General features: G+C 37.8%; 116 protein-coding genes and 1 pseudogene (1 of these 117 running past the window's edge). 40 read left to right on the forward strand and 77 right to left on the reverse strand.

What is annotated here, in order from left to right; all coding sequences use genetic code 11:
* Nucleotides 1-160 precede the first annotated feature (160 nt).
* Nucleotides 161-1,516: an NAD-dependent succinate-semialdehyde dehydrogenase gene (locus EAX61_RS11260; protein WP_121917936.1), complete on the reverse strand. Its 1,356-nt coding sequence runs from the start codon at nt 1,514-1,516 to the stop codon at nt 161-163.
* Nucleotides 1,517-1,682: 166 nt separating this feature from the next.
* On the opposite strand from EAX61_RS11260, the gene EAX61_RS11265 reads away from it, so the two are divergent.
* From EAX61_RS11265 to EAX61_RS11275, 3 genes are read left to right on the forward strand one after another with little or no spacing between them, the layout of a single operon-like run.
* Entirely contained in the window at nt 1,683-2,606 is a 924-nt protein-coding gene (locus tag EAX61_RS11265; RefSeq protein ID WP_121917799.1) for a mechanosensitive ion channel family protein, read from the forward strand.
* A gap of 11 nt (nt 2,607-2,617) precedes the next feature.
* Nucleotides 2,618-2,923 (forward strand): ribosome hibernation-promoting factor, HPF/YfiA family, encoded by a 306-nt coding sequence (gene hpf / locus EAX61_RS11270; protein WP_121917800.1) that lies wholly within the window; start codon nt 2,618-2,620, stop codon nt 2,921-2,923.
* Between the two features lie 10 nt (nt 2,924-2,933).
* Nucleotides 2,934-3,395: an arsenate reductase family protein gene (locus EAX61_RS11275; protein ID WP_121917801.1), complete on the forward strand. Its 462-nt coding sequence runs from the start codon at nt 2,934-2,936 to the stop codon at nt 3,393-3,395.
* Between the two features lie 80 nt (nt 3,396-3,475).
* Here EAX61_RS11275 and EAX61_RS11280 read toward each other — a convergent pair whose 3' ends face one another.
* Entirely contained in the window at nt 3,476-3,850 is a 375-nt protein-coding gene (locus EAX61_RS11280) for a hypothetical protein (protein ID WP_121917802.1), read from the reverse strand.
* A gap of 11 nt (nt 3,851-3,861) precedes the next feature.
* Nucleotides 3,862-4,479 (reverse strand): nitroreductase family protein, encoded by a 618-nt coding sequence (locus EAX61_RS11285; RefSeq protein ID WP_121917803.1) that lies wholly within the window; start codon nt 4,477-4,479, stop codon nt 3,862-3,864.
* A 191-nt stretch (nt 4,480-4,670) separates the two neighbouring features.
* On the opposite strand from EAX61_RS11285, the gene EAX61_RS11290 reads away from it, so the two are divergent.
* Nucleotides 4,671-5,090 carry a glyoxalase gene (locus EAX61_RS11290; RefSeq protein ID WP_121917804.1) on the forward strand — a complete coding sequence of 140 codons (420 nt, stop codon included), beginning with the start codon at nt 4,671-4,673 and terminating at the stop codon, nt 5,088-5,090.
* On the forward strand, nt 5,090-5,254 hold the full coding sequence (locus EAX61_RS11295) for an adenylosuccinate synthetase (RefSeq protein WP_121917805.1): 165 nt from the start codon (nt 5,090-5,092) through the stop codon (nt 5,252-5,254). Before EAX61_RS11290 ends, EAX61_RS11295 begins: the two co-directional genes overlap by 1 nt.
* On the opposite strand, the gene EAX61_RS11300 is transcribed toward EAX61_RS11295, so the two are convergent.
* The 3 genes from EAX61_RS11300 to truA form a co-directional block, all read right to left on the reverse strand.
* A complete protein-coding gene (locus tag EAX61_RS11300; protein WP_347337926.1) occupies nt 5,251-5,958 on the reverse strand; it encodes a DUF2461 domain-containing protein in 708 nt (235 codons plus the stop codon). The two genes, EAX61_RS11295 and EAX61_RS11300, sit on opposite strands and share 4 nt — an antisense overlap.
* Nucleotides 5,959-6,037: 79 nt before the next feature.
* Complete coding sequence (locus EAX61_RS11305; RefSeq protein WP_121917806.1) at nt 6,038-6,586, reverse strand: type 1 glutamine amidotransferase domain-containing protein; 549 nt, start codon at nt 6,584-6,586, stop codon at nt 6,038-6,040.
* 141 nt (nt 6,587-6,727) lie between these two features.
* The gene (gene truA, locus EAX61_RS11310; RefSeq protein ID WP_121917807.1) at nt 6,728-7,507 is read right to left on the reverse strand and encodes a tRNA pseudouridine(38-40) synthase TruA; all 780 of its coding nucleotides are present in this window, start codon (nt 7,505-7,507) and stop codon (nt 6,728-6,730) included.
* 120 nt (nt 7,508-7,627) lie between these two features.
* On the opposite strand from truA, the gene EAX61_RS11315 reads away from it, so the two are divergent.
* The 4 genes from EAX61_RS11315 to EAX61_RS11330 all read left to right on the forward strand — a co-directional run bounded on the left by EAX61_RS11315 (nt 7,628) and on the right by EAX61_RS11330 (nt 11,192).
* Nucleotides 7,628-8,053: a hypothetical protein gene (locus EAX61_RS11315; protein ID WP_121917808.1), complete on the forward strand. Its 426-nt coding sequence runs from the start codon at nt 7,628-7,630 to the stop codon at nt 8,051-8,053.
* 62 nt (nt 8,054-8,115) lie between these two features.
* Nucleotides 8,116-8,970, forward strand: a complete 855-nt coding sequence (locus EAX61_RS11320; RefSeq protein WP_121917809.1) for a DUF1853 family protein — start codon at nt 8,116-8,118, stop codon at nt 8,968-8,970.
* Nucleotides 8,971-9,011: 41 nt separating this feature from the next.
* Nucleotides 9,012-9,803: a LytTR family DNA-binding domain-containing protein gene (locus EAX61_RS11325; protein ID WP_121917810.1), complete on the forward strand. Its 792-nt coding sequence runs from the start codon at nt 9,012-9,014 to the stop codon at nt 9,801-9,803.
* A 102-nt stretch (nt 9,804-9,905) separates the two neighbouring features.
* The gene (locus tag EAX61_RS11330; protein ID WP_121917811.1) at nt 9,906-11,192 is read left to right on the forward strand and encodes a S41 family peptidase; all 1,287 of its coding nucleotides are present in this window, start codon (nt 9,906-9,908) and stop codon (nt 11,190-11,192) included.
* A gap of 81 nt (nt 11,193-11,273) precedes the next feature.
* Here the strand turns inward: EAX61_RS11330 and hisIE are convergent, their stop codons facing one another.
* The 10 genes from hisIE to hisG form a co-directional block, all read right to left on the reverse strand.
* Nucleotides 11,274-11,873 carry a bifunctional phosphoribosyl-AMP cyclohydrolase/phosphoribosyl-ATP diphosphatase HisIE gene (gene hisIE / locus EAX61_RS11335; protein ID WP_121917812.1) on the reverse strand — a complete coding sequence of 200 codons (600 nt, stop codon included), beginning with the start codon at nt 11,871-11,873 and terminating at the stop codon, nt 11,274-11,276.
* A 65-nt stretch (nt 11,874-11,938) separates the two neighbouring features.
* Nucleotides 11,939-12,694 (reverse strand): imidazole glycerol phosphate synthase subunit HisF, encoded by a 756-nt coding sequence (hisF, locus tag EAX61_RS11340; RefSeq protein WP_121917813.1) that lies wholly within the window; start codon nt 12,692-12,694, stop codon nt 11,939-11,941.
* 3 nt (nt 12,695-12,697) lie between these two features.
* Nucleotides 12,698-13,288, reverse strand: coding sequence for a DinB family protein (locus EAX61_RS11345; RefSeq protein ID WP_121917814.1), 591 nt, complete (start codon nt 13,286-13,288; stop codon nt 12,698-12,700).
* Nucleotides 13,288-14,016: a 1-(5-phosphoribosyl)-5-[(5-phosphoribosylamino)methylideneamino]imidazole-4-carboxamide isomerase gene (gene hisA / locus EAX61_RS11350; protein ID WP_121917815.1), complete on the reverse strand. Its 729-nt coding sequence runs from the start codon at nt 14,014-14,016 to the stop codon at nt 13,288-13,290. The genes EAX61_RS11345 and hisA overlap by 1 nt, the downstream gene beginning before the upstream one ends.
* Nucleotides 14,017-14,162: 146 nt before the next feature.
* Complete coding sequence (locus EAX61_RS11355; protein ID WP_121917816.1) at nt 14,163-14,525, reverse strand: four helix bundle protein; 363 nt, start codon at nt 14,523-14,525, stop codon at nt 14,163-14,165.
* A gap of 39 nt (nt 14,526-14,564) precedes the next feature.
* Nucleotides 14,565-15,185, reverse strand: a complete 621-nt coding sequence (hisH, locus tag EAX61_RS11360; RefSeq protein WP_121917817.1) for an imidazole glycerol phosphate synthase subunit HisH — start codon at nt 15,183-15,185, stop codon at nt 14,565-14,567.
* Nucleotides 15,186-15,367: 182 nt separating this feature from the next.
* Nucleotides 15,368-16,504: a bifunctional histidinol-phosphatase/imidazoleglycerol-phosphate dehydratase HisB gene (hisB, locus tag EAX61_RS11365; protein ID WP_121917818.1), complete on the reverse strand. Its 1,137-nt coding sequence runs from the start codon at nt 16,502-16,504 to the stop codon at nt 15,368-15,370.
* A 20-nt stretch (nt 16,505-16,524) separates the two neighbouring features.
* Nucleotides 16,525-17,574 (reverse strand): histidinol-phosphate transaminase, encoded by a 1,050-nt coding sequence (gene hisC, locus EAX61_RS11370; protein ID WP_121917819.1) that lies wholly within the window; start codon nt 17,572-17,574, stop codon nt 16,525-16,527.
* The gene (gene hisD, locus EAX61_RS11375) at nt 17,571-18,854 is read right to left on the reverse strand and encodes a histidinol dehydrogenase (RefSeq protein ID WP_121917820.1); all 1,284 of its coding nucleotides are present in this window, start codon (nt 18,852-18,854) and stop codon (nt 17,571-17,573) included. The genes hisC and hisD overlap by 4 nt, the downstream gene beginning before the upstream one ends.
* A complete protein-coding gene (hisG, locus tag EAX61_RS11380) occupies nt 18,854-19,714 on the reverse strand; it encodes an ATP phosphoribosyltransferase (RefSeq protein ID WP_121917821.1) in 861 nt (286 codons plus the stop codon). Before hisG ends, hisD begins: the two co-directional genes overlap by 1 nt.
* 272 nt (nt 19,715-19,986) lie before the next feature.
* Here hisG and EAX61_RS11385 point away from each other — a divergent pair, with 272 nt between their 5' ends.
* The gene (locus EAX61_RS11385; RefSeq protein ID WP_121917822.1) at nt 19,987-20,745 is read left to right on the forward strand and encodes an OmpA family protein; all 759 of its coding nucleotides are present in this window, start codon (nt 19,987-19,989) and stop codon (nt 20,743-20,745) included.
* Complete coding sequence (locus tag EAX61_RS11390) at nt 20,745-21,389, forward strand: hypothetical protein (protein WP_121917823.1); 645 nt, start codon at nt 20,745-20,747, stop codon at nt 21,387-21,389. The genes EAX61_RS11385 and EAX61_RS11390 overlap by 1 nt, the downstream gene beginning before the upstream one ends.
* 43 nt (nt 21,390-21,432) lie before the next feature.
* Here the strand turns inward: EAX61_RS11390 and EAX61_RS11395 are convergent, their stop codons facing one another.
* The 11 genes from EAX61_RS11395 to EAX61_RS11445 form a co-directional block, all read right to left on the reverse strand.
* Complete coding sequence (locus EAX61_RS11395; RefSeq protein ID WP_121917824.1) at nt 21,433-22,248, reverse strand: prohibitin family protein; 816 nt, start codon at nt 22,246-22,248, stop codon at nt 21,433-21,435.
* Nucleotides 22,249-22,274: 26 nt separating this feature from the next.
* On the reverse strand, nt 22,275-24,308 hold the full coding sequence (locus tag EAX61_RS11400) for a VWA domain-containing protein (RefSeq protein ID WP_121917825.1): 2,034 nt from the start codon (nt 24,306-24,308) through the stop codon (nt 22,275-22,277).
* Between the two features lie 43 nt (nt 24,309-24,351).
* Nucleotides 24,352-25,098, reverse strand: coding sequence for a 3-oxoacyl-[acyl-carrier-protein] reductase (gene fabG / locus EAX61_RS11405; protein WP_121917826.1), 747 nt, complete (start codon nt 25,096-25,098; stop codon nt 24,352-24,354).
* A gap of 211 nt (nt 25,099-25,309) precedes the next feature.
* A complete protein-coding gene (gene sucD / locus EAX61_RS11410) occupies nt 25,310-26,191 on the reverse strand; it encodes a succinate--CoA ligase subunit alpha (protein ID WP_121917827.1) in 882 nt (293 codons plus the stop codon).
* A gap of 74 nt (nt 26,192-26,265) precedes the next feature.
* A complete protein-coding gene (locus tag EAX61_RS11415; RefSeq protein ID WP_121917828.1) occupies nt 26,266-26,667 on the reverse strand; it encodes a nuclear transport factor 2 family protein in 402 nt (133 codons plus the stop codon).
* The gene (gene lpxD, locus EAX61_RS11420) at nt 26,667-27,602 is read right to left on the reverse strand and encodes a UDP-3-O-(3-hydroxymyristoyl)glucosamine N-acyltransferase (RefSeq protein ID WP_121917829.1); all 936 of its coding nucleotides are present in this window, start codon (nt 27,600-27,602) and stop codon (nt 26,667-26,669) included. The genes EAX61_RS11415 and lpxD (EAX61_RS11420) overlap by 1 nt, the downstream gene beginning before the upstream one ends.
* 69 nt (nt 27,603-27,671) lie before the next feature.
* Nucleotides 27,672-28,238 (reverse strand): elongation factor P, encoded by a 567-nt coding sequence (gene efp / locus EAX61_RS11425; protein ID WP_121917830.1) that lies wholly within the window; start codon nt 28,236-28,238, stop codon nt 27,672-27,674.
* Between the two features lie 203 nt (nt 28,239-28,441).
* On the reverse strand, nt 28,442-29,224 hold the full coding sequence (gene lpxA / locus EAX61_RS11430; RefSeq protein WP_121917831.1) for an acyl-ACP--UDP-N-acetylglucosamine O-acyltransferase: 783 nt from the start codon (nt 29,222-29,224) through the stop codon (nt 28,442-28,444).
* Between the two features lie 3 nt (nt 29,225-29,227).
* Nucleotides 29,228-30,625 (reverse strand): bifunctional UDP-3-O-[3-hydroxymyristoyl] N-acetylglucosamine deacetylase/3-hydroxyacyl-ACP dehydratase, encoded by a 1,398-nt coding sequence (locus EAX61_RS11435; protein WP_121917832.1) that lies wholly within the window; start codon nt 30,623-30,625, stop codon nt 29,228-29,230.
* A 10-nt stretch (nt 30,626-30,635) separates the two neighbouring features.
* Nucleotides 30,636-31,652 carry a UDP-3-O-(3-hydroxymyristoyl)glucosamine N-acyltransferase gene (lpxD, locus tag EAX61_RS11440; RefSeq protein ID WP_121917833.1) on the reverse strand — a complete coding sequence of 339 codons (1,017 nt, stop codon included), beginning with the start codon at nt 31,650-31,652 and terminating at the stop codon, nt 30,636-30,638.
* Nucleotides 31,653-31,674: 22 nt separating this feature from the next.
* Nucleotides 31,675-32,901, reverse strand: coding sequence for an HD domain-containing protein (locus EAX61_RS11445; RefSeq protein WP_121917938.1), 1,227 nt, complete (start codon nt 32,899-32,901; stop codon nt 31,675-31,677).
* A 143-nt stretch (nt 32,902-33,044) separates the two neighbouring features.
* Between EAX61_RS11445 and porX the strand changes: the two genes are divergently transcribed.
* The 5 genes from porX to EAX61_RS11470 all read left to right on the forward strand — a co-directional run bounded on the left by porX (nt 33,045) and on the right by EAX61_RS11470 (nt 37,754).
* Nucleotides 33,045-34,592, forward strand: coding sequence for a T9SS response regulator signal transducer PorX (porX, locus tag EAX61_RS11450; RefSeq protein WP_121917834.1), 1,548 nt, complete (start codon nt 33,045-33,047; stop codon nt 34,590-34,592).
* A gap of 178 nt (nt 34,593-34,770) precedes the next feature.
* The gene (gene tsaE, locus EAX61_RS11455; protein ID WP_121917835.1) at nt 34,771-35,187 is read left to right on the forward strand and encodes a tRNA (adenosine(37)-N6)-threonylcarbamoyltransferase complex ATPase subunit type 1 TsaE; all 417 of its coding nucleotides are present in this window, start codon (nt 34,771-34,773) and stop codon (nt 35,185-35,187) included.
* A 350-nt stretch (nt 35,188-35,537) separates the two neighbouring features.
* Nucleotides 35,538-36,110 (forward strand): hypothetical protein, encoded by a 573-nt coding sequence (locus EAX61_RS16350; protein ID WP_147448367.1) that lies wholly within the window; start codon nt 35,538-35,540, stop codon nt 36,108-36,110.
* A 66-nt stretch (nt 36,111-36,176) separates the two neighbouring features.
* Nucleotides 36,177-37,376: an alanine dehydrogenase gene (locus EAX61_RS11465; RefSeq protein ID WP_121917837.1), complete on the forward strand. Its 1,200-nt coding sequence runs from the start codon at nt 36,177-36,179 to the stop codon at nt 37,374-37,376.
* 3 nt (nt 37,377-37,379) lie between these two features.
* Nucleotides 37,380-37,754, forward strand: coding sequence for a hypothetical protein (locus tag EAX61_RS11470; RefSeq protein ID WP_121917838.1), 375 nt, complete (start codon nt 37,380-37,382; stop codon nt 37,752-37,754).
* A gap of 59 nt (nt 37,755-37,813) precedes the next feature.
* On the opposite strand, the gene EAX61_RS11475 is transcribed toward EAX61_RS11470, so the two are convergent.
* Nucleotides 37,814-38,983: a proline dehydrogenase family protein gene (locus EAX61_RS11475; protein ID WP_121917839.1), complete on the reverse strand. Its 1,170-nt coding sequence runs from the start codon at nt 38,981-38,983 to the stop codon at nt 37,814-37,816.
* Nucleotides 38,984-39,059: 76 nt separating this feature from the next.
* Between EAX61_RS11475 and aroB the strand changes: the two genes are divergently transcribed.
* Both aroB and EAX61_RS11485 read left to right on the forward strand, forming a co-directional pair.
* On the forward strand, nt 39,060-40,136 hold the full coding sequence (aroB, locus tag EAX61_RS11480; RefSeq protein ID WP_121917840.1) for a 3-dehydroquinate synthase: 1,077 nt from the start codon (nt 39,060-39,062) through the stop codon (nt 40,134-40,136).
* A gap of 72 nt (nt 40,137-40,208) precedes the next feature.
* Entirely contained in the window at nt 40,209-40,529 is a 321-nt protein-coding gene (locus EAX61_RS11485; RefSeq protein ID WP_121917841.1) for a hypothetical protein, read from the forward strand.
* Nucleotides 40,530-40,536: 7 nt separating this feature from the next.
* Here EAX61_RS11485 and EAX61_RS11490 read toward each other — a convergent pair whose 3' ends face one another.
* The 7 genes from EAX61_RS11490 to EAX61_RS11520 form a co-directional block, all read right to left on the reverse strand.
* A complete protein-coding gene (locus tag EAX61_RS11490) occupies nt 40,537-41,055 on the reverse strand; it encodes a DinB family protein (RefSeq protein WP_121917842.1) in 519 nt (172 codons plus the stop codon).
* 93 nt (nt 41,056-41,148) lie between these two features.
* Complete coding sequence (lpdA, locus tag EAX61_RS11495; RefSeq protein WP_121917843.1) at nt 41,149-42,576, reverse strand: dihydrolipoyl dehydrogenase; 1,428 nt, start codon at nt 42,574-42,576, stop codon at nt 41,149-41,151.
* Between the two features lie 217 nt (nt 42,577-42,793).
* Nucleotides 42,794-44,812, reverse strand: a complete 2,019-nt coding sequence (locus tag EAX61_RS11500) for a DUF349 domain-containing protein (protein WP_121917844.1) — start codon at nt 44,810-44,812, stop codon at nt 42,794-42,796.
* 71 nt (nt 44,813-44,883) lie between these two features.
* The gene (locus EAX61_RS11505) at nt 44,884-45,729 is read right to left on the reverse strand and encodes a shikimate dehydrogenase family protein (RefSeq protein ID WP_201739451.1); all 846 of its coding nucleotides are present in this window, start codon (nt 45,727-45,729) and stop codon (nt 44,884-44,886) included.
* A complete protein-coding gene (locus tag EAX61_RS11510) occupies nt 45,722-46,744 on the reverse strand; it encodes a DUF368 domain-containing protein (RefSeq protein WP_121917846.1) in 1,023 nt (340 codons plus the stop codon). The genes EAX61_RS11505 and EAX61_RS11510 overlap by 8 nt, the downstream gene beginning before the upstream one ends.
* Complete coding sequence (locus EAX61_RS11515; protein WP_121917847.1) at nt 46,734-47,708, reverse strand: DUF368 domain-containing protein; 975 nt, start codon at nt 47,706-47,708, stop codon at nt 46,734-46,736. Before EAX61_RS11515 ends, EAX61_RS11510 begins: the two co-directional genes overlap by 11 nt.
* A gap of 127 nt (nt 47,709-47,835) precedes the next feature.
* Nucleotides 47,836-49,224 carry a tetratricopeptide repeat protein gene (locus EAX61_RS11520; RefSeq protein WP_121917848.1) on the reverse strand — a complete coding sequence of 463 codons (1,389 nt, stop codon included), beginning with the start codon at nt 49,222-49,224 and terminating at the stop codon, nt 47,836-47,838.
* Nucleotides 49,225-49,514: 290 nt separating this feature from the next.
* Between EAX61_RS11520 and EAX61_RS11525 the strand changes: the two genes are divergently transcribed.
* Nucleotides 49,515-49,925 carry a DUF2141 domain-containing protein gene (locus EAX61_RS11525; RefSeq protein WP_121917849.1) on the forward strand — a complete coding sequence of 137 codons (411 nt, stop codon included), beginning with the start codon at nt 49,515-49,517 and terminating at the stop codon, nt 49,923-49,925.
* Nucleotides 49,926-50,069: 144 nt separating this feature from the next.
* A complete protein-coding gene (locus tag EAX61_RS11530) occupies nt 50,070-51,002 on the forward strand; it encodes a LysR family transcriptional regulator (protein ID WP_121917850.1) in 933 nt (310 codons plus the stop codon).
* A 273-nt stretch (nt 51,003-51,275) separates the two neighbouring features.
* Here EAX61_RS11530 and EAX61_RS11535 read toward each other — a convergent pair whose 3' ends face one another.
* The 3 genes from EAX61_RS11535 to EAX61_RS11545 all read right to left on the reverse strand — a co-directional run bounded on the left by EAX61_RS11535 (nt 51,276) and on the right by EAX61_RS11545 (nt 54,085).
* Nucleotides 51,276-51,842 carry a TlpA family protein disulfide reductase gene (locus EAX61_RS11535; RefSeq protein WP_161555222.1) on the reverse strand — a complete coding sequence of 189 codons (567 nt, stop codon included), beginning with the start codon at nt 51,840-51,842 and terminating at the stop codon, nt 51,276-51,278.
* Between the two features lie 65 nt (nt 51,843-51,907).
* Complete coding sequence (locus EAX61_RS11540; RefSeq protein ID WP_121917852.1) at nt 51,908-53,314, reverse strand: hypothetical protein; 1,407 nt, start codon at nt 53,312-53,314, stop codon at nt 51,908-51,910.
* Between the two features lie 105 nt (nt 53,315-53,419).
* Nucleotides 53,420-54,085 carry a Crp/Fnr family transcriptional regulator gene (locus tag EAX61_RS11545; RefSeq protein WP_121917853.1) on the reverse strand — a complete coding sequence of 222 codons (666 nt, stop codon included), beginning with the start codon at nt 54,083-54,085 and terminating at the stop codon, nt 53,420-53,422.
* A 366-nt stretch (nt 54,086-54,451) separates the two neighbouring features.
* On the opposite strand from EAX61_RS11545, the pseudogene EAX61_RS16755 reads away from it, so the two are divergent.
* The 4 genes and pseudogenes from EAX61_RS16755 to EAX61_RS11560 form a co-directional block, all read left to right on the forward strand.
* A pseudogene (locus EAX61_RS16755) lies at nt 54,452-54,529 on the forward strand (type II toxin-antitoxin system HicA family toxin); the annotation flags it as partial.
* Nucleotides 54,498-54,641, forward strand: coding sequence for a type II toxin-antitoxin system HicA family toxin (locus tag EAX61_RS16760; RefSeq protein ID WP_430641071.1), 144 nt, complete (start codon nt 54,498-54,500; stop codon nt 54,639-54,641). The pseudogene EAX61_RS16755 and the gene EAX61_RS16760, both read left to right, overlap by 32 nt.
* 4 nt (nt 54,642-54,645) lie before the next feature.
* Complete coding sequence (locus EAX61_RS11555; protein WP_121917854.1) at nt 54,646-55,041, forward strand: helix-turn-helix domain-containing protein; 396 nt, start codon at nt 54,646-54,648, stop codon at nt 55,039-55,041.
* 609 nt (nt 55,042-55,650) lie between these two features.
* Nucleotides 55,651-56,172, forward strand: a complete 522-nt coding sequence (locus tag EAX61_RS11560) for a hypothetical protein (protein WP_121917855.1) — start codon at nt 55,651-55,653, stop codon at nt 56,170-56,172.
* Nucleotides 56,173-56,278: 106 nt separating this feature from the next.
* Here the strand turns inward: EAX61_RS11560 and EAX61_RS11565 are convergent, their stop codons facing one another.
* The 6 genes from EAX61_RS11565 to EAX61_RS11590 all read right to left on the reverse strand — a co-directional run bounded on the left by EAX61_RS11565 (nt 56,279) and on the right by EAX61_RS11590 (nt 64,641).
* The gene (locus EAX61_RS11565) at nt 56,279-58,552 is read right to left on the reverse strand and encodes an aconitate hydratase (RefSeq protein WP_121917856.1); all 2,274 of its coding nucleotides are present in this window, start codon (nt 58,550-58,552) and stop codon (nt 56,279-56,281) included.
* Nucleotides 58,553-58,824: 272 nt separating this feature from the next.
* The gene (locus EAX61_RS11570; protein WP_121917857.1) at nt 58,825-59,316 is read right to left on the reverse strand and encodes a hypothetical protein; all 492 of its coding nucleotides are present in this window, start codon (nt 59,314-59,316) and stop codon (nt 58,825-58,827) included.
* A gap of 129 nt (nt 59,317-59,445) precedes the next feature.
* On the reverse strand, nt 59,446-60,399 hold the full coding sequence (locus EAX61_RS11575) for an AAA family ATPase (protein ID WP_121917858.1): 954 nt from the start codon (nt 60,397-60,399) through the stop codon (nt 59,446-59,448).
* 3 nt (nt 60,400-60,402) lie between these two features.
* Nucleotides 60,403-61,842 (reverse strand): peptidylprolyl isomerase, encoded by a 1,440-nt coding sequence (locus EAX61_RS11580; RefSeq protein WP_236642035.1) that lies wholly within the window; start codon nt 61,840-61,842, stop codon nt 60,403-60,405.
* Nucleotides 61,826-62,677, reverse strand: a complete 852-nt coding sequence (locus EAX61_RS11585) for a peptidyl-prolyl cis-trans isomerase (RefSeq protein ID WP_121917860.1) — start codon at nt 62,675-62,677, stop codon at nt 61,826-61,828. The genes EAX61_RS11580 and EAX61_RS11585 overlap by 17 nt, the downstream gene beginning before the upstream one ends.
* Nucleotides 62,677-64,641, reverse strand: coding sequence for a peptidylprolyl isomerase (locus EAX61_RS11590; protein WP_121917861.1), 1,965 nt, complete (start codon nt 64,639-64,641; stop codon nt 62,677-62,679). Before EAX61_RS11590 ends, EAX61_RS11585 begins: the two co-directional genes overlap by 1 nt.
* Nucleotides 64,642-64,797: 156 nt before the next feature.
* Between EAX61_RS11590 and EAX61_RS11595 the strand changes: the two genes are divergently transcribed.
* Both EAX61_RS11595 and EAX61_RS11600 read left to right on the forward strand, forming a co-directional pair.
* On the forward strand, nt 64,798-65,037 hold the full coding sequence (locus EAX61_RS11595; RefSeq protein ID WP_121917862.1) for a hypothetical protein: 240 nt from the start codon (nt 64,798-64,800) through the stop codon (nt 65,035-65,037).
* Between the two features lie 73 nt (nt 65,038-65,110).
* A complete protein-coding gene (locus tag EAX61_RS11600) occupies nt 65,111-65,620 on the forward strand; it encodes an OmpH/Skp family outer membrane protein (protein WP_161555223.1) in 510 nt (169 codons plus the stop codon).
* 71 nt (nt 65,621-65,691) lie between these two features.
* Here EAX61_RS11600 and EAX61_RS11605 read toward each other — a convergent pair whose 3' ends face one another.
* Nucleotides 65,692-66,078 carry a pyrophosphohydrolase domain-containing protein gene (locus EAX61_RS11605; protein WP_121917864.1) on the reverse strand — a complete coding sequence of 129 codons (387 nt, stop codon included), beginning with the start codon at nt 66,076-66,078 and terminating at the stop codon, nt 65,692-65,694.
* Between the two features lie 417 nt (nt 66,079-66,495).
* Here EAX61_RS11605 and EAX61_RS11615 point away from each other — a divergent pair, with 417 nt between their 5' ends.
* From EAX61_RS11615 to EAX61_RS11645, 7 genes are all read left to right on the forward strand, one after another.
* The gene (locus tag EAX61_RS11615; protein WP_121917866.1) at nt 66,496-67,650 is read left to right on the forward strand and encodes a papain-like cysteine protease family protein; all 1,155 of its coding nucleotides are present in this window, start codon (nt 66,496-66,498) and stop codon (nt 67,648-67,650) included.
* Between the two features lie 14 nt (nt 67,651-67,664).
* Nucleotides 67,665-68,306, forward strand: a complete 642-nt coding sequence (locus tag EAX61_RS11620; protein ID WP_121917867.1) for a hypothetical protein — start codon at nt 67,665-67,667, stop codon at nt 68,304-68,306.
* Nucleotides 68,306-70,180 carry a sensor histidine kinase gene (locus tag EAX61_RS11625; protein WP_121917868.1) on the forward strand — a complete coding sequence of 625 codons (1,875 nt, stop codon included), beginning with the start codon at nt 68,306-68,308 and terminating at the stop codon, nt 70,178-70,180. Before EAX61_RS11620 ends, EAX61_RS11625 begins: the two co-directional genes overlap by 1 nt.
* Complete coding sequence (locus EAX61_RS11630; protein ID WP_121917869.1) at nt 70,177-70,809, forward strand: response regulator transcription factor; 633 nt, start codon at nt 70,177-70,179, stop codon at nt 70,807-70,809. The genes EAX61_RS11625 and EAX61_RS11630 overlap by 4 nt, the downstream gene beginning before the upstream one ends.
* A 65-nt stretch (nt 70,810-70,874) precedes the next feature.
* The gene (locus tag EAX61_RS11635) at nt 70,875-71,246 is read left to right on the forward strand and encodes a LuxR C-terminal-related transcriptional regulator (protein WP_121917870.1); all 372 of its coding nucleotides are present in this window, start codon (nt 70,875-70,877) and stop codon (nt 71,244-71,246) included.
* A gap of 71 nt (nt 71,247-71,317) precedes the next feature.
* Nucleotides 71,318-72,619, forward strand: a complete 1,302-nt coding sequence (locus EAX61_RS11640) for a DUF5723 family protein (RefSeq protein ID WP_121917871.1) — start codon at nt 71,318-71,320, stop codon at nt 72,617-72,619.
* Nucleotides 72,620-72,848: 229 nt separating this feature from the next.
* On the forward strand, nt 72,849-73,478 hold the full coding sequence (locus EAX61_RS11645) for a porin family protein (protein ID WP_121917872.1): 630 nt from the start codon (nt 72,849-72,851) through the stop codon (nt 73,476-73,478).
* A gap of 76 nt (nt 73,479-73,554) precedes the next feature.
* On the opposite strand, the gene glyA is transcribed toward EAX61_RS11645, so the two are convergent.
* Nucleotides 73,555-74,829: a serine hydroxymethyltransferase gene (gene glyA / locus EAX61_RS11650; protein ID WP_121917939.1), complete on the reverse strand. Its 1,275-nt coding sequence runs from the start codon at nt 74,827-74,829 to the stop codon at nt 73,555-73,557.
* Between the two features lie 109 nt (nt 74,830-74,938).
* Here glyA and fahA point away from each other — a divergent pair, with 109 nt between their 5' ends.
* Nucleotides 74,939-76,231 (forward strand): fumarylacetoacetase, encoded by a 1,293-nt coding sequence (fahA, locus tag EAX61_RS11655; RefSeq protein ID WP_121917873.1) that lies wholly within the window; start codon nt 74,939-74,941, stop codon nt 76,229-76,231.
* Between the two features lie 270 nt (nt 76,232-76,501).
* On the opposite strand, the gene EAX61_RS11660 is transcribed toward fahA, so the two are convergent.
* Complete coding sequence (locus EAX61_RS11660; RefSeq protein ID WP_121917874.1) at nt 76,502-78,697, reverse strand: ATP-dependent DNA helicase RecQ; 2,196 nt, start codon at nt 78,695-78,697, stop codon at nt 76,502-76,504.
* A 202-nt stretch (nt 78,698-78,899) separates the two neighbouring features.
* Here EAX61_RS11660 and tatC point away from each other — a divergent pair, with 202 nt between their 5' ends.
* The 5 genes from tatC to EAX61_RS11685 all read left to right on the forward strand — a co-directional run bounded on the left by tatC (nt 78,900) and on the right by EAX61_RS11685 (nt 81,861).
* Nucleotides 78,900-79,745 (forward strand): twin-arginine translocase subunit TatC, encoded by an 846-nt coding sequence (gene tatC, locus EAX61_RS11665; RefSeq protein ID WP_121917875.1) that lies wholly within the window; start codon nt 78,900-78,902, stop codon nt 79,743-79,745.
* Nucleotides 79,746-79,812: 67 nt separating this feature from the next.
* Complete coding sequence (locus tag EAX61_RS11670) at nt 79,813-80,163, forward strand: carboxymuconolactone decarboxylase family protein (protein ID WP_121917876.1); 351 nt, start codon at nt 79,813-79,815, stop codon at nt 80,161-80,163.
* 3 nt (nt 80,164-80,166) lie between these two features.
* Nucleotides 80,167-80,361, forward strand: a complete 195-nt coding sequence (locus tag EAX61_RS11675) for a hypothetical protein (RefSeq protein WP_121917877.1) — start codon at nt 80,167-80,169, stop codon at nt 80,359-80,361.
* A 54-nt stretch (nt 80,362-80,415) separates the two neighbouring features.
* On the forward strand, nt 80,416-81,156 hold the full coding sequence (gene lptB, locus EAX61_RS11680; protein WP_121917878.1) for an LPS export ABC transporter ATP-binding protein: 741 nt from the start codon (nt 80,416-80,418) through the stop codon (nt 81,154-81,156).
* 129 nt (nt 81,157-81,285) lie between these two features.
* A complete protein-coding gene (locus tag EAX61_RS11685; protein WP_121917879.1) occupies nt 81,286-81,861 on the forward strand; it encodes a PhnA domain-containing protein in 576 nt (191 codons plus the stop codon).
* A gap of 155 nt (nt 81,862-82,016) precedes the next feature.
* Here the strand turns inward: EAX61_RS11685 and EAX61_RS11690 are convergent, their stop codons facing one another.
* From EAX61_RS11690 to EAX61_RS11835, 29 genes are all read right to left on the reverse strand, one after another.
* Nucleotides 82,017-83,411, reverse strand: a complete 1,395-nt coding sequence (locus tag EAX61_RS11690; RefSeq protein ID WP_121917880.1) for a sugar transferase — start codon at nt 83,409-83,411, stop codon at nt 82,017-82,019.
* A 24-nt stretch (nt 83,412-83,435) separates the two neighbouring features.
* The gene (locus EAX61_RS11695; protein WP_121917881.1) at nt 83,436-84,461 is read right to left on the reverse strand and encodes a glycosyltransferase family 4 protein; all 1,026 of its coding nucleotides are present in this window, start codon (nt 84,459-84,461) and stop codon (nt 83,436-83,438) included.
* Nucleotides 84,415-85,608: an O-antigen ligase family protein gene (locus EAX61_RS11700; protein WP_236642036.1), complete on the reverse strand. Its 1,194-nt coding sequence runs from the start codon at nt 85,606-85,608 to the stop codon at nt 84,415-84,417. Before EAX61_RS11700 ends, EAX61_RS11695 begins: the two co-directional genes overlap by 47 nt.
* Before the next feature lie 172 nt (nt 85,609-85,780).
* A complete protein-coding gene (locus tag EAX61_RS11705; RefSeq protein ID WP_121917883.1) occupies nt 85,781-86,854 on the reverse strand; it encodes a glycosyltransferase in 1,074 nt (357 codons plus the stop codon).
* Complete coding sequence (locus EAX61_RS11710; RefSeq protein WP_121917884.1) at nt 86,851-87,963, reverse strand: glycosyltransferase family 4 protein; 1,113 nt, start codon at nt 87,961-87,963, stop codon at nt 86,851-86,853. The genes EAX61_RS11705 and EAX61_RS11710 overlap by 4 nt, the downstream gene beginning before the upstream one ends.
* Nucleotides 87,960-88,508, reverse strand: a complete 549-nt coding sequence (locus EAX61_RS11715) for a serine O-acetyltransferase (protein WP_121917885.1) — start codon at nt 88,506-88,508, stop codon at nt 87,960-87,962. The genes EAX61_RS11710 and EAX61_RS11715 overlap by 4 nt, the downstream gene beginning before the upstream one ends.
* Nucleotides 88,509-89,507, reverse strand: a complete 999-nt coding sequence (locus EAX61_RS11720) for a glycosyltransferase family 2 protein (RefSeq protein ID WP_121917886.1) — start codon at nt 89,505-89,507, stop codon at nt 88,509-88,511. It abuts the gene before it with no gap.
* Nucleotides 89,500-91,038, reverse strand: a complete 1,539-nt coding sequence (locus EAX61_RS11725) for a glycosyltransferase family 2 protein (RefSeq protein ID WP_121917887.1) — start codon at nt 91,036-91,038, stop codon at nt 89,500-89,502. The genes EAX61_RS11720 and EAX61_RS11725 overlap by 8 nt, the downstream gene beginning before the upstream one ends.
* Entirely contained in the window at nt 91,035-92,177 is a 1,143-nt protein-coding gene (locus EAX61_RS11730; RefSeq protein ID WP_121917888.1) for a glycosyltransferase family 4 protein, read from the reverse strand. The genes EAX61_RS11725 and EAX61_RS11730 overlap by 4 nt, the downstream gene beginning before the upstream one ends.
* Nucleotides 92,177-92,992, reverse strand: a complete 816-nt coding sequence (locus EAX61_RS11735) for a hypothetical protein (RefSeq protein ID WP_236642037.1) — start codon at nt 92,990-92,992, stop codon at nt 92,177-92,179. Before EAX61_RS11735 ends, EAX61_RS11730 begins: the two co-directional genes overlap by 1 nt.
* Nucleotides 92,993-93,045: 53 nt before the next feature.
* The gene (locus EAX61_RS11740) at nt 93,046-94,479 is read right to left on the reverse strand and encodes an MBOAT family O-acyltransferase (protein WP_121917890.1); all 1,434 of its coding nucleotides are present in this window, start codon (nt 94,477-94,479) and stop codon (nt 93,046-93,048) included.
* A 3-nt stretch (nt 94,480-94,482) separates the two neighbouring features.
* Nucleotides 94,483-95,115 (reverse strand): class I SAM-dependent methyltransferase, encoded by a 633-nt coding sequence (locus tag EAX61_RS11745; protein ID WP_121917891.1) that lies wholly within the window; start codon nt 95,113-95,115, stop codon nt 94,483-94,485.
* A 407-nt stretch (nt 95,116-95,522) separates the two neighbouring features.
* Complete coding sequence (locus tag EAX61_RS11755) at nt 95,523-96,479, reverse strand: glycosyltransferase family 2 protein (RefSeq protein WP_121917893.1); 957 nt, start codon at nt 96,477-96,479, stop codon at nt 95,523-95,525.
* Nucleotides 96,480-96,481: 2 nt separating this feature from the next.
* A complete protein-coding gene (locus EAX61_RS11760) occupies nt 96,482-97,639 on the reverse strand; it encodes a glycosyltransferase family 39 protein (RefSeq protein ID WP_121917894.1) in 1,158 nt (385 codons plus the stop codon).
* Complete coding sequence (locus EAX61_RS11765; RefSeq protein ID WP_121917895.1) at nt 97,639-99,045, reverse strand: glycosyltransferase family protein; 1,407 nt, start codon at nt 99,043-99,045, stop codon at nt 97,639-97,641. Before EAX61_RS11765 ends, EAX61_RS11760 begins: the two co-directional genes overlap by 1 nt.
* Before the next feature lie 3 nt (nt 99,046-99,048).
* Nucleotides 99,049-99,924 (reverse strand): N-acetylneuraminate synthase family protein, encoded by an 876-nt coding sequence (locus EAX61_RS11770; RefSeq protein ID WP_121917896.1) that lies wholly within the window; start codon nt 99,922-99,924, stop codon nt 99,049-99,051.
* A complete protein-coding gene (locus EAX61_RS11775; protein ID WP_121917897.1) occupies nt 99,917-101,080 on the reverse strand; it encodes an acylneuraminate cytidylyltransferase in 1,164 nt (387 codons plus the stop codon). Before EAX61_RS11775 ends, EAX61_RS11770 begins: the two co-directional genes overlap by 8 nt.
* Nucleotides 101,081-101,365: 285 nt before the next feature.
* On the reverse strand, nt 101,366-102,244 hold the full coding sequence (locus tag EAX61_RS11780; protein WP_121917898.1) for a glycosyltransferase family 2 protein: 879 nt from the start codon (nt 102,242-102,244) through the stop codon (nt 101,366-101,368).
* A complete protein-coding gene (locus tag EAX61_RS11785; RefSeq protein ID WP_121917899.1) occupies nt 102,244-103,395 on the reverse strand; it encodes a glycosyltransferase family 4 protein in 1,152 nt (383 codons plus the stop codon). The genes EAX61_RS11780 and EAX61_RS11785 overlap by 1 nt, the downstream gene beginning before the upstream one ends.
* On the reverse strand, nt 103,392-104,567 hold the full coding sequence (locus tag EAX61_RS11790; protein WP_121917900.1) for a glycosyltransferase family 4 protein: 1,176 nt from the start codon (nt 104,565-104,567) through the stop codon (nt 103,392-103,394). Before EAX61_RS11790 ends, EAX61_RS11785 begins: the two co-directional genes overlap by 4 nt.
* Entirely contained in the window at nt 104,564-105,520 is a 957-nt protein-coding gene (locus EAX61_RS11795; protein ID WP_121917901.1) for a glycosyltransferase family 2 protein, read from the reverse strand. The genes EAX61_RS11790 and EAX61_RS11795 overlap by 4 nt, the downstream gene beginning before the upstream one ends.
* 51 nt (nt 105,521-105,571) lie before the next feature.
* On the reverse strand, nt 105,572-106,591 hold the full coding sequence (locus EAX61_RS11800) for an acyltransferase family protein (protein ID WP_121917902.1): 1,020 nt from the start codon (nt 106,589-106,591) through the stop codon (nt 105,572-105,574).
* A 2-nt stretch (nt 106,592-106,593) separates the two neighbouring features.
* Nucleotides 106,594-107,373 (reverse strand): glycosyltransferase family 2 protein, encoded by a 780-nt coding sequence (locus EAX61_RS11805; RefSeq protein ID WP_121917903.1) that lies wholly within the window; start codon nt 107,371-107,373, stop codon nt 106,594-106,596.
* A gap of 9 nt (nt 107,374-107,382) precedes the next feature.
* On the reverse strand, nt 107,383-108,237 hold the full coding sequence (locus EAX61_RS11810; RefSeq protein ID WP_121917904.1) for a glycosyltransferase family 2 protein: 855 nt from the start codon (nt 108,235-108,237) through the stop codon (nt 107,383-107,385).
* Between the two features lie 159 nt (nt 108,238-108,396).
* Complete coding sequence (wecB, locus tag EAX61_RS11815) at nt 108,397-109,512, reverse strand: non-hydrolyzing UDP-N-acetylglucosamine 2-epimerase (protein WP_121917905.1); 1,116 nt, start codon at nt 109,510-109,512, stop codon at nt 108,397-108,399.
* Between the two features lie 199 nt (nt 109,513-109,711).
* Nucleotides 109,712-110,776 (reverse strand): glycosyltransferase family 2 protein, encoded by a 1,065-nt coding sequence (locus EAX61_RS11820; protein ID WP_121917906.1) that lies wholly within the window; start codon nt 110,774-110,776, stop codon nt 109,712-109,714.
* A 129-nt stretch (nt 110,777-110,905) separates the two neighbouring features.
* Nucleotides 110,906-111,838, reverse strand: a complete 933-nt coding sequence (locus EAX61_RS11825) for a glycosyltransferase family 2 protein (protein ID WP_121917907.1) — start codon at nt 111,836-111,838, stop codon at nt 110,906-110,908.
* A gap of 1 nt (nt 111,839) precedes the next feature.
* A complete protein-coding gene (locus tag EAX61_RS11830; RefSeq protein ID WP_121917908.1) occupies nt 111,840-112,688 on the reverse strand; it encodes a glycosyltransferase family 2 protein in 849 nt (282 codons plus the stop codon).
* A 74-nt stretch (nt 112,689-112,762) separates the two neighbouring features.
* Nucleotides 112,763-113,611: a glycosyltransferase family 2 protein gene (locus EAX61_RS11835; RefSeq protein WP_121917909.1), complete on the reverse strand. Its 849-nt coding sequence runs from the start codon at nt 113,609-113,611 to the stop codon at nt 112,763-112,765.
* A gap of 142 nt (nt 113,612-113,753) precedes the next feature.
* On the opposite strand from EAX61_RS11835, the gene EAX61_RS11840 reads away from it, so the two are divergent.
* The gene (locus tag EAX61_RS11840) at nt 113,754-114,536 is read left to right on the forward strand and encodes an FkbM family methyltransferase (protein ID WP_161555225.1); all 783 of its coding nucleotides are present in this window, start codon (nt 113,754-113,756) and stop codon (nt 114,534-114,536) included.
* 91 nt (nt 114,537-114,627) lie between these two features.
* Here the strand turns inward: EAX61_RS11840 and EAX61_RS11845 are convergent, their stop codons facing one another.
* Nucleotides 114,628-115,343 carry the 3' portion of a glycosyltransferase gene (locus EAX61_RS11845; protein ID WP_121917911.1) on the reverse strand. The gene runs 157 nt beyond the window's last position, so only the last 716 of its 873 coding nucleotides appear in the window; its start codon lies beyond the right edge, outside the window; the stop codon is at nt 114,628-114,630.

Raw genomic sequence — 115,343 nt, forward strand, 5'->3', positions numbered from 1 at the left:
GCAGACTGATAACTACTAACTGATAACAAATAGCACTTGTAAAACATTTACGATTGAATAATAGAAATAGCCCTTAATAAAAAAAGACTGTCCGAATAGTTTTCAGACAGCCTCATTTTTTTTGCTTTCACTTAAGTGTCTACTGTCTCAAATCTCGGGTCTATTTAATATAAACTGTTTTCTTATTTACAAACTCTTGAATCCCATCTGAAGATAACTCACGGCCATAGCCTGAAATCTTTGTTCCGCCAAAGGGTAAATTAGGGTTACTTTTTACCATATCATTTACAAATACAGCTCCATCCTCAAAAAGGGGTATAAGTTTTTCAACACGCGCTTCATCCTTGGTAAAAATAGAAACTCCCAATCCAAAATCAGATTGGTTAACAAGGTCGACCGCTTCTTCATCCGTCTTAAAGGTTGTTATAGAAATTACAGGCCCAAAGGTTTCTTCTTTGAAAATGGTCATTTCTGGTGTCACATCAGTAACTATTGTGGGTTCAAAATATGCGCCGTGTCGGTGTCCACCTAGGAGTACTTTGGCTCCCTCGGAGATAGATTTTTGTAATTGTTCTTCGAGTTCTTTGGCGAGGTCTTCTCTAGCCATTACACCTATATACGTGTCTGGATCCATTGGATCTCCTGACTTTAATTGGGTAACCGCTTTCGCGAAAGCGGACAAAAATTTATCATAAACTTTATCCTCAATAAGCAATCTTTTTCCAGCAATACAACTCTGTCCCGTATTCTGATATCGTGCCTGAACGCAAGTCTGAACTGTAGCATCAAAGTCACAATCGTCAAAAACGACCAAGGCATTGCTCCCGCCCAACTCTAAAACGGACTTTTTAATCTCGCTCGCAGCCGTACTCGCCACAGCCGCGCCGGCCGGTTTACTTCCTGTAAGCGTTATGGCCTTGATTCTAGGGTCGCGCACGATATTCTCAATGCGGTCACTACCTATGGCCATATTCTGGAAGCATCCCTTAGGCAATCCTGCGCGTTCAAAAACTTTTTGGATATTCTCTGCACTCTGCATCACATTACTTGCGTGCTTTAAAAGACCGATGTTTCCAGCCATAAGCGCAGGAGCAATAAAACGGAATACTTGCCAGAATGGGTAATTCCAAGGCATTACAGCAAGTACAACACCTATGGGATCGTAACGTACATAACTTTTTGAGGCTTCGGTCTCTATGTTCTTAATTCCCAGATGCCGCTCTGAATTCTCTGCATAATACTCACATACCCAGGCACATTTTTCAACTTCGGCGATGGCTTGGGATATGGGCTTCCCCATTTCTCGTGTCATTGTCTCCGCATACTCTTGTTTGTTTTTCTTGAGTTCCTTAGCAACATTAATCAAATGCGTGCTGCGTTCCTTATAAGGTGTCTTGCGCCAAGATTTGAATGTACTTTGTGCGCGTGTAAGTTTCTCTTCGATTTCATCAAGATTTAGTGCTTTAATGGTCGCAACTTCCTCTTGATTATATGGATTTATGGATGTTATATTCATTTTGAACTGGTTTTTCATAAAGTTAGTTTGAGACAAACTTAAATTAAGTGGGCTTAAGAGCATTTTAACGTGACGTAAATTAAAAGGTCTTAAGAAAATGTGAATTGATACGGTTTTAAGAAAATTCAGCTCTTAGAGCCGTAAATTTATAGAACCAATCATATTTATGCTATTCCAACAAAACAAAACAGAAAAAGATACCACAATAGTGGAGGCATTTCAGAATGCCGCTGATAATGTAATTGACCAATTGCCACAACTGGCAATGGGATTGCTTATCATTGTTTTAGGCGTTTTGATAGCTGGATGGATAGGAAAATTTGCACGTAGAAAGATTTCAGCAAAAACTGAAGATCCTTTAATGAGTAGATTTTTGGGGACGGCAATACGTTATACGTTTATAATTATAGCAATTATGCTCGCATTGAGGGCAGCTGGCCTTGGAGGTATTGCCGCTGGTATTTTGACAGCTGCTGGCGCTAGTGCCGTCGTTCTCGGTTTTGCCTTTAAAGACATAGGTGAAAATTTTATTGCTGGAGTGATTCTGGCCTTTAACAGGCCTTTTAATGTGGATGACACAGTAATGGTGGGCGATAATTTTGGAAAAGTAAAAGCCCTAGATTTAAGATATACGAAACTCAAGACCTTCGACGGAAAAGATGTTTATATTCCAAATAGTGATGTCCTTACAGAACCTGTAACAAATTATACTGAGGATGGCTTCTTTAGATGGGATTTTATTATTGGAATTGCCTATGAAGATAATATCGAAGGTGCAAAAGAAACGGTTTTAAAAGCACTAGCTCAAGAACCTAATGTCATTAATGACGAACTTCACGAGAATTTTGTTATTGAAGATGAACTCGCTACAAGCACTGTAAACCTAAAGGTTTTCTTTTGGGTGGACACAAAAGATTTTAGAAAACAAGCGCTTATTACAAAAGGTAATGTGGTGCGGAAAGTAAAAGAAGCATTAGAAGATGCTGGATATTATATGCCAGCAGACATACAAGAAATTAAACTTTATGGCGGCGTGAAAGAGTTTCCGCTTAGCTTTAGGCAACAAGCCGATACAAACATTGAAAATTAAAAAATACAACTATGGAAGTAATATTTGAATACCACGATGTAACAGCTAGTGAAGCATTAGAAGCTTTTACAAGAGAACAACTAAATAAGTTAGGAGACAAATATCAATTTGTACACAGAGCAGATGTTTTCTTTAAACTAGAAAATACATCAAGTGACCAAACGGGAAAAATCTCTGGTGTGAGATTAAGTATGCCTGGACCTAGAATGTTTGCAGAGTCAAGTTCTGACGACTTTCACGCTTCTCTCAAAAAAGCGATAAGCGAGGTTGAACAACAACTGCGCAAAAAGAAAGAGAAAATGCAGTCTCACCACTAAAATTAAATTTATGCCAATCGATATGACACTAGCAACAGACAAGAATGAACTCATTGTAATCTATACGCCAGAATCCAGTATTGGAAAACAGGTTTTAGGCTATGCAAAAAGTAGCGAGGCTAAGACCAATCTAGTTAACATCTCTGAGGCTGGACTCACAGGTACACAATGGAGCGAGGTTGCAGATTTGCTAGGGGCGAGTCTAGATGAATTGGTCGCCAAAGATCATCCTGATGTTTCTGGACTTTTAAAAGGAGCTACGATGAGCGATGATGACTGGATTCATTTTATCCAAAACAATCCTATCGCCATACAACAGCCTATTCTAATTCAGGGAACTAAGGGAATGCAGGTTAAAACACCTTCTGACGCAATGCGTTTTATAGGTGTAGATAGCGCTGGTCTTGAAAAACACAATGTGGGAGATGACCCTGATATATCTTCTAATACTGAGGGAGAATCTCAGGTTTAAGTTCAAACAATGTAATAAGTTATAATAAAGCCCGATGAGCGATCGCTCATCGGGCTTTATAACAAGAGTAACTAGTGTAACTAGTCTTCTTTCTCGTCAACCACCGTTAATGGTTGAATTTTCATTTTTACCTCTCTGTATTTTTTAAGTTGCTGGCGCGTAAGGATGTCGCCCATTTCTCGCGTTTCTTCCGTGCTTAAAATGGCCAATTTGTCTAACATTTTCTTGCCTTCATACTGATCCTTTATCTTATTCTTGCTTATGAGGAATTCTGCAACTTTCTTTTCAAAAAGTAAGGGTTGCTCTCCATTCATATAAAGGTGCTTGTTATATTCTGCTGTAATTTCCTTAGCCTGCTTTTCTATAGAAAGTGAGCTGTTTTGGAAATACTGATCCTGAGCATAGGATACTGCAGTTGTGCTTATAAATAGTAATAGAATTATTATCTTTTTCATTTTTCTAAATTCTACTGGTTAAACTTCTCTTCATTAAAATCTCCATTAAAAACAAAAGAGCTCTGTTCTTTACGCTTACGTTCGCCTCTTTCTGCATCTTGTAAATCGTCTGGGAGTGAGCTTATGTCACCACCATAGTATCCTATGGCTGTAGCTGTTGCTACGTGAAAATCATCCGGAAAATTAAATTCCTTCTTTGCTTTTTCATAATCTATACCAGCCATCTGGTGTAATGCTATGCCGTTGTGTTGTGCTTGTATGGCAACATTTGCCATATACTGTCCTAAATCGTGCAATGCGTGAAAATTTTCTTCTCCTTTAGGATTAGTTTTCTTAAACGCACTCAACACTAAGGCTGGAGCATTTTTTGCCCATCCTTGATTAAATTCTACCAAACAGTCAAATATCCTATCGTACATCTCAGTTCCCTTAATCCCATAAATAATAGCCCACGGCTGAAAGTTGTTTGAACTGGGCGCCCACCGTCCTGCTTCAAATAACTTCTTGAGTTCATTATCAGAAATTGGCATATCATCGAAAGCTCGAGGACTCCATCTATTCTTTATTTCTGGTAAGATTTGAAATTTAGTAGGTGTCTCTTTTTTCGTTGCACTTGTATTTTTTTTCATAGATTGATTTTTCTTTTAAAATTACTATAACTACCCATTGCGGGATAGACTTTTAAAAATCTTTAACTGCTATATTGATAAGACTTTAACAACCGTCTTCTTTCTAGATTGTTTACAAATGGTTGATATTTATTTTTTTGCTTTCGCGAAAGCGTACTTATCCTCAGTACATTTAAAAAACTGCTAGAGCTATGAATGATAGACCCAATGATATAAAGCGCATCCGCCCCGAAATCCCAAGCGCGCGCATTACCGAAAATATGAGTCCGGATGAGCATTTTCAGAATGCTACGCTACGACCCGTAGTCAAACTTCAAAATCCGTTACTTATTGAAGTGTTTAGAAACTACATCAGTAAGTGGAAAAACGTCTTTTATGACCTTTCTCTTGAAAAACGATTGGCTTACATTGAGAATGCAATTCATAAGGATATGAAATTTCGCAATAGCGTAAAGGGTATGATTATAGGTCAATTTACTGTGGAAGAATATTTGATTTACACTCAGAATTCTTCGGCGCTCAATAAGCGTATTATGAACCTTGTAAAGGAAAGATTAATAAGTCAGATTCAGCTTTTTGAACGACCTACAACGCTAACTAAAGCGAGCTAATGCAAATTCCCACAGACGTTCCTAAACCACATAATAATAGTCCAATAGACCCATCATCGCCTATTGAACTTATCGTATTTATCGTACTTCCTATCTTACTGATAGTCACTTATATCATTGTGAGAAAAAGGCGTAGAGACAAACGTAATAAGGATAAGGATTAGTCTTCCAGAAGCGATACACCATTGAGGTCTGTTGTAAGTACATCGCTCATATAATCAAAGAAAGGTCTTAAAAGCTGGAAATGTGCTACAACCGTATCTGGAAAATCTGGCGCGGTTACTTGGGCATCTGTAAATTTTCTGGTGACCACAAAATTCTTAAGCCTTATTAGGTCTATATTTGGACCGTCCACGTTAAATCCACGAGGTGCAGTTTTAACCGGGTCCCAAGCATCGAATGCTCCTCCATACGCTTTGACAAAAGCGGGCTCTGCCAGAATTGCACGTATCTCACTCGCATCCATCTCAAACTCTTGCCGTATACGTTTTAAATCTGCTGGTTCTGGCCCAAAAAACCCACCTCCTATCATAGAGTTACCATTGGGTTCAATACGTAAATAATAGCCACCACGACGATGCGCTCCTGCCCTACTAAAACTGGCACTACGATGCACATTGTATGGAGTCTTGTCATTACTGAAGCGTATATCCCGATTTATACGAAATACCTTAAGTTTTTCAATCTCATCCGTCTTACTCAGTCCTTGTTGAATCTGAGCATATACCTCTTTAAGTCTTTTCTCACTCGCCAGATATTCCTTTTTATTTTCAGTCATCCAGTCACGATGATTGTTTTTCTTGAGCTTAGTTAAAAAGTCGAGCGATGATTTTGGGATAGATGCCATTATTTCATATTGTCTTATCACACTAAAATACGATTTAAAAGTAGAAAACCGCCACACGAGCGCGTAGCGGTTTTCATTCACCAATCAATCAAATACAGCATTATGCGTGCTGTAACTCGTGTTTACCCTCGTTAATCTCTTCTATCATTTTATTATTGAAGGCTGGTAAGTCATTAGGATTTCTACTAGTTACTAAGGCCTCGTCCACAACTACTTCCTTATCTACCCATAACGCTCCTGCGTTTGTTAAGTCGGTACGTATGGACTCAAATGATGTCATAGTCCTACCATTTACCACCTCGGCATCAATTAATATTTGAGGTGCGTGGCATATAGCTCCTACGGGCTTACTTTGCTTGAAAAAATCTCTCACAAAAATTAGGGCATCATCATTACGACGTAGTTTATCTGGGTTTATTACTCCGCCTGGTAACATTAGAGCATTGTAATCTTTTGCACTTACATTTTCTAATGTGTTTGTGACTTTATATTCGTTTGACCAATTTCCGTCGGCCCAACCTTTAATCATTCCTGATTTATCACTTATAATATCTACGGTAAATCCAGCATTTTCCATCGCCTCTTTGGGTGATTTTAATTCACTTTCTTCAAATCCGTCTGTTGCTAAAAATGCTACTCTCTTATTCATAATCTTTCTATCTTTTTAGTTAAACAATTAATTCAATATAAAGATACTATCAAGCCCCATCCATTGTAGTTAAAGGGATTGTAAAGGATGAAGGGCAAGGGTTAAACCTTTGCCAATAAGAAGAAAATAGTGTTAAGGATGTTAAATCTGGACGTCCTGCAGGATCAATCCGCTGGCTTGCGCAATACGCGTGAGCTTAATATGGTTTCCCTCTTGAAGCGTGCTTTTAAAATAATCTAAAGTAAGATTGCCCTGTCCAAGATCAAAAAGTGCTCCCATCATCAGTCGTATCTGATGTCTTTTAAATCCTTTTCCGCTTACGCGAAAGAGGAAACTCTCTTCAGGAAAAAAATTTGCGGTATACACATCATTCAGAACGATTTCGGCCACCTCTACTGTACCGATGGTCTGTGTCTCAGGATTAGGTTTATACGTATAATTTCGGAAGTCATGTGTACCCTCAAAAAGTCGCGCGGCCTGTTTCATAAGGTCAATATCCAGCATCCCCGCTATATTAATCATAAATGGTGCTGCAAAGGGATGACTCTTCTCGCCGAATGAGAACACATAAATATATTCTTTCCTCTTAGGAGCGTCAATCACATTGAACTTTTTATCAACTTGAGTAATTTCAAGACAACGAATATCCTGGGGAAGATTTGCGTTGAGCATTTCTAAAAATCCATTCTCAGGCAACGGTTTGTCATTTAGGAAAAGTTCTACGTAAGCAACATTTGCAGATACCTTTGCATCTGTCCTTCCCGCTGCGAGTAACTTAAAGTTCTTTCTTTCTAATATATAGGAGAACGTGCGTTCCATCATACGTTCTACCGTAAGTACATCAGGTTGCTTTTGCCACCCGTGATATCGGAAACCGAGATATTGAATTTTAAGAAGGTAGTAGAAACGTTTTTCAAACATATTTCAAAAGTAAATTTTTAATTATGAATTGAAATGTGTTGAGGCAAAAAGTCAAATGTTGTTAATAGCAATTTCAAAAAAATTGTACATTTAAGAACTAACAACCTAAAACCGACTATTATGAACAAACCAAACGCACTATTTTGGGTGATTGCTGTAATTGCCCTTTTATGGAATATTATGGGCCTAAGCGCCTTTACAGTAGATACTTTCTTTTCTGAAATGCTTCAATCATCTTATACTGCAGCACAAATAACTGCCGTTGAAAATGCTCCTATATGGTCAAAAATAGCTTATGGTACTGCCACCATCACGGGATTTCTGGCAGCGGTTTTTCTGCTTATGAAGAAAAAATTAGCCGTAAATTTATTTCTAATCTCCCTTCTTGCTTCTGTAGTTCACGGCATTTATATATCGATTGTGATGGGAGCTCCAGAATTATTTGGAACTTTTCAGGGTATTATTTTTCCTGTCATCATCATTGTTCTAGACCTTTTCTTTTACCTGTATAGTAAGAAATGTGCGGCTAAAGGCTGGATAAAATAAAATACGGCAACCTTTGCGCAAAGGTCACCTTGTATTAAGGTGGCCTTTATTATTTTTAGACAATGAAACATATTTTGGGCTTTCTTGATACGCAACCGCTTTGGAAAAAAGAACAATTCGGTTTGAAGCAATTTGAGATGCCTGAGATTGACCTTGAAACCTTTACGCCCGCTCCTATCCCTACAAAGCTCAGGCTTGGACATCAGGTAGAATATATATTCAAGCAACTCTTAGAACATTCGAGTCACTACGAAATTCTTGCGCATAACATTCAGATCAAACGAGGGAGTGAAACCATAGGTGAGCTGGATTTTATAGTAAATGACTTACGCTTTCGCGAAAGCGGAACATCTCTTCCCAGCAACAAAAAATTGCTCCACATCGAACTTACCTATAAATTTTACATCATAGACCCGTCTATATCAGAACCCATACACCGACTTATGGGTCCCAATAGAAAAGATATGTTCTTTACTAAAATGGAGAAAACGCGTGATAAGCAACTGCCACTACTATTCTCTAAAGAAAGCCAGCAGGTCTTAGCGCACTTAGAAATTGACGTAAATGAGATAGAACAGCAAACGTATTATATAGGACAGCTTTTTGTACCCTACAATGAGAACATACCATCTATAAGACCTCTAAATATGGATTGCGTAACTGGGTTTTGGGTAAAGATGAAAGAGTTTGAAGATGTATGCCACTTCGGCTCCGCTCAGCACAGGTTTCGCGAAAGCATATTTTATATCCCCCACAAATATGAATGGTTACATCAACCTCATAATGAAGTCGCGTGGCAATCGCACCTGGATATTTTAATGGAAATAAACATCAAACACATAAACAATTACGCACCTATGATATGGATGAAAAATAGGGATGGCACGATTACTAAAGGTTTTGTGGTATGGTGGTAACGGTAGATTTGAAGATTTATATGTAACCCTTATTTTGAGTAATGAAATTCCCCTTTGACCCGTCCATAAAACATCACTTGCTCATTGCTCTAGGACTTGCCGTATGGATATTTGTGTTCTTATATTTTACAAAACCTCTGGATGTAAATGAATTTACGAGTACGGAAAAACTCATATACCTGCCTTTATACGGACTTTTAGGGGCTCTTTGTTATACTTGTATGCTTCCATTCCAGAACTGGTTTTTTAAACGGCAAGAAAAGCAATGGTCGTTAACGAGCGAACTCTTATTCTTCGGTCTTTTTATTCTCTTTGCATTTTTAGTGATGCGTGGATTTTACCTATATGTCATTGTGTATGGACAACCTAATCCCTATTCACTTCAATATTATTTGACGGGGATTTTCTTTCCTGCAATACTGGTCATCATTCCTATTATTTTCATAGGTCGCTTTGCTTTTGGGAAGTATAAAGAAAAGCAATTGGAAGAACAGAAAATCGAAATTAAAGGAGACGGGAATTATGAAGGGCTACGATTGCTATTTTCGGACTTAATAATGCTGGAAGCTTCAGATAATTATGTAGAAATTCACTTTCAGGATAATGGGAATTATAAAAAACAGCTTGTGCGCAACAGACTTTCTGCATTAGAAAGCACCCATAAGAATTTGTTACGTACTCACAGATCGTTTCTCATCAATCCTGAGCACTTTATTTCTTATAAAACGGACAAAAGCAAACTTGGACTAGCACTTTCCCACAATTTATTCGTACCAGTTTCTAAGACTTGTGCCACAGCAGTCAAAACAGCCCTAAATTTCACCACAGACTAGGTTCATTTCGCCCCAAAGCACAGTATATATTGAGTTTAGAGGTTTTTTCGTAATAGATTTGTTTCATCAAATAATCACAACGATAACCTTAAAAAACATCTTATGAAAACGCTATTATCACTTTCGGTTGCCATTTTTATTTCCTTTTCCGCTTTCGAGAAACCTGTGCTGAGTCCTTCGACTTCGCTATGGATAAACGTAGTCGAAGTAGCAGAATCCCAACAAACTTGTGACTGCAAAAAAGACCTCGCATACATCAATGAGCAAGTGCAGGAAATGGTCTCATTTAAGAAACAAATCAAAGGAGAACAACTCAAAAATTATTTGAGGTTATATGACGACTTATACTCATCAGTGACAGAAGAAACTCCAATCGCCGAATGTTATCTAAAGTTGAACACATTAATATCAATGGTACGAGATAAACACGCGAGAATCCTTCACATAAAAAATCCAATCACAAATGAAATGTTAGAAAGTGACTCTGCAATGGAAACCTTTAGAACAAGTGAAGCATTTTTAAATCATCCCAAAACAGATCAAGATATCACCAAGTTGTCAAGTAAACTTGCCGAAAAGGAATATGAATCCATAGAAGGTATTTACGCATATCAAGATATGTTGAAAATCGGCATCGTGAAAAATGGCGAGATATATCAAGGTGTGGTTTTAGAATCAACGTCTAAAAACTGGCTTCCGGGACAAATAAAATATACGCTTAAACCCGTTGCCGAAAATATGTATGATGTTATGACATCAGATTATCCTGGAGGTAAGATGCGTATTCTAAGAGCTTTGTTGCACTATGATGGCCGTATATGGCATCTTAAAAAGGATAATGATGAGGAGTATACGCACGTAGGTGAAGACCAAAACGATTGGGAATTCAAGCAGATAGATGATTACACGCAGTATGTTTACTTTGGGAGTTTCAGTAATGCAGATGAGAATGTACAAGCTTTTGAAAAGTTTTACGAAACATATAAGGAAGCTTTTACAGCTAAAAACATCATCGTAGACCTTAGAGATAACGCTGGCGGAAATTCAAAATACTCTGACCCTTTTTATAAAATCATTAAAAAGAACAAAATGAATGTTTTTGTAGTAACAAACTTCTTCACAGGAAGTAATGGTGAGCAGTTCACACTAAAGCTAAAAGGATTAAAAAATGCCAAGCATTTAGGACAGCGCACCTACGGAGCCTTAGCTTATGGAAGTAATTATGGTAAATTACTAGAAACACCATCAGGAGAGTTTGCTATCTATCCTACGGATATGAATTTTCATAAGTTTATCGATTATGAATACGTAGGAGTTCAACCAGAAATGCAACTAGACTTTGATAAAGACTGGATTGAGCAGACACTAGATATCATTGCACAGCAATAGTAATAGCGTTTTCTGGGAAGTGATTATTCCAGGAAAAAGAAACCCGCAGTCGTAACGATTGCGGGTTTTGTGTTTTTGAACTTATTTGTGTCTCGCGATCAACGTTTTCTCCACATCTCGTAAGTGGAAACCTTTTGCTTGGAGCAAGAGCATCATATGAAACAGCAAGTCTGCGCTTTCATTAAGAAACAGGTGGTCATTATCATCTTTGGCTTCTATAACGACTTCTACGGCCTCCTCGCCCACTTTTTGAGCGACTTTATTGATACCTTTTCTAAAAAGCAATGCCACGTAAGAATCTGCGTTTTCTTTATTGTTCCAGCGGTCTTCTATAATCTCCTCTAGCTCGTTTAAAAAACCGAAGTTTGTACGGTTACGTTCCCCCCAGCAAGTGTCCGTTCCTTTGTGACAGGTAGGCCCTTGGGGATTTACCATTACGAGTAAAGCATCTTTGTCACAGTCGTTCTGGATACTAACCAGATGAAGGTAATTCTTGGTTTCCTCTCCTTTAGTCCATAACCTACCTTTGCTACGACTATAAAAAGTGACTTTTTCCGTTCGCATAGTGGTGTCAAATGCCTCCTGATTCATGAAACCAAGCATCAAGACATTCTTAGTACGTGCATCCTGAATGATTGCTGGCACAAGACCATCATCGTATTTTTTAAAATCTATTTCCATATTTTTTTATATTGAATTAAGAGTTCTGCCATAGGAATTATATTCCGAAACAGAAATGATCACATTTACAATCGAACGGCTATTCCCTGAGAGGCCAATTCCTTTTTCAAATCAGGTATTTCAATTTCTTTAAAGTGGAAAACACTTGCAGCCAAGGCGGCATCAGCTTTCCCTTCTATAAATGCATCTGCAAAATGTTGCATATTTCCCGCGCCACCGCTCGCAATAATAGGGATGTTTAACTCTTCCGAAAGTCTAGCCAAAGCCTCGTTTGCAAAGCCATCTTTTGTCCCATCATTATCCATAGAGGTAAAGAGAATCTCTCCAGCACCACGCTCCTCAACTTCCTTTGCCCAATCAAAAAGATGATGCTCCGTAGGAACTTTACCACCCACTAAATGTACAATCCAGTCGCCATCTATGTATTTTGCATCTATAGCCACTACAATACATTGAGAACCAAACTTGGCAACCAATTCATTAATAAGCTCAGGACGTTTTACAGCACTAGAATTTATAGAGATTTTATCTGCTCCGTTTTGAAGTAAGATATCTACATCTGCTACAGAAGATATACCTCCACCTACGGTAAAGGGGATATTCACTTGGGAGGCAACACGTAGTACTAAGTCTGCTAGCGTTTTACGGCGCTCCTCTGTTGCCGAAATATCTAGAAAAACCAGCTCGTCTGCTCCAGTTTCTGAATAAACTTTTGCCAGCTCAACAGGGTCGCCTGCATCGCGTAGATTTACAAAATTCGTTCCTTTTACAGTCCTGCCATTTTTAATATCTAAACAAGGGATTATACGTTTTGTAATCATCGGCTATTCTTTTCCAGCAATATCATCTGCTTCTTTTTTCTCATTTTTACTGTCCAAATCACTACCCTCTAAATCACCGTCATCCTCTACTTGATTTAAAATGTTTAAATCAAGTCCGGCGTAGAAACCTAAAGGTTCATTAACAACAAGCTTCACAAGGGTTGCAATTTGCCCTGTGTGATATGAAAAATGCTCTACGGCGTGAATTACGAGTCCCATTCCAGAGAGGTCAAAACCTTGCACTTTATATTTTTTAAGTAAATCTTCTTCTGATGCATTTTGTATGGTTGATGTGACCTCCTGACCTAAATGGAGCAATTGCTTTAAGAGCTCATCCTTTGTGGGTCCATCTTCTGCATTAAATTCTTCCTCTCGGTTTCTATTATCAGCTTCTCCACCCAAACCAGAGATCACATACTGTTTTAGGTTCCCAATGATATGCAACAGCTGATTTCCAAGTGTATTTATTGCTAGATTCTGTTTTACCCAAGTCTCATCATCGTCTACTTTAGATAAAGCAATACTCACCATTCTAATATTTTCATCAAGTCTGTATATGACGTTGCTCTTAAAATCCTCAGTCCAGTTTCCCATTACTTTGTATTTAAAATATAATCTTCTAGTTGTTTAAGGCCAATACGATTTTCATAAATCGCCTTACCTATAATTGTACCCTCACAGCCCATCTCAGCTAGTTTAGGAAGCTCATCAAAGGTAGAGATTCCACCAGAGGCTATCAATTTTATTCCTTGAGCTTTTTCTAGAATCTCTTCATAAAGTTCAAAACTGGGCCCTTCTAGCATCCCGTCTTTACTAATATCTGTGCAGATGACGTGCTGGATTCCTTCAGTTTGATAGTCTCTAATAAAATCTACCACATCATCATCGGACTCCTCAAGCCAACCAGAAATTGCAATCTTACGATGATGCGCATCTGCTCCAAGAATAATCTTATCACTTCCGTACTTCTTAATCCATCCTTTAAAAATGTCTGGATTTTTTACAGCGATGCTTCCTCCTGTTATTTGCTTTGCTCCGCTTTCAAAAGCAATACGTAAATCATCGTCGGTTTTCAATCCACCGCCAAAATCTACACTCAAACTTGTTTGACTCGCAATCTGCTCCAAAATTTTGTGATTTACGATATGCTTACTTTTTGCTCCATCTAGATCTACTAAATGCAGAAATTTGATTCCGTGCGCCTCAAAGCTCTTTGCAACCTCCAGTGGATTCTCATTGTAAATTTTCTTCGTGTCGTAATCGCCCTTTGAAAGACGAACGCATTTTCCTTCTATGATATCTATGGCTGGTATTATTCTCATTGTTAAAAGTAGAAATTAGAAAAACGAAAGTAGAGAGGTGCTCTCGTGAATTCGTTAATAATTAGCTTTTTATTGTTCATTTGTGACTTAATCAAAGTAGAAGTTAGAAAAACGAAAGTAGTAGAGATTTGCATATCTAAACATTTCTAGCTTTTTCCTTTCTTGAGTTTTGCTTTTGCTGTATTGATGGATGCTACTGTAATTCTTAAAATTTCGTCGCCTTCTTTCCATAGGCGTTGTGCTTCACCTTTGTCTCCATCCCAAATCTCAAGCAATATTTCTAGCCAAAAACAGGACTCATCTGCCTCTTCTTCTACGATTTTAAGCTTGTTTATAAAGTCGGCGTCGGATTTTGGGCGTTGTGATGCACGCCAATTTGCTCCTACCGAACTTGAACTCTTCAGTAATTGGAAAACCAGATTATTATATTCCCTAGATTTAGGCAACAGAGCACATAAATTCCAGCAATCAATTGTAAACCGTTTTGTTCTGAGCTTTAAATCCTGCATAGCAATTTTTCTACTTTCTACTTTCGTTTTTCTACTTTTTTACAATTCCATTTGTAAGAAATTCTTTAAAATCCTCTCCCCAACAGCACTCGACTTCTCTGGATGAAACTGGGTTCCGTAGAAGTTCGCTTTCGCGAAAGCGCCACTATAATCAACTCCATAATTGCACGTAGCAATAGTATATTTAGTCACGGGAGCATAGAAACTGTGCACCATGTAAATAAATGATTCTTCAGGAATATCTTTAAACAATGAAGACTTTAGATCCGAAATAGTATTCCATTGAATCTGCGGAATTTTGAGAGCTACATCTTGACCATCACGGTCACTAAACGGAGGAGAAGTGAAGCGTACCACATCTACATCAAAAATCCCTAAACCTTCAGTATTCCCCTCCTCAGAGCCATTGCACATCAACTGCATCCCAAGACAAATGCCTAAAACTGGCTGTGTGAGCGTATGGATCACCTTGTCCAATCCTGTTTCTTTGAGCTTTGTCATCGCGCTACTCGCCTCTCCTACTCCTGGGAAAATGACTTTATCTGCACTTCGAATTTCTTCCTCTGAATCACTCAAAATTGCTTCGAACCCTAAGCGTTCAATGGCAAATTTGATACTTTGGATATTTCCTGCTCCGTAATTAATAATAACTATTCTCATACTGTTGTTTATACTTACCCACTAAGTTGCCCTACTTCGGCTCCGCTCAGTAAACGGGCAAAATCTAGCAGGATACTTGCTAGATTTTGAAAGTTTTAATCAAAATTCAGTGTAAAAACTACCGTCTACCGACTATAGACTACCGACTAATTTTCCGATTTCTACTTTCGTTTTTCTACTTTTTACAACATCCCCTTTGTCGAGGGTAAAATCATCTTCTCCGCATCGCGCTTTACGGCAACCTTAATCGCCTTTGCAAATGCTTTAAAGATTGCCTCTATCTTGTGGTGTTCATTTGTGCCTTCGGCTTTGATATTTAAGTTTGCTTTTGCACCGTCTGTAAAGGATTTAAAGAAATGATAAAACATTTCTGTAGGCATCTTACCTATCATCTCACGTTTAAAATCGGCTTCCCAGACGAGCCAGTTTCTTCCTCCAAAATCTATGGCAACCTGTGCTAGGCAGTCGTCCATAGGCAAGCAAAAACCGTAGCGTTCTATACCTAATTTACTCCCTAATGCTTTCGCAAAAACTTCGCCCAACGCAATCGCAGTATCTTCGATGGTATGGTGCTCATCTACTTCCAGATCTCCTTTAACCGTGATGTCCAAGTCCATCTGACCGTGGCGTGCAATTTGGTCCAGCATATGATCGAAGAAGGCGATTCCTGTATCAATTTGTGACTTACCCGTTCCATCGAGATTGAGCTTAATGTTGATATCGGTTTCATTGGTCTTTCGCGAAAGCATAGCTACCCTACTCTCCAGCTTTAAAAACTCATATATTTTTTGCCAATCGTTTGTTTCTAAAGCAATGTCTTTATTGAGCTCTTCTTCAGAAATTGTGATTTCTCCAGTTCCTAAATTGGTATTATCATTAATATAGATTCCTTTGGCTCCAAGATTGGTCGCGAGTTGCATATCCGTTAGCCTGTCGCCGATTACAAATGAGTTTGCGAGGTCGTAATCCTCAGAAAAGTACTTTGTAAGTAACCCAGTTCCTGGCTTTCTGGTGTCCTTATTTTCGTGGGGAAAAGTTCTGTCCAGAAAAACTTCGTCAAAAATAACTCCCTCGTTCTCAAACGACTTCATTATAAAATTATGAACGGGCCAGAATGTATCTTCTGGAAAAACATCTGTTCCTAATCCGTCTTGATTCGTTATCATTACGAGCTCATAGTCCAGCTCCTGCGCAATTTTTCCCAGCCACGTAAAGGCTTTAGGGTAAAAGATCATCTTCTCAAATGCGTCGATTTGCTCATCTACAGTTTCTTTTATAATGGTACCGTCGCGGTCTATAAATAATACTTTCTTTTTCATTTTATTTTTTTTGAGCCTATCTAGCTTAAACTTTTAAGCGCTTTAATGAGCGCTTGATTCTCTTGTAAAGTTCCCACGGTAAATCGTAAGGTATTCTCACATAAGGGTTGAGAGCTCCGATTGCGTACTACTATTCCTTTTTTTATGAGTTCGTCGTAACGAGTGTTTGCATCATCTACCCGTGCCAAAACAAAATTTGCATCCGAAGCGAAAATCTGCGTCACAAAAGTAACTTCCCTTAAAGCATCGAGGAGCGCATTTCTATTATTTAAAATAAGGTTTACTTCCTCATTAACTTCATTTACAGCTACCACTCGCTCATAAGCCTTTACTTGTGTAAGTTTATTTACATTATAGGGTGGTTTAATTTTGTTCAAGACATTTATAATTTCTTCGCTCGCAAAGCATAACCCTAAGCGTATTCCTGCAAGTCCGTAGGCTTTAGATAATGTTTGTGTTACGACCAAGTTGGGATAATTAGACAATTGAGTTATCCAACTTTCGGCGGGAGCGAAATCTATATAGGCTTCGTCTATGACTACTAATCCCGAGAAAAGTTCTAAAATTTCAGTAATCACCTGAGCGCTTATGAGGTTTCCTGTAGGATTATTAGGCGAGCAGATAAATATCATTTTAGTATGAGCATCTACCTCCTTAAAAATAGCACTGATATTCGGTTGGAATTGCTCGTTCAATAATACTTCTCTATTCTCAATGTCATTTGTTGCACATAGTACGCCGTACATTCCATACGTGGGTGGCAGACTAATCACATTGTCTCTTCCAGGATTGCAAAAAGCTCTAAACAGTAAATCTAGTACTTCGTCGCTTCCGTTTCCTGCTAAAATTTGTTGGGTTGTTACACCCTTTTGACTTGCAATTAATGCTTTTAAATCTCCTTGCTTCGGGTCTGGATAACGATTCACACCATTTTCAAATGGATTTTCGTTTGCATCTAGGAACACCATTTCTTGGTCAAAATCTGTAAACTCATCCCGCGCAGAGCTGTAGGGCTTCATCCTCGCCACATTGGGGCGGATAAGGTTTTTTAAATTAAATTGTTTTTTCATCTCAACTTATTTAAACGCAGGGTAACGGCATTCTTATGCGCATCCAGTCCTTCGGCTTCGGCCATTAACTCTATGGCGTTTCCTATGTTTTGGATACCTGTTTCAGTAATTTTCTGAAAGGTCATACTTTTCATAAAACTTTCCAGATTTACACCGCTGTACTGCTTTGCATAGCCATTTGTAGGTAAGGTATGGTTTGTACCAGAAGCATAATCGCCAGCACTTTCGGGCGTATAATTCCCTATAAAAACGGAGCCAGCATTGATAATTCCGTTCACATAAAAATCTTCGTCCTCCACACAAACTATGAAATGCTCTGGTCCATATTTGTTAATCAAATCAAGTGCAATGGCATCATTCTCTACATAAATGAGCTTGCTATTTTCTATTGCTTTTTGAGCTATACGCTTTCGCGAAAGCGTACTCATCTGTACTTCAATTTCCTTTTCTACATCCGAAATCAATTGCTTAGAGGTCGAAACCAAAATTACCTGACTATCTACTCCGTGTTCTGCCTGACTGAGTAAATCTGACGCTACAAAAGAAGCATCTGCCGTATCATCTGCCACGACAAGGAGTTCGCTAGGTCCAGCGGGCATATCTATAGATACACCAAACTTAGTCGATAATTGTTTTGCCACAGTTACAAATTGGTTTCCTGGGCCAAATATCTTGTACACCTGAGGAATAGTCTCTGTGCCAAAAGTCATTCCGGCAATAGCTTGGATTCCGCCCACTTTAAAGATCTTAGTCACACCGCATAAATTTGCCGTGTATAAAATGGCGGGATTTATATTTCCTTGTTTATCTGGTGGTGTACACAACACGATTTCTTCACATCCCGCAATATTAGCAGGAACAGCGAGCATTAATATGGTAGAAAAAAGTGGCGCTGTGCCTCCCGGAATGTACAATCCTACCTTCTGGATAGGTCGTTTTTCTTGCCAGCAGGTAACTCCTTCGGTGGTTTGGACGGTAATTCTTTCGGTTTTTTGAGCGGTGTGAAATTTTTCGATATTGCTTTTGGCGAGTTGTATCGCTTCTTTCAGGTCGTCAGAAATAAAGTTCTTTGCGTCTTCTATTTCTTTCGCGGAAGCGTAATTATTCTCAAGCTCCACATTATCAAAAATGGAGGTGTACTTTGCTACGGCTGTATCTCCGTTTTCACGCACGTCCTTAAAGACACCGTTCACGGTTTCCTCTATGTCGTCTACTGTTTGTGTCGGGCGTTTTAAAATTGCCTCCCACTCGGCTGGATTTGGATTAAAACTTTTGTTCATTACAATACCATTTTTTCGATTGGGCAAACTAGAATTCCCTCTGCTCCTTCTTTCTTGAGTTCGTCTATTATGTCCCAAAATTGATTTTTATCGATGACGGAGTGCACACTACTCCAGCCAGATTGAGCTAGTGGCAATACCGTGGGACTTTTCATTCCTGGGAGAATGCTTATTACTTTTTCTAGCTTTGCATCGGGTACGTTAAGTAATACGTACTTATACTTCTGCCCCTTTAAAACGGATTGAATACGGAACTGCAATTTCTTAAGGATTGCGTTTCGGTTTTCATCTATGGTAGGAGACACGGTTAGTACAGCCTCGGAGGTGAGCATAACCTCTACTTCTTTTAAGTTATTCTTAAATAAGGTAGAGCCACTAGAAACGATATCACATATCGCATCTGCAAGCCCGATGTTAGGCGCAATTTCTACAGAACCATTAATAATGTGTAAGTCTGCAGTCACGCCTTTTTCTGAAAGATACTTTGTAACGGTATTAGGGTACGATGTCGCAATGCGCTTGCCCTCAAAATCTTTTACTGAGGTATAGGTATCTCCTTTAGGAATTGCAAGGGATACTTTGCATTTCGAAAAGCCCAGACGCTCCACAATTTGAAGGTCTTGTCCCTTTTCTATCAGCGTGTTTTCGCCTAGTATGGCAATGTCTACCACGCCATCTCTTAAATACTGAGGGATATCTCCATTACGTAGGTAAAAAACCTCAAGCGGGAAATCTCTCGCACTTGCCTTGAGCTGGTCTGTCCCATTATTTATGGAGATACCACAATCCTTAAGCAATTGTAGGGACTCCTCGTTGAGTCTACCTGATTTTTGAATAGCAATTCTAATTTTTTCTTCCATTTTTTGCAATTTTATGAGCCATCCAAAACAAAAAACCCGTTTGAATGTCTCAAACGGGTTTTTACTATATGACTTATGCACATACCTAACTACCTCGCTGAGCGATTGCTGTAGTATGGTGGTGATGTACTTGTGTTTTTCTCATTGTCTGGTACAAATGTAAATGTCTTAATTGTTAAAAACAAGTGGATAACGCAATTTTAATTTCTTTTTAAGAGGTTCTGTTTTACTTAATTTTGGTAGTATTATTTTTTGGGGAAATAGTACAACTTATGAAAGGATTTCTGTCTGCGCTGTTCGTGTTTATAATATGGGCAGGAGCTAGCATATATTACCTTAGTCTAGGGGAAGAAAGGTCGGTGCATATTGCAACCGCGACAAACCCTTTGCCTATTGAGGAAGAAAATGAAACTCCAAGGGAAACTCCTCTTTCTCAAGAGACACTTACCGCTAATTCAGATAAAAATCTTGAAAGCTTAATTGAGACAAATATAGACGACGCTCAGAAAACCCCGCAAAGAGATATCGACACGAATGAAGCGGAAATACAACGTTCTCCACAAATTGTAGATGCCCAGATACTGGCAGACGAAATCAAAAGAACGATTGCAATAAGTGATACTATTGATATAAATCGTGATGAACCAGAGCAATCTTTAGACAATGCTATAGTTATCACTAAAGGACCGACTGTCTCGACAGAGACTTTTTATCCCAAATACGATAATACAGATCTTATTTTGGATAATAGGCTCGTCTCCTATGCCACCGATTTAAAGGCGCTTCTAGAAAAAAACCCAGAAAAAAAAGTAACCATTATAGGACATACAGATAATGTAGGAAATGGTGTTGATAATTTTCAAATTGCCCTACGCAAGGCAAGGCAAGTAAAATGGTATCTTACGAGTCGTAGAGGGATTCCCAGAAAAAAAATCACAGCAATATCACGTGGTGAGGAAGAGCCTATTGAAAGTAATGACAGTAAATGGGGTCGTAGTAAGAATAACCGTATAGAAGTAATCATCGATTAATGACCAATAGCATTTTCATCAATATTACACAAGAGAGTATATCGATACCCGTCGTATATATCGAGGCTTTTGTGATGATGTTTGTGTCGTTTCTCATAGGTTATGTGGGCGCTAGGCTATATGCAAACCTTCAATACAAAAAACAAACTGCTACTTACGATCAAAAAATAATCGAACTTGAAAAGCAGGTTATAAAACTTAAGGAAGAGAATGATCGTGTTCCTGAAGATCGCTATCAAAAAGATAGAATGGATCAAGATTTTGAGCAGGTGAAGTTTCAAAAACGGGCATTTTCTGAGCACGTTTTGGCAGAAACAGTAGAGGTGATTACACCGCAAGGCATAAATTTTGATAAGATAGGCAGAGCCACAAGAGAAGAAAAAGACGATTTGCAGGAAATCATAGGTATAGGTCCCTATACCGAAACTAAGCTTAATGACTTAGGCATATACACCTATGATCAAATCAGCAAATTCTCTGATGAAGATATTGCCATTATTACAGATTTAATCAAGTTCTTCCCTGACCGTATAAAAAATGACAGGTGGGTGGCTAAGGCAAACGACCTTAAGTTCAAAAAGTCTCAACAAAACGATAACAACCACTCAAAAAAAAAGATGATGTATGAAAAAACCACCCGTTAAGGTGGTTTTTTTAGTTGCGCTTTCGCGAAAGCGGAATTAATCCTTAGTTATTTCCTAATATCAAGGGAAGCCCAGATTCTCCAGATCCTATGACAATTACTTTGGAATTAGGTGATTCTGACAACTTAATAGTTGCATCTATTCCTTTATCCTGTAAGATCTTATCTGTGAGTGATGCACTTAATATTTGGTTTGCATCTGCCTTACCTTGTGCCTCTATACGTACTTTCTCTGCTTCCTTAGATGCCGTTACTAAACGAAATTCATACTCCAAAGATTCTTGCTCTTGTCTAAGTTTACGCTCAATAGCCTCTTTTATTGTGTTAGGCAGAGTTACGTCACGCACTAAAACCTCGTTAAGCTGAACATACTGCTTACTTAAAATAGTCTTCGTTTCTTCAAAAATCTCATCTTGTATAGCATCTCTTTTACTCGAGTATAATTGCTCAGGTGTGTAACGACCCACAACGCTACGGGCAGCAGATCTAATGGCAGGCTGTATTACCCGCTGCAAATAATTTACCCCAAGACTCTGGTGTAGATTACCTAAATCATCATATACAGGCTCATACCAAGCAGAGGCATCTATCTGTATTTCTAGACCATTAGAGGACAACACCTTCATTTTTTCAAACAACTCTTGCTGTCGCACCTCATAAACATACACTTTGTTCCAAGGCAAGACAAGGTGAAATCCTTCTCCCATAGGTGGTTCATTTGTTACAACTCCGTCACCAAAAGTTTTAAATAACACGCCTGCCTCTCCAGAATCTATTGTTACAGCAGATTTTGCTAATACAATGACCAGCAGAATGACTCCGATTATAATAGGTAATCCAATTTTAGGTAATTTTTCCATAGTATTTTAGTTTGTTAATTTAGAGTTTAAGTAAGTCCATTATACTTGCGCATAAACCACTCTAACGCAAGTAAGGCAACTAATGCTGCAAGTAACCAACGCCAATCTATTAAAGGTACAACATTTTCGTTGCTCTTTTGGATAGGCCGGTATCTATCGTCAGTCACCAGATCATTGATGAGCATTTCCGTGTCGTCTATTGCGTATAGAGTCCCTTTAGAATCAGACGATAGCTTTCGTAGAGAAGCTATATTTGCATTGAGAAATTGCTGCTCTACCTCAAAAGGGATAATAGTAAAACTCCCGCTTCTGGATATTCCTTGATCTTGTGCCGTTACTGTAAAAGAATACTCTCCTGCATCCAAATTACTCAAATCTATCTCATAACCGTTGCGTTGCAAAAGGAAAGGTGCAGCATACACTTCTTTTGTTTCTTTATTAACCACACGCATATTAAGCGTAGCCCTAGCGTCAAAAACATAATTCTTATCAAAATACTGACAGTAAATTTTTACATCACCATTGCCGTAATAAAAAGAATTAAAATCTACATCGAGTCTTGATTTTTTCTTGTCAGAAGCTGCATATTGAACAAGTTTATCTACAAAATTATCGAAATCTTCAAAACTCCTTTTATCTAAAAAACTTTGTGCTCTCCATCTCCATAAGCCACTTCCCAGCAGATATACTGACCTCTTTCCGCCTTGGTCTGCTGCAAGGAGTAAAGGATCATCTGTACGGACTCGACCTATACGCTGATTAAGCGCAATATCAACCTCTCCATTTCTGGTGACTTCTCCAAAGCTATTCTCTAACGGCGGAAAATTCTCAAAACCTAAATCATCTATAAGAAAAGAAGAAAAATTCAAGTTAAGGTCTGCAAGTACGTCTTCCTTCTGACCTGTGATTTCCTTTCTTATTATAGATTGTACGCCGTTCAAAAATCGCCAATCTGTCTCTTTTCCAGTAACTATAAAACTATTTTTCCCGAGACGATTGATCTCATCAAAAACGTTACTAAAATTTCGGTTGGGCTGATACATTAAGATTAACTGATAATCGTTTAACTTTCCAAAACCCTCTGAGGGCTTTAGTAATGTGACAGAACGCAATCTGTTGCTTTCTATACTCTTTTTTAAAACACCGATATCCGGATGAACTAAATCTGAGATAATGGCAACGTTTGTCTTTTGGTCTATAACCTCAATAGCAAAATTCTTATAGTTATTGGTTGTATTCTTTTCACTATCTATACTACTAAGAGCAATAGAAAACTGACGTACTCCAACCACCTCCGCAGGGAGAAGTACATTTATAACTTTAGAAACAACATTGGGTGAAAAATTAAGTGTTTCTCGATGTAATGTTTTTCCAGATGAGCTTATCGTAAGTTGCGTACTTATATCATTGGTGCCATTATAAGTGGCAAAAATTTCTACTGGAAACTGATTATTGATATACGCATAGCGATTTACGTTAATCTGACCTAATTTGAGGTCGTCATAAACGATGGTATCTCCAGCCACGAGAGTATAAATAGATTGTTTAGTATTTAGTAATGTGTACGCGTAATTTTTACCAAAGGTTTGATTACCATCACTCAACAGCACAACTGGAGCGACTTCGTTTTTATATAAAGTTTTTAATGAGTTAAGCGCTTGGGCAATATTTGTTTGTTTTTCAGAGAATGAGAGACTGTCTAGAGGTTCCGTAGTGGTTCCAAATTTAAAAAAGGTAATATCAAATGCTTCTTGAAGTTGTTCGCTTTCGCGAAAGCGTACCACCGCCTCTCTTACCCGTTTATCATATCCCAAGTGCTCAATACTTGCCGAATTGTCTACCGCTATAGCAAGTGCAGGCTTTTCTGTAAAGTAGGTAACTTGTTTGTATTTGGGATTTATTAGGAGTAGTAAGAGCCCGAATACAGTAAGAAAACGAAGCAACGCATAGATTCGGTTACGACTCGTTTTATATTTTGATTTATAAAAATATTGAAACACCGCAATTCCCAAAGCGAGTATTGCGGCACCAATAATTAAAAATATCGTTGATGTTTGCATAAAGATTTCAAAATCAATTAAACCTGATTTTGAATGGGCCTATTTAGGTGAGCATTCCTCCGTCTACATTAATCACTTGCCCTGTGATGTAAGCGCTCATATCACTTGCTAGAAAAACACAAGTATTAGCAATATCTTCTGGACTACCGCCGCGTTGTAACGGAATAGCCTTGCGCCATTGCTTTACGGTTTCTTCATCTAACTTTCCGGTCATCTCTGTCTCAATAAATCCAGGAGCGACAACATTTGTTCTGATATTACGTGATCCCAGCTCTAAGGCCATAGATTTTGAAAAACCAATCATCCCGGCCTTTGAAGCAGCATAGTTAGACTGACCTGCATTACCCTTTACTCCCACAACTGAACTCATATTAATGATGCTACCTTTACGTTGTTTAAGCATCGTGCGCTGCACCGCCTTTGTCATATTAAAAATAGACTTCAAGTTTACTTCGATTACTTTATCAAAATCTTCTTCTGCCATACGCATCAAGAGATTATCCTTTGTTATACCCGCATTATTTACGAGTATATCTATACTTCCGAACTCTTCTAAAACGTCTTCGGCTAGTTGTTTGGACTCATCAAAATCTGCAGCATTACTTTTATAACCTTTAGCTTTAATACCTAATGCATTTAATTCTTTCTCCAGTTCATTTGCAGCCTCTACAGAAGAGCTGTATGTAAATGCTACATTAGCTCCGTGTTGTGCAAAAACTTCTGCAATTCCTCTTCCTATTCCTCTACTTGCGCCTGTGATAATGGCTGTTTTACCTTCTAATAGTTTCATTTTATGCTATATTAATTGGTATGTTGTTGCTTTCAAAAATGATGTTCAGTTTATGGGTGGTTACGCTACTTTGACTGCGCTCAGCACAAGTTTCGCGAAAGCGTTATAACCCTTCACAACCTACTTCAAATATAACAATTCCCATACCCAAAGCCATAAAAAAACCTCCCGATATTGGGAGGTTTCCTTTGATCCGATTTTGAATCATATCTTATGCCATCTGAGCTAAAACCTCAGCAACTTTTTTTCCTATTTCAGCAGGGCTATCTACAACGTGAATTCCACATTCTTTCATAATTGCTTTTTTGGCCTGTGCTGTGTCGTCAGAACCTCCAACGATTGCTCCAGCGTGCCCCATTGTGCGTCCCGCAGGCGCTGTCTCTCCAGCAATAAATCCAATTACTGGCTTCTTGCTTCCACTCTGCTTATACCACTTTGCAGCATCTCCTTCTAATTGACCACCAATCTCACCTATCATTACAACAGCTTCTGTCTCAGGATCATTAATTAGTAATTCTACAGCCTCCTTAGTTGTTGTCCCAATAATAGGATCTCCTCCTATACCAATAGCAGTAGTGATACCAAGACCTTGTTTTACAACTTGGTCTGCAGCTTCATAAGTTAGTGTTCCAGATTTTGAAACGATACCCACTTTTCCTTTTTTGAAAACAAAACCTGGCATAATTCCCACTTTTGCTTCTCCTGGTGTAATAACCCCTGGACAGTTAGGACCTATCAAGCGACAGTCTCTATCTTTAATGTAAGCTGATGCGGTAATCATGTCTGCAACTGGAATTCCTTCCGTAATCGTAATAATTACTTTGATTCCTGCATCTGCAGCTTCCATAATAGCATCTGCAGCAAATGCTGGTGGAACAAATATAATCGTAGTATCTGCTCCTGCTTTTTCTACCGCTTCTGCAACAGTATTAAAAACAGGTCTATCTAAGTGTGTCTGTCCACCTTTTCCTGGAGTTACGCCACCTACTACATTTGTACCATATTCGATCATCTGTCCCGCGTGGAAAGTTCCCTCGCTACCAGTAAATCCTTGAACTATAATTTTTGAATCTTTATTGACTAAAACGCTCATTGGTTTGATTTAAATTTTGCGTTACAAAAGTAACGGTTTCATACTTTCTTAAGAAGGAATTTAGTCTTGAATTTTTACATCCAGGATTTCATTGCTTCAGCTTCTTCTTCTACAGGTTGACTCATCTGAAATCCTTTGTATAGCATACCATCTTTCAGCTCCCATATAGCCATAAAGTGAGCAATGGCATCTTCTTTTCCTGGACGCTCAAAAGTATCTACATAATACGTAAAACGTATCGTTACTTGATCTCCCTTTCCGATAAGGTGTGTGATTTGTGCTCGCACGCCATCATAAGATTTTGCAGTTTCTGCCGCCATGGCCATTATAGCATTTCTATCCATCTGAACATAACCCGTCTTTGCATTCCAGAAAAGCTCCATATCAGGATGTAAATATTCTTTTATGATTTCTGGGTTATTAAAGAAATCAGAGTTATAAAATTCTGCAACAATTTTCTTCTTACTCTTTGCCATTATGACTGCTTTAGTTTTTCTAATAATTCCTGTACTTGTCTTAAAGCTGCTAGCTCCTTATATTTTGTTCTAAAATCTCCCGCTGGAGAGCCAAAGTAGCTTTTCCCGCCTTCTAGAGATTTACTTACTCCGCTCTGTGCAGATATTACGGCTTTTGATCCGATGTTAATACCGCTGGTTATGCCGACTTGGCCCCAGAGCGTTACTTCGTCACCTATTACAACACAACCAGCGATTCCTGTTTGTGAAGCAATTAGTACTCTTTTTCCTATAATAGTATCGTGACCTATTTGTACTTGATTATCAATCTTTGTTCCTGCACCTATGGTTGTGTCTCCTGTTACACCCTTATCTATTGTACAAGCGGCACCTATGTCAACATTATCTTCTATTATAACACGCCCTCCAGATATTAATTTATCAAATCCTTCTGGTCTTTTTTTATAATAAAAGGCATCTCCACCTAAAACAGTACCTGCATGTATTGTTACATGATCTCCTATAATCGTATCGTCATAGATACTAACATTAGCGTGTATCAAGCAGTTTTTTCCTATTTGAACGTTATTACCGATAAACACATTGGGTTGAATAACTGTTCCATCCCCTACGCTTGCAGATTCTGAAATAGCTTTAGTAGAGGCCTCAAAAGGTTTAAAAAACTTAGTAAGTACATTAAAATCTCGAAATGGATCGTCAGAAATGAGCAACGCTTTTCCTTTTGGACAATCTACCTGCTTATTTATGAGCACAACTGTTGCTGCACTTTGCAAAGCCTTGTCATAATATTTAGGATGATCTACAAAAACGATATCACCTTTAGTCACTACGTGGATTTCATTCATTCCCAATACTGGGAAATCTTCATCGCCTACAAAATCGGTATTGATTATTGTAGCTATTTGTTTTAGAGTATGGGGTGTAGAGAATTTCACAACAACGAATATAAAAAGAAAATCTCGCCAAAGGACGAGATTTAAATGAATATTATAAGACTAAAAAAGTTACTCTTTTACGCGCTCTTTATAGGTCCCTTTGTCTGTTTCGACCTTTATCTTGTCTCCCTCGTTTATAAAAAGTGGTACGTTTACCTCAGCACCAGTCTCGACTGTCGCAGGCTTAGTAGCATTGGTCGCTGTATTCCCTTTTACTCCTGGCTCTGTATGAGTAACCTCAAGAATTACAGAAGCCGGTAGATCTACAGATAGTGGAGCATTATCTTCTGTATTTATGAGAACCGTTACTACCTCACCCTCTTTTAATAAATCTGGACGATCTAGTGCAGATTCTTGTAATGCAATCTGCGTATAATCCTCTGTGTTCATAAAATGAAAACCATCTCCATCATTATATAAGAACTGAAATTTATGCGTTTCTACGCGTACTTCTTCAATCTTGTGACCTGCTGAAAAAGTATTATCTAGCACCTTTCCAGAAGTAACACTCTTCATTTTTGTGCGCACAAAAGCAGGACCTTTACCTGGTTTTACGTGTAAAAATTCGACAATCTTATAGATGTCATTATTATAATGTATACATAATCCGTTGCGGATGTCTGATGTTGATGCCATAATTAAATATTATTAGTGTGAATAAAGACTCACGGGGTATTATTAAATTTTGTTTCGCTTTTGCGAAAATATGAAAAGATTACTATTACATACGTTTATAGTAATCCGATTGTTCTTTTGAAGGTCTATTTATATTTATAAATTAACTTGCAATGCTCGGATGATTGAACGCTTTTGCGAAAGCGAAATCATTAAGTACGCCTTTACGAATTAAAATACCCTTTCATAATCCCGCGTTGAGAGTTACGGATAAATTGTAAAATTTCATCACGTTCAGAGGTTGCCTCCATCTCTGCCTCTATAATTCCGACAGCTTGGGTGTTGTTATAATTTTTCTGATACAGAATTCTGAATATATCCTGAATCTCTCTAATCTTCTCTGTGCTAAAACCACGACGTCGCAACCCAATTGAGTTAATTCCGACGTAGCTCAATGGCTCACGCCCTGCCTTTACAAATGGTGGCACATCTTTACGAACTAAAGATCCACCTGTAACAAATGCGTGACTCCCAATAGTACAAAATTGTTGTACGGCAGCCATTCCCGCAAGAACAACATAATCACCTACCGTAATATGACCTGCAAGCGTACTATTATTAGAAAAAATACAATGATCTCCTACAATACAATCGTGTGCTATATGACAGTATGCCATAATCCAACAGTCATTACCGATCTGGGTTTTCATTCTATCAGAAGTACCGCGGTTTATGGTAACGCACTCACGAATTGTCGTGTTGTCACCAATAATAGTGACTGTATCCTCATCATTAAATTTCTTATCCTGAGGTATCGCTGAAATTACAGCTCCTGGAAAAATACTAACGTTCTTACCGATACGGGCCCCTTCCATAATTGTCACGTTGGAACCTATCCAACTTCCCTCCCCAATTACGACATTATTGTGAATCGTCGTAAACGGTTCAATCACAACATTTTTTGCAATCTTAGCTCCAGGATGTACATATGCTAATGGCTGATTCATAAGTTAATTGTTCTTTACTTTAACGATTTGTGCCATAATTTCGGCTTCAGAGACAAGTTTACCATTTGCATAAGCCCTAGCTTGCATCTGGCAAATACCACGTCTAATAGGCGCGATAAGGTCCAATTTGAAAATCAAGGTGTCTCCAGGTACAACCTGATGTTTATAACGCACATTATCAATCTTTAGTAGATACGTTAAGTAATTTTCTGGATCAGGAACAGTGCTCAATACAAGGATTCCTCCTGTTTGAGCCATTGCTTCTATCTGCAGCACCCCAGGCATTACAGGAGAACCTGGAAAATGACCTACAAAGAATGGTTCATTCATTGTAACATTTTTTATCCCTATAACATACTCCTCGGTAAGTTCTAAAATTTTATCAACCAGTAAAAAAGGAGGTCTGTGCGGCAGCATCTCCATAATCTGATTAATATCCTTTACAGGAGTCGCGTGTAAGTCTACGTCTGGAACGTAATTACGACGTTCTGTCTTTATAATTTTCTGTAGTTTTTTTGCAAATTGAGTGTTTACATAATGTCCCGGTTTATTTGCAATTATTTTACCCCTTATGCGGGTTCCCACAAGTGCAAGATCTCCTATAACATCCAGTAATTTATGTCTAGCCGCTTCATTTGCGTGGTGCAGAGTAAGATTATCCAGAATTCCATTAGGCTTTACTGCGATCTCATCTTTCTTAAAAGCGACGCGGAGTTTATCCATAGTCGCTGCAGAAAGTTCTTTATCTACATAAACAATTGCATTATTAAGATCGCCTCCTTTTATAAGCCCGTGCTCTAAAAGCATTTCGATCTCGTGCAAAAAACTAAAAGTTCTACTATCTGATATCTCCTCTTTGAATTCAGAAATATGATTTATACTAGCATTTTGGGTTCCAAGAACCTTGGTGCCAAAATCAACCATAGTCGTAACCTTATACTCATCTGCAGGCATTAAAATAATCTCGCTACCGCTCTCTTCGTCTATATAGGTTATAACCTCTTTTACGATATATTCATCCCTACAAGTATCCTGTTCTTTAACTCCAGCTTTTTCAAGAGCTTCTACAAAAAACTTAGAAGAACCATCCATTATGGGTGGCTCAGAAGCATTTAGTTCAATAAGGACATTATCTATTTCCAAACCTACGCAAGCTGCTAAAACGTGTTCTGTGGTTTGTATTGAAACTCCGTTTTTTTCAAGGTTAGTACCACGTTGGGTATTTGTCACTAATGATGCATCTGCAGCAATTACTGGTTCGCCCTTAAGGTCCACACGTTTAAACTTATATCCGTGGTTTTCTGGCGCAGGTTTAAAAGTCATTGTAACTTCTGCTCCAGTATGTAGGCCCACACCTCTTAAAGTTACCTCTTGAGCAATGGTGCGTTGTTGTGCGCTCATCTTTTTATAATTAGTTATTTTTTTCTATTTGATTGAGTAGATCTACCATCTTAGGTAAATTCTTGAAATGAACATAGGACCTATTCCAATCTCCATAATTGAAAGCTGGTGACCCCTGTAACACTTCACCATCTTTTATATTTCTTCCTATTCCTGATTGCGCTTGTACACGAACACGATCACCTATAACAATATGTCCAGCAATTCCTACTTGACCACCTATTAAACAATGCTTACCTATTTTAGTAGAACCTGCAACACCTGTTTGAGCAGCAATAGCAGTATGCTCACCTATCTCTACATTATGAGCAATTTGAATCTGATTATCAAGTTTCACTCCTTTTCTTATAATAGTAGAACCTAAAGTTGCTCTATCTATTGTTGTTCCTGCCCCAATATCTACGTGGTCTTCTATAATCACATTTCCTGTTTGAGGAACTTTAGTATACGCTCCATTCTCATCTGGAGTAAAGCCAAAACCATCTGCTCCAACAATTGCTCCGCTATGAATGTATACTGTATTACCTATGTCTGACTCTGAATAAATTTTTGCTCCAGCAAAAACCACACAATTATCACCTATAGTTACATTATCACCTATATATACGTTAGGATAAATTTTAACATTATTTCCTAGTTTCACATTCTCTCCTAAATAAGAAAAAGCACCCAGATATAAGTTATCGCCATACACGGCAGAGTCAGAAATAAAACTGGGTTGTTCTATACCCGTTTTATTCAACTTTACCTGATTATAGTATTCTAAGAGTTTAGAAAAAGCGTTTCTCGCATCTTCAACCTTAATTAGGGTTGTCGCTATTTCATTTTCTGGTTCAAAACTGTTATCTACAATTGTGATAGACGCAGAAGTCGTATATATAAAGGAGGTGTACTTTGGATTAGATAGAAAGGTGAGGGTACCTGGTAGTCCTTCTTCTATTTTGGCAAGTTTAGAAACTTCTACATCAGGGTCACCCACTACGGTGCCTTCCAAAATTCCTGCAATCTGAGCGGCTGTAAATTTCATAAAGTACAAAAATAGGAAAAAATTACCCTTTCGGTTTTGGGTAACATATATAGTTTTTAACGACAGCTTTGGTAAGTGACTTAAGACTCAACTGGTCACTAGCCTTTACTATATCTACAACTTTATAATTATCTGTAAGGATATTTATTCCACCATGTGTATAATTATAGGCTTGATTAGAAATTGTACCTGTAAAAACAAAATAAGAAGCCTCGTATTCTGAAATACCAAATCGTTCGACTAATGCGGCTTTTTGTTTGTCTAATTTTGCTTTCGCAAAAGCTTTCTTACGAATCTTTACCTTAGGTAAATCTCTATTGATAATACACTTAGACAACTCTCTTAATACAAAGTCATCGTGCTCACACCATTCTTTCATTGCCGAAATAATATCGTAGTCATCTAATTTAGAAAACGTCTCTAGAATTTCTGGAGTAAAATTTCCCTTGGTGATCTTATTTTTAAGAAAATACAGCAATGCAGAACTAGCAGGTAAGCTTATCCCTTTGTGCGACAATTCCTTTGCCCTTTTAAGCACTCTAGTTATAAGCTGTTCTGCAACTAGGCTCGTTTTATGTAAGTATACCGTCCAATACATAAGCCTCCGCGCTACTAAAAATTTTTCGACAGTATAAATACCCTTAGGACTGACTACCAGATTATCATCTTTTACACAAAGCATTGCGATAATGCGCTCTGTATTGATATTGCCCTCTGCCATTCCTGTGTAAAAACTATCACGCTTGAGGTAATCCGTTCTATCCATGTCCAATTGACCGGAAACCAGCTGATTTAAAAATGCTCGCTCGTACGAACCTTTAAAAATTTTAATGGCCAGCGTTAAACTTCCGTTAAACTCAGCATTGAGCGCCTCCATAAAATAGAGTGATATAAGCTCGTGGTGTACGCCATCTACGATACTATGCTCCATTGCATGTGAGAAAGGACCGTGTCCTATATCGTGCAATAAAATTGCTATTAATGTCGCCTCTTCTTCTTCATTTGAGATGGCTACACCTTTGTTACGCAGGGTCTCAAGAGCTTTTTGCATAATATGCAAGCAACCTACTGCGTGATGAAATCTAGTGTGATGCGCTCCTGGATAAACAAGATACGAGAGCCCCATTTGAGAAATGCGTCGCAATCTTTGAAAATAAGGATGCTGGATGAGATTAAAAATGACACCATTAGGGATGGTAATAAAACCATATATAGGGTCGTTTATTATTGTAGTTTTGTGTGGCTGCAAAGGAAAATGTAATCTTTTCGGGTTGTTTTTTCCGCTTTCGCGAAAGCGGACTCTTAACAAATATACGCTTTCACATACCAAATAACACAAACGCTACAATTGTCACAAAGACTTAACCTTTCAATACTAAAATCTTACCATAAATGGGAAATATAAAAATACTTTGGGTAGACGACGAAATAGACTTGCTAAAACCACATATCCTTTTCCTTGAAAAGAAAAATTATGACGTGACCACCTGCAATAGTGGTCAGGAAGCCATTGATATTATAGAAGAGCAAAGTTTTGACATTGTTTTTCTGGACGAGAATATGCCAGGACTTACAGGACTGGAGACTTTAAGTGAGATAAAAAATAAGCGAGAAAGCGTCCCCGTGGTAATGATTACAAAGAGTGAAGAGGAATATATCATGGAAGAGGCGATAGGTTCAAAAATCGCTGACTACCTCATTAAACCCGTAAACCCAAATCAAATACTACTTAGTCTCAAGAAAACCCTGGACAATAGCAGACTTGTTTCTCAAAAGACAACTTCATCATACCAGCAAGAATTTAGAAAGATTGCGATGGATATGTCTATGGTCAACTCTTTTGAGGAATGGGCAGAGCTCTATCAAAAGCTTATTTACTGGGAAATGGAGCTTGAAAATATTGAGGACGCCAGCATGTTTGAAATTTTAGAATCGCAGAAGGCGGAGGCTAACAATCAGTTTTGCAAGTTTGTGGATCGCAATTATGAAGATTGGTTCGAGGGGCATGATTCACCGGTAATGTCTCATAATTTATTTAAGAAAAAAGTCCTTCCTGAGCTTAACAAGGAACAACCTACGCTCTTTGTAGTGATAGATAACTTGCGTTTTGACCAATGGAAAGCTTTTGAACCTCATATGAACGCATATTATAAGAAAACAGCAGAAACCCCTTACTATAGCATTCTTCCTACAGCAACGCAATATGCTCGTAATGCAATTTTTTCTGGACTTATGCCTAGTGAGATGAAAAAGAAACATCCCAACTACTGGTTAGATGATACCGACGAAGGTGGAAAAAATCAATATGAAGCAGAGTTTCTGGAGGCACAGTTAAGAAGACTTAAATTGGATTTAAAATGGGAATACCATAAAATAACTAACCTTAAAAACGGAAAAAAACTAGCCGAAAATTTTAAATCACAAAAAGATAATGACCTCACTGTTGTGGTGTACAACTTTGTAGATATGCTCTCGCACTCTAAAACAGAAATGGAGGTTATAAAAGAACTTGCAAGCAACGATAAAGCGTATCGCTCATTAACTGAGAGCTGGTTTAAAAATTCACCTTTGCTGGATATGATACAGCAAGCACAACAGATGGGCTTCAAGCTAATTGTTACAACAGACCATGGTACTATCAATGTGAAGAATCCATCTAAGGTAATAGGAGATAAAAATACAAGCTTGAACCTACGCTATAAGACTGGACGCAGTTTGACATATGAAGAAAAAGAAGTAATTGCTTATAAGGATCCAAGATCAGTACACTTACCGTCTATTAATATGAGTAGTTCTTTCATTTTTGCTAAGAGTGATTTTTTCTTTGCTTATCCTAATAATTATAACCATTACGTAAGTTATTTTAGGAATACATATCAACACGGTGGAGTAAGTCTCGAGGAGATGATTATACCCTTTGCGGTTTTGGAGCCTAGGTAAACTACTTAATTCATCTTAAAAGAGCGTAAATTTAAAACTATTTACGCTCTTTTGGGTTTGTTATATATTGTAAGAATATGTAGGATTTTACTTACTATATAAATTTACAAATAGAGATAAAATTAGATTATATCCTCTTATTTCATATATTCGTCTCCATTAACCATTCTAACACCTTATGAAGATAACCTACAATCTATCTCAGATAGATGACGTTGCCCAGAATATTATTGCAAGCGCAACGTGTTCCCAGTTATTATTTTTTGGTGATATGGGTGTAGGCAAGACCACATTAATAAAAGCGCTTTCTAGAGCTTTAGGTATATCAGAACCCACCAGCAGCCCTACGTTCTCCTTAGTAAATGAATATAGAACTCCAGATGATGGCATCATTTTTCATTTTGATTTTTATAGAATAGAACAACCTGAGGAAGTTCTAGACATAGGACTAGAACATTATTTAGAAAATGGGGATTGGATTTTTATGGAGTGGCCAGAAAAAGTTTTAAAATATTTACCTGAACAGGTGACGGAAATCCATATTATCCAAGAAAGTGAAGAAAAACGGTCGCTAACCTTACAAAACAAATGTTAATATTATGTTAAAGAAATTCTCACAAAAATTGAAGTATTTGTAAGAATTTTCTTAGATATGTCCTTGATTTACGGGTGAGCGAATATAAGATTATCCATACATCGAGTAAAATGAATTTAATAGATAGATAATAAATACGTGTAGATGATGTAATATTCGTTCATTTTTTCAAAAAAAGCGGCGAATATACAAAAAAAAGTGAATGATTGACATTATGTGAATATTTGAGATGTTTGTGTCAACAAATCATAACTCAAAACACTCACTTACAATGAAAATCAAAGCACTTATTTTAGGGCTCCTGATCGCTGGAGCAACGGCATTATCTTACACTGCAATTTCAGACGACAATGCAGAGCAAGCAATCGACAAAACAACCATCAAAGTACCAAGTAAGGAATAAGCGTAAAGTTCTTACTGCTGGAACAATTATCGCTGTAGCGATTTTAATTGTTCCTTACTTATGGACGTTATATCAAGGTTTTCCAAATGAAAGAAGTTGGGAAACCTTTTTTGGTATTTATGATAGCGGTTATTATGAAAGTGTCTACGTTGCCGCTTGGACTCTTTGGGGAAAATTGATTCCACTCTACCTCTTGTTTATTTGGTTCTTTACTTGTCGCCACTGGTGGTACCACGTTATATTAGTTCCCATTTGTATGTACATTAAACAAATCTTTGACATTTTAAATGATGATTTAAGATTTGCAGACAATAATGATATTTTTTATTTAGCTCCTATAATCTTGCTAATGGCAATATTTGTGTATACTATTCGCACAAAAATATTTGATAAAATTCACGGTATTGATTTAAGCGAGCTCGGAAGAGTATCGCTTAAAGGTAATGTTCAGTTAGAGACCGAAGAAGATGAATTTAGTGATGGTGAAGATGAAGACGAAGAAGACGTATTTATGGGATAAGCTCATAAAAAACCTAAAATTTTACATTCCCATATAATCCGTACTTTTGAGCAATTGATCACTTATATGGATATTACTACTTCTCCATTTACCCGAGCGCAACTCCTTCCTCAAGAAGAAATGCTAGAAATCGCCAAAAAAAAGGGCGAACTCTTTATAGGTATTCCAAAAGAGACACATTTTCAAGAAAAAAGAGTCTGTTTAAATCCAGACGCAGTTGCCGCGCTTACCGCAAATGGACACAGAGTTTTAGTAGAGTCTAAAGCTGGTCAAGGGGCTCGTTATACAGATAAAGATTATAGTGAAGCAGGTGCCGAGGTAACAGGAGATACATCAAAAGTCTTTTCCTGTCCTATGATTCTCAAAGTTGAGCCACCTTCACTAGAAGAGCTCGATATGATGAACCCGCAAACGGTACTCATTTCTGCACTCCAGATAAAAACACAGTCTAAAGATTACTTTGAAAAACTAGCATCTAAAAGAATAACCGCCCTCGCTTTTGAATTTATAAAAGATGAAGACGGTACATATCCTGCTGTGCGCACTTTGTCTGAGATTGCTGGTACGGCTGCTGTACAGCTCGCCGCCGAAATTATGAGTAATAGCCATACTGGTAACGGGATGTTATTAGGAAATATTTCTGGCGTACCGCCAGCAGAGATTGTAGTGATAGGCGCAGGAACGGTGGGAGAATTTGCAACACGATCGGCTATCGGTTTAGGAGCAAATGTTAAGGTTTTTGATAATTCCATAACAAAACTACGATGTTTACAAACTAACGTGGGCAGACCACTCTACACCTCTACCATCCAACCTAAAAATTTACTCAAAGCCCTGAAACGCTGTGACGTGGTAATAGGAGCAGTACGAGGTAAGGATAGAGCACCAATAGTTGTTTCTGAGGCGATGATCGAGGTGATGAAGAATGGAGCGGTTGCTATAGATGTTAGTATCGATATGGGTGGCTGTTTTGAAACAAGTGAGATAACTAGCCACGACAAGCCTACCTTTAAAAAACATGGTGTTATCCATTATTGCGTACCTAATATTCCCGCACGATTTGCTCGAACAGCCTCAGTCTCACTTAGTAATATCTTTACCCCTTATTTATTAGAAATAGGCGAGCAAGGCGGTATAGAAAACAAGCTCCGTTTTGACAAAGGATTAAAAAATGGGTTGTATTTTTACCACGGAATTTTAACTAATAAGTCTGTGGCAGACTGGTTCAACCTTTCCTACCGCGACATCAATCTACTTATCTTTTAAAAGATGCGATTCATCCACCGCCTCGGGTATTACCTCGGGGGATTTGCCATAGGTCTTGTAGTTCTTGCTTTTTTCTTAAGTGGTAAACGCGCCAGTTGTTCCTATTTTCCGCAGGCTAGAACCGTAAAGAATATTTCCATAAAAAAACATACCTACAGTACAGCTGCCGAAGCTACGAGAATGAGTCTCGGTCTTGACACGCTAGCGGTAAATGAACTTATCAAAACGAGCGAAGTAGATTTTGATAAAAGTGACCAGCGCAAGGAGCCTTGCGGCATCTTTCATTTAGAAAGTGAAGGTGCTTCTGGAAATGTGTATATCCTATCGGTTGAAAATTGCTATAAAGAGGCTAAGATTCTTTCGATAGCTAAGAAATAGCGGTCTTTTTACGCTTTCGCGAAAGCGAACTTCCACACAATACATATACTCATCAAAGTTTAAAGCTTACGACGTTTCTTCTCTGCTTTGAGCAATTCTAACTCTCTATTCGTCTGTCCTGCTACCGAGGTATTCTCCTCTGCACGACGAATGAGATAAGGCATTACATCCTTTACGGGGCCAAAAGGCACATACTTTGCAACATTATAACCATCTGCAGCGAGGTTAAAACTTATGTGGTCGCTCATCCCATAAAGTTGGCCAAACCATACTTGATTATCTGTCTTAGGAATATTCATCTCATCCATAATCTGAGTAGCCAGCATACAGCTATCTTCATTATGAGTTCCTAGGAATATGGAAATATCTTCCAAATGCTCAAACATATAGCGCATCACAGTATTAAAATTATCATCTGTCGCTTGTTTACTCGCGCATATCGGAGTAGGATATCCCTTTTCTTTGGCGCGTGAATTTTCTTTTTCCATATAAGCGCCGCGCACAATCTTCATTCCTATTTTAAACTTACGTGCCTTTGCTTCTACGTGTAATTTTTTGAGATAATCAAGACGATCCCAGCGATAGCATTGTAGCGTGTTATAAACCACTACTCGCTCTTTGTTATACTTAGCCATCATTGCCGCTACAAGATCATCTGCAGCACCTTGCATCCAGCTTTCTTCACCATCTATAAGTACCTCTATGTCCGATACAGCACAGGCGTTACAGATTATATCAATACGCTCCACTACACGGTCCCACTCTGAGGATTCACTTATAGAGAGCTCTTTACCTTCGGTCACTTTCTGCCAGAGTGCAAAGCGTCCTACGCCTGTAGGTTTAAAAACTACAATGGGCATTGCCTCTTTATCCTTGGCAAAGGCTGTGATCTCTAGTATCTTGTTCATACAGAGTTCAAACTGCTCTTCCTCTTCTTTGCCCTCCACAGAAAAATCGAGTACAGAGCTTACTCCCGCTTCATACAACCTATCTACTGTAGGTAAGCAGTCATCCTCGCTCGTCCCACCACAAAAATGGTCAAAAACAGTCGCACGTATTAATCCCTCTACAGGTAAATTTGCATTAAGCGCAAACTTCGTCATAGCAGTTCCTATACGAACGAGTGGCTCCTTAGAAATCATCTTAAATAGGAAGTAAGCGCGTTCGAGTTCGCTATCAGATTTTAGTGCAAATGCACGTTCTGTATTATTAAAGGGAGAAGCTGCCATAGCATATTTTTTTGAATAACAAATATAATTCAAACTCCTATTGATTTTGTAATTTGGACGCAAATTTAAATCTATTATGACCCCGATTGCTGCAGCTACTTATGATATCGTTTTCAACACAAATGGATACGACCGGCTCAATAAATTGCTTAGAGATAGTACCTACTCTAAGCTTTTTATTATTGTTGATAATCATACCCACGAGCATTGTTTACCCTCCTTTTTAAGTATGCTTGAAACTGAACTTGAAATGGAGATTGTCGAAGTCCCATCAGGCGAGGAAAACAAAACAATAGACACCTGCGTACAAGTCTGGGAAGCCCTTGCAGATCTAAATGCAGATAGGAAAGCACTCATCATTAATGTAGGCGGTGGCGTTGTTACAGATCTGGGAGGATTTATCGCTAGTACTTTTAAGCGCGGAATGGATTTTATCAATATCCCTACTTCCCTACTATCTATGGTCGATGCCTCTGTGGGCGGAAAAACGGGTGTAGATTTAGGCTCACTTAAGAATCTTGTAGGTGTCATTAACAATCCGGAAATGGTACTTATAGATGCTGGATTTCTAGCAACCTTGCCTCAAAACGAAATGCGCTCTGGCCTCGCCGAAATGTATAAACACGGTCTTATTGCAGATAAAAATTACTGGGAAAAGCTTTCAAACCTTGAGGCAATGACATCAGATGATTTAAACCATTTAATATACGAAAGTGTCATCATTAAAAATACAATTGTCCTTGAAGATCCCAGAGAACAAGGGAAGCGCAAGACTTTAAACTACGGTCACACACTAGGGCACGCCATTGAGTCGTATTGCTTGAGCTCTGAGAATCGCAAGACCTTATTGCACGGAGAAGCTATTGCGATAGGAATGATTTTAGAATCATTTATTTCAGAAACATTATGTGGGTTTCCCAGCGATGATTTAAAAAACGTGACAAATATCCTGCTCAATATGTATGAGAACGTTGATTTTGACCAAAATGAAATTGACCACATTATCAAACTCCTAAAATACGATAAGAAAAATGCTAACGGCATTATAAATTTTGTTTTACTTGAAGATATAGGAAAGGCCGTTGTAGATAAGCAGGTATCTAATGATTTGATAAAGAAAGCATTTGAGTATTACGCTTTCGCAAAAGCGTAACCATCTCATCCACTAGTAAGCCTCTATTGGTTTTTTTCATAACTTTAAGTGCTGACCAATCCCCTCAATAGTATGAAACGTGTTATTGTAGATTACAAAAAATTAACTCCTGAAGTGCTCTCACTCCTCGTAAATAAATATCCTTATGGATATGATGATGATCACGTGATCACCTTTACAAACCATAAAAATGAAAAGGTAGAAGCTGTAGAGGTTCGACTAGAAGATACTATTTATCTTGTAAAAATAAGTGCAAGCCTCCAAAAGAAGATGGAGTTCTTTACAGACGATGATTACGAAGATGAGGATTACCAAACACCGATTATTGAGCTTCCAGATCCCGAATCTGAAGATGCATCAAATACTGAGGGCCAAACTCAAAAAGATGATTAAGACACTATTATAGGTAACGCTCCTCTAAAATCTGAATGTGGTGTATCTCGTGACCAGCATTTATAAATCCTAGTGCCCGCGCACTAAATGCACTCCCACTTCCCATTCCTAAATGCTTTAATTGCTTGTTTGTTAAATTCTCGTATAGCGTAATTGTACTTTCTCTTACTGCACTATATTCTCGAAGTAGCGAATGCATATTACGAGAAGATGCGTTAGAATTAATAACGTAATCATCTTGCTCAAAACCTGGTAAATTGACCGTTTCCTTTCGGCTAGAACGTAACGCTCTGTATGAGAAAATACGTTCTGTGTCTATAAGGTGCAATAAAACCTCTTTAGGCGTCCATTTTCCTTGGGCGTAACTGTATTCTAACTTGTCTTCTGGGATTTGAGTAAAGAAGGCTATGGTTTCTGCTTTTCCTTTTTCAAGCGCCTCCATAAGCTCTCTGTTACTGTCTACTTTGTCAATGTAAAGACTGTAATATGGGTTAAATTCTTCAAGTTTGAGGTCTGTACGTTTCATTCTCAGGTATTTTAGATATCGAAGATAACAGAAAAAATAAAGCCATCCTCACAAGTGAGAATGGCTTACTCTTATGATCGGTATTCAATATAATTAAATATGTAACGCTCGATCCTCTGTCGCTGCAAGTGCTGCTTCTTTTACGGCCTCTGCATACGTAGGGTGTGAGTGACTCATACGTGAAATATCCTCTGCGCTAGCTCTAAACTCCATTGCGGTAACAGCCTCTGCGATAAGGTCTGCTACTCGGGCGCCTACCATATGTACTCCTAAAACTTCATCTGTTCTCTTATCTGCTAGAATTTTTACAAAACCGTCTGTGTCTCCACTTGCACGGCTACGTCCCAAGGCACGCATCGGGAACTGACCTGTTTTATATTCTATTCCTGCTTCTTTTAATTGTTCCTCCGTTTTTCCAACAGATGCTACTTCTGGCCAGGTATAGACCACTCCAGGAATCAGGTTATAATCGATATGTGGTTTTTGACCAGCAAGACTTTCGGCTACAACTACGCCTTCTTCTTCTGCTTTGTGGGCTAGCATTGCTCCTTTTACTACATCGCCTATAGCGTAGATGTTTGAAACATTCGTTTTTAAATGTCCGTCTACTTCTACTCTGCCTCTATCGTCCGTTTTAATACCTACAGCGTCAAGATTTAATCCATCTGTGTATGCACGACGACCAACAGAAACTAAAACATAATCTCCTCTAAATTCGACTTCATTGTCTTTTTTGTCCTTAGCTTTTACAACAACTTCATCGCCCTTGCGCTCCACGGCAGTTACTCCGTGAGATAGAGCAAATTTCATCTTTTGCTTTTTAAATACTTTGAGCATTTCCTTGCTCTGAGCACCGTCCATCGTTGGGATGATGCGGTCCATATATTCTACTACGGTTACTTCGGCACCTAGGCGTTTGTATACTTGGCCTAGTTCCAGACCGATAACTCCACCACCTATAACGATAAGATGTTTTGGTATTTCTTTAAGCTTTAAAGCTTCGGTTGACGTAATGATGCGCTCTTTATCTATTTCAATAAAAGGTAGCGTGCTAGGTTTAGAACCAGTAGCAATAATGGTGTTTTTTGCTTCAATGGTTTCGGTTTTCCCTTTCGCGGACCCGCCTGCTCGGCCGGCAGGAGCGATATCAATATGCGTCGCATCCTTAAATGAGCCGATGCCGTGATACACATCTATCTTGTTCTTGTCCATTAAGAACTCAATACCTTTTGTAGTTTGATCTACTACGCCCTGCTTACGAGCAATCATTTTCTCTAAGTTCACCTTTACCTCGCCAGGAATCTCAATTCCGTGCTCCTCAAAGTGCTTTACCGCATCTTCATAATGGTGTGAAGAATCAAGTAAGGCTTTAGATGGAATACAACCTACATTCAAGCAGGTTCCTCCTAAAGTATCGTATTTTTCTATAATTGCAGTTTTCATTCCTAGTTGTGCGCAGCGTATTGCTGCTACATATCCTCCAGGTCCTGATCCTATTACGGCTACATCGTATGTGCTCATAGTGGTGTTTTAAATTTACTATTACAAAGGTACGATACCCTGTTTGAGTTTAAAAGATTATGATTAGAATATTAGACCGCTTTTGGGCCTAGATTTGAGATGTCAGATTGGAGGGTATCAAGTGTAGGTTGCAAGAATTTAAGACTAGAATATAAGTTACTGCAAAACAAAAAAGGAGCCTTCTTACAGACTCCTTATTACATATTCTTTACAGAAACTAATCGAGAGTAGCTCTTATTTTGCGCTTCTTAGCCTCCCAAATCGCAAGTTCTTCTTTGTGCTTTGCAATGTTCTTGTGTACTTCCTTTACCATCGGGTTATCATCTGGTACGTGCTGGAAAAATCCTAAATTGTTCTCAAGCTGATTGATTTCTGCCTTAATCTCATCTACCTTTTTAGAGAGGAAGAAACTTTCTTTTTCTAATGCTCTCTGATCATCTGCCTCTGACATTGCTGCCATACGGTTATCATATTTAATGAGCTCTGCCTCTTTCTTATCAATATCCAACTGATTAAAAAGACCATCGAGTGCTTTATTGAACTGCTCGTCGATTTTCTTTTTGGCATACGGCACGCGACCTATTCCTTTCCAGGTGGTGATATGACCTTTAATAGTTTCGAGGTTTTCTTTGTGATCACCAGCTAGCTTGAGGGCTTTTACCTCTTCTAAAAGCCCGGCTTTCTTCTCGTAAGCTTCTTCTTCCCCAGCGTTTGCTTTATTTTTTGAAGCGTGCATCCTATCGAAAAAGTGATTACAAGCAGCTTTGAACTGCTTCCAGACTTTATCACTATCCTTACGTGGTACGTGACCTATTTTTTTCCAGTCTGCCTGGATTTTTTTCATTACCTCAATGGTTGCGGTAAAATCCTCACTGTCTTTGTGCTCCTCTGCAATTTTAATAAGTTCTTTTTTCTTATTGAGGTTATCGTATTGTTCTTGCTTTTGAGATTTGTAAAAGTTGTTTTTATTGTGATTAAAATCTCTTGTGGCATTTTTAAATGCACTCCAAGTTTCCTCATTAACCGCTTGTGGAACTTTTCCAGCTTTAAAGAAAGCTTCGCGTAACGCCTCTACTTCTTTAATTTTATTCTGGATACCATTATGAGACTTTATCGGGTCGTCTGCCAGCGCTCTTATTTTTGAAATGAGCTCTTGCTTTACCTCTAAATTCCCTTCCCAAGATTTCTCAATCTCCGCCTGTTTTGCATCACGTGCATCGTGTATTTTCTTAGTCGCTGCAGAAAACTGGTCCCAGATCTCATCGCTGTATACTTTAGATACGGGACCTATTTCTTCCTTCCACATACGGTGGAGCAGCTGTAGTTCCTTAAATGCTTTATTTACGTCTGTACCTTGCGCAAGCTCTTCTGCACGCTCAATGAGTGCAACTTTTTTTGACAAATTATCTTCATAGTGCTTATCGCGGAATTCTCTATTTAAGTGTAACAACTCATAAAAAGCGTCTACATGATGATAATAGTTGTTCCAAACAAGATTATAACGATCTCGCGGAATATTACCCGCATTATGCCATCGTTCCTGAATATCTTTAAACTTGTTATATGTTGTGTTTACACTTTCTGCACCGCCTAACTCATCGCGCAATTGTTTTACTTCTTCTACAAGCGCATTACGTGTCTCTTCGTTTGCTTTTAGATTCTTCTGGCGGTTTTGATAGTACTTAGAGCGTTTGTTACGGTAATCGTAATACACTTCATTGTAGGCCTTCCTAAGTGGCGCATTGAATCTAAAATCAATAATATTGCCTCCTTCTTCTAAAAATTTTGCCTTTGCCTCTGCCTGTGTCGCATCAAACTGCGCATTAATCACAGTATTGATCTCATCAGCTTGACTCTTAATATCCTGAACTGGAAAAGTAGCAACTAGGCTTTGAAGTTCTTCTGTAAGTTCTTCCTTAGACATTGTTGTGTAATCCTTTGTTGGGACCTCACGCTTTTCTTTCGGAGCGTCAGCTTCTTTTACTTCTTCAGCATCTTGGGCAGCTTCTGCTACTTCTTTAGCCTCTTCTTCTACTTGATCATCGATCTTGGGAGCGTCAGCTTCGATTTCGGCTTCTATGGTTTCTGGGGTTGGAAGTTCTGTGGCTTCTGCTTCGGCGGCAAGCGCAGCAATCTCTTCATTTATTCCTTTTTCAGGTTGAGGCGTCACCTCTTCTGTTTGGGGAATCTCATTTTCAACATTCTCCGTTGCTTTTGGCTTTTTTTCTTCAGACATTTCTTTCAATGTTAAGGTTCTTGAATAAGGGTCTAAAGATACTAATACCATACGAAATACAAACTTCTGGGCTAGGAAGTACTATTCCAAATATCCCAAGCCGCCTGTGCTTGTAGTTCTAACATTCTGAGCCCATTGAGAACATCTGCATCTTGTGCCTTTGCTTTGGCAAGAAATGTAGTTTCTGGCGGATTGTAAATAAGATCATAAGCAATATGCGTAATATTGAGAAAATCGTACGGTATATCTGGGTGGAGCTCGACTTCTGGATAGGTTCCTAATGGCGTACAGTTTACAATAAATGTCGCGTTGCCGATAATTTCTTCTGTGAGATCCTCATAAGAAATGGTGGTTTTTGTTCGCTTTCGCGAAATATATTGACACGAGACTCCTAATAATTCAAAAGCATACACCACCGCTTTAGATGCTCCTCCTGTTCCCATAATGAGCGCATTTATGGGTAAAGCAAGAGCATTTTGCTCTTCCTTGTGGGCTGATTTTTTTTCTGTATTTGATACAAGCTCAGTATCCCCTTTCGCGAAAGCGGAAATATCATCTGCCCCACCAAACAGCGTCTCTCCATATTGCTCTAAAAGTGAATTTCCGAATCCTATGAAATCCGTATTAAAACCTTTGAGCTCACCATTAGGCATACGCTTTATGGTGTTCACAGCTCCTATTGCGGCACTATGTTTATCAAGTGTATCTAGTAATGGGATTATGGCTTCCTTATATGGAATGGTGACATTGTAACCAGAAACAGTAGCATCTTTGAGCTTATTTTGTACTTCTTGAATAGTAGCGCAATCAAAGTTTTCGTAAGTCGCATTACGTTCTAAAGCAGTAAACTTTGCTCTGAAATAATTACGAGAGAAAGAATATCCTATGTTCTTTCCAAACAAGCCGTACTTATCCATTTGCGCGGGTTTTATCTCCATACTTACCAAGAGCTACAACGAGAAAAATACCTAAAAGAATAAAAAAAACAGCGAGGACATTTTCCATATTCATTTCTGACGGCAAGTATCTATCGTAATTGTCCAGCACGGCATTTCCGTTTCTATCTATAAGGATGTCTCCTTTAAAGTCTTTCTTAAAAATCTCTTCTTTCCAAGGCCAAACCACGCCTAATGAACCTGCAATAAAGCCAATTATACCCGCATTAGTTGTCTGTTTGTAATGTTTTAAAAGAAAACCAAGAAAATGAGAGAGCGTTACGAGTCCCGTAAGTGAACCCGCAGAAAAGACTAAAAGGACTTTAATGAGCCTTACTTGTTCTGGATTATCTACAAATGAAAAATCTAACGTGATAATATCAATAAGAGTTATATAGAGAGCATTTACAGAGTCTACGAGTAGTAAAACGTAATTACCTAGTAGGATTAATATAAAAGAACCCGATAATCCTGGAAGTGTCATTCCAGAAACCCCGATAATGCCGCAGAAAAACACAAATAAAAGGTTATCATTTTCTTGGGCTGGCTCTAATAGACTTATACTTACACCTACAATAATACCGAGTACTAAAACAGTAATATTGCGTCGCGACCAGTTTTCGAAGTCTTTACCTATATAGTATATGGAACCGATAATCATCCCAAAGAAAGTGCTCCACACCAACAAAGGAAAATTTTTAATAGCGATATCCAATAATAAGGAAATACTAAAATAGCTTATAAGCATTCCAAGAATAAGAAGCCCTAAAAATTTACCGTTTATATATTGCCAGAAGCTTCTAAACCTACCATTAAGAATAAGCCGAAAGGCAGTACCATTTATTTTTTGAAGGCTGTATATAAACTCTTCATAAAATCCAGCAACAAAAGCAACGACACCACCAGATACACCAGGAACTTTATTTGCGGCTCCCATTGCTAGTCCCTTAAGAACGAGCCATAGTTTATCGGTAAATGTGCGTGTTTCAGTTTGCATTTACCTCTTGTTTTGATGCTGCTTTTTCGAGTCCTAATATCAATAAAAAACCTACAATTGCAGCGATAGTCGCATAGAGAACAAGAGGCTCTCCTTCAAAGTTATCAGGTAAAATACTATTCTCTAGAAGGGGTACTTCATTACCGTGTCTATCTATTCTCGTGGACATGACTTGTTTCCAAGGCCAGATCTTATTTAAAGAGCCTATCATAAAACCTGTAAGCACTGCAAGAGTTATCTCCCTTTTATGCTCAAACATCCATCTTAAAGCTTTAGAAAATACTTTAAGTCCAAGAACACAACCTACACTAAAAAGTACTACTCTAAAAAAACTGGACTTTACCGTTTCCCAATCCCGAGCTAGAATTGCCTCAATAAAATCAGTCAAGGTTCCCAATACTAACCCATAAGAGCCGAGTAATACCAGAATAAAAGATCCCGAGACACCAGGTAAAATCATTGCTATAATAGCTATAAACCCCGAAAGTAAGAAGTAATACCACGCATCTGGTGCATTTCCAGGGACAGCAACGGTAATATAATAAGCTACTATCGCTCCTAAAATTATGGATATAATTACAGGCGCGTTCCACTTCTTAATTTGCTTTGCTATAAAGAGGATACTGGCAAGTACAAGTCCAAAGAAAAATGACCATAGTATAATAGGGTGTGATTCAAGAAGGTATGCGATAAGCTTTGCTAGTGATAAAATACTAATTGCAATTCCTAAGAATAAGCTTCCCAAAAAGCCGAGATTATAATCTGCGACCATCGCTTTAAATCCATCTTTTTTCCAAGACTTAAAAACACCCAAGTCAAGTTTATCTATTGTCATAATGAGCTCTTCATAGATCCCAGCGACAAAGGCAATCGTTCCTCCGGATACTCCCGGGACTACATCTGCAGCGCCCATCGCCATTCCTTTTAAGGTTACTATGAAATAAGAAAGAAAAGTACGATTCATTTATTTTATGCTTGGTATTCGTAAAAATATGGTTTTATAAACGATGAAACGAATGATATTCCGCTAATATTTAAACCAAAAAAAGTGCGACTTTACATCGCACTTTTTACTTAATTGCTTTACTATCTTATGTATTAAACTTCTCAATAAGCTTACGTACTTCTTTTTTATCATTTGCATACGGAAACAACTCCTCTAGAATAATGGTAAATTCTGGATTTATCTTCAATCCGTTTTTAAGAAAATATCGCCCTTGTATATCATTCCCGTTACGGTAATTAAGTCCAGAGAGTCTAAAGTTAATCTCTGCACTTTCTGGGAAATACTCTAGCGCTTGAGTAAGATTAATAATAGCTGCATCTGTTTCTCCTAATTTGAGCAATGTGTCTCCTCTATTAAGCCACGTCTGTAATTCGTAATCGCCTAGTTCTAATGTTTTACGATATCCAACTTCTGCCTCTTCATAAAATTTAAGACGGTGATTTATGGTTGCATAACGTTTCCAATATAAAAGGTTATCGCTATCTATATTTATCGCCTTATTAATATAGTATAAGGCTTTTTGATAATCTAATCGCTTTGTGTGAAAATCTGTAATCGCAATCCAGCCATTATCTAGTAACGGGTCTTCATGCACGCATTTTTTAAAATGCTTCAGCGCCAGTTCATCACTTCCCAATTTATCGTAGCATTTCCCCATACGGAGCAATGCAAATGCAGTCGGGTCGTCTAGTTGTAGTGTGATTTGATAATTCTCAAGAGCCTCATTGTATTTTCCTAATTTCTCTAGCACTTTACCTTTTTCCAGATAAGCACCTACGAACTGATCATCACTTATTATTGCAAAGTCAAAAGCTGATAAGGCTTTTTCATATTCTTTTAAATCAAAATACTGTTTACCCACTTGATGCCAAGCAACTTCACAATACGGGTTTTTGTTCAAGAACATATTAAGGTACTCGATAGCTTCCTCGTGTTGCTCTAAGAAATCAAAGCAGTAAATCACATTATATAATGCACTATAGTCTAGGTCATCGACCTCAAGACACTTCATAAAATTGAGCTTTGCGTTTTGGAAGTCTTCCATAAACAGATACTCCATCCCAATTAAAGAATACACTTCTACAGGGTCATCGGTAAGATCTACAGCTTGTTCTAAAAGGTCTACCGCTTTTTGATGTTCGTCTTGTTTACTGTAAATATTTGCTTTCTGAATATATATTTCTTCGTTGTTAGGCTCGAGCACGTGAAGTTCAGAAAGTAACTCATTTGCAAGGTTAAACTTATTTTCAAAAATGGCAATCTCTATACGAAACAGCTTAAGATTAGAAGATGTAGGGTGCTGGTTTAGTCCTAACTTGACCGCTTTACGGGCAAGGGCTATTTTACCATTTTCTATGTAATGGTTTGCAATCGCCTCAAATTCCTCACTATCAAAGAAAACAATATCGTTTGTCTTTAACATCGATTCGAAACGCGTGAGAGACATATTATGTTCTTCTGGGTAAAAATCCATACGATGTAATTTATGCAATGCTTATTTATAAATTTAGCAATGTTTTGTCGTGGTCTCATTTTAAGCACCACTAGTTGTTAACACACTAATCAACAAGCCAAGAATCGCGCCAAACTCAGTATTCGGACATCTAGAAATATGCCTGCAATCCTGTCAGTCACTTTTATAAAAGGCATCATTTTACGATTCAGTAACGGTTTTTGACAGGTGGGTGGGATTTGTTCGCTTTCGCGAAAGCGTACCCCTATATTTACACCATCAATCACAATAAACCATTAAAAACCAATATTATGAAAACAATTATCACATTTATCGTACTCGCCGTTTCGTCTATAATGTATGCTCAGGATGGCGTCACAATTACTGTAGTTTTTGAAAACCTAAAGTCAGACGAAGGAAAAGTGAGTGCCGCCTTGTATGACCAAGCGACATTTATGGTAGCAGCACCCCTAAAAGCAGCCGAAGGAACCATAAAAGAAAAGAAAGCATCGCTTACACTTGAAAACGTACAACCCGGTGAATACGGAATTATAACCCTGCACGACAAAAATGAAAATGGGCGTATGGACTTCGAGGCAAACGGAATGCCTAAAGAAGCCTACGGAACGTCTAACAACGTAATGTCTATGGGACCTCCAAACTTCACAGACGCAAAATTTACAGTTGGTTCTGAGGATATGACAGTTACTATCAGAATGTAAATGCTCGAACTTGAAATACAAAACATTAAAAAGCCTTTGGAATTTTTCTGAAGGCTTTTTTCTATCAACAAAACTTAAAGAAAATCAAATTACTATAGCTATTCTTGATTGGTTTTTTAATTTTGTAAAAACATCAATCATAATATGACCATCACCCAACTCAAATACGTCCTTGCGGTTGCAGAGCATCAAAACTTTACAAAAGCCGCAGAAAAAACTTTTGTTACCCAGCCTACCCTCAGTATGCAAATACAGAAACTGGAAGACGAACTGGATATTCTCATTTTTGACCGTTCTAAAAAACCAATTGCGCTTACAGATGTAGGAGCAAAAATTGTACAACAAGCAAAGAGCATCGTAAATGAAGCCAACAGAATGACAGACATTGTCGACCAACAAAAAGGATACGTAGGTGGCGAATTTAAACTTGGAGTAATCCCAACCGTTATGCCCACGTTGCTTCCTATGTTTCTAAAAAACTTTATCACAAAGTACCCTAAAGTAAAGCTTAAAATAGAAGAGCTAAACACCGAAACGATCATAGAGCAATTAGAAGAAGGACACTTAGACGCAGCAATTGCGGCGACTCCGCTTGATAATCCCAATATTATAGAACGTCCTTTGTATTACGAGCCATTTATGGCGTATGTTCCCGATAATCATAGACTTGCGGGTGCAAGAGAACTCACCACGGCAGATTTAGACTTAAGCGATATGCTTCTCCTAGAAGACGGGCACTGTTTTAGAGATGGAGTCATAAACCTTTGTAAAGTCTCTAAAGACTATGGTGATGACCATTTTTCACTAGAAAGTGGCAGTTTTGAGACCTTAGTAAAACTGGCAGATGAAGGTCTGGGAATGACCCTACTCCCCTATTTGCACACCCAAGATATGCCACAAGACAAACACTTTAAACGTTTTAAAGAACCATCTCCTGCCCGCGAGGTGAGCTTAATCTTTCCCAAGAGTGAACTTAAAATGCAAATTATCGAAGCGTTACGCGATACAATTTCGGGTGTAATCCGAGGTGCTATTGCCTTTCATAATGTGGAGATTATTAGTCCGCTCGGGAAATGAGCTTTGAGTGGTGAGCTGTGAGTGGTGAGCTGTGAGTGTGTTTAGGTGGAAAAATTACTTTTTTAATGAATGTATAATAGAAAAAGCCTTTATAGAAATCTGAAAAGGCTTTGTTTATCGATTACTTCGTATTATAATTTTTAGGGATAACGGGATCGATGTTTACTTTACGTTTTACACCAACAAATACGTTAAATGACGGCAAAATTGGAATCAATTTGAAATTACGAAGATGTAATAACCGTATTTCACTCGTCTTACCAAAATCTAGCCTTACTCACTGGACAGTAACTTATCTAAGGTTTTCCTTACAGAATCGCTATTCCAGTCTTGCGCACCCTGCTCTTTTATCACGATATTTCCCTCTTTATCTATAATATAATTTGTTGGGATGCTGCTTTCATAAAGGGGTTTTGGGGTTTCTTGAGCTGGAATGAATACCGGCAGATTGTATCCTTTTTTTTGTAAAAATGCTTTGACTACTTCGGCATCTTCGCTGGTGATGAGTGCAAAATCTACGCGGTCACCGTAGTCATTATATAGCTCTTGGATAGACGGCATTTCGGCTATGCAGGGTGGACACCAAGTGGCCCAGTAGCTCATAAATGTTACTTCTCCTTGCCCTATGGGTGCGCTCACAGTATCACCATCTAGTGAGGTGAGGCTGTAATTAAAAGGTTGTAGCTGAATTTGGTCCGCTTTCGCGAAAGCGGAAGGAGAAAACACCATCATCTTTACCTTATTTACCATCACCTGAATAGGCTGCCTCGTCTGCGGAATGATAAGCAACACAAGCACAACAATAAATATGAGGTTTTTCCAATTAAAACTTTTTTTCATCCTTTTCAAAATTAAAAATGCGCAGCTACTTACGTAACTGCGCATCAAAATTAACCATTTATAAACTAGTTACGTGTCACCGTAACAGGCTCAGATAAGTCAAAACACCCTTCAAGATCGTTTGCATTCTCACCAGCAGCAAGTCCTGTAAGTCCTTCTTCATATCTCAAGTACCAGATAAGGCATACTCCTACTCCTGCAGCGTCAAAGTTTACACCCTCAACAGCAGCTAGTGTAGGTGGAAGGCCTAAAATCTCACCTGTATCTGTAGTGATGACCCAAGTATTAAATTCACCTGAGCTATCGCCAGTTAGGCTCAAGCCGCTCACCATATCTGGAGTGCCGTCCACAGTAAATGTAAATGGTCCTCCTACAATTTCGGCAGCTTTAGGTTCGTTACGAGTTACTGTGACAGGCTCAGATAAGTCAAACACACCGCTTAAATCATTTGCATTTAATCCTGGCTCAAGTCCTTCAAGACCCGGCTCATAACGCAAGTACCAGATTAAGCATACGCCTGCTCCCGCATCGTCAAAATTTACTCCTTGAACCGCGTCTAGCGTAGGTGGAAGTCCTAAAATCTCACCAGTGTCTGATGTGATAACCCAAGAACTTTCACTTCCTACAGACTCTCCTGTTAAACCAAGACCACTTACCATACTTGGAACTCCATCTACACAAATGGTGTAAGGACCTCCTGTAATTTCGGCAGCAACCGGCCCTGCAAGTCTGTTTACAACGATAAAGTTAGATAAGTCAAAAACTCCTGTAAAATTATCAAGGTTCTCACCACCTGCAAGACCTGTAAGTCCTTCTTCATAAGCAAGGTGATAAATATAACAAGCACCTACTCCAGCATCATCAAAGTTTATGCCTTCCACAGCTTCTAGCGTTGGTGGGATCCCTAAGATATTCTTATCTGCATCTGTCACAACGTATGTTGTTGTTGATCCCTGGATATCTCCAGACAGGATAATACCGCTTACATTATCTACATTACCATCTACAAAGAAAGAGAAAGGACCGCCGCTCAACTCACCAGCAACTGGCCCTGCAAGTCTATTTACAACAATAAAATTTGAAAGGTCAAAATCTCCTGTAAAGTCATCGAGATTTTCACCAGCAGCAAGACCCGTAAGTCCATCTTCATAAGCCAGGTGATAAATATAACAGGCGCCTACTCCCGCATCGTCAAAGTTTACACCCTCCAGTGCTGCAACCGTGGGTGGTAGACCCAAAATATTCCTTTCTGCATCTGTTACGACATAGGTTGTGACAGATCCTTCTATGTCTCCAGAAAGGGTAATACCGCTTACATTGTCTGCAACGCCATCTACAAAAAAGGAGAAAGGACCACCGCTTAGCTCACCAGCCTCAACTTGAGCGCCAGTAGTTGTAGTGTCATCGTCAGAATCACAGGATGCAAATACCGCTGCTAGCGCTAAGCATCCAAAAAAAAGTTTGTTTTTCATTTTAAAATAGGATTTGATTTGTACCACAAATCTAGAACCTGCTCAGCCCTTAAAATGTTAGCTAGCTTACACTAGCGCAAAGAATTTGTTAAAATTTTCTTGTAATTATGCCACCTTAAGACGTATCTCACTTCGGTTAAAGTCCAGAAAACTACTTGCCTTAAGTTCATTCATAATCGTATTAAGTGTAGGACGAGACGTCCCGATTAAACTCGCGATGTCTTTTTGAGTATACGGGTGTTTTATTACGGTGTCTCCTGTGTTAGGACAGCAGTAGCCGTAATCTTCGGCCATTTCGGCTAGGAATTCTTTTACTCTTGTGGTCGTGTCTTTAAATAGTAGGAGTTCTAGACGACGCTCTAGTTTTTTAAAGCGCATCCCAAGAAATTTATAAAATCGTAATGTAAATGGGCGATTGTCTCGCATCAGATCTTGCATCGTAGCCACAGGAACAGGACATACAGACGTTGCGTTGTCCAGAGACTGTGCAAACTCATTGCGTGTTTCTTCTCCTAAAATAGCCTTCTCGCCAAAGAGTTCCCCTTTAGTTAGTATAGCTTTGATTACCTCTGTTCCATCCTCTTTGTAGTAGCCTATTTTTACCTTTCCGCGCTCGATGAGATATACTTTTGTAGCGCTATCCTCTTCAAAATAGATAAAATCTTGTTTTGGATAATGGGAAAACTCGTGTTTGTCCTTGTACTTTTTCATCTTATGCGGGCACAACATCTTAAAAACATTTACATCTTCAAAAAACCAAATAGCAGGCATAACGAGGTAGGATTTTAATGGTTCTTCCTTAAGTCTTCTTGAGATACGGTTCCTTACATTATCTGGATAATAAATGTGTTAGGTACGCTTTCGCGAAAGCGTATATAAGCTTTAAAGATTTCTATTTCCAAAATCTTAAAAAAGATAACAAAACTAACGTATTATCGCTGAAACAAATAATTTATCTTTACGGGATATCGACGACAAAAATCCATTTTTATCCTGAGAATTTCCCGGTATATCGACGATAAAAGTTACTATATAACAAGTTGTAAGTAATGCTGGAAATCCGTCTTCGCATCAAAATTAGTTTTGTAAAAAGTAAATAATAGTTTACCTTTGTTGTCTAAATCAAAGCGAAACTGAATGAAATGTTCCCAACTTTATCGAATATTAACAAAAGACGGTTGGTATGCGGTATCGCAAAAAGGTTCGCACGTTAAAATGCGACACGAAACAAAAAAAAGGAACGATTATTTTCCCGAACCACGGAAGTCAAGAAATGGGTAAAGGATTGGAAAAGAAAATTCTAAAAGACGCTGGAATTAAAAAATAGGATTATGGCAAAGAAGAAAAAAATAATAATGACAGTTGAGAAAACTAATACTGGATTTTCTGCCTTTTCAGCGGACTATCCAATATTTACGACTGGAAAATCAATTCCCGAACTGATTAACAACACATACGAAGCGACGGAATTACATTTTGAGGACGAAAAAATAAAAGTTGACCCAACCGACATTACATTTGAAATAGATTTTAAGCAGTTCTTTAAATTTTACAAGGTTTTAAATGCTAAGTTTCTTGCTGAGAAAATTGGAATGAACGCTACTCTACTTTCTCAATATGTTTCAGGAACAAAAAAACCATCGGCGAAACAGACCGAGAAAATTTTGAGTGGAATTCACCAAATTGGACAGGAATTGAGCGGGATAAATCTATTACAAACCGCATAACAGAACGCGAAAAGCACTACTTACAACAAGGGTAACCGTTGCACAAGCCACTAATTTCTAAAAATATGACCTTAAATGCGCCCATTTAAGGGCGTTTTTGATGAATGGCATATTGAACTCGGCTCAAATTTGAGGAGCTAAGACCAAGGTAGATTACGTTTTTGAGTACGGTTTTCAAGTTTTTAATAAAGGCCTTGCTTTCTGCCCCATTTTTTAAGCGTTTCTCTTCAAATTTAAGGTATTTCTTCAGGTTATAGGTGATGACCGAGAGGTGCACAAAATACAACACACCAAGAATAAAAGAAAACCAGATAAATAAAGTAAAAACGATGAAAAGCAGCTGTAGACATAGGCTTTACGTTCATCTCATACAATCTCAAAAGAATCTAGAACCTGCTCAAGACTTCCAGTAACAGTCTACATCAGGTGTATATGAAAAAATGAGCTTTCTTAAGAGAAATTTTAAGTCAAATACAGTTATTATCCCCTCAAAACATAAAAAACAAGCTGGAACCACTACACCTAGACTAAAAAAAGTATTTTAGTAGAAATTAAAGGGTGGTTATTAGACAGATTGCCGTTGTAAATAATTTAAGAAAACCGAAACTTATGAAAAAAATAAATTTAGCATCATTAATTTTAATCAGTTTAATGTTTATAAACTGTTCTTCTGATGATGATGATGACAATCAAGAGGCAGCTTCTATTATTGGACAATGGAAACTGGAATCCAAATTGTTTGGTGGTAATCAATTAACTTTAGATGATTGCGAGCAAGGAGAAGGTGTAATTTTTACTGATAATTTTATAGCTAATTTTATAATAGTTGATATAGAAGGATTTGAGCCAGATATAATTCAAGAAGGATTTGAAGATTGCGATTTCAGGTATGCTGAATATACATATTTATTGAATGAAACGAATAAATTATTATATAGAATTGTGGAGGGCGAAGGAGCAACAGCTGGAGTTGATGATTCGATAACAATATTCGAAATTGAAATTTTAAATAATCAAAGCTTAAGAATAAAAAGTATTGCACGGAGTAATCAAGGTACAATTAATGATGTTGAAATGAATAGTGTTGATATTGATGCAAGTTCTCGACAAACTCTAATCTACACGAGATAAACTATTTACAACAAGGGATAGAGCATATAAAAAGTAAATAATTCACCCACAAAAAAACTCCGCTGTAACCAGCGGAGTTTTCTATTATTTATAAGCCAACTTAGGGTTAAGCAGCATTCTCCTTCTTAATAAGGTTTAAAGCACTTCCCTCTCGGTACCAAGCAATTTGAGCCGCATTGTACGTGTGGTTTACTTTAATAGTATCCTTGCTTCCATCTGCGTGTACGATTTCCACAGTAAGTGGTTTGTCTGGTGCAAAGTCTGCAATATCTACAAAGTTAAAGGTGTCATCTTCTTGAATAAGGTCATAGTCTGCTTCGTTTGCAAACGTGAGTCCTAACATTCCTTGCTTCTTTAAGTTTGTCTCGTGTATACGGGCAAATGACTTAACAATTACTGCGGCTACGCCTAAGTGACGTGGCTCCATTGCTGCGTGCTCGCGAGAAGAACCTTCTCCATAGTTGTGATCTCCCACGACCACCGTGTAAATACCAGCTTTTTTATATTCACGCTGGGTATCTGGAACTCCGCCATACTCACCTGTCAACTGGTTCTTAACAAAGTTTGTTTTCTTTCCGAAAGCATTTACAGCTCCTATCAGACAATTGTTAGATATATTATCCAAGTGTCCTCTAAAACGTAGCCAAGGTCCTGCCATAGAGATATGGTCTGTTGTACATTTTCCAAAAGCTTTGATAAGCAACTTCATCCCTTGCATATCGCTGTCCTTAATAGGCTCAAAAGGAGTAAGAAGCTCTAAGCGTTCTGAGTCTTCTGCTACTTTTACTTCGACCTTGCTGCCGTCTTCTACTGGAGCGAGATAGCCATTATCTTGCACTTCAAAACCTTTAGGAGGTAATTCCCACCCTGTAGGCTCGTCAAATTTTACTTCCTGTCCATCCTCATTAATTAGTGTATCTGTCATCGGATTAAAATCCAAACGTCCGGCTATTGCAATTGCAGCAGTCACCTCTGGAGATGCTACAAAAGCGTGCGTGTTCGGATTACCATCTGCTCGCTTTGCAAAGTTTCTATTAAAGGAGTGTACAATACTGTTTTTAGGAGCATTTTTAGGGTCACTGTAACGCGCCCATTGTCCGATACAAGGTCCACAAGCATTTGTAAAAATCTTTGCATCTAGTTTTTCAAAAATCCCTAAGATACCGTCACGCTCTGTTGTAAATCTTACAAGTTCAGAGCCTGGATTAATACCTAATTCAGCCTTCATCTTAAGTCCTTTATCTATTGCTTGTTGTGCTATAGAAGATGCTCTAGATAAATCTTCGTAAGACGAGTTTGTACAAGAACCTATAAGTCCCCACTCTACTTGAAGCGGCCACTCGTTTTTAGTTGCTTTGTCTGTCATATCTTTCCCTACAGTCGTAGAAAGGTCTGGAGTAAACGGCCCATTAAGTAGTGGTCCTAGTTCAGAAAGATTAATATCTATTACTTGATCAAAATATTGCTCTGGGTTTGCGTATACCTCTGCATCTGCCGTAAGATACTCTTTTACCTTATTTGCTGCATCTGCAACATCTGCGCGGTCTGTAGCACGTAAATAGCGCTCCATAGACTCGTCATATCCAAAGGTAGAAGTTGTAGCTCCTATCTCTGCTCCCATATTACAAATCGTTCCTTTTCCAGTACAGGACATTGCTGTAGCCCCAGGACCAAAATATTCTACAATTGCTCCTGTTCCTCCTTTTGCGGTTAGAATTTCGGCAACTTTTAGGATAACATCCTTAGGTGCTGTCCATCCAGAGAGTTTTCCAGTAAGTCTTACCCCAATGAGTTTTGGGAATTTAAGCTCCCAAGCCATACCTGCCATCACATCTACCGCATCTGCACCTCCTACTCCTATGGCAACCATACCGAGACCACCAGCATTTACTGTGTGAGAATCTGTACCTATCATCATTCCTCCAGGGAATGCGTAGTTTTCTAATACTACTTGATGGATAATTCCCGCTCCTGGTTTCCAAAAACCGATACCGTATTTATTTGATACCGATTCTAAAAAGTCAAAAACCTCACTAGAAACATCATTTGCGTTCTTTAGGTCTGCTACTGCACCGTCTTTTGCTTGAATTAAGTGATCACAATGTACTGTTGTTGGTACCGCAACTTTATCCTTTCCAGCTTGCATAAACTGTAATAATGCCATTTGTGCCGTAGCATCCTGACAAGCGATACGATCTGGTGCGAAGTCTACATAATCCTTACCGCGTGTAAAAGCTTTTGTCGCTTTTCCTTCCCAGAGGTGGGAATATAAAATCTTCTCAGAGAGTGTCAAAGGTTTTCCTACAAGGTCACGAGCAGCGTCTACGCGCTCTGACATATTTGCATAAACCTTCTTGATCATATCAATATCAAATGCCATATATAGTTTTTTTTAGTTTGGATTATTGTGCAATTACACCTTCAAATAGCTTTACGAAATTACGAAATCGTAGTGACAATGGCAATAGGCAAAGAGATATGGCTACGTGGCGCTACACTTTGTACTTTCGGCAAAAGGTTAGACCTGCCATTGTCATATCCACAAAAAGAACCGCCTCAAATTATCATAATAACAATTTGAGGCGGTAGTAGGATTTTTTACACTTAGGGTGTTGCGGAGTCCGCTTTCGCGAAAGCGTAATAGTTTATACTTTAAAGTCGTTGAAAATTTCCGATATAACTGCCAGAAACTAATTTTCCGTCAGTACGGGTAAATTCGAATATGATATCTATTTCTTGGTCAAAATTATTAAAGTTTACGATACGCATAAAGCCTTTTTCTGTGTTTTCTTGCCCCAGAACATCTGCACCTTGCACTACTCCATTTTCCATACGCCCAGAGACGATCGCATTGCACTTCTCAAGTTTCTGACCTACGGTATAGGTAAGCTCGTTTAAATTACCATTTTTAGTGGAGAATATAACAAAATGACCTTCTTCATCACCTTCTGTTGTGAGATTGCGGTTAGACAGAACGATGTTGTTGTCCTCATCTATAAACACAAGATCTGTTATGTAAGCAGTCTTTTCGAACTCGAAGCCGTTATCACCCGCCAGGGTATTATTAGGGACGCTATCGTCATCACTACAAGATGTAAAAGCGAAAAGACAAGTGAATGCAAGTAAAAGTAATTTTGATTTCATAATCTAGCTGACTTGGGGTTAACTACTAGCCAAATTAAGAATAAATTACCAAATCATCGGTAAAAAAACGTAATTATTCGATGAAATACACAATTATGCAATCACGAGTAATTAATGAATGATGAATTTTTAGAAAAGACTTTTGATAATCTCCTCAATACTAAGCCCCTCAGCCTCTGCCTTATAATTTTTTATAAGTCGATGTCTTAAGATTCCTTCGGCTACGGCTTGAACATCTTCTATATCTGGAGAAAATTTACCGTGTATCGCGGCGTGTGTCTTTGCTCCTAGGATTAGATTTTGTGAAGCACGTGGCCCCGCTCCCCAATCTACAAAGTCATTTACAAGTTGAGTAGCATTTTCTGTTTTGGGACGTGTCTTACTCACCATATTTACGGCATACTCAATAACATTATCTGCGACCGGAATACGCCTTATGAGTTGTTGAAAGTCTATAATTTCCTGAGCTGTAAATAAGGCATCTACGGTAGGCTTCTTATCTGCCGTTGTGGCTTTTACAACGTCTACTTCTTCTTGAAAGGAAGGGTATTTTAAGTTTATAGAGAACATAAAACGGTCCAACTGTGCTTCTGGAAGCGGATACGTTCCTTCTTGCTCAATAGGGTTCTGCGTGGCTAAAACAAAATACGGCAAACTTAATGGATATCGCTGTCCAGCAACTGTTACCACCCGTTCTTGCATTGCTTCTAAAAGCGCGGCCTGAGTCTTAGGTGGCGTTCTGTTTATCTCATCTGCAAGTACAATGTTTGCAAAAATAGGACCTTTAATAAATTTAAATTTTCTAGACTCGTCCAGAATTTCTGAGCCTAGAATATCACTAGGCATTAGATCTGGAGTAAACTGAATTCTTTTAAAATCAAGACCTAAAGCTGTAGCAATTGTGTTGACCATTAGTGTTTTTGCAAGACCGGGAACCCCAACCAATAAAGCATGACCTCCTGAAAAAATTGAAATAAGAATTTGATCAATTACAATTTCTTGTCCTACAATGATCTTTGAAATCTCCTTTTTAAGGACTTTATGTTTTTGTACTAATGCTTCAATCGCTGCAACGTCAGACATATTTTATTTTTCTTTTTTTAGCCAGTTATTAGAAAGCTCACAATCTCTATTATCACCGTTTATTTTAATATAGGTTTCGGCAATTTTCTCTTTTTGCCATTTTTGGATTGTACGGATCTTTTTCTCTTTTAAAGCAAGATCCTTAATCTTCACGTAATCCTGCTTAAAATCTGCAAGATGCTCTTCGTAACGCTTATTTACGGTGAGTATTTTAAAGTTTGTAGTTCCCTTGCGATCTGGATCGTTAAAAACCTCTGAGATCTCACCCACCTGTAACGTAGCTACTCTAGGATAAATACTTGGATCTAATTTTGTCAACTCAAAACGCTGATCTAATGTTATGTCATTTGTAAGAACGCCATCATTAAACTTTGTTGTTGTATCTGTAGAAAACTCCTGAACTGCATCTACAAAATCTAAGGATCCTTCCTCGATTTTACTTTTTATAAGCTTAAGCTCGTCTTTTGCTTCTTGCTCTTGTTCCTCGGTAATCACTGGTCTTAATATAATGTGCCTGATCTCCAGATTTTCACCTCTTATTTTATCTACTGTAAGGATATGAAAACCGTCAGGAGTTTCAAACGGCTCACTTACCTCTCCCGGTTGAAGAGAAAATGCAACGTCCATAAATTCCTTATGAAATGGTGTTTTCCTATTAATTACATATAGTCCTCCATTTGTGTTAGACCCTGGATCTTGTGAATATAATACTGCTTTTGTAGCAAAACTACTTCCGTTTTCTACTATATCCTCTCTGTACTGCTCGAGAGTTTTGATGGCTTTTGCACGTTCTTCTTCAGAAGCCTTTGGTGTTATTACAATCTGTGCGATTTCCAATTCTACTCCGAAAGTAGGAAGTTCATCTTTTGGGATTTTCTTAAAGAAAGTACGTACTTCTTCAGGAGTGACCTCAACTTCTGAAATGATTTTCTCACTCATTAAGCGAGCCAGCTCATTGTTCTTATTAATTTCAAACAAATCTGCTCGTAAATCTGCCATACTTTCTTTCTTGAAAAATTCGACCACTTTCTGGTCACTTCCAAGTTGGCTTTTAAAACGCTCTATCTGTTGGTCTGAGTAGGCATTAATCTGTGACTCTCTTACTTCCAAACTATCTTGTACTGCGTGGTGTGTCATTAAACTACTCTCGAGCATACTCTCAAACATCTGACAACGAGAGATATCTTCAACATCTCTTCCCTGTGACCTTAAATCTATAAGTGTTTTATCTACGTCGAATTCCAGAATAACATATTCTCCCACTACTCCTGCTACTCCATCTAATTTAAAAGGCTTAAAGGGCGTCTTTGTAGTGTCTACTACCTCTAGCATAGCCATTTCTTCTCCTGCATCTGCCACAACATCTTCTGTTACGGGCTCTTGGGCACATAATGATTGTCCAAAACATACGATGGCTAGCATCGCGCTACTTAAATATTTCAAATTTTTTGTCTTTAATTGCATCTTCCTTTATCTCTTTTTCGAGCTGTTTTACTAACTCTAATTTCCTCTTATTTAAAATAATTTGATTAATTGTTGGCCTAACATATTCTAACGGTGCCATATCTTTTATAGAAAGCGTATTGTTTACAGCGATCAAATATAATCCTAATGAATCTCGCAGTTGTAGGAAATTAGTTTTTTTTAACAACACATCTGCATTGTCCTTTGTTATCATTCCTATCTGAGACCGTACTTGACTTCTCTTAACCCAGGTACTATCGTTTAGAAAATATGACTTAAACTGGAGACTCAGAGAATCTAATGCATATTTGTCTTCTTCCTTAAAATCTATAAAATGCTTTTTAAGTCTTTCTAAATTAGTATAGTCCTCAGGAAGGTGAATGTATCGTAATTGCACTAAGGGCTCATTAAGAACAAAATTTTCTTTTTCGTCCTCGTATAAAGTTTCGGCTGTTTTATCAGTCACAATAGTATCTAAACGCTGAATAATGAGGGCGTCCTTGTACGACTTTGTGTAGAGATCCTCCCTATACTTTTTTACAAGTTCATCAAACTTATCTTGCTCATCGCTTGACAGGTTGCGTTTTGCTCCTTCTACAAGTAGTTGTCTTGTTGCCCAATTATTTATAAAGGCATTTGCTATTCTAGAACTGTCCTGAATACTTAGTCCTTCAGGCACATTTTCATCTAGAGTATTGCGCGTTAAATAAGTATCATAAACACGAGCAACTACATCTTGTTCTTTCTCTGTTGTAAATAAACTACAGCTTATAAACAACCCCAAGAAACAGATGTAGAACAGCATTCTAGACATTACTGAACGTTTAAGGATTTACTTAGTTTTTTGAGCACTTTAGTGTTTATATCAATCTTTGCATTATCTCTTAATTGTTTCACCCAAATTTCCTCCACTTCTTTTTGGAAATCTGTAGCCACCTGTCCTTTTACTTCATCTAAAGCTTTTACTCCCGCAGGAAGTATATCGTGAATTTGATAAACCTCATAATCTTTCTCTCCCAAAACATCACTTATTCCCAATGCTATATTTAACCTTTTAGGTAAACTAGGATCATTTACTGAAAATGTACGCCTGGTAACAATAATATTTATTTGTGTGCCTTCATTTAACGCAGCAGTAACTTGATCTACTGTTTGTCCATCATTTAGCATCTGCCTAGCTTGCTCTGCTACCGCTTTATCCGAAGTATTAATCACGGTCGCATCGATACGTTTATCCCATTGATAATTTTTACTATTCTTATTATAGTATTTTAGAAGGCCCAGGCTATCTGTTTTTGCTCTGTTCCATATCGTGGATTCCATTAAATCAAAAAGTAAAAGCCCCTCCTTATATTCTGTGATGATTCCAGCAAAATCTGGATCTTGCTCTTCTAGATGCTCCTCGTGATATTGTAGGGTTTTTGTCTCAAAAAATGACGCAATCTTATTTTCTACAAACTCGGATGTACTAGCATATTTTTTTGAGCGCACCTGTGATCTTTCCAAAAACTCTCCCACGTCCATATAGCTGTATATCGTGTCATTGAGTGTTAAGGCAATTTTATCCAACCCATCTAAAGTTGCATCAAACTTCCATTTTTCTTGGTTTACAGCATCTGTAACTATTGCATTAAAAAAAGATACTAAATCATTAGGAATGGTGACGTTGTACTTTTCAAAAAGACGGTCTGTAAGTCGTTCTGAAATAATTCTTGCTCTCGCATCGCGCTTCACTTTGCTTTCCAGCTCATACTTCATTTGGTCATATGAACCTATAGGGTATCTCTTTTCTAACTTTGCAATATGCCAGCCAAAATCTGTTTTGAAGGGCTCTGTATAATCCCCTTCCTTATTAAGCGCAAAAACTTTATTTTCAAAAGTAGTACTGCTCAACTGACCTTTAGAAAACTTGTTGAGTGTACCTCCTTTTTTTCCTGACTTCTTATCCTCACTATATTTTATAGCGAGACTTTTAAAGGGTTCTCCCTGGCGTAGCAACGCGTAGATTTCATTTATGCGCTTCTCTGGGTCTACAGTTGTATCCTTTTGCTTAAGAGCAATCATAATATGAGAAGCTGCAACCTCACCGGCAGATTTACGACGCTCCGTGGGCTGCACGATATGGTAACCAAAACGCGTTCTAAAAGGTTTTGAAATCTCTCCTACTGGAGTATTATATGCCGTAGTCTCAAACGGGTAAACCATTTTAAAAGCTTTGAACCAGCCTAGCTCTCCACCATTCTGTTTTGCACTTGGGTCATCACTATAACGCTTAGCCACCGATGTAAATGAATCGCCGTCAATAATCTTTTTGCGAGCTTCTATAATCTTGTTAAATGCCTTTAATGTATCTGCTGCATTACTCTCATCATTTATCCTTACTAAAATATGACGCGCCTTTACTTCTTCGTTTATTCTATCATAAGCTTCTTTTACAAGCTTATCCGTAACTTCTATATCTGTAAGATGATTTTTTACCAGCTGGCGACGATATCCTTTCATCTCACGTTGATAGGTTTCTTTCTCGTCAAGTTTCTGATTATAGGCTTCTTGTATTTTGATCTTATAATCAATAAAAAGATCTAAATATCCCTCGACATCTTTTTGAGAGTCATCCTGAACCAAATTTAGATTTTTAAGATATACTCTCTTAAACTCTGCAACAGAGATTTTTTCTTCATTTATTGTTAGGAGAATATCGCTGTCTTGTTGTCCATATGAAATGGAGGCTATCACTAGAAATGACAGGGATAATAGGTTTTTTATTCTTCTGATCATAGTAGTTTTTAAATGTGAGCAAAAATAACAATTCTCAAGGGTTGTACAAGTGTATTAGAACGTGATAATACTGGCAAATAGTATAAGCGCATAGAGATACCCCTATGCGTCTGCTAGAATCTCTCTTTTTAATATCTTTGTTTGATAAAATTAGAGATGAAACAATTGAAACTTATTTGGGATTTTCGCGGTCCAGTGGCTGCTCAGACGGCTGCACATCACGTTATACATTTGAAAGAGTACGCTTCTGCAAAAGCGTTAAAAAACACCTTGTCTGGTACCGAAACACAAAATGATATGCACACCCTCGCTTATCTGGTAGTAGATGAAGTAGATATGCCACCTGTAAGAGACGACTTGAAGCCTCATAGAGGACAGCTATACATCCAAAATTAAGTTAATGGCACAGAAATTGTTTTTGGAACTTATATATTTGCCGGCATTGACGCCAAAATTTAAATCTTATACAATGAAAAAAATTATGTTATGTGTTGTGGTACTGTTTATAACCGCTGCAACATTTGCCCAGACTAAAGTAGGAACAATTGACCCTGAGTTCATTATTTCAAAAATGCCAGAACTTGCTCAATCTCAAGAAGCCCTTAAGGTTTACAACCAAGACCTTGAAAAGCAACTTACCGATAAGATCGCTACTTATGAAGCTGCTCTTAAAGCTGCAAATGAAACTTTTACCACATTATCTGATGAGGCAAAAAACGCAAAGCAAACAGAACTTACAGGAATGGAGAATGACATTCAGAAATTTCGTGCAAATGGAGCTCAGCTTATACAGTTAAAGCAGTCTGAACTGCTCAACCCACTTTACAATAAAATATCGGAGGCACTCTCTGTGGTGGCAAAAGAGCAATCTTTTACACAAGTCCTCACCATAGGAAACAACAATAATCTTGCATATGCTGATCCTGCTTTTGATCTTACAAATGCAGTAATGGCAAAATTAGGCATCGCTACAGAATAATCTGTTATACCTTAATTATAAAGGGCCGCAAATGCGGCCCTTTTTTTATGACTTGAATATGGTAATTACTTTTAATTATCTAATATATTTTTAATATTAGGTTTGAAGTAGTTAGGACCCTTCAAAACTTTTCCATCCTCGCGAAATATGGGTTTACCGTCTTCACCCAGCTTACTCATATTACTACGTTGTATTTCATTAAACACCTCAACAATCTTATCCTGCATCCCGTGTTCTATGATTGTCCCGCATAATATATAGAGCATATCACCTAGGGCATCTGCCACCTCTACAAGATCGCCATCATTTGCCGCTTCAAGGTACTCCTCGTTTTCTTCTTTCATAAGATTATATCGGAGCAGGTTCTTTGCTTTTGGTAAATTTGCGGTAGGTTCGTTCTCTATCCCGAGCCCAAAAGAGCTATGAAACTTATGTACAGCGGCTATTTTATCTTTCATATCAAACTGGTGTAAATTTTATTGAGTAATCCGCTTTCGCGAAAGCGTAATTTTTATATCCTTAATCGTATTTTTGAAACCTCTAAAATAGGTAAAAATGTTCAGTACGGGTCAATGGGTATTTGTAGTCTTCTTTATCGTGGCATTTGTCGCGATTATCATCTTTTCATACCGAAAAGATGCAAACCTTCACCGTAAAAACTATAAAGGCAGTAAGTGGGTTCTCTTAGGTTTCTTAGGGTTTATAGCACTTCTTGTCTTTTTGAAATTTATCCTAAAGCACTAGTACGATTGTAGTGTTATCGAGGCAGTTCGTCTATTTTATTTTTATTACTTGTAAAAAAAGGATAATTTATCTGTGCAATATACCCAGTATTGGGTATGGTGTATATTAGCATAAATGCCCATTTTTGAAATATGAGTTCAAACGATCTTCAATTCTACTGCTTTCTAGGAATGGATCATCAAGCGCAGCCCCTAAATTCATATTGGTGCTGGGCCGCCTGCCTATCTAAAATGATTAAGGGATTAAATTCGTCTTCTCAAATCGGTACGGCCCAATGTGAAATTGTAAGTCATTACATTCATTCTTTTAATTCCCATAATCTCATAACCGATGATAATTATTGTTGCTCAGAAGACGGCGCAATGAGAACACCGTGCAATATCCCAATAGCTCAAGATCACCTCTGTGATGTTTTTAGAAACGGTGGCTTTGAAACCGAGGAAATAAATGATCTTGAAATCTTTAATAACTATGAAACTATAGTTTCTATTCTCAAAACCTTTAATGCTCCTATAATTTTAAAAACACGTTTATTTCAGCAAGCGCATATGATCCTAATCACAGGATTCGGAAGCAGAAATCATTGTGATTATCTTCAGGTAGGCAACCCAGTAGACAATAATGAGAAGTATATGTTGTACGAGAACTTTCTTGCTAACATTCATATAGATAATGCTTGGACCGCAAAGGTTATAAGCGAAGAAAATCTAGAACAGGATAAAATTCTTGTAGATAAATATAAGTTTATCAAAGAGTCATTAGATTTTATACAGACTCAAAAAAATATTGAGAACCCCCAATACCGTAACCCTTGGTATTACTTAACCCATCTCAACGCTTTCAGCACACTTAAATATTATAGGGAATCTAATAATAAAGATGCCGCGCTCTTTGAGCTTGAATTACAAAATGATTTTGAGATTAATACGAATAGTTCAATTCCTATTGATAACTGCGAACCTTATGTTTATAGACATTGGCCAGTAAACTTTATGAGTATATCCCAATTTTCAGAAAGGGTTATTAATGATACAGATAGCGAAGTTATCATACTTGATGAGAAGACTGTTAAGATAAAAGATTACGGTCTTACCCTAACTTATGATGAGCAACTAGATACCGATCTAGTGACCGTTATATCAGGTCCTTTGAACTATGGTTTTGAAAAAGAAGCAATACAGTACACAACGTTTATTAGTCGACTAGAAGCCTTACCTAAACTGACTGCATTTAAAGATAACTCTGCCGCAGTAGCACAATCACAAGTAAATATTAATTTTTCTTAAATAACTTAAATATTATGTCGCATCAAAGCTTAAAATTTCCACTACAACTCATTGAAAATTCTGACTGGCAACCTATAGCAGGTACTCAAGATCACGGTACATTCTATATGATATATATCAAATTTAAATCCGTAAAAACAGAGGAGAATAATTTTGGAGTAGAAGTCCAAAAAATAGAGTGCGATGTGCGCTTACAAAATTTTAAAGGTAGTATTACTATGGGACTAGTCGGCAATCCTACAATCCAGGTACTATCACCTGAGGAGCGAGCTGCAAAGGTAAATACTTTTGACCCCGATGCTTTTATAGCAATAACTGTTGCCCCATTTCATAAAAATGATTTTATAAAGAATGTTATCTTGCAGACGGAGTATAAACTAACTGCTGGAATGGTGATTGAAACAAAGTACCAGCTGCAAGACCCTCCTCAAACCATACAGGATTTTGATAATAACGCTAAGAAGTTTTTTGATATTAATGATCCAGATAATTCTGCATATGTAAATCCCGTTTACTTTGAGAGAGATGGAGATGAATATCTTGAGATAGCAACAAAAACTTGGAATACCCAACAACCGTTTCAGAGCAGGTCAGGCATAGGAGGTAGTCCTTGGGGTATATGTTTCCCAAATTTCTCTGTGATACTTGACAACTAATGCGTCTAAAAAATCTTAGATACCATATTTCGCTTATTTTAATCTTAGCGTCTATATCACTCTCCTTTGGACAGAATGTCCTTGGAGAGTTTTTTCAGTATAGTCAAAATGGATATTTTGTTAAAGCACAAAATACGCTTGCAGAGATTAAAGATCAAGAATTGAATGAGGTACTACGATATCATTTAGACATTTTAAAAATTGGACCAAATACTAGGCTCCTAGATGATGTTTCAAAGTATACCCATCCAGAATCCAAAATTATATGTAAAATTAACAATGGTATTATAGAATTTGCCTACTTAGGTAATGAATTAAAATCCTTTCAACTACTTAGGCAAGCTCTAGAAGAAAGTATGGCACTAAACAATCGTGTCTTAGCCTGTGAGAGCCTTAAGTATATATTAGAAATTTATGAAAGATTTCATTTTGCAGCCGAAGACATTAGTTACACATACTTCATAGATACCTATAAACAACTAGCCTATAATGAGGTCGAATACAACATCGCACAATTTTATGACTATAGAATAACGCAGCGATTTCAATTTAAAAATCCAGAAATCGTTATCGACAAATACAAAAAATTAAAAAATAGCCTAGAAAAATTATCCTCCCCTATTTACGCCATACGCCGGGATAACACACATTTTGTCCATCATCTCCAGTACTCAGGAAATAAGGATAGTGCTTACTTTTATATAAACAGAGCACTCGACTCCCTAAAAGCCCCACGCGGCTTTTTTGAGAAAGAACGACTTATCGCTACTCAAATAAATCTTGCCGCCTACTTAATAGATGCAAATAAGGTTAAACAAGGACTAGATGTTTTAAACAAACTCAATATTCCTGAAGATGGGTTTCTTAATCAATCATTACATCGTTTTGCTGTCTATAGGGAACATCTCGCTTACAAAAAATTAGGAGATAGTCTTTCCAGCTTTAAGTATATGAATGAGTTTCTAAATGAAGAACTGAAATTAAATCAGACCAAGAATATTCAAATCATTTCAGAATATGAGACCAAATACCAAACCGCACAAAAAGAAAAACAAATCATCGCCGAAAAAGCTGATAAAGAGCGTAATCTCAACATAGCAATAGGACTGGCATTCCTTCTTATACTCTTAACCATAATAGGAGTACTCCTATATCGCAACTCAAAGCGCAATGAGCGCATTGCAGAGCAGGAAAAAGCCATTCAAATTCAAAAAACAGAAAAAGCATTAAAGGAAAAAGAAATAGAAACTATAAACGCAATGGTTTCTGGTCAGGAAAAAGAACGGCAGCGTCTCGCTGGCGAATTGCACGATAACTTGGGAGGTACCCTAGCAGCACTTAAAATGCATGTGGGAAATATTGAAAATACAATAGAACAAGGGAAAAGCCCCACCCTATCGCTAGCAAAAATGACAACACTCTTAAGCGCAGCTTACACTCAAGTAAGAGGCATAGCCCACGAAAAAAATAGTGGGGTTATGGCTAAAAATGGACTCCTACCTGCTATCGAAAAACTAGCCAATACTATTTCTAGTAGTCAGGGATTACAAATTGAAGTTCAAGACTTCGGATTAGAAGATAGATTAAGTAATGATCTAGAGATTACTATTTTTAGAATCATTCAGGAGCTCATTACAAATATTATAAAACACTCAAATGCCACAGAAGCGACCGTATCCCTAACGCAACACGACAAAGAACTTAATATAATGGTAGAGGACAACGGAGTTGGGTTTAAAGTAGGTAAACTCACCAGTAGTAATGGCATGGGACTAGGCAGCATAGAGCGGCGTGTAGAACATCTAGAGGGCACTATGGAAGTAGATTCCTCTCCAGGAAAAGGAACTAACATTATAATAGACATACCCTTATGATCACAATAGTAATAGGCGAAGATCATCAAGCAATTATAGACGGCATGGTACTGCTGCTCCAATATGATAAGAACATCAGTATTATAGATACTGCAAATGATGGTAAAGCCCTGCTTGATATTGTGCTACAAAAAAGGCCCGACGTGGTAATTACGGATATCAGAATGCCCGTTATGGACGGAATTGCAGTCACTCGCGCTATTAAAGAGCAATTACCTAACACTAAGATTGTTGCATTCTCAATGTTTGATCAAGATGATGCTTTTCTCCAAATGCACGAGGCAGGCGTATCAGGATATATTTTAAAAAACAGTCCTCTAGAAGAGGTGCGTAAAGCAGTCATAGCGGTCCATGCTGGAAAGGAGTATTATGATAGCGGTATAGACGAACGTTTATATGATAACGCTTTCGCGAAAGCAAAAACAACAAAATCAGTACTCTCAAAAAGTGAACGAGAAATCCTGAACCTCATCGCCCAAAACAAAACCTCTTCAGAAATCGCCGAAATAAGGTTTACGGCAGTCTCTACTGTCGAAAAACACCGCAAAAATATGATTCGAAAACTGGGCCTAAGCGGCAAAGGAGAACTTCTAAAATATGCCATCCAGCGCAAATACGAATTCAACTAAACAGTAATTATAAAATACCCATTTTCGGGTATTTTTTTGCCTTCTCCCCGTAAGTATCTTGCGGTATGGATTTTACGCAAAAAATAATTAACCTCATTAAAAAGGCACAAGAAGTAAATTGCGCCATTAGTCTATCTACCACCATTGCAATTGCACAAGAGTATCGGGATATTACAGATCACCCAGAACTTATAGACAAAGTATTGTCGCTCATCTTAGTGTACGACAAGCAAAAAAAGAACATCGACAGACTTAGTAGCCGAGAATCCCAAATTTTTAACCTTATTGGGATGGGATTTACAACAAAGGTTATTGCAAAAATTCTCAAAATAAGCGAAGCCACAGTAAGCACACACCGTAAAAATATTATCAAAAAATTACAGATATCCGGAGTTGGTCAGCTCAAAAATGTCGCACTACGTTACCATCAGGAGTAGTAACAATACCCTTTATTGGGTATGGTGTTGCCTCCATTCATCCTATACATTAGCAATCCAAACTTAACTTTATGAATCTAAAATTACTTTTTTTAAGTCTCATCTGTGCAGCAACATTACAAGCACAATCATTTAAAGGATTGGGATCAAGCAATTATGCCGGAATCCACGGAGCCATTTATAATCCAGCACAAATTGCGGCATCACCTTATACATTCGATTTTAATCTAGTATCTGTTTATGCGACCGCAGGTAGTGACTATTTTGGAATAGACCTAGGTAGTATTACAGACCAAAGCGAGGGATTTGACTTTGAGGATGCCAGCAAGCAATTCCCAAAAGATGATAATAATTTCTTTTTAAATACCGATGTCGTTGGCCCATCATTTATGTTTAACCTGAGCCCAAAAAGCTCCATTGGTATTATCACCAGAGCACGTGGGATGTTTAATCTGAACAATATTAGTGGAGAACTGTATGAGGATATAAGTGACAACTTTGACGAAGATGAAGATTTTGAGGCAAATTCAGAAAACTTTAGCGGTACCGTGCATGCATGGGCAGAAATAGGTCTGACTTACGGTTATGTAGTAAGTAAGAGCGATAACCACGCTTTAAAAGTAGGAGCTACTGTAAAGTACCTTCAGGGAGCTGGAAGTTTGTTCCTAGCATCAGACAGTATTGATGCGGTACACGATGCCAGCGAAACTTCCCTTACAAGTACGGGAGATTTATCTTACGGCACGACTGTAGATTTTGACAACGATGATATTAGTTTTGACAATCTTACTTCTGGTTTTGGGCTTGACATTGGGTTCGTATATGAATCTAAGAAGGATAGCCTATCTACAGATAAGGGTTGGAAAATAGGAGTTTCGATTAATGACATAGGTAATATTAACTACAAGGATACAGAGACTACGGTGTACAACCTTAATCAAACTGTAGATACCGCCATTTTTGACGACGAAGATTTAGAACAAGTGCTCGAAGATAATTATGATGGGCAAACCAGCGTGGGTGCTACAAAAGTAGGTTTGCCCACATCTGCTCACATCTTTGCAGATTATAACATCCATAAAAGATTATATATCGGTCTCGAATCTTCTATATCTTTAGTAAATCGCGATAAGACTAACGCAAATCGCATTTATAGTTATGCTACGCTCAATCCTCGTCTAGAGATGAAGTGGCTTGCGGTGTATAGTCCTATTACGGTACAGCAATATACAGGACTATCCTGGGGAGCAGGAGTAAAATTAGGACCACTTACAATAGGTTCAGGTTCCATTTTGACCAATCTTTTATCCGATTCTTCAAAAGCTACAGACGTTTACGTAGGTCTGAAAGTACCGTTTTTTAAACGCTCATAAAGATTGTTTGTTTATTTCTTGTTTAGCCGGGAAGCGCATTTGGAAAATTCCGAATGCGCTTCTCTTTTATCTCAAAGAGTAATTTTCTCTTATACAAAATGCTCACTCCTTACTTGATGGTCTGTATGATATCTCTAATGTCATTCTCTCATAAAATATAACCACTATTGGGTATTGTTTTAAGTTAAGCCTAAAATTATTTTTGATTTAAATTTAAAACTTACTAATTATGAAGAAAATTTTATTTACAATTTTATGCGTAGGAACATTTATAGCTACGCAAGCTCAAGAATTTAATTTCGGAGCTAAAGCTGGTGTAAACCTTGCATCTATAGGCGGTGATGATACAGATGACCTAGACGGTAGGACATCTTTCCACCTTGGACTTACGGGGACGTATATGCTTTCTGAGCAATTTGCACTTCAGGGAGAACTTCTCTATTCTTCGGTAGGGGCAAAATTCGAAGAGAATGGGGATGGCTTTAGCGGTGAATCTGTAACCAAATTGGATTATTTAAGTATCCCACTATTAGGAAGATTTTTTGTAACTGAAGGTTTTAGCCTTGAAGCGGGTCCACAAATCAGTTTGTTGCTTTCTGCAAAGGAAGAGTTTGACTTTTCTGATTCCTTTGAAGGTGAAGTTATTTCAGAATCTGGTGAAGAAGATGTAGACGAGTTTATTAACGGTCTTGATCTAGGCTTTGCTTTAGGAACAACATACGAGCTTGATATGGGTGTATTCTTAAGCGCTCGTTATGTTTTAGGACTTTCTAATATTAATGATTTTGATGATGATGATGGGGATGATTTTAAAAATCAAAACAATGTTCTGCAAGTTTCTGTAGGTTATAAGTTCTAGTAGCGTTTAAAAAAATAAAAAAGGCCCAGTAAAAATTATTTTTACAGGGCCTCTTTTTATGTTGTGACTTCTAATATTACATCTTAAATAAAGGCTTCCCTCCCATCATAGTATTTACTTCTTGAGCCACATTCTCGAGAACTTCTTCATTATCGTGATGCTCAATCGCCTTGTCTATAAAGTTTGCGATGGTTAGCATATCATCTTCTTTAAGTCCACGTGTTGTCACAGCAGAAGTTCCTATACGGATTCCTGAAGTTACAAAAGGTGACCTATCGTCAAAGGGCACCATATTTTTATTTACCGTAATATCTGCTTTTCCTAAGGCTTCTTCGGCAGCTTTTCCTGTTACGTTTTTATTGCGCAGGTCTATAAGCATCATATGATTATCAGTCCCGCCAGAAATAATATCGTAACCTTTCAAGATTAGTGCATCTGCAAGAATCGACGCATTCTTCTTAACCTGAACCATATAATGTAGGAACTCGTCTGTAAGTGCCTCCCCAAAAGCAATTGCCTTTGCTGCAATGATATGCTCTAGTGGTCCACCTTGATTTCCTGGGAAAATCCCGCTGTCTAATAAAGAAGACATCATCCTGAGGTTTCCGTTCTTTAATTTGATTCCGAAAGGGTTCTCAAAATCTTTACCCATTAGTATCATTCCGCCACGAGGGCCTCTTAATGTTTTGTGTGTCGTTGTCGTTACCACGTGACAATGTGGTAGTGGGTCTGCGATGATTCCTTTGGCAATAAGACCGGCTGGATGGGCCATATCTGCAAGGAGGATGGCGCCTACTTTGTCTGCAATTTCGCGAAAGCGGGCATAATCAATCTCACGAGAGTATGCAGAGGCACCTGCAATGATCATTTTTGGTTTTTCGCGCAAAGCGATTTCTTCTATTTTATCGTAATCTAGTCTTCCAGTAGCTTCCTCTACGCCATAAAATACCGGGTTGTAAAGGCGTCCAGAAAAGTTTACTGGTGATCCGTGCGTTAAGTGACCACCGTGTGATAAGTCAAAACCTAAAAAGGTGTCTCCAGGCTTTAAACACGCGTGAAAAACAGCTGTATTAGCTTGTGAACCAGAATGTGGCTGTACGTTTGCATATTCGGCACCAAAAAGCTCTTTTGCGCGCTCGATAGCAATAGTCTCGACCTCATCTACTACCTCACAACCGCCATAATAGCGTTTTCCAGGGTAACCTTCGGCATATTTATTTGTGAGTACAGAGCCTGCCGCTTCCATCACTTGGTCGCTTACAAAATTCTCCGAAGCTATTAATTCTAGTCCGTTGAGCTGTCTCTGGTGTTCTTCTTTAATAAGGTCAAAAATGGCAGTATCGCGTTGCATAAAAATAGGATTTGTTAAAGTGCTGTAAAAATAAGCATATACATTGGTAGACATCTGATAAATTCTATCTTTGAGTAACACATTTACAAACATTTTATCAAGAATTGCTATGCCATTAACCGCTAACGACCCAAATAAAAAGACCTGGCTTGATACGCCTAAAAACACGGACTTCCCCATCCAGAACATCCCCTTTGGTGTGTTTCTTACTCGAGATGATGTTATTACTATAGGAACTCGTATAGGTGATTATGCCATAGATCTCGGGGCATTGCACCAGTTGGGATACTTTGAAGGTATTCCACTTACAGACGATATATTTCTTCAGGATACCCTAAATGATTTTATTGCAGATGGCCGCAAGACTTGGCGTCTAGTGCGTAATCGAATCTCTGAAATTTTTGAGGAAAATAATGCCGCTTTGCGCGAAAATGAAGCCCACCGCGAGACTGTTATTTTTAAAATGGAAGAGGTCGAGATGCAACTGCCGGTGCAAATAGGCGATTACACAGATTTTTACAGTAGTATAGAGCACGCAACAAACGTAGGAACAATGTTCCGTGGTGAAGAAAACGCCTTGATGCCTAACTGGTTGCACCTTCCCGTAGCTTATCACGGAAGAAGTAGTTCAATCATTCCATCTGGAATACCGGTGCATCGCCCTAATGGTCAGAAATTACCTAATGGAGCCACAGAACCCATCTTTGGCCCATCGCGATTAGTAGATTTTGAACTGGAAATGGCGTTTATCACTACAGATGCAAATAATCTAGGAGAACCTATATCTACCAAAAATGCAGAAGAAAATATATTTGGAATGGTCCTTTTTAATGACTGGAGTGCTCGAGATATTCAGAAATGGGAATATGTACCATTAGGACCCTTCCTTGCAAAGAATTTTGCCTCATCTATCTCACCTTGGATAGTAACATTAGATGCTCTTGAGCCCTTCCGCACGGAAAGTCCAAAACCTAAAAAGAAGCTCTTGCCTTATTTGCAATATGAAGGAAAGAAAAGTTTTGATATAAAATTAGAAGTTGCCATACAACCGGAAAACAAGGTAGAAACGGTAGTGACAAAGTCTAACTTTAAATATATGTACTGGAATATGAGCCAGCAACTCGCGCACCATACTGTAAATGGATGTCCTGTAAACGCTGGAGATATGATGGGAACAGGAACACTATCTGGTCCTACTGAGGATTCTTATGGATCTATGCTTGAATTATCGTGGCGAGGGGAGAAACCTGTGAAACTCAAAGAAGGTGGAGACCGCAAATTTATAGAAGATAATGATACGGTTATTATACGCGGATATTCTAAATCTAAAGAATACCCGAGAATAGGCTTCGGAGAGGTTTCTACTAAGCTGTTACCTGTTTTTAAGGCTAAGAAAAAATAACGGCAGTTGCAATTTGCAGTTGCAGTAAAAAGTGAGAAGTGGTAGTGAAAATGCTGACACTTCTCCAAAACCTTAGGTGCGGTTGTTTTCTAGTTTCTGTAATTATTCTTTTACAAAAAATAGATGAAATGATATTACATAACAAAAGTCAGAGTTGCGGAATTCTTTCCTCACCTCTGACTTTAATAAGCTTTTGATTCTTTGACATTTTAGTTTAAGAGCGTAAAAAGCTATGTAAACAATACCGATAACAACACAGCAACGGCAAACTTAATTTGCCACTTCACTCATAAACTTAATGCGATATAGACGTAATTCTTCATCATCATAATCACCATCAAATTCTTCTAAGGCCGCTTCAATCTTGTCTGTTTCGGCTTCCATAAAGTACTCGTGAAGCTCCTCTTGCTGGTCTTCGTCTAATAGATCATCTATCCAATAATCAATATTAAGCTTTGTACCACTAAAGACAATAGCCTCCATTTCCTTTATGAAATCATTCATATCCTTCCCTTTTGCAGCGGCGATATCATCTAATGGTAATTTTCTATCTACGTTTTGAATGATATATAGTTTTAAACCACTATTTGCCCCAGTACTTTTTACTACTAGATCATCAGGTCTGACAATATCATTCTCCTCTACGTACTGAGTAATTAATTTTAAAAATGGTTTTCCATATTTTTTTGCCTTGCCATCGCCTACCCCGTGTACAGAGCCTAGCTCCTCTAGCGTGATAGGATATTTAATTGCCATATCATTAAGCGATGGATCCTGAAATATTACAAATGGAGGCACGTCGAGTTTCTTTGCCTCTTTCTTGCGCAAGTCTTTCAGTAACGCAATAAGTTGTTTATCTGTCTCGGCAATTCCTTTTGAGGAAACTATGGTGTTGTCTGTGTTTTCGTCAAAAATGTGGTCATCTGCCATCATAAAAGACTCAGGATTTTTAATAAAATTATGACCCTTGTCTGTCAGCTTTACAACACCGTAGGTTTCTATATCTTTTCTTATAAACCCAGCGACAATAGCTTGACGCAGTAGAGCGTGCCAGTAAGCTTTATCTCTGGCACTTCCTGAACCGAAAAAGGGTTGTTCGTGCGTTTTATGTGAGCTAATGATAGCATTTTCTTTTCCTAACATTGTAAAAACAATGTCCTTACTCTTATAAATTTCATTAGTCCCTTGCACTACCTTTAAAAGTGATAACAATTCATCTTGAGCCTCGTGTTTTTTCTTAGGGAAGCGCATATTATCATCTAGCATCCCTCCTTCTCCAGTCTCATTGTCATAATGCTCTCCAAAGTAATGAAGGATAAATTTTCTTCTAGAAATACTTGTCTCGCAATACGCGACTACTTCTTGAAGGAGGGCGTGCCCAATTTCTTGTTCGGCAATAGGCTTGCCACTCATAAATTTCTCGAGTTTCTCAATATCCTTGTAGGCATAAAATGCAAGGCAATGCCCTTCTCCTCCATCTCTTCCCGCTCTTCCGGTCTCCTGATAGTAACTCTCGATACTCTTAGGAATATCGTGGTGTATGACAAACCGTACGTCTGGTTTATCTATTCCCATACCAAAAGCAATAGTTGCTACAACCACGTCCACATCTTCCATCAGAAATTCATCTTGATGGCGCACACGCGTTTTTGCATCGAGTCCTGCGTGATAAGGCACCGCTTTAAGTCCGTTTACCTGCAACGTTTGTGCAAGCTCTTCTACTCGCTTGCGCGAAAGACAATAAATAATCCCACTCTTCCCCTCGTTCTGTTTTACAAACCGAATGATATCTGAATCTACATCCTTAGTCTTAGGACGAATCTCATAATACAGATTAGGTCTATTAAAGGAGGCTTTAAATGTATTTGCGTTCTGAATACCAAGGTTCTTAAGAATATCTTCTTGTACCTTAGGTGTTGCTGTTGCAGTAACAGCTATAATTGGGATAGAATCATCTATACGTTTTATAATGCTACGCAGATTTCGGTATTCTGGCCTGAAGTCGTGCCCCCACTCTGAGATACAATGCGCTTCATCTATAGCAAGGAAAGATATTTTAACCGAGCGTAAAAACTCAGCATTTTCTTCTTTTGTTAAGGATTCTGGCGCTACATAAAGTAATTTTGTTACACCACTAGTTATATCCTCCTTTACGGTTTTGATTTCATTTTTAGTAAGTGAGGAGTTGAGCACGTGAGCAATCCCGTGATCTTCGGAAATACCGCGTATAGCATCTACCTGATTTTTCATCAGGGCAATGAGTGGCGAAACCACAATAGCCGTGCCTTCTGCAATCAACGCTGGTAACTGATAACACAGCGATTTACCACCTCCAGTAGGCATAATCACAAAAGTGTTATGACCTCCTACGATACTTCTAATCACTTCTTCTTGCAGCCCTTTAAACTGACTGAATCCAAAGTATTTTTTTAATGATTTGTGTAAGTCTAATTCTTCTGAACTCATCTATTGTAGGTCAATTTTACATACCTTTGCTTACCTAAATATACATATTTCCTAACGTTAAACAAACTTAAAGAAAGCCAAGTTTTGAACGGAACTATACTTCACACCACTAGCAAGTTATATGTCGTACTTATAAAAAACGAGTCAGGTACTGCAAATACTCGTTTAGGTAATCATTACCCATTTAATCACGCTGGCATCAATGGCTAAAAAAGTTAAAAAAAATCCAGATGAAATGTCGTTTCTGGACCACTTAGAAGAATTGCGCTGGCATCTCATAAGAAGCACTATTGCAATTGTAGTTATAGGTATTATCGTTTTTGTCTTTAGGAGATTTCTTTTTGATGTAATTATCTTTGGACCATCTTATCCTGATTTTATCTCTTACGATGTGCTTTGCCGTATTTCTACCTTTTTTGGGTTAGATAAAGGATGCATTGGTGATGGAGATATGGACTTTATTATCCAGAGTAGGAAAGTTGCTGGGCAGTTTAGCGTCGCCATCTGGACCTCGATTACAGCTGGGTTTATTATAGGCTTCCCGTACATATTGTATGAATTTTGGCGTTTCATCTCCCCAGGCCTTTATGAGAATGAACGTAAATATTCGAAAGGATTTATTTTTGTTGCTTCCTTCTTATTCTTTTTAGGAGTACTTTTTGGATACTTTGTGATTGCACCGCTTTCTATAAATTTTTTGGCCTCTTTCAGTATTTCGGAAGTGGTAAGTAATGAGTTTGATATAGATTCCTATATCGGGTTGGTAAGGGCATCTATTCTCGCTGCTGGACTTATTTTTGAGCTTCCTATTATTGTATTTTTTCTGAGTAAAATAGGGCTTATAACTCCAGAATTTATGAGAAAAAACCGTAAGTATGCCCTTGTACTCGTGTTAGTAACCGCGGCCATTATTACTCCACCAGATATATCGACACAAGTTATTGTAGCGATCCCAATATTGATACTTTATGAAGTAAGTATTTATATCTCGCGATTTGTAGTGCGTAGAGAAGAAAAACGACTCAAGAGACAACAAGCCTCTCAATAATAATAAAAGCTGGATGTGAAGGTGTAGGAGTACGCTTTCGCGAAAGCGCAAAAAAACAAAAATAAATATGAGTTCAGATATAAAAGAATTTAATGACTACCGTTCTAAAATGAACGATAAGCTGCTGGGAGATAATAATAAAATTATCAAGAGGATTTTTAACCTAGACACTAATGCTTTTTCTGCAGGAGCGCTGGATGTAAAGACCAAAGAATTGCTAGGACTTATTGCCTCTACCGTACTGCGCTGCGATGACTGCGTGAAGTATCACTTGGAAAGTTGTTATAATGAAGGGGTCACTAAAGAAGAAGTGATGGAAACACTAAGCATAGGAACGCTCGTGGGCGGAACCATTGTTATACCACACTTACGCCGTGCTTATGAGTATTGGGAGGCGCTGGAAAATCAAAACGATTAATGAATGGCGGTTTTTACAAAAAAACGTGTCAGGCAATTTGGCCAGCTTATAATTATTTACGCAGGAGTTCAAATTGCCTATTACAGCATAGCTCAAGACGAGATTAACTGGATGTCCATAATAATATCATCCCTTTTTTATGGTATTATAATGACAGCCCTATTTGCACGGGCGTACTCAAATACTAAGAATAGTTAAATAAAAACAGGGGCGCCCGCCTATTTTTCAGCTTTCCACTATATTTACGGTACTATGAAATTACGTGCAGAAAACTTAATGAAATCTTACAAAGGCCGGAAGGTTGTTAAGAGCATTTCGGTAGAAGTTAATCAAGGAGAGATCGTAGGGTTACTAGGACCTAATGGCGCTGGAAAAACTACTTCTTTTTATATGATTGTGGGACTTGTAAAACCTAATGGCGGTCAGATCTTTTTAGACGATAAGGAGATCACCACCTACCCTATGTATAAAAGGGCGCAAAATGGGATAGGATATCTCGCTCAGGAAGCTTCAGTTTTTAGGAAACTCAGTATAGAAGATAATATTCTGAGCGTGCTTCAGCTCACAAAGCTCTCTAAAAAAGAGCAACTTATGAAAATGGAGGAGCTCATCGAGGAGTTTAGTCTAGGGCATATCCGTAAAAGCCGCGGAGACTTACTCTCAGGAGGTGAGCGTCGTCGTACAGAGATTGCGCGCGCACTTGCTACTTCTCCTAGTTTTATACTTCTAGACGAACCTTTTGCAGGGGTAGACCCCGTTGCGGTTGAGGATATACAACGTATTGTAGCACAACTCAAAAATAAAAACATCGGGATATTAATTACAGACCATAATGTACAAGAAACGCTTGCTATTACGGACAGGACGTACCTTATGTTTGAAGGGAGTATCCTTAAGCACGGAGAACCAGAAGAACTCGCGGCAGATGAAATGGTACGTAAAGTGTATTTAGGTCAAAACTTTGAGTTGCGTAAAAAGAAAATATTTGATTGATATTGGAAGATGGAAGCTAAATAATCTATCTTAAATCTAAAATCACCTCTTTTTTTGTCAAATCATTTCCTTATTTGTTCTTTAAGGGCTTAGATTAAAAAATAATAAAACTGACTCCCCTACTGACCTATGATATTAGCAGCATTACAAAACAGAAGTGAGCATAAATGCGAGCTTTGCTCAAACCCAAAAAGTCTTAATATTCATATTGTAGCTCCAGAAACGAGAGAAGCATTAGAATATGCAACCTTAATTTGTGAAACTTGTCAATTACAGATTACCAATCCAGAGGAGGCAGATCCTAACCATTGGCGTTGTCTTAATGATAGTGTTTGGAACCCTGAACCAGCAGTACAGGTTTTAGCTTGGCGTATGCTCAAGCATCTTAAAAATCAAGACTGGACACGTGACCTTCTTGATATGATGTATATAGAAGATGATACACTCGCTTGGGCAAAACGTGGCTACCAAGACCTAGATACAATTGTAAAGCACCGTGACAGTAACGGAACAATTTTAGAGGCGGGTGATGATGTTTCTTTAATTAAAGACCTCGATGTAAAAGGTGGAGGAAACTTTACTGCAAAACGCGGTACGGTTGTACGACGCATCTCACTTGTGCACGATAATCCAGAACATATTGAGGGTAAAGTGGAAGGTGTTCATCTAGTGATTTTAACCAAGTTTGTAAAGAAGAGTAATTAGTGTCTAGTGTCTAGTGTCTAGTGTCTAGTGTCTAGTGTCTAGTGTCTAGTGTAATTTAAAAATTGGGGTAGTCAAACGAATGAGTCGCCATAGGCAATCGCGAAAACTGAGAGGAGCGTGAGCGACGTACTCTTCACTTTTTACTTAATACTTACTTACTGCCCGCGATAATACACTACTGTACTTATAGTTTTTAGGACAATACTTAGATCCATAAAGAGGTTTCTATGTTTTATATAGTAGAGGTCATACTGTAATTTTTCTAGCGCATGTTCTTCACTACTAGCATAACTTCCCATTACTTGAGCCCAGCCGGTTAATCCAGGCTTTACCACGTGGCGGGTTTCATAAAAAGGGATTTGCCTTGAGAGCTCTCTTACAAAAACTGGGCGTTCAGGTCTTGGACCTATTACGCTCATTTCTCCGAAAAATACATTAAAAAATTGTGGAACTTCGTCTATACGGGATTTACGGAGGAACTTACCAAATTTCGTAATACGTGCATCATTTTTTTGAGCCCATACAGCTCCAGCTTTTTCTGCATCTGTAACCATAGTACGCAATTTTATAATCTTGAACGCGCGTCCGTTTTTCCCTATACGCTGCTGCGTATAAAACAAAGGACCTCGATTTGCAACCAGATTTATTACAATTATAAACGGCGACAGCACTAAGAAAAACGCAATTCCCACAAGAGAAGCAAATATGTCAAAGAGCCTGTGAAAAAACTTGTAAAACTTGTTCTGATTGCTTCGGCTAAATGGGAAATAGCGATAAAAATCTTTATCTACGTGTTGTACGGGAATACGCTGGGTGATTTCTTCATAAACTTGCATATACTCTCGTATGGGAAAACCAGATTCCAATAAATTTATAAGCTGGTTATAGAGTTCTACCTTTACACCACTTGTATAATCTGAGGCAACCACAATCTCAGATATACCATTGTCCATTACTGTAGACACTAGATTTTCAATAGGATATTGCTCTACATCTACATTCAGCATTTCTGGGACCACCGTATTAGAGGTATTAATATATCCAGCTACGCGATAATTAGGGTCTGCTCCCTCAAGATTTGAAATGATTTTTACAATATCAAAGGAATCCCCAACAACAAGCACACGTTTAAAAAATCGCGGAGAAGAAATAAGAGAAATATATAACCAACGCCAGATTAAAATTCCTACTGTCATAGCTAGGAAGAAATAGATAATCTGAAGCCTATTTTCTGGGAGAACTGGAGTGTAAAAAGGTGTAAGCAAATAGAAAAGTACGGTTACAGAAACGGTCAGGATTGTATTTTTCAATATAGTTTGAAATCGGCTCGCGGCTTTGAGGTCGTATATTTCAAAAATAGTCCCAAAAATAGTGAGATACCCAGCAAGGACCAGGGGCCAAACCCAATGTGCGTCGTTGATAATAAAGTAGTCAAAATCAAAGAAATTACCGACTAGCTGCAATGCGCCAAAAACGAAAACCATATCCATAATGCGCAAAAGCACCTTGCGTTCTGAAATTTCAAAGTGTATGTCTGAAAGGATAGCCATAGGGGTTGGTATGGCACAAAGATATTAGATTTTAAAGGATAACAGTTCGTTCCACTTCATTTTGATAGTTTGCCAGTCAAAACCTTCGGCAACAGTTCTAGCCCTTAATGAGATACGATGTGCAAATTCTGGTTGTGTTATCATTAATGCAATACCAGCCACGCAAGCATTAACATCACCTTTAGGAATGAGTACTGCTGTACTGTCGTTTTCTAGCAGGTATGGAATACCGCCTACCTCTGTAGAAATTATGGGCAAACCTAAAGCCATTGCTTCTATGACGCTTACGGGTGTGTTGTCAAAATTTGTAGTATTCAAGAATATGTCACATTCAGCAGATAGTGTAATCCATTCTTTCTTAGATAATTTACCGGTAAAGGTGACGGGGAGTTTTTTCGCTTTCGCGAAAGCGAGACATTCGGCATAACTCTCATCTTTTTCGGGTCCTACCATACAAAGCGTTGCCTCTGGAAAATCCTTGAGTAATTTCTCCAGTACCTCGAGTGCCATCTTCGGGTTATAAATATGCGCAAAGGATCGTACCCACAGGAGTTTCGGAGCAACAATACTGCGTTCTTTAAAGGGATAGAGGTCTATCTCAATAGTATTTGGGATGTGTGTGATGTTTGAGAAGCCCGCTTTTACAAAAGCGTGATATAAATATTTGCTAGGTGCAATATTCATTCTCGCACCGCCAAATAGTTTCTGTGCGCTCCTTGTACTTTTAGCAAGTCGCTCAGGAAGATTCCCGCCGTGCAGTATGGGGAAATAGGGAATATGAAACGTACGGCACAACTGAGCCACGTTAACTGCATAAAAATAGTTTGTCGTGCTATACGTATCAATAAGCACGGCATCTACTCTATTTCTAAATTGAAAAACACTCCAAAGCATATCTAACAAACGCAACGCTTTGTTACGCTTGTTTGAAGTTACTACAACATCATATCCCTCTGACCTCAGCAATGTACTAAGTGTATCTATGGTAGTTACCGTAATCCCTTTATGTGATAATGCGTTTCCTACGTAGAGGAGTTTTTTTCTTTTCATGAACAACATTTAAGAGACAAAGTGCATAAATAAAGGCGGGTGCCGCGATACGCATCGAAGAGTGATTTATGGTAAGAAACCAAAAGCCTAGAGCAGCGTAAAAGAGGTAGTTGCGTCTGTTTTTATAGCGATAAACTAGGGGATAAAGTATTAGAATAAACAAAATGACCAATCCGAGAATGCCGTGCTCTGATAAGAGCCTACTTACCTCATTGTGCGAGGCGGCATAAATTCCAGTAGTTTCCTCGCGGTATTCCTTTATTTTCCCCACTCCCAACCCTGTCAAAGGATTTTCGTAAAAAGCCGAGAGTTCTGACTCAAGCAACTCGGCCCTCCCAGTTGTAATATCACTCTTAAGCCTTCCTGCAGCATCTCTATTTGTATATCTCTTATTGATAAGCCCATTAGTTTGAAAAGAGCTATAAGCCGCTGCGCCTACAAAAACAACCGACAAAACGATTAAGTAGGTAACCATCTTCCTGCGTGCTTGACCTCGAGAGCCTGCGAAATAAATTAACATAAAAGCAAAGCTCACCACGAGTCCTGTAATCACACCCCCACGAGAGAAAGTTATAATTCCCTTATACAACATAAACCCAGTAATGACCAAGTGAACAAGAAACAGTATCTTATTTCTACTGTTTATGATAAGTTGAACCAAGGCTACGAACATTCCTAGCCCCAAGACCGTAGATACTTGGTTAGGCCCGAAACCTCCCGTAGCGGCATAGTTTGCTCCCGTACTTCTCAAAGATTCTCTCAAATCTGGTGTTCCAAGAGTTATGTAGATAGCCATCGCGATTATAGGAAGTAAAATCCACCTAGTTAAATCAGACAGCTGTCTGTAGGTCAGCTTTCTATCTATGCAATAAAGTGCAGATAGCCCTAAACATATAGGACCACTAAGATTAAAAAAAATGGCTTTTTTTACATCAGTACCAAAATTGAGATTCATTGCAGCGATCAAAATACTGGGAAGTAATAAAAAAATATAAAACCAATAAACGCCTGATTTTCTGCTAGTACCGCTTAAGACAAGACCAATGAGCAAAAAAGTAATCACAGAGTATTTACCAGCTTCATATATAGGAACGGCTCGAGTCATTCTAAACAATACTTCGGCCCCAGTCATATATGCGGCAGCCATAAGTGCCTCATTATTTCTATTTCCAGATTTGAATATGAGAAATAAAAAAAATAGGATACTCCCAAAAAAATATAATGTAGAGAGAGACCTAAATAAATATATTAGAACCCCAACAAGAATATGAATTCCTAGAAGTGTCAAGTATGTATTTTGTCTAGATAAATTCACGAGCCTAAGATATCAAAGCTTTATATATAGGAACCAGCTTATTTATAAAAGCTTCTTGACTATATTTTTTTTGTACGCTTTCGCGAAAGCGTAAACCTATTAATTTAAGTTCATGTTCACTCTTCTCGTATAATCCTGCAAGAGCTTCTGGCAACTCGCTAGTTACGTTATCAATAATAACTCCTTGATTTCCTACGACTTCGGCACATTGTCCAACATTTGTTACAACAACCGGTAGACCACCATGTCCATATTCAAGTATCGAGATCGGTAACCCTTCTGAAACCGATGCAAGAACTCCTATAGCACTCTGCTTTAAAATATTGTTTATATCGTCACAACTCCCGTATAAAAAGACATTGTTATTCAAATGATTATCAGCAATTACTCTATTTACCATCTCTGAATATTCATCATTAAATGATTTACCTACGAGATGCAATGTCCACCCAGGGTAATGCTCTATACTTTTCTGAAAAGATTTTATGAGCTCAACGTGATTTTTCTGTGGTCGAAGATTTGCCAAGCAAACAACTCTCTTTCCATCTATTCCTTTAAGAAATGTTTTTTTCTTTGATTCTTGAGCTAAAGTTGCAAAGTTTCTTAAAAAATAGACTTCTTTTATCTTTAATACTTCTTTAGACCAATCTGCAAGTGTTTCATTTACCGCAATTGTAGCGTCAATGTATCTTGCTAAAATTTTTAGGGTTTTATAAGGGCGATGGACTATTGCATCGCTCATCCCATAATGGTCGTGCCATACGATCTTGAGCTTTCTATTATCAATTTTTGCAAGTACGGCTAGCAAGATAGATGTAGAATGTGCATGTATGATTTCTATCTGCTCTTTCCTTACCCATTTAAAGAACTTTCGAAATGCCATAAAGTCCAACTTTCCCTTTTTCTCGAGCAAAAAGAAGTTTACATCCTTATTTATTTCCTTTTCTAGAGCGCCTGTCCTTCTCGTTGCACATAGATAAGATATTACTGGCTCTGATGATAGCGCATTTGCAATGTTAACCGCCATACGTTCGGCACCGCCAGCATCTAGAGAATCTATGAGTTGTAGTACTTTCACGAGAGCAGTTTTTTAATTTCGATAGCAAAGGTATCCATTGTATACTGTCTTGACCACCCTATTGCCTTCTTGCTCATTTCTGATAGATGACTAATATCATTTAAACTTTGTTTGATTTTATCTAAATCTATACGCTGTAGATCATCAATTAGTATCCCTCGTTCTCCATAACCAAGCATCCAGGGTACGCAGGATACACTTGTCGCTATGGGAACTGCTCCCCAGAACATTCCCTCAGCAATGACCTTAGGCCAGCCTTCGCTTTGTGAGAGCAACAGGACAAAATGAGCGTTTTTGTAGGCCTCCTTGACTACTTCGGCAGGCTGGTTCCCGAGTAATTTTATGTGCTCTTGTAAATTACTCTCTTTACAAAATTGCTCAATATCATCCTTCAACGGGCCGTCACCAAACATATCAAGGGATATATCAATCCCTCGATGGCGCAATTTTTCAACTAATTTAACGGTTTCCAATGGTCGCTTATTGGCTCCCATAGTACCAGCATAAACTGCTCTTAATGATGTGTTGAAGTCTTTTTTTATGATTATCTCTTTATCACTATTAAAATAACTTGCCGTAAAAAAAGGTTTTATGTTTTTTGTCATCCCCTCCCACTCACCATAAACGAGTACCTGCATATTTCTGGTTAAAAACGTATTTGCAAGTAACCATTTTTGCATTCTGTATGAAAGTGGTTGTTTTGAATTAGGATCCCAGTTTCCGGCATACTTTGCAGTTTTCTTTTTGTGAGGGAAAAGCATTTGAACGAAACATCCTAAAAGTGTAAGGTTACCTGGCGCTCTTAAATGTATATGGTCCGCCTTAAGCATTTGATTGAAAAGTATAATGACTTGGAAAGGTATGGTAACTATAGAAACTATTGCCGAGATAAAATTGTGAAATTCTAGGCGCCTGAGTCCTTTTACTAGTATATTCTGATGATTAAACCCACTCGTAAGCAATCCCTTTTTATAGCGTGTTGGACATACAAAAGTTGCCTGATCTACAAACTTGAGCCAGAGATCCATTTCCTTTACGTAAGGTGCATAAGCGACGTATTCCTCTCCTTTACGAAGAATGGGCGCGTCCGAAATGACTAAAAATCTCATAGGATGTAGTCTTTAGAATCATTTTGACTCACAACTTTAGCGGGTACACCTAAAACTGTAACACCTTCAGGTACGTTACCACTAACTAAAGAATTAGCACCTATTACAGAATGACTTCCTACCTTAATTTTTCCGACTAGCACAGCATTTGCACCTATATAAACGCGATCTCCCACTATTGGGACTCCTCGCCTCTCTCCACGTCCGCTCACGCCAATGGTTACTCCTTGTGCAATATTGCAATGGTTACCTATAACAGCATCAGAGCTTATAATTATTCCAGAATGATGACCTATGTATAAACCATCTCCTATAGTAGCCGAGTATGGTAAGGTAATACCCGTGAGTATTTCAATCCATTTTTGATTGAGAACGCCAAGTGCTAATAAAGGCAGTTTTAAAATTTTAGGTAATTTAGAAGTGTATACTGCATTAAATAATCGGTACACAAATAATGCCCAGAGACCTTGCTGCGTAAGTAATAATATGATTACACCCCGATTGCTATATTGCTTGTAACGCTGTATGTCCTTTTTAAAACGCATTTATTTCGGTTTGCTTAAAAGTAGGCTAAAAAGACCAACCGTACGACCTAAAAATTCGGTAAGTGCTTCCTGACGGTCTGGGGTTGTTATCACATTAAGCAATCGGATTCCTATAAGTATGCTACTAATTGCATACCATTTAAAAATGTTTTTAACGCCAGGTTTAGGATGCATCACTCTCCACACATACCAACCGTTACGTGTGACCATTCTGCCGTACTTGAATTTATTAGGTCTCCCTGACGGATCGTGATGATGTTCTAAATTTGCCCCAGTATGGATGTATAAAGGTCCTAGTTTTGATATTCTGAAAGTATAATCTGCATCTTCATAAAGTCCGTAGCCCTCAAAATATTCTGAAAACTTATGTTCCTTAAGTATATGAAGCGGAAAACTGGAAACTCCACCCATAAGTTGCCTCACCTCATAGACTTTACCAGATGGTGGCAAAAAACTAGTGGAGCGCCCGTGACCAAATTTCGGCAAAATACCCGGAGGTTTATTAGAATCTAACCCTAATTTACGACGCAACTTAAACCGGCTTCCCTCTTTCCTTCTGTAGCCATCATAATAAAAATGATGAAGGTCATTCGGAATTTCTTGCTCGACCTTTTCCCATTGCACCTCATTATCGATATAACCACCTACTCCCAAGGCATCAGGAAATTTCTGATAAACTTCTAAAATATTTTCAAAATAGGTAGTTTTCAAAATTGTATCATCATCTAGAAAAAAAACTATATCTACATCATTCTGAACTTTTTCTATCCCCCAGTTGCGCTGTTTTGTTAAGCCCCTATGGTCTGGCGGCACCTTATGGTATTTTAAGTTTTTTATTCCGCTTTCGCGAAAGCGGAACCCAGTTTCATCATCAGTACTTCCGTCTATGACTAAAATCTCATCTGGATATACCGTCTGTCTCTGCACGGAAGCCAAAAGCGTTGCTAATGGTTCCGGACGCATATAGGTACAAATAATGAGTGAAATTTTCTTATTCATCTAGCGGAAGTTTAGAGGCCCATAAACGACTGCTTGACCACGCTTTTTTGTAATAGCGCACATAGGTAAAGGGGTTCTTAATAGATTGGCTTCGGAAATATTTAAAGAATAGTATCCACTTGTAACCTCGGAGCTGTTCTAGCGTGGTATTCTTTGTCCTGTGATACATTATTTGTGGTGAAGGTTTTGGTTGTATTTTATCATCTTTCCACGGGAATGATGGTGTGCTTCTAAAACCTCCAGTAGGTGCTTTGAGGTGCCTAATTTGTATTTCAGGGATATATAAAACATCTGCACCCAGATTGCGTATTTGCATTCCAAAATCTACATCTTCTCCATAGCCGTGCTCTAGCGCCATATCAAAAAAGGCTTTATTGATAATGTTTTTATGAACTAAGCTACAACCTGAACCAAAATAAGGCCATTGTTTTATTCTCTTATTCGTTTCGACCTCACCGTTCTGTAAATAGGACATATTGATACACAAAGCCCCAGTTTTTTCTAGCGTGTGCTTTATCTGGTTCAGCACATTAGGCTCAAGCCTTCCATCATCGTCAAAAAGAAAGACCCAATCTGCATTACTTTTTGCAATGGCAAGGTTGCGAGCATTGCAGGCTCCGGTCTGATGCGTGAAAATATGGATGATCTCAAAAGGCCATTCTTCTGAAGCTATATAATCAAGTGCCGTCTTACTATGAGGTTCTGGATTTTGTTCTACAATAATAATACGCTCAGGTAGATGTGATTGATTTTTAAAATCAAGTAAAACGTCGTGCAAATATTCTTTTCTTCCCAAAGTTGGAATTACAACATCTACGGTAAAAGGTTCTTCTATGCTAAGCGTAGAGTCCCAAGGTATTTCATTAAAATCTATTTCTAAAGCTGTTTTCTTTTCCAAAAATAATGCGCCTATTAACGTAAACACGGGAAAGAGTTTTTCGTACCGTACTTGCATCAATAGCATAAAAAATAGCCATCGTTTTTTATAATTCTGCTTTATAAAAGCATACAGTTCTTTTGTGGTTGCCTTTTGGCTATTCGCAAGGTTAGGCTCCTTTAATAAGCGTGGTTCCGATTGACAGATTAAACCACGTGGTTGTAGCTTTCGCGAAAGCATATTTAAAAAAAAATCCAACGTCTTATTGGTATCTATTTTAGTGGTGATCGCATTTAAGACGCTAGCGTGCAATCCACCAATGAAACTATGCATTTGCCAGGTAGGATACGTCACATCAGGGTTTACTTTTATAAAGGGACTATCTTCTATGTACCCTATATGATTAGATAAAAATGGATGCGTTACATCGCCATAGCTCAGCATTAATCGCCGATGATGAAACAATTTCTTAATATCACTTAAATTTATAAACTCGCGCGCCTGCTCACTACACCACAAAATGAGTTTTTCAGGAAATTGCTTAGCACACTCCAGAAGAACCTCTGTTGCTACCTTTTTATGATATGAGACTGGATTACCGAGATCATCCTCAACTGCCGAAACCAGACCCGCTATGTGATAGACGATAATCATATTGTAAGTATCCTTTTATAAAAGGCAATGTTCTTATGGACAAGTTTATTAATATCAAATTTCTGTTCAACAGATTTTCGTGCTTGTTGTCCCAACCGCTTTGATTTCTCCACGTCATTAAAAAGCAAATCTATACTATTTACATAAGCATCAATATCATCTGGGTGGTGCATAAAACCATCTACGCCGTGTGCTATAAGATCTTGTGCCCAACCTATATTTGTGTTCACTACCGCTTTTTGTAGCGCCATAGACTCAATAGTGACCATTCCCAACGTCTCTGCAAGAGAAGGGAAAACACAGACGTGGGCTTTTATAATTTCGTTTTTAACCTCTGCATATGGGATTTTACCTAGGTAGAAAATACTAGTTTTTGCCTCTGGGGTCATCTGTTCTTGCATTAACTCCCAAGTAGAGCTCTTTCCTGTATAGACATCGTAACTATCTGCCCCAATAAAATATAATTGAGCATCTGGATGTATCTTTATGAGCTTATTAAACATTTCAATAAGTTGAAATACTCCTTTCTTTCGTATGAGAGTACCTATGTTTAATAGGCGTTTAGACTCAAAATTTTCAGGACGTTCATTTACAAAATTTTCTAATTCTAGACCGTAATGAATTACCTCTAGTTTTTCGATGGGTTGGTTGAAGAGTCTCATACTCTCCGTACCTGCAAAGGTGGTAGGTGCGATAAAAGCAGTAGCATTTTTTACCGCTTGTTTTTCGAAGAAGGCATTCTTTTTCTTTTGTGGACGACCTTCGATATGGCAAAAATAGGTGTCACTTCCGTGAAAACGTATCACGAGAGGTTTCCTGATATTCATAAAAGCCGTAATTCCTGTCCAGTCTGGTGCTTCTATGAGATCAATTTCTTGCAAATGCTTATTTAAATAACGTTGAATATACTTTCGATAAAAGTAAAATCCTCCAAAACGATATTTTATGTGTCTAATTAAATGAAAAGTTACTCCGTTCTCACTAAATACCTCATCCGCTTTTTGACCGTAGACAAATAGGCTTACCTGATGACCTTGATCTACAAGAGCTGTTACGAGATTTTTGATACTGGTTCCCATCCCTCCGGAATTTCCTAATTTAGGATGTGGATACTCTGGTGTGAGATAGGCGATGTGCATTAGTCTAAAAGAATTTCTTGTGTTAGGACTTCTGTAAACCGCTCTGCACCTTCTTTGTTCAAGTGACCGCAATTTGAATAGTATTGTTCTTGGTCATCAAAAATAGCAATGTAGTTTTTTAATTTGGGATATCTCTCTGTTAATGCATCCATATACGCATCTCTATTAGCCGTGTTTTTACAATACGGAGCTGTAAAGAAGATGATATTTTCGTTGATTGATTGTATCGCATCTAATTCATCATTATTATTTGCTATTTCTTTAGGAAAGGTGACACTAACAGCAGTACCTATACCTTGTAAGGGTTTGAATCCATTACTCAAATTATTACTCGGTTCTTTACCTGCATATTGCAGAATCATTTCCCTAATTCCGGTAAGCTTATCATTAGAAGCAAACCTAATAAAAGGTATTTTATAAGCTATTGGTAAATTGAGTTCTTCCTTTATTTTCTTTGGAAAGTCATCCCTACCGACAAAAGGGACTAGATTAGCTAAAAAAGCGGGAGAATAATCATTGAGGTTATAACTATAGTCAAGTTGGACTAACATTTTTTCAAACGTGACTCTGTTTTCTTTAAGAAGTGAAATAAGAACTCTGTAGTCATTGAATCTGCCCCCTTGAAGTCCTAGATTAATACAGGATTTTCCAGTAAGATTTTCTATCTGCCCACAGTCAATATGATTTTCAACGCGAGAACTACCTAAAAAAATATAGTCAATGTGTTCATTCTTTAGATTTGCAACTAATTGTATTTTATTTCGTGGGAATTCATTTCGAAAAGCGGTAGAATAAACATAGTCAAGTACTATCATTAGTGTTAACGTAACGATTACAATACTGGCTATATATAAAACTAATCTTCTCACTAGAATTGAAAGTATATAAAGTCGTTATGGTTAGAATATACCCCCAAGGTAAGCAACATCAGAATTACTGCAGTAATCTTAAACCATTTCCATCTTCCGTTAAAGGGGTGCTCCTGTGTTCTATTAAACCACTCAAAGAGTATTAAAATCAATATAATTAACACCATCTCGACGTTGTAACGTTCAATATTTAAGTATTCTAAACGAAACGATACATTTGTAAATAATCGCTTTAAATAGTCCAGAGCAACCGAAACACTGTCAGCTCTAAAAAAGATCCAGGCTAAACAGGCCAAGGTAAATGTAAAAATCATCTGACCAAGCTCCTTTAATTTAGGCAAGAGCCTATGCATAGCAACCTGGTTGAGATTTCTTCTATTTGAATTCAACAATAAAATAGGAATAAAAAAAGCTGCGTGAAGCGCTCCCCAAACAATAAATGTCCAGTTTGCACCGTGCCAGAATCCACTCACTAAAAATATGATCAACACATTGCGTAACTGGTTGAGCTTAGAACAACGAGAACCTCCTAAGGGAATGTAGAGATAGTCCCTAAACCAAGTAGAAAGTGAAATGTGCCATCTCCTCCAGAATTCTGCCATATCCCTAGAAAAATAGGGATAGTTGAAATTGCGCATTAAGTCAAAGCCCAGCAGTCTAGCAGAACCAATAGCAATATTAGAATAACCTGCAAAATCACCGTAAATCTGAAATGCAAAATAAAAAGCTCCTAATAACAAACTCAGAGAATTCATTTCTTGATAATTCTCAAAAATCGCATTTACATAGGGCGCACAACTATCTGCAATTACTACCTTTTGAAACAGACCCCATAGTATTAAATTAATCCCAGAGATTCCCTGCTCCTGGTTGAATTCTCGCTTTTTCGCAAACTGGGGAAGTAAATTCGTCGCTCTTTCGATAGGGCCCGCAACTAACTGTGGAAAGAAGGCGACGTATGCTGCAAAATTTACAAAGTTTGATGTTGCTTCTAACTTTTTACGGTACACATCAATCGTGTAGCTCAGCGTTTGAAAGGTGTAAAAAGAAATCCCTACAGGTAGGATAATGTTTAAGGTGCTTTTATGCATTGCTATCCCAAAGGATGCAAAGGCATCTATCCAACTATCAATAAAAAAATTATAATATTTAAAAAACCCAAGTAATCCTAGATTCACAAAAAGGGAAATCCCTAAAAGCAATTTTCTTTTTTTCCTAGCATCACTCCCTTGAATACTGAGGCCAATTAAATAATCCACCACCGTACTAAAAGCAATGAGTGAGAGAAAACGCCAATCCCACCATCCATAGAAAACATAACTCCCTAAAAGTATAAAGATGTTTTGTCCCTTTAAGGTATTCTTAAGTAAAAACCAATATACCGCAAAAACTATGGGTAAAAAGACAAGATATTCTAGCGAATTGAAAAGCATAAATTAATAAATTTCCTTTTCAGCTAAAAGAATGGTCCAAGGGAGTGGTGTTTCTACTGCAATCACTTTACCGAAATTTCTTTCTATTAATTTAATTATTGATGATTTAGACCAATGATTTAAGTGACCAGGGGTATTTCCTAAATCACCCCAATATTTAAATCTACACATATTCAAAATACGCCAGATAGGTTCTCTGGGAACCCCTAATATTAAATACCTTTTTGAGATTCTTTTCAACTCTTTTAAAGCTACTTCGGGGTGATCTAAATGTTCCAAAACCTCAAGTAAAAAGACGAGATCCGTACTATTATCCTCGTATGTCAAATCGTACACACTTTCTTGAAATATTTTAGTTCTTGGATTAAGAATACTGGCTTTTTGAACATTATCAGGAACAAACTCAGAAGCTGTCAAAAATGGCAAGAAGGCTCTAAGTCTGGCTGTAGACTCCCCTACCCCAGCGCCTATTTCATGAGCAGCGTGAACATCCTCTAGTCTATCTAGAAGTTTGGAGACAGAAACGAAGTAATTATTCACAAGATACTTTGCTATTCTACCTTGATTATTATACTTGCCACTAAAATTTTCGTCCTGAGGATTAGCTTTAAGTTTTGCGTGATCAATAGATGGCATAAATATGTATGATTATTTATAAACGTAAATTTTTGAAACCATAAGTCGTATGGGAAACAACAATATTATAGTCAAGATAGACGATAGCATATAATGTATTTGAATAGATAAAAAAGCATTGTAAATGAGATTTGCTAATGCATAAAAAACTAAGATATAGGCAATGAATTTGAAAAGCCTTAAAATATTATGCTTTTTAGCAAATAAATATCGCAGTTGTATAAAGTATAAAAAAAAATAGTTTATTGCATATACTATAAAGAAAGCCAAAGTTTCATTTAAAGAAAAGTAATTTACTAGGACAAATAAAAATGTGAGAACAAATAAATAACTAACCAAGCTAATAAGAACATACCTTTTTAATAGCGTCTTGTTAGTAGAAATGACTCTTTTTAACCAATCGTACATTATTTCATCTTCTTTTTCAAGGAATATAACATACGCTCTTGATTTCTTCTTATCCTACTCAACATATCTCCGATAAGCGCTAATATTAAAAACAAAAAGAAAATTCCAAAAAAAGCTAACGCAACAATCCCAAAGCTCTTGTAGGGACTAATACTGCCCGTTTTTATCCAATTTTTCAGTACGAACCCTCCTAGTAAAATGGAAATAAACAGAAAAAACAAACCAATGTTAAAAAAGAAATAAAAAGGAGCGTAATCTTTATAACATTTAAAGATAATTCTAGAAGTTCTTTTACCATACGTTAAGATATTACCAGCTACTCTAGATTCTCTGTCCGGAAAATATGTAACAGATATAGGTACCTGTTCAATGACTAAATTCTTATCCAATAAGTCTAAAATAGTTTCGTGAGTGTACGTAAAATTGCCATGAAGATTTAAATGTAATAATGCTTCTGAAGAATATGCTCTGAATCCACAAGATGCGTCCAAAATTTTGTTTCCACTTATTTTTGATATGATGCCATTTACAAGTTTATTTCCATAATACTTGACCTTTGACATATTGAGAGGTCTACCGTTCTCAAATCTAATACCTAATACAAAATCGGATAACTTATTTTTAATGGGCTCTATTAATTTCTGAATCTCACTACTTTTAAATTGACCGTCTGCGTCTATGCTTACAAATGTTCCATAATCGTTATCTATAGCAAATCCTATTGCCGTTTGAAAAGCTGCTCCAACACCTTTATTCGATTGATGTTTAATAATCATCGCCCCTGCTTTCTGTGCAAGTTGACTCGTATTATCATCACTCCCATCGTCTACCACAAGAACTTTTAATACTCCTAGATTTTCTAATGAGGTTATACTCTGGATTACTTCAACTATTGTTGTCGCTTCATTGAGGGCAGGCATATAAACCAATGTTGCATTCTTATTGTCCGCAGTCATATCTACAATTTATTGAATACTAAAATATCTAAGCGCAACTCATTAAAAACATAGATTACAGCAACGGTGAGCGCTATACATCTAAACCATATTTCGGGTATTCTTAGAGCGCTACTAGTCAAATAGAATCCTAATAAGTATGCCGGTAATAAGGGTAACCAATAACGGCTAAAACCCGTTCCAGCAAAAACTAGCCCAAGCATAATAAGAATTATTATCAAAAAGATTTTATTCCCCGCAGAAGAAAAGACCTTGAAATACCCATACAATGATAGAAACAATAAAGGAATGCTAAGCAACCAGCTACGCATACCCGTAATAGGAATAAATAATGACGCAAAGGCGGGAACACCATTTACTTTCCCTACTTCTTCGTGTCTTATCAGGCCTATTCCCGCTTTTAGATTATACAACAAACCGTGATTTTTAAACCTATTAAAATAACTTATACTATTGGTTTGCTCACTCTCTACTGTTCCTACATAATAAAACCATAAACCTAAGGGTATTAAAGCAAAAAGGACAGCAAAGACCAATTGTAAAATTTGAGAAAAATTCTTATTCTCATCTGCTTTTAAATATTTAATAAAAGCAAATAACACCAGCAAACCTACAACGGCATATAAATATCTAGTTAAAACTAGAAGTAAGGTAAAAATTAAGATGTAAATCCAATTCTTAAATTTAGTTACGTCTTCGCTAAGATAATAAAGGAGAATCCACAAAGAGCAGAATAATATACTATCTGGGTATAAAGATGAAATTGCCGAAACAAAATTTGTGTTTACGATTATAAGTAATACTATTAACGAGGTAATAGCTGGCTTATCCACAACTTTGGATATTGTTTTATGAGCATAAAAAACACCCACTAACGAAACGATTACTAAAAAAAGCCTAGAAAGAAAAATTCCTGATTCTATTCCGTTGATTAAGGAGAAAGCACTTATTATAAGAGGAACAACTGGAGTAACTGTGCTAGCACGCTCGTGCAGCATATAATTGCCGTTTTCTAATAAGTTTGTAGCGATATTAACATAGGTGATCTCATCTCCTGTTAACGGCAAAAAAAAGGTTCTCAGACCTGAAATAATTGAAATTCCAGCAAGCGTATATAGTATTGCAGGTCGTTCAAGAAGATTGCAGATTTTATTAAACATTATAAGTTATAGGTAATTTCATTTATCCCCTCCCAAATCCGCTCACTAGCCTTTTCTGGTTGCTCTGGTTTATTTACAATCCCAAACCATTCTTTAGTAACCGGGACAGGGTTCAAGGTTCCGTTAAGTAGACCTTTGATTCCGTCGTAAATCTCATTTTTATTTAATGCCCAAGTGACGCTTTTATCATAATCTGGCATTGATCTAAAATGAACGTACTTATAATTTTGACCTATATCGCGTATTCCCTTTTTGAGCTGTGGCTGCTCATAGTTTGGGTAAATAGTGGGTTTGTCGTGAGCTACAAAATCAAAGACCATACTGGAACAGATATTCACCACGAGCTCACAATGATGACAAGTGTTAACCAGTAATGCAAAATCCTCTTTAGTAGGCATTACTTGATTCCACTGCGAACCCATCGGTTTCCATAATGGGTCTATGGCGGTAATGACATCTTTGTACGTTTCCAGCACCGCATCATACCTTCCGGAAAAGTCTATAGGCACCTTACGATAGATAATAGCTACATCTTCCCCTTCATCGCGAAGCTTTCTTACGGCCACGGCAGTGTCTTCTAAATAATATTGATCTAAAGGTGATGTCGTTTGATCATCTCCAGAAAAGCAAATGTATCTTGTTTCCTCATTAAGGTTATGCTGCTTACAGAATTGCTTTCGCGAAAGCAATAAACTCCCATCATAATGTGGTTCAAACTGTGGCGTACCCGTAACAAAAATCTGCTCCGCTCTCGTTTTGGGATAATACTGAAGCAATTGATCTTTCATCAAGTCTGACCAAACAAAGTAGTAGTCAGTTTCAATCGTCGTCATCCCCTTGGGAAGATTGTCCCAACTATAAATCCAGCAAGCGGTCTTGATGCCAAGATCCTGCGCTGCCAGAATGGGCGCTATGGCCTGTGTTGCACGCTGTGTGGTACAAAAAACGAGGTCTGGACGGTGTTCTTCTAATTGTTCTTTAAGTTCTTGATAGCGCTCTGTAGATCGCTCTGCCGCTTGCATTTGATCCATCAACCTTTGCCAACCTTTTGGCGTAGCACTAAATCTTTCGTGATATTTGACAAAGGCACTTTTGGCGGCTTTCTTAACACTATTCCACTGTAGCGGAAATCTGTAAGTGGGGTAGACATTGTCGTTTTCCCGCTTTCGCGAAAGCGCAAGTTCCACCCTTTTTCTTGCGTGACTTAGTGTAGGCGTTTTAGGATGAATCTTAGTGTTTTTTATAACCACCTCCTTGTAACCCAATTCTTTCTCTAGAGAGAAGATGGTATTGTTCCAGTAGGTAATGTCAAAACCTTTCTCCTCACCTATTTCCTTGAATTTTGTGAACGCAAAATTGCGCAGGCCTACGCCGTCTGGGAAGAGAATAAAAACCTTTTTAGCCATCTGTTAAGCCTTGCGGTACTTAAGTTTATCTCGTTGTACCTGCTCTATGGGTAATATATCTGTTGCCTTATAGTCCAGCGCTTGATGCACCGCCCTAAGGTCTCTAGCAAGTTTTCTCATCCCCGCAGGCTCCAGGGAAGCACTATGATCTGTCCCTTTCCAAGTTCGATCTAAGGTATAGTGACGCTCCACGATATTTGCACCTAATGTATAAGCAGCAACATCTACCGCAATACCGAGGTGGTGGCCTGAAAAGCCAATATGCTTCACACGATCCCCATATTTCTCGATAAGTGTCTTGATATCTAATAGACAAACATCTGGAAATGGTACCGGATATCCCGAAGTACAATTGTACAGCACAAGGTCTTTACCCCTGTTGTGCTTTTCGAAGAATGTAACAAGTTCCTCTATTTCATCTCTGGTAGTCATTCCTGTAGAGCAATGAATTTCCCCTTCGTAGTTCTCACACAACCAGCCTAACATCTCGTAGTGATTATTACAGGCACTTGGTATTTTTATAAATTCTGGGTGAAGTCCCGCGATCTCCTTTGCACTTGTCGTATCCCAAACAGAGGTTGCATAGGTAATACCAAGCTCCTCACAAAAGTCCTTTAACTCGCTGTGTTGCGCCACGTCAAATTCCAAAAATTCCCGGTGAGCTCCGTAAGTGTCCCCATAAGAATTTACGGGATTGGGGTGCGGTGCTTCGTACTGCTCCTTAGTGAGAAGTTCTACATTGTGTCTTTTTTGAAACTTTACAGCGTCTACCTTGCAAAAAATAGCCGCGACTTTAATCATTTCCTTTGCGATTTCCATATCGCCTTTGTGATTGCCACCTATTTCTGCAATGGTATATGGGACTTTGTAATTACTCATAACGGTTGTTGTATTTAAATATAAAGTCGCAGGCCTCGCGTATCGCTCCTTCTGCACTATTATTCTGTAAGATAATATCTGCGTGATTCTTAATGGGCATTGTAGCGTTTGCAGGAGTGAGTGACCAGCCCACAGCACAAATATTTGCAAGATCATTTACATCATCACCTATATAAGCCATTTCTGAAAAGGAAATCCCACGGTCTGTCGCAATTCTCGATAGCAAGCTATATTTATCCTTAACGCCTAAGAATACATCTTTGATCTTTAATTTTTTCATTCGGCTGGCGACTATTTGAGAATCTTCTGAGGTCATCACCATCACCTCTACGTTGTGTTGACGTATAATCTCAAGTCCCATCCCGTCACGCATATCAAACTTTTTCATCAGCTCGCCTTCTGAGCCATAATAGATACATCCATCTGTAAAAACACCATCCACATCCAGAATAAGATGTGAGATGCGAGAAGCTCCTTTATTGGTTTTGAGCCTAGAAGCCAATAATTCTTCGACAATTTTCCAATCGGTGAGGGTGTCTATTTCTGTGAGACTGTCTTCTGGCATTTGTACGGTGGCAATGTTACCGCTGATTCTGTTTCCGCTCTTGCGAAAGGCTTTACTCGTCGTTACGTAGCACGCTCCATTTTCAATCAGTAAGCCATCAAAGTCCTGTCTGCGCGGTCGGTTAAAGACGTCATAATTTTTTGGAGTTCCATCTGCATTCCAAGTAAAGCGATGCGTGTTTACCACCGTAAGTGCCGAATCGTAGTTTTCATCATTCGAGACTTTGTCAATGCAAGCATTAATATATATAGCTGTTGTAAATGGTGAAGTGGCTTGAAGTAGGCATAAAATATCAAAAGATGCATCTAGTCCCTTAACAAACTCCTGCATTCCCATTTCGGTAGATGCTGTATCTGTAGCGCTTGCTTCACTACGCTTTACTGTTTGTACTTTATCTGTCCAATGATATTCTCGCTTACAAAATGAGATGATATCATCATCGTCTGTGTAAACATAAATACTATCCAGCGTGGATGCAATCGCCTCTCCTAGTACCCAGCAAAATAGTGGGCGTCCGAGTAGCTTCTTTTTATTCTTTCCAGGAATACCTTTGGAGCCTTTACGTAAGGGCAAGAAGCCTATAGATTTCATAAGTCAGCGTATTGTAGTGTTACCTTGAACAGCCTGTCAACTATTTGTTCGACAAAAGTATGTATTTTATGGGTAAAAGGTAAGGGATTATGTTGCTCTTTTTACAGACGGCTAGACAAGTCCTATGACCTCTTTACAGACGCTCCAACCGACGTCGATGCACATAGACAAGAGTTATAATAAAAGAACAGGAAAAGAAAAATGATCCGAACAGCGACGTCTTGCACAAAAACGCTCTTCACAGCATTCGTTACCTTTTACAAAGTTTGAAATAAGCGATTTACGTTAGTACTTTACGGGAGCAAGTTTATTCTTAGCATCAATTGTTTTTTGAGAAACTGTAATCCTGTACTTTAATGTGCTGGGCAACTTAAATAGTGTAGAAAAAACGACTTGTGAGAATGATTTAAAATACTTCAAATCTGTAAGCGCATATTTCCTAAAATTATGCAGGAGCGCTTTTAAAATCTTAAGTAAGGGTTTAGGATAGTAAACGATATAAAATTTAAGTGTATTCTGAAGTTGATGCTCAAATCTAAAGTAATTTCTGCCTGTGGCTTTTCTCTTTTCCACATCCACTCGATGGTTTACTTGAATATCATAGCAGTAAAGAATGTCGTACCCAGCATCCAAAACCTCAATAGCCACGGCAGATTCTTCTCCGTAAATATCCATCCATAGCGGAAAACCATTGGTTTCCTCGTATACGGTCTTCTTTATGGCAAATCCACAACCCACAAAATCATTAGTTAGATAGTTTGTAGCACTTTTAGCCTGCGCACGAGCTTCTGTGTCTGTTGCAAACAGACCACGCACTTCCTGAAAAGCTAGAATTCCGAGGTTTTTGCTTTCGCGAAAGCGTACTTCTACTTCTTCAATAAAATTAAGACTTAGGGGATGTGCATCGTCATCCAGTCCTATAAAAATAGTTCCCTGCGCATTTTTATAAAGCGCGTTACGTGCAGGTGAGGCGCTTATACTCGCGTCTAACTTGCTCCAATGCACCCAATCGTACTCCGGAATTAAAGGTTCTGTCTTCTCACAGCCGTCTATAAAAACCCGTACTTCGTGACGCTCGTGATCCATCATTACCTTGAGGACATCAAGTGTAGTCCTCAAATCTGCCGGTCGGTTTCTCGTTACGATTAGGAAGGAAATATCCATTACGATGAATGATTATAGACGTTTTTGTATAAATCGATTATCTGAGGTCGTAAGATACTTCTATTATAATTTTTGAGAATGAATTGCGTATTGAAGTCTTGAGCATTTTTTCTAAGCGACTCGTCAGTAATTGCTTTCTCGATGAGACCAGCAATTTCTTCTACGTCCAGCGGATTGTGTATGAGCAATCCGTTCTTCCCGTCTTGAATGACCTCCTCTGTCACCTTTCCAGGATTGGACTGGATGGGAAATGCGCCCATTCCCATAGCTTCGAGCAAGGCATTGGGCATCCCGTCAGAAAGGCTGTTTGCAACGTGAATACTACTGCTCCCCATAAGTTCCAGAAGCGTGGTGTTTTTGACAAAAGAATTTCTCGCAAATACTTTTGAAATGAGATCTGATAGCCTTTGCGAATTTCTGATCTGTTCCTCAACACTTCGATCTACACTATATAAAACGATATCATAAGTATTAAAATAGTTCTTGTCCACTAACTCAAGTGCTTGCAGGACCACAGATGCTTTACCTACGCCATCGTCATACCCTTTGATGAGAATGGTATTTCTTTCGGTGGTAGATTTAATGTGTGCGGGATCGAGGTCAAGGCCTCCATTGCCCGGAAATACTCCTAGAAATTTACCCTTAAATCCGTTTTCTTGAGCAATAGTCTGGTCTCTTTTACAATCTGTAATAAGGTAATTTGCCCTTTTTAGAAAATTTGAAACTTCTTGCTTAGTAAGTCCTAATCGTTTAAAGTCATAGATGTCGCTTCCCCAAGAGGAGTAAATCAAAGGAACCTCAACTTCTTGAAGCACAGAAAGAATTGGGATTCCTGCGAGTTGCATTTCAAAGCAATGTATGATGTCGGGTTGTATGTTTTGGTACGCTTTCGCGAAAGCGTTTACAACATCATTCTCATTGCGCTCTTGGAGCTTCTTATATAGGTTAGGTAATTTACTCTTGATGCTTGACCGCAAAGGAAAATCCCAGCGTAGTTTCCACCCTTTTATTTGGGTGACCCAAGGGATTTTAGAAGAAGGTGGTCCGCCATCTGTAATGTCAAACCAAAACACCTCGTGCCCCGAATGCTCCAACTGGTTAACCCATTGAAAAAAGTGGTGGTTTGGTATGGCAACGGTTAGGATTTTCAAGAAAGTAAATTTCTATAAGATTGATTAAATTTTTCTATATCAAAATGATTGAGCGCGTAGTTTCTTGCGTTTTCAGCTAAGGCTAGTCTTTTAATATCGTTTGTGATTAAATCACTCAAATTTTCTACAAAACTATCAATTATCTCAAGTTCTATTGATTCACCTACAAGAATACCATTCTCTTGATGACGTATATGCTCAGAAATCCCACCTACATCTGTGCATACGGGTATCACTCCGTGAGGCATTGCCTCCATAAGAACCATAGGAAAACCCTCGGTGCTAGAACAAATTATAATTAAATCTAATTCCTTGTAAAACTTTGAAAGGTCTGAGATTGTTGTAATCTCACCTACATAATTCACTCCCGCTTCTTGTATACGACTTTTCTCTCCTTTCATTCCAGAACCCGCCATCTTAAAATGGGTGCCAGTAAACTTTAATTTTATTTTTTTTGCAATTTCAAGAAATATCCACGGTCTTTTCTCATCAGACCATCGTCCGATAAAACCAACGTTTAATACCTCAGAAACTGGTTTGATTGAAAGGTCTTGAATATTTGATAGATCAACTCCATTTGAAATGATACGTATTTTATCTGGTGAGGCAATTATATTGTTCTCCCTATATATATTCAATACGTCTTCTTTGGCTTTTCTGTTGATGACCACTCGGGTATCGATATACTTAGCGGAGCTTGCTAAAGTTGATATTCTAGAATCATTAGGTGCTATGGCGTGTATTAAGTCTATACGCTGTTTTGAAGTATTAATTAATGATAAAATATCATAAAAATAAGTGCTGTTACAGCCAAAAACGTGTGTTACCGTTTTACTCCCATTGATTGCTTTTGCAATGGTGTTGAAAAGTGCCTTTCGAACTCTATTACTTTTCTTGTTGATAATACTATTAAGCTCAATAATGGTTGCGCTTTCGCGAAAGTGAGGTAAGTAATGATCTGTTGCCGAAAGATGGGTAAAAATAACCGTCACTTCTTTATGAGAAACAGCCTTTACAATATCGAGATGAACCTGCTCTGCTCCACCTAAATGGTAGTAAGGGAATATAAAGATAATGTCTGATTTACTTATAATAAACGATTTGAAATACCGAAATATGAATAGATAAATCCAGCCTAAACAATACTTTACAAACCGCTTTAACCTATTCATCCTAAGTTAGCAATTTGAGAATTCTTTATTTTACGATTTATGAAACTTAAAAGTATGAAAAGATAAAGCCTACATTTAAGTTTTAATGAAGTCATGAAATTTATAATATGGTGTTGACGAAATAACTTTATGAGATTTCGGTTTTGAGCAATTAAATTTTTATTGCTGGGAAAATAAAAATCTCGATACCATACTTTTAAATATCCTTTGAGAAATTTTTTTAAATCGGTTTTCCTTCTTCTTGTCAGCTCGTTTGAAATATCAGGAATAAATAATTGAAGACTATCGTAATACTTATCAATCATCATTACCCAATTTGAAACACTAGGATAATAAACCGTATCGTAAGGAACTTCGTTAAACACTTTATAGCTCACACCAGGTGTCAATAATGCTCTAATCATTAATTCTGGATCATTAAGTCGTGGGTATCCTTCCTTAAACCCTTTGAGTGACTTTACAAATTCACTTTTCCAAATAGGAGACATAATAGACCAAGGGAGCTTATAACTAAGAAAATCTTGGAGAAATGTGGTGTCAGTTCTTATTTCTTTCTTAATAATATTATCACCTGTTGAAATACCCATAGGGAATACTAAAAATGTGTCTTGCTCATTTTTTTCAAAATAAGATACTCTTGATTTAAGACAATCAACTTCTAATGTATCATCGGAGTCTAAGAAAATTATAAAATCACCAACTGCATTCTCTATTCCTATATTTCTACAAGAAGGAGCACCTTTAAGTTTTGAATCATCGCGTTGAAAGATTTGAAATCTGGAATCTTGACTTGCTATCTCTTTAAGTAAAGATACAGTCTGATCTGTAGAACCATCATCCACAATAATGCATTCCCAATTCTGAAACGTTTGTGCAATTACACTATCTAGTGTTTTTTGAATAATCTTTTCCCGATTATAAACTGGCATTACTATGGAAACCATCTTATTCATTATAGGTTATGATCTAGATATTGCATTTTAACTCTTGTTCGATAATAATAGTCATTTTGATTTTAACTCAAGGGCTTTCTTCTCAATCAAATGCCAAGATAGATATCCAAAAATAATTGCTAAGCTCATAGATGACAGGATAAAAACTAAAATACTTGGTTTTAAAAAATACAGTAGCAATTGCTGAATAGGAAAAGCATAAATATAAATTCCATAAGAAGCATCACCATACTTAGAAAAAGAACTTATTCCCTTAAGGGGGATAAATCCTATACCCAATACAACTAAAGGCAATAAAAGGTGCTTTGTCGTTATGAAAAAATCTAAGTGTATGGATACTAAGATCAAAACAAAGGAAACACCGACAAGCAATAGACTATTCCATTTCTCAAAGTCTAGAGTCGCCAGTAAGGTACCTACGACAAAAAAGCCTCCCAGATTAAGGATATGAACTCCCACCATTCCAGCAATCTCAGCACCTCCGACCTGATCGAGTGCAAAGTGAAACAAGAACATCATCACGAGCAGGACGACACAAACTAAAGCTACGATCAATCGCTTTTGCTTTCTTACCAAAAACAACAATGCAATAGCAAGATACAACGAGAATTCATACCTTATAGTCCACAACGATCCATTTATAGATTTATAGGGATGATGATCAAAAACTCCTGATATTACTCCTTGAAAACCATATAAGGACAAATTATACGGTCCGTAGGTCCAGTAACTTCGGTTAGATAATAACGACGTTTCCCCTTCATATATAAAGGGAACAATGAGGAGTGATAATACCAAAACCACAAGCAGACCGGGAAACACTCTCAAGACTCTTTTTTTTAAATAATCCCATAAATTCCTGCTTCGCTCACAGCTCCGATAAATAAAAAATCCGCTAATGACAAAAAAACCACTCAGCCCTAATCCCGAAAAACTTAATTGTCTATTTGTAATTGCATATAACCACTCCTTTTCTTCACCGACACCAGACAAAGCAAAGGAATGTGTAATTATAACAAATATGGCAAATAGAAAGCGAAGGAAGTCAAAGTTGTTATAGTGTCGTTTCATACTCAAAACTTCTTGGGCTTATTTACCACAAACTTGAAAGTATGGAGGTACCGTTTTATCGCATACCAAACATCCTTGATAAAGCCTATTTTAAGCCAAAATATCGTAGCCACAACACCATTGCTGGCGGCAAGTAAACTAACCTCCTTGTGCCAGAGCTGGTAATTCCCGACCATATCATTTTTAAACCTAAAGAACTCCTGTTTTCTAGAACGTTTAATCTCATAATGAAATATGGCAGGTACAAATTCAATTTCGTAACCAGCTTCCAGAACACGCTTAGACCATTCCTTGTCTTCAAAGGTAGCAACGTCCTCTCTAAAGGGGTGCTTCTCCCATACGGAACGCCTGAACGCAGATCCAGAAAATATCAATCCTGCTCTATTCGGATTTTCTTTTGCCTTTAAATCGGTTATATAGGCACGATAGTCATTTGTACTGTGTAGGCATCTTAATCCGGCCAAATTCTTATTTCCTTCAAAACCTTGCTTAATGAGTTTAAAAAAGTCGTGGCTTACAGGATATGAGTGTGCACTAAAGATGACCACAATATCATTTCTAGATTCGCGCGCTGCGATGTTTGCACTCCCTCCGTAACTAAAGTTTTCAATCGTTACGAGACGGGCTCCGTAGTCTTTACATATTTGGTCACTGCCATCTGTAGATAGGTTATCAACGACTATAATCTCGTCTATATCATCTACATACCTTCTCGTTAAATTGCCTAGAAGAAACGAGAGTGCATCTTTTTGATTTTTTGTACGTATTACGACTGAGATCATAGGGACAATTTACTTTTTGTTTAGGATGCGTTCTAAAATTCGATACGGTTTTAGTATAATTTTACCTAGTCTGTATTCCAGTGAATTTTGTAGACACTGTTCCTTTTTTCTACTCGTCGTAAGATAATGCGTAAATACCTTTATGCAGTTGTCAAAGTCCTCTATATAAATATCGCGATGCTTGTGGATGATATACTCTTTCACACGTTCGGCATCCCTACTTATGGTCGTAACTAACATAGACTTCTTCGCTTTTCTATAATAAAAGAGAGGTTCTTCGAGTACCTTATACTTCCATCCTCTTTTTGTTACAGCGAGCCAAAATTCCCAGTCTTCAAAACCTTTCTTCATCGTTTCGTCATAACCTCCCACTTCGTCCCAACATTTTTTTCGATAAAGAGAAGTCGCTACTAGCTGATTTACGTACAATAAGTAAGGATAGGTATCACCTTGTGGTCTTAATTGATGAATAACATTTTCTAAACTACCTTCAAAAAAAGTACTGTAGGTCGTAACAATGGCAAGCTCATTATTCTTATAAAGTACGGGTACTGTATATTCTAGATACCTCTTGTGTAATAGATCATCTGCATCCAGCGGAAGGATAAAGGTGCCGTTGCTTGCTTTTATTCCTGCATTCCTAGCGCTGGAAAGCCCTCCATTGTCTTTTGACACATATTTAAATCGATCATCCTTTTTGCACCAGTCATTAGCAACTTGGCCTGTATTGTCTGGACTTCCATCATTCACTATAATACATTCCCAATGTCCGTACGTTTGTTTAAGGACGGACTGCAAGGACTCCTTTAGAAAGTGCGCTTGTTTATAGCAGGGAACGATTATGGAAATAAGTGGCGTTGTCACTAGCTTAAATTATTTCGATAGACTTTTTACAAATCTAAGTGGTTTTAACAGAAGTAATCCTAATCTGTAATCTTTACTGTATTTATGAATTATAACTATTTTTCTCAATTTGATTAAATGATATAAAAGTGGGAAAGAACTATTGGTTTTAAATCACTTTTATTGAGAACTGATTATATCTATAATTTGAGCAACTGCTTTTCCATTTCCATAAGGATTTAAAGCATTTGCCATTTTATCATAATGACTTTTATTAGTAATGAGCTTGCGTACTGCTTCAACAATTCGATCTTTATCATTACCTACTAATAAAACCGCTCCACTTTCTACAGCTTCCTGCCTTTCTGTAAATTCTCGCATTACGATGACAGGTTTGTTGAGCGATGGTGCTTCTTCTTGAATTCCACCACTATCTGTGATAATTAGGAAACTACGCTGCATCATCCAGATAAACAACTCATAATCTAGTGGCGCTAGTAATTTTATATTGTCAATTCCTTCTAACTTTTGGCGTACTGGTTTGAGAATTCTAGGGTTTAAATGAACTGGAAATATAATAGTAAAGTCTGGAAATTCTTTTGCGATTACTATTAGTGCTTTGCATATTTCAAGGATGCCAGCGCCTTGATTTTCTCTTCGGTGACTGGTCACAAGAATAACTTTCAAATTACCAATTGATTTCTTAAAATCGAGTAGTCTTTGCGATGGTGAGTCCTTAACGATTTTTAAGCCTAGAAACAGGGCATCTATGACTGTATTACCAGTTACGGAAATGGATTGCTTATCTACCTTTTCATTTAGTAATTCTTGCAGTGATTGTTTTGTAGGTGCCATATGTAATGAAGCAAGCCTAGAAATAATTTGACGGTTTGCTTCTTCTGGAAAAGGAGAATAAATATTATGTGTGCGCAATCCTGCTTCGATGTGTACAATTTCCTTTTGAGCATAGAAAGCTGCGAGCGCCGCCATCATTGCAGTAGTTGTATCGCCATGCACAAATACATAATCCGGATCAAAATCATCAATAATAGCAGAGACCCCATCCATTAATCTACTGGATAAGGCTGCCAAGCTCTGATTAGGTTGCATGAGATCTAGGTCGCTATCTGAGGTTAAATCAAAGAAATCCATTACTTGATCTAGCATTTGTCTATGCTGACCGGTCAAGCAAACATGAGTATTAAATAAATCTGATCGTGTTTTAAATCCTTTGATCAAAGGCGCCATTTTTATGGCCTCTGGTCTAGTACCTATAACAACAAGTAGCTTTTTCATAAAATAAGTCTATCGAGGTTTGGTTCTAATTAATTCTATAATTTTTATTTTACTGAGATTCTTAAAATATAGATTTTACTAACCAACCTCTAATGTTATGCCTACTTTTTTCCTATCAAATCCAACTCAGGTAGCGAATATGATATTCAACTCTGACAAAGGTGTTGACTTATAAATACCTAATGTTAGATCAAAACACCTATTTATAAATTTTAACAACTAACCTTTTGATTCTTTTGAGTGTATATATTAATAACCAAATGAGAGTTTGACCACTAAGTTTATACCCCTTCACAATGTTGAAGCTCACCTTTAGCGATTTGATGGTGGCTAAAAGATCTAAAAGCTTTTCATAATGTTTGATATGAGCATTAAAAGTAGTATCCGCACCAAACTGAAAATAGTTTTGATGGATTTTAACTATACTCGCTATTAGAATTTTTTGATTTTCAAAAAGATACACAGAGGCCTCCTTCTTGTTCAAATGATTTAAGACTAAAAATCGTTTGGTTATTTCATCATATCCGAAATTAATCTGAAGCTTCGTAAACATACGTTCAATCAAATCACGTCTAAAACCTCCAGATGCACTTATCTCAGTAGTTAAAGAAGATCCGTGTACTCTGTATTTATATAAATTTTCTTCAACTCTATATTGTCTAATAAACGGAAGGTTAGTTAACCAAAATGCATAATCTTCTATTCTAAACAAATCAATATCATAAGTGTTTTTCTTAAATAGACTTGCTCTGCCTAAAAAACTTGGACCTATTACATTTTGAAAAAGTAACTCTTCTACTATTCCTACAGGTTGTTTTTTTATATGGTCACCGTCGTGATCTACAATATCATAATTAGAAAAAACGAAATCAGCCTTTGTTTGAATCAATTTATTTAACAAAGTCTCTAAAAAATTAGGCTTCAAAAGGTTGTCATCACTTGTCCAGGTAATATATTCACCATGAGCAACTTCAAAACCAGCATTCAAACTATATGGAAGCTTCTTATTTGTCTCGTTTTCAACAATTTTTATTCTCTTATCTATGGTCTGATAATATTTTGCAATTTTAAGACTTTGATCTGTTGAGCAATCATTAACAATAACAAGTTCCCAATTTTTGAAAGATTGATTCAAACAACTATCAATAGCCTGAGACAAATATTCTTCACCGTTAAAAACGGGCAATATGATAGAAATTAAAGGAAAAGTATTCACTTTGTTGTTATAAAATTCAATTGTATGCTTATTCTTATTAACTGTCAAAAACGCTTATATTGAACGCATTAATTACCATTTTCTTTTATGCCTTTCAATTACAATTTATAGATAAGTCTAAGGATTCTCCATTTGAAATGGACTTTGAGTACATCACTAATAAACAAAACATAATGTTTAAGATCGAATATACTTCATTAAAAAATAACCTTTACCCGTCATAAACGTTACTGCAAGTGCCAATGGGTACAGCAGACCTTTCGCGCCAAAAAATGTCGTAAGAAGCGAAGTTGTTTTCCATATCTTTTTAGGTATCACCTTTCCCCTTGCAAGTTCAAAATTAAGTATTACCTGGCTAGACAATAACCATCTAATCATCTCTACTGAACCAGTTTTTTTAAAATAATCTGCAGTAACAAGGTAATTATCAGCTGCAGTAATCTTAAACACATTCATATCTTTTTTTGCCATCTCAACCACTCCTCCATCGTGTATCCTTCGGTGCGTGAGTATTTCATTGATGAGATAACCATTTTCGGTAAGGAGTAAAAGTTTGATGTTATATTGATATTCTGTAGCCTGATCTCTAATGCCACCTACGAATGATATTTGATCTGCATATTCTCTAGAAACCAATAAATCATTTGTTATCCACGCCGTTTTAAATTGTGCAAAATTCATAGCCGATAAAACTGCTGTTTCTCGGTCTATTTCGTATGGACGCTCAAGAAATTCATCCTCATTGAAATTAATACAATCACCTACTACAAAATCATAATCTCCCTCCTTCATATGCTTTAAGCTGACCTCTAAATGATGAGGAAGCATCACATCATCGCTATCAAAAAACTTAATATATGACCCTCTAGCAAAAGTATAGCCATAATTTCTAGAGTAATTTGCACCTTTTGGAACAGAATCAGGACGAACAATATACCTAAAGCGCGCGTCAGTTTTTTCAAACTCTTGAACAATCTCTTCTGTATGATCTGTAGATCCATCGTCCACCACAATACACTCAAAGTCTCCGTACGTTTGATTTTGGATCGCGGTTAAGGTTTCGGCGATATAGTTTGCTCGATTATAAGTGGCTATAATTATTGAAATCATATTAACGTTTTGATATCAAGTTTTTAACGGGCGTTATTATTCTGCTTACGATAGAGGTTATGCTGTGCCCTAACTTGAAAGAAGTGGTATCCACTATTTTCTGCTTATCCTTAAGTAATATGTTACATTTCCTATGTAATTGTTCATAAATATATTTACCGTGCTCTCGGTAATCAGATTCATATTTTTCATAAATTTTTAACTTGAGAGCCAGGTCATTTTCATTTGCAGTGTATGTTCTAGAATCTAAGGTGTCCGTGTAGTTGAAAAGGATTTCATTTACGATTCCATAGTGATACCCATTCTTAAGTATTCTAATATTAAGATCCCAATCTTCATATCCCTTCTTAAAAGAAGTATCATAACCACCCGCTTTTACGATTGCCTCCTTCTTAAATATCAAACAAGAAAGTGCACCATTATGCAGTAAACACGATTGTAGTGTGATGGCTACAGGTATATATGGTAATATTTTTTTATCATTCACTACTCTTACGTAGCCACACATCACAGCACCATAAGAATCGTTGTCTTGAAATTTTTTAAGAGCCTTCTCCACAAACGTAGGTTCAAAATAATCGTCTGCATCTAACACGAGAATAAACGCACCCTTAGCCATTGCGATTGCTGTATTACGTGCACTTGAAACTCCAGCATTTTTTTGATCTATGATGACAAGTTCCCTGTGAGTGTGTTTTAATTTTTGAAGAACTGCTAGCGAACCATCTGTAGAACCATCATTTACGACGATTATCTCTCCAATTTCAGCAGTTTGCTGGAGCACACTTTCTACAGCCCTAGTGATAGTAGCCTCTGCATTGTAACAAGGAATGATAGCGGAAACAGTCATATACGAATGTAGGAAATTAAAAGGCCGAAGAAAAAAAGTAAGTCCATTTACTTATTACAATTTAAATGTAAATTCTAATTAAACCACTGTCGTTTTCTTTCCAAAATCCAACCAAGAAAAGCGATAACGGCATTGAGGATTTTTAGAAAAAAAGCGTTTGTTACAACGATATTTAATTTGTCATTTACCTGTGACCAGACACTATCTATCTTCATTTGCTTTTCTAAGACATTATCAAAGGTCTCATCATACAAGTCAAAATGTTCTTTGAGCACCTGCTTACGCTCTGCTTTATGAAGCTCCGTGTTTTCAGGTGTCGTAGAGACTCCACCTTCATAAAAAGTAGAAATTACCATATCCACTTTAGCTTGCGACACCTTTGCTTCACATAATACTTTTATAAAAAATGCCCAGTCAGAAACAATTTTTAAATCAGTTCTATAGTTTCCGTAAGTTTCAAAAAGTGATCTCTTTATAAAAGTTGCACCGTGCCCTAGAGAAGTTCTCTTAAAAAATGAGAAATCTACGCATCCCGGATAGGTATTTGTAAAACTATATCCATCCTCTTTCACTATCCGTAAATTACCGTATACAATAGCAGTACCCGTCTGTAATGATTTACAAACTTGAGACAAGGCTCCCGCATTAAAGAGCGTATCTCCGCTATTTATAAAAAGAATATATTCACCCGTAGCTCTTTCGATTCCCTTATTCATGGCATCATAAATACCGTTGTCCGGCTCGCTTACCCAATTTAAAAATTTACCTTGTGAGGTTTCGAGAAGTTCCTTACTCCCATCGGTAGAGCCTCCGTCTATGACTATATGTTCATAGTCGTCAAAATCCTGACACTGTACACTTTCTAGTGTTTTGATAAGACCACGGACATCGTTATAATTTACTGTAATGATGGATATGAGCATTTTTTTACTTTTGGGTTACTAAACTACCTATATTGGGACAAAGTAATTCATTATGCGGATGAAAGTCAAATTAACGTACCTTTAAAAAGTAAAAAATCATTAGAAACCCACGAGTGCGATGATACGAAAGTTTATTAAAAAGATGATTAAAAAGTGTATGCACCCTCATAACTTTTATTTGAGCGCAGTCACGCCTACTCACGTAGTTTCTGATTTTATTAAAGACTTTCGCCCCTATACCACAAACCAAGCACTTATAAGACTAGGAGCTTCTGGCGACGGAGGATATCTTGTTCCAGATGATTTAGAAAATATAGCAGCATGCTTCTCACCAGGAGTAGATCGCGTTTCTGAATTTGAACAGGATTGTTTGGGCAAAAATATGAAAATCTTTATGGCAGATGCCTCTGTAGACTTCCCTACTATTAATCTAGAGCCAGAAAAGTTTTCTTTTATTAAAAAGCACATTGGAGTCTTAAATAATGACCGATTCATTACTATGGACAAGTGGATCAGTGACTCAAAAGTTGATAAAGATGCTGACCTGTTATTGCAAATGGACATAGAAGGTGCAGAATATGCTGCTCTAACAAATATTAGTGCTGAAAATTTAAAGCGGTTTAGAATTATTGTGATCGAAGCTCACGGGTTAGACCACTTATGGGACACTGTTGCATTTGAGCACATAAGCACCCCTCTATATAGAATACTCGAGACCCACTATTGTGTTCATATCCACCCCAACAATGTTGGTGGCGCACTTACCCTAAATAATATAACAATCCCGAGACTTTTAGAATTTACCTTTTTAAGAAAGGATAGAGTAACTACAAAAACATTGAGTAAAGAATTTCCACATGCACTGGATGCTCAAAACACTATGGCACCCCCTCTCGATTTACCTAAAAGATGGTACGACTCCTGAAACCTAAAGCTGTAGAATTAACTTTCTGATCAATTTTCAATTTTTATTTGATAAGTCTATAATTTTTATCCTCTAGGAAAGGTGAAGAGGATCATTTAATACGAAGAGATCGTTTCAGTTTTTTCCACAACTTACCTAAAAAATAATGTCTATAAAGAATGACTTTTTGATTGTAAGGATGTAAATGCCAAAAAATATGCTTTCCCAAAGATTTTTCCAGATCGAAAATATCATTCACCGCATTTCTTAAATTAACAGCACTTGCTTGTTCCTCGTGTACTCGAAAAGATATTAATGTTTCATCTATGAAAGCAATATCTCCGTAATTCATTAGCCTATACCAATATTCGATATCCAATGCTTGTTTAAGCTCAGTATTAAAAGGACCTGTACGAAGCATAATATCTCTTTTAAGTAACGTAGCTGGTGGCTCACCTATTTTATTAACAGGTACTCCTAAGAGGTTTTTATTCTTTAAAAGTTCTCTTCCCTTATATACCTGATTAGGTTCGATTCTAATATTATGCCAATGAGTGTGCAATGATTTGTATTTTTCTACCCAATCCACATCCCTTGGATTTGCTGTATCATAAATAAAGTGACGTTTGCAATACACCATAGCTATGTTTGTATCACTTAATGCAAGGCGAACCATTTTTTCTGTACAATCTGAGCGCAAAACGTCATCCTGAAAGAGAAATTTAATATACTTTCCATTCGCCTTTTCAACAGTATTATTCCAGTTTGCTCCAATTCCAAGAGGCTCGTGACTATATATATAAACAGGAAAGGATACGCTTTCGCGAA

Origin of the sequence: Dokdonia sinensis, assembly GCF_003688895.1 — a bacterium.
Classification (GTDB): Bacteria; Bacteroidota; Bacteroidia; order Flavobacteriales; family Flavobacteriaceae; genus Dokdonia; species Dokdonia sinensis.

What these genes read in the sequence shown, in the direction of transcription:
- EAX61_RS11260 (WP_121917936.1), bottom strand. Translation starts at nt 1,516, where the DNA reads ATGAATATAACATCCATAAATCCATATAATCAAGAGGAAGTTGCGACC.
- EAX61_RS11265 (WP_121917799.1), top strand. Translation starts at nt 1,683, where the DNA reads ATGCTATTCCAACAAAACAAAACAGAAAAAGATACCACAATAGTGGAG.
- hpf (WP_121917800.1), top strand. Translation starts at nt 2,618, where the DNA reads ATGGAAGTAATATTTGAATACCACGATGTAACAGCTAGTGAAGCATTA.
- EAX61_RS11275 (WP_121917801.1), top strand. Translation starts at nt 2,934, where the DNA reads ATGCCAATCGATATGACACTAGCAACAGACAAGAATGAACTCATTGTA.
- EAX61_RS11280 (WP_121917802.1), bottom strand. Translation starts at nt 3,850, where the DNA reads ATGAAAAAGATAATAATTCTATTACTATTTATAAGCACAACTGCAGTA.
- EAX61_RS11285 (WP_121917803.1), bottom strand. Translation starts at nt 4,479, where the DNA reads ATGAAAAAAAATACAAGTGCAACGAAAAAAGAGACACCTACTAAATTT.
- EAX61_RS11290 (WP_121917804.1), top strand. Translation starts at nt 4,671, where the DNA reads ATGAATGATAGACCCAATGATATAAAGCGCATCCGCCCCGAAATCCCA.
- EAX61_RS11295 (WP_121917805.1), top strand. Translation starts at nt 5,090, where the DNA reads ATGCAAATTCCCACAGACGTTCCTAAACCACATAATAATAGTCCAATA.
- EAX61_RS11305 (WP_121917806.1), bottom strand. Translation starts at nt 6,586, where the DNA reads ATGAATAAGAGAGTAGCATTTTTAGCAACAGACGGATTTGAAGAAAGT.
- truA (WP_121917807.1), bottom strand. Translation starts at nt 7,507, where the DNA reads ATGTTTGAAAAACGTTTCTACTACCTTCTTAAAATTCAATATCTCGGT.
- EAX61_RS11315 (WP_121917808.1), top strand. Translation starts at nt 7,628, where the DNA reads ATGAACAAACCAAACGCACTATTTTGGGTGATTGCTGTAATTGCCCTT.
- EAX61_RS11320 (WP_121917809.1), top strand. Translation starts at nt 8,116, where the DNA reads ATGAAACATATTTTGGGCTTTCTTGATACGCAACCGCTTTGGAAAAAA.
- EAX61_RS11325 (WP_121917810.1), top strand. Translation starts at nt 9,012, where the DNA reads ATGAAATTCCCCTTTGACCCGTCCATAAAACATCACTTGCTCATTGCT.
- EAX61_RS11330 (WP_121917811.1), top strand. Translation starts at nt 9,906, where the DNA reads ATGAAAACGCTATTATCACTTTCGGTTGCCATTTTTATTTCCTTTTCC.
- hisIE (WP_121917812.1), bottom strand. Translation starts at nt 11,873, where the DNA reads ATGGAAATAGATTTTAAAAAATACGATGATGGTCTTGTGCCAGCAATC.
- hisF (WP_121917813.1), bottom strand. Translation starts at nt 12,694, where the DNA reads ATGATTACAAAACGTATAATCCCTTGTTTAGATATTAAAAATGGCAGG.
- EAX61_RS11345 (WP_121917814.1), bottom strand. Translation starts at nt 13,288, where the DNA reads ATGGGAAACTGGACTGAGGATTTTAAGAGCAACGTCATATACAGACTT.
- hisA (WP_121917815.1), bottom strand. Translation starts at nt 14,016, where the DNA reads ATGAGAATAATACCAGCCATAGATATCATAGAAGGAAAATGCGTTCGT.
- EAX61_RS11355 (WP_121917816.1), bottom strand. Translation starts at nt 14,525, where the DNA reads ATGCAGGATTTAAAGCTCAGAACAAAACGGTTTACAATTGATTGCTGG.
- hisH (WP_121917817.1), bottom strand. Translation starts at nt 15,185, where the DNA reads ATGAGAATAGTTATTATTAATTACGGAGCAGGAAATATCCAAAGTATC.
- hisB (WP_121917818.1), bottom strand. Translation starts at nt 16,504, where the DNA reads ATGAAAAAGAAAGTATTATTTATAGACCGCGACGGTACCATTATAAAA.
- hisC (WP_121917819.1), bottom strand. Translation starts at nt 17,574, where the DNA reads ATGAAAAAACAATTTAATTTAAAAAACCTTATCCGCCCCAATGTGGCG.
- hisD (WP_121917820.1), bottom strand. Translation starts at nt 18,854, where the DNA reads ATGAACAAAAGTTTTAATCCAAATCCAGCCGAGTGGGAGGCAATTTTA.
- hisG (WP_121917821.1), bottom strand. Translation starts at nt 19,714, where the DNA reads ATGGAAGAAAAAATTAGAATTGCTATTCAAAAATCAGGTAGACTCAAC.
- EAX61_RS11385 (WP_121917822.1), top strand. Translation starts at nt 19,987, where the DNA reads ATGAAAGGATTTCTGTCTGCGCTGTTCGTGTTTATAATATGGGCAGGA.
- EAX61_RS11390 (WP_121917823.1), top strand. Translation starts at nt 20,745, where the DNA reads ATGACCAATAGCATTTTCATCAATATTACACAAGAGAGTATATCGATA.
- EAX61_RS11395 (WP_121917824.1), bottom strand. Translation starts at nt 22,248, where the DNA reads ATGGAAAAATTACCTAAAATTGGATTACCTATTATAATCGGAGTCATT.
- EAX61_RS11400 (WP_121917825.1), bottom strand. Translation starts at nt 24,308, where the DNA reads ATGCAAACATCAACGATATTTTTAATTATTGGTGCCGCAATACTCGCT.
- fabG (WP_121917826.1), bottom strand. Translation starts at nt 25,098, where the DNA reads ATGAAACTATTAGAAGGTAAAACAGCCATTATCACAGGCGCAAGTAGA.
- sucD (WP_121917827.1), bottom strand. Translation starts at nt 26,191, where the DNA reads ATGAGCGTTTTAGTCAATAAAGATTCAAAAATTATAGTTCAAGGATTT.
- EAX61_RS11415 (WP_121917828.1), bottom strand. Translation starts at nt 26,667, where the DNA reads ATGGCAAAGAGTAAGAAGAAAATTGTTGCAGAATTTTATAACTCTGAT.
- efp (WP_121917830.1), bottom strand. Translation starts at nt 28,238, where the DNA reads ATGGCATCAACATCAGACATCCGCAACGGATTATGTATACATTATAAT.
- lpxA (WP_121917831.1), bottom strand. Translation starts at nt 29,224, where the DNA reads ATGAATCAGCCATTAGCATATGTACATCCTGGAGCTAAGATTGCAAAA.
- EAX61_RS11435 (WP_121917832.1), bottom strand. Translation starts at nt 30,625, where the DNA reads ATGAGCGCACAACAACGCACCATTGCTCAAGAGGTAACTTTAAGAGGT.
- lpxD (WP_121917833.1), bottom strand. Translation starts at nt 31,652, where the DNA reads ATGAAATTTACAGCCGCTCAGATTGCAGGAATTTTGGAAGGCACCGTA.
- porX (WP_121917834.1), top strand. Translation starts at nt 33,045, where the DNA reads ATGGGAAATATAAAAATACTTTGGGTAGACGACGAAATAGACTTGCTA.
- tsaE (WP_121917835.1), top strand. Translation starts at nt 34,771, where the DNA reads ATGAAGATAACCTACAATCTATCTCAGATAGATGACGTTGCCCAGAAT.
- EAX61_RS16350 (WP_147448367.1), top strand. Translation starts at nt 35,538, where the DNA reads ATGCAGAGCAAGCAATCGACAAAACAACCATCAAAGTACCAAGTAAGG.
- EAX61_RS11465 (WP_121917837.1), top strand. Translation starts at nt 36,177, where the DNA reads ATGGATATTACTACTTCTCCATTTACCCGAGCGCAACTCCTTCCTCAA.
- EAX61_RS11470 (WP_121917838.1), top strand. Translation starts at nt 37,380, where the DNA reads ATGCGATTCATCCACCGCCTCGGGTATTACCTCGGGGGATTTGCCATA.
- EAX61_RS11475 (WP_121917839.1), bottom strand. Translation starts at nt 38,983, where the DNA reads ATGGCAGCTTCTCCCTTTAATAATACAGAACGTGCATTTGCACTAAAA.
- aroB (WP_121917840.1), top strand. Translation starts at nt 39,060, where the DNA reads ATGACCCCGATTGCTGCAGCTACTTATGATATCGTTTTCAACACAAAT.
- EAX61_RS11485 (WP_121917841.1), top strand. Translation starts at nt 40,209, where the DNA reads ATGAAACGTGTTATTGTAGATTACAAAAAATTAACTCCTGAAGTGCTC.
- EAX61_RS11490 (WP_121917842.1), bottom strand. Translation starts at nt 41,055, where the DNA reads ATGAAACGTACAGACCTCAAACTTGAAGAATTTAACCCATATTACAGT.
- lpdA (WP_121917843.1), bottom strand. Translation starts at nt 42,576, where the DNA reads ATGAGCACATACGATGTAGCCGTAATAGGATCAGGACCTGGAGGATAT.
- EAX61_RS11500 (WP_121917844.1), bottom strand. Translation starts at nt 44,812, where the DNA reads ATGTCTGAAGAAAAAAAGCCAAAAGCAACGGAGAATGTTGAAAATGAG.
- EAX61_RS11505 (WP_201739451.1), bottom strand. Translation starts at nt 45,729, where the DNA reads ATGGATAAGTACGGCTTGTTTGGAAAGAACATAGGATATTCTTTCTCT.
- EAX61_RS11510 (WP_121917846.1), bottom strand. Translation starts at nt 46,744, where the DNA reads ATGCAAACTGAAACACGCACATTTACCGATAAACTATGGCTCGTTCTT.
- EAX61_RS11515 (WP_121917847.1), bottom strand. Translation starts at nt 47,708, where the DNA reads ATGAATCGTACTTTTCTTTCTTATTTCATAGTAACCTTAAAAGGAATG.
- EAX61_RS11520 (WP_121917848.1), bottom strand. Translation starts at nt 49,224, where the DNA reads ATGGATTTTTACCCAGAAGAACATAATATGTCTCTCACGCGTTTCGAA.
- EAX61_RS11525 (WP_121917849.1), top strand. Translation starts at nt 49,515, where the DNA reads ATGAAAACAATTATCACATTTATCGTACTCGCCGTTTCGTCTATAATG.
- EAX61_RS11530 (WP_121917850.1), top strand. Translation starts at nt 50,070, where the DNA reads ATGACCATCACCCAACTCAAATACGTCCTTGCGGTTGCAGAGCATCAA.
- EAX61_RS11535 (WP_161555222.1), bottom strand. Translation starts at nt 51,842, where the DNA reads ATGAAAAAAAGTTTTAATTGGAAAAACCTCATATTTATTGTTGTGCTT.
- EAX61_RS11540 (WP_121917852.1), bottom strand. Translation starts at nt 53,314, where the DNA reads ATGAAAAACAAACTTTTTTTTGGATGCTTAGCGCTAGCAGCGGTATTT.
- EAX61_RS11545 (WP_121917853.1), bottom strand. Translation starts at nt 54,085, where the DNA reads ATGCCTGCTATTTGGTTTTTTGAAGATGTAAATGTTTTTAAGATGTTG.
- EAX61_RS16760 (WP_430641071.1), top strand. Translation starts at nt 54,498, where the DNA reads ATGCGGTATCGCAAAAAGGTTCGCACGTTAAAATGCGACACGAAACAA.
- EAX61_RS11555 (WP_121917854.1), top strand. Translation starts at nt 54,646, where the DNA reads ATGGCAAAGAAGAAAAAAATAATAATGACAGTTGAGAAAACTAATACT.
- EAX61_RS11560 (WP_121917855.1), top strand. Translation starts at nt 55,651, where the DNA reads ATGAAAAAAATAAATTTAGCATCATTAATTTTAATCAGTTTAATGTTT.
- EAX61_RS11565 (WP_121917856.1), bottom strand. Translation starts at nt 58,552, where the DNA reads ATGGCATTTGATATTGATATGATCAAGAAGGTTTATGCAAATATGTCA.
- EAX61_RS11570 (WP_121917857.1), bottom strand. Translation starts at nt 59,316, where the DNA reads ATGAAATCAAAATTACTTTTACTTGCATTCACTTGTCTTTTCGCTTTT.
- EAX61_RS11575 (WP_121917858.1), bottom strand. Translation starts at nt 60,399, where the DNA reads ATGTCTGACGTTGCAGCGATTGAAGCATTAGTACAAAAACATAAAGTC.
- EAX61_RS11585 (WP_121917860.1), bottom strand. Translation starts at nt 62,677, where the DNA reads ATGTCTAGAATGCTGTTCTACATCTGTTTCTTGGGGTTGTTTATAAGC.
- EAX61_RS11590 (WP_121917861.1), bottom strand. Translation starts at nt 64,641, where the DNA reads ATGATCAGAAGAATAAAAAACCTATTATCCCTGTCATTTCTAGTGATA.
- EAX61_RS11595 (WP_121917862.1), top strand. Translation starts at nt 64,798, where the DNA reads ATGAAACAATTGAAACTTATTTGGGATTTTCGCGGTCCAGTGGCTGCT.
- EAX61_RS11600 (WP_161555223.1), top strand. Translation starts at nt 65,111, where the DNA reads ATGAAAAAAATTATGTTATGTGTTGTGGTACTGTTTATAACCGCTGCA.
- EAX61_RS11605 (WP_121917864.1), bottom strand. Translation starts at nt 66,078, where the DNA reads ATGAAAGATAAAATAGCCGCTGTACATAAGTTTCATAGCTCTTTTGGG.
- EAX61_RS11615 (WP_121917866.1), top strand. Translation starts at nt 66,496, where the DNA reads ATGAGTTCAAACGATCTTCAATTCTACTGCTTTCTAGGAATGGATCAT.
- EAX61_RS11620 (WP_121917867.1), top strand. Translation starts at nt 67,665, where the DNA reads ATGTCGCATCAAAGCTTAAAATTTCCACTACAACTCATTGAAAATTCT.
- EAX61_RS11625 (WP_121917868.1), top strand. Translation starts at nt 68,306, where the DNA reads ATGCGTCTAAAAAATCTTAGATACCATATTTCGCTTATTTTAATCTTA.
- EAX61_RS11630 (WP_121917869.1), top strand. Translation starts at nt 70,177, where the DNA reads ATGATCACAATAGTAATAGGCGAAGATCATCAAGCAATTATAGACGGC.
- EAX61_RS11635 (WP_121917870.1), top strand. Translation starts at nt 70,875, where the DNA reads ATGGATTTTACGCAAAAAATAATTAACCTCATTAAAAAGGCACAAGAA.
- EAX61_RS11640 (WP_121917871.1), top strand. Translation starts at nt 71,318, where the DNA reads ATGAATCTAAAATTACTTTTTTTAAGTCTCATCTGTGCAGCAACATTA.
- EAX61_RS11645 (WP_121917872.1), top strand. Translation starts at nt 72,849, where the DNA reads ATGAAGAAAATTTTATTTACAATTTTATGCGTAGGAACATTTATAGCT.
- glyA (WP_121917939.1), bottom strand. Translation starts at nt 74,829, where the DNA reads ATGCAACGCGATACTGCCATTTTTGACCTTATTAAAGAAGAACACCAG.
- fahA (WP_121917873.1), top strand. Translation starts at nt 74,939, where the DNA reads ATGCCATTAACCGCTAACGACCCAAATAAAAAGACCTGGCTTGATACG.
- EAX61_RS11660 (WP_121917874.1), bottom strand. Translation starts at nt 78,697, where the DNA reads ATGAGTTCAGAAGAATTAGACTTACACAAATCATTAAAAAAATACTTT.
- tatC (WP_121917875.1), top strand. Translation starts at nt 78,900, where the DNA reads ATGGCTAAAAAAGTTAAAAAAAATCCAGATGAAATGTCGTTTCTGGAC.
- EAX61_RS11670 (WP_121917876.1), top strand. Translation starts at nt 79,813, where the DNA reads ATGAGTTCAGATATAAAAGAATTTAATGACTACCGTTCTAAAATGAAC.
- EAX61_RS11675 (WP_121917877.1), top strand. Translation starts at nt 80,167, where the DNA reads ATGGCGGTTTTTACAAAAAAACGTGTCAGGCAATTTGGCCAGCTTATA.
- lptB (WP_121917878.1), top strand. Translation starts at nt 80,416, where the DNA reads ATGAAATTACGTGCAGAAAACTTAATGAAATCTTACAAAGGCCGGAAG.
- EAX61_RS11685 (WP_121917879.1), top strand. Translation starts at nt 81,286, where the DNA reads ATGATATTAGCAGCATTACAAAACAGAAGTGAGCATAAATGCGAGCTT.
- EAX61_RS11690 (WP_121917880.1), bottom strand. Translation starts at nt 83,411, where the DNA reads ATGGCTATCCTTTCAGACATACACTTTGAAATTTCAGAACGCAAGGTG.
- EAX61_RS11695 (WP_121917881.1), bottom strand. Translation starts at nt 84,461, where the DNA reads ATGAAAAGAAAAAAACTCCTCTACGTAGGAAACGCATTATCACATAAA.
- EAX61_RS11700 (WP_236642036.1), bottom strand. Translation starts at nt 85,608, where the DNA reads ATGGCTGCCGCATATATGACTGGGGCCGAAGTATTGTTTAGAATGACT.
- EAX61_RS11710 (WP_121917884.1), bottom strand. Translation starts at nt 87,963, where the DNA reads ATGAGATTTTTAGTCATTTCGGACGCGCCCATTCTTCGTAAAGGAGAG.
- EAX61_RS11715 (WP_121917885.1), bottom strand. Translation starts at nt 88,508, where the DNA reads ATGCGTTTTAAAAAGGACATACAGCGTTACAAGCAATATAGCAATCGG.
- EAX61_RS11720 (WP_121917886.1), bottom strand. Translation starts at nt 89,507, where the DNA reads ATGAATAAGAAAATTTCACTCATTATTTGTACCTATATGCGTCCGGAA.
- EAX61_RS11725 (WP_121917887.1), bottom strand. Translation starts at nt 91,038, where the DNA reads ATGATTATCGTCTATCACATAGCGGGTCTGGTTTCGGCAGTTGAGGAT.
- EAX61_RS11730 (WP_121917888.1), bottom strand. Translation starts at nt 92,177, where the DNA reads ATGCACATCGCCTATCTCACACCAGAGTATCCACATCCTAAATTAGGA.
- EAX61_RS11735 (WP_236642037.1), bottom strand. Translation starts at nt 92,992, where the DNA reads ATGATAGTACTTGACTATGTTTATTCTACCGCTTTTCGAAATGAATTC.
- EAX61_RS11740 (WP_121917890.1), bottom strand. Translation starts at nt 94,479, where the DNA reads ATGCTTTTCAATTCGCTAGAATATCTTGTCTTTTTACCCATAGTTTTT.
- EAX61_RS11745 (WP_121917891.1), bottom strand. Translation starts at nt 95,115, where the DNA reads ATGCCATCTATTGATCACGCAAAACTTAAAGCTAATCCTCAGGACGAA.
- EAX61_RS11755 (WP_121917893.1), bottom strand. Translation starts at nt 96,479, where the DNA reads ATGACTGCGGACAATAAGAATGCAACATTGGTTTATATGCCTGCCCTC.
- EAX61_RS11760 (WP_121917894.1), bottom strand. Translation starts at nt 97,639, where the DNA reads ATGTTTAATAAAATCTGCAATCTTCTTGAACGACCTGCAATACTATAT.
- EAX61_RS11765 (WP_121917895.1), bottom strand. Translation starts at nt 99,045, where the DNA reads ATGGCTAAAAAGGTTTTTATTCTCTTCCCAGACGGCGTAGGCCTGCGC.
- EAX61_RS11770 (WP_121917896.1), bottom strand. Translation starts at nt 99,924, where the DNA reads ATGAGTAATTACAAAGTCCCATATACCATTGCAGAAATAGGTGGCAAT.
- EAX61_RS11775 (WP_121917897.1), bottom strand. Translation starts at nt 101,080, where the DNA reads ATGAAATCTATAGGCTTCTTGCCCTTACGTAAAGGCTCCAAAGGTATT.
- EAX61_RS11780 (WP_121917898.1), bottom strand. Translation starts at nt 102,244, where the DNA reads ATGGATATTTCCTTCCTAATCGTAACGAGAAACCGACCGGCAGATTTG.
- EAX61_RS11790 (WP_121917900.1), bottom strand. Translation starts at nt 104,567, where the DNA reads ATGAATAGGTTAAAGCGGTTTGTAAAGTATTGTTTAGGCTGGATTTAT.
- EAX61_RS11795 (WP_121917901.1), bottom strand. Translation starts at nt 105,520, where the DNA reads ATGAATAAGATGGTTTCCATAGTAATGCCAGTTTATAATCGGGAAAAG.
- EAX61_RS11800 (WP_121917902.1), bottom strand. Translation starts at nt 106,591, where the DNA reads ATGAAACGACACTATAACAACTTTGACTTCCTTCGCTTTCTATTTGCC.
- EAX61_RS11805 (WP_121917903.1), bottom strand. Translation starts at nt 107,373, where the DNA reads ATGATCTCAGTCGTAATACGTACAAAAAATCAAAAAGATGCACTCTCG.
- wecB (WP_121917905.1), bottom strand. Translation starts at nt 109,512, where the DNA reads ATGAAAAAGCTACTTGTTGTTATAGGTACTAGACCAGAGGCCATAAAA.
- EAX61_RS11825 (WP_121917907.1), bottom strand. Translation starts at nt 111,838, where the DNA reads ATGATTTCAATAATTATAGCCACTTATAATCGAGCAAACTATATCGCC.
- EAX61_RS11830 (WP_121917908.1), bottom strand. Translation starts at nt 112,688, where the DNA reads ATGACTGTTTCCGCTATCATTCCTTGTTACAATGCAGAGGCTACTATC.
- EAX61_RS11835 (WP_121917909.1), bottom strand. Translation starts at nt 113,611, where the DNA reads ATGCTCATATCCATCATTACAGTAAATTATAACGATGTCCGTGGTCTT.
- EAX61_RS11840 (WP_161555225.1), top strand. Translation starts at nt 113,754, where the DNA reads ATGATTAAAAAGTGTATGCACCCTCATAACTTTTATTTGAGCGCAGTC.